This is a genomic window from Halopelagius fulvigenes (genome assembly GCF_055398025.1).
Genome location: NZ_AP043846.1, coordinates 2,151,875 through 2,259,957, shown reverse-complemented (window position 1 = coordinate 2,259,957; position 108,083 = coordinate 2,151,875). Strand labels below are relative to the sequence as shown.

Here is a 108,083-nt window from a genome sequence, read left to right as displayed (position 1 = left end):
CCGAGATCCACGCGAACAGGTACGACTCCGAGGACGCGAGCGATTCGCAGGCCGCGCGCTCTATCTCCTCGCGCGTCGAGCGATTGATTACCGCGTCGGAAATCTCCCTGACGACGGCGTTGACGCTGTTGAGGGCGGTGAGTCGCTCGCGTTGGCGTTCGTACCGCTCTAACTGCTCCTTCTGCGCGGTCACGTCTCGGACGACCGCTATCCACCGGTGGGAGTTCTCGCAGGGGTAGTACCGCGTGACTCGGGACTCGATGGGGACGCGTTCGCCCGCCTTCGTCACCACCTCGGCGTCGACGCTCACCACCTCTCGGCCCCCCTCGAACGCCTCTCGGCAGTACTCAAGGGCGCTCTCTAACGCCCCCTCGGCGATCACCCTCGTCGGCATCTCGCCGACGAACTCCTCCGGCGGGTACCCCGTCAACGTCTCGAAGGCGTCGTTCGCCTCCACGAGACATCCGTCCTCGTCGAAGACGCAGATGGCGTCGTCGATGGTGTCGAATATCGTCTCGTAGCGTTCCAGTTCGCGTTCGCGCCGCTTTCGCTCGTCGATGTCCCGAAGGTACACCGAGGTGCCCGTCTCCGAGGGGTGGACGTGCCCTTCCATCCACCGCTCCAGCGGTTCGAAGTACTCTTCGAACGTCACCGACGACTGCGTCCTCGCCGCCCGACGGATCGCCTCGCACCCCTCCGATAGTTCGTTCTGGGGGAACACCTCGTCGATGGGCCGGCCGATCACCTCGGAGGCGTCGCGTTCGAACAGTCGTTCGGCCCGCGGGTTGAGGTAGGCGAACCGCCCATCCCTGTCGAGAGCGAACACCGCGTCGTCGATTCGCTCGAACGCCTCGTCGAGTTCCCGTTCGATGGCCGCGTGAGAGTGCTCTAACTGCCGGACCAGTCGCTTCGAGTCGGTGATGTCGTAGTAGATTTCCACCCGTCCGCCCGCGAACCGTCCCGACTCGATGGGTCGGCTTCGATGCTCCAACCACCGCTCCGCGCGACGCTCTCCGGCGGTCACCCGGCACTCGAACTCCTCGGCGTACGTGTTGTCCTCGTACGTCGAGAGCACCGTCTCGGCGAACGAGTCGGGGTCCGCCACGGCGTCGAGAACCTCCTCGTCCAGGAGTCGGCGCTTGTCGCGCCCGACGACCGTCTCGCAGTCGAGTCCGAAGTACCGTTCGACGCCCTCGCTGGCCCAGACGACGTCGAAATCGCCGTTCAGGACGAAGACGCCGACGTCCGCGTCGTCGAGAACGTCGAGCAACAGCGGTTCGTACCCCTCCTCCGGGTCGGTCTCCGTCGTCTCCGTCGCCTCGGCCGTCCCCTCCCCCGAGGACTGCGGTGCGCGCCACCAGACCCGCCCGCGCGCGCCGACCTTCTTCGTCTCGACGTCTCCCCGGTCGGCGAGTCGGTTCAGTCGGTCGTACGTCGTCCGGCGGGTACACGATAACGCCTCGCAGACTTCGCTCGTCGTGAGCGGAACGTGAGGCGACTCCCGCCGGTCGAAGACGCCGAGCGTCTCCGCGAGGGAGTCGGAGTGAGAATCCTCGAGGCTCATAGGCGATCTCATACGCCGATGGGTGATAAATCTCCGTTGAAGGAATACGGACATTCCGAGGGGTGCACACGTCGCTTCCGCGCGGATAACCGCTTCGAACATCCCGGTATATTCATAGATTATACCATTTGATTGTCTCAGTCGGCGTTGGCTCCGCGAGCGGAGCCTATCATATTAACCCCACACGCTATTGGCCGTCTTCGTCATTATTCGGACAAGCAGCACCGGTCACCGGTGACTGACCACGAGTAGATAGATGAGCAACCACATCCCCCCCTCACCACCCGACTCGCTGGCGGAGACCAGTCACGTCTCCCGTGACGACCTCTTCGAGGCTCTCGCCAACAGTCGACGCCGTACCGCTCTATCAAAGATAGCCGATGCCGGGACGCCGATCGAGTTACGGACGCTCGCGCGGGCCGTCGCCCGCGAGGAGGCGGAGTCGGACGACGCGGAGATACCCGACGAGACGTTCGACAACGTCTCGCTCTCGCTCTATCACACGCACTTGCCGAAGCTCGCGCACCTCGGACTCATCGAGTTCGACGCCCGGCGGCGGGTCGTCGAATCCGCGATCGACGGCATCGAGCTGCTGCCGTCGTAGGCGACGGTACGCCGGACACGACCCCTTCTCGCGCACTCCTCCCGGTCCGTTCCGAGCGGTGATGCCGCACGCCGCCCCGCGTAGCGCGGGCTTGCAAGTACAGGCTAAACCGGCTTGCTCCGTGCCGTCGTGTTGTGTAAAGCACATGAATTCTGACTCGTCGAACGCCGACCGGCGACGCCGAACCGCGAACGTCAACCGCTGTCTCGTGACCGACGGCGGCGAAGAACAAGCGGACGCCGACGATTCGTCTCAAGAGAACGCGGACGCCGAAGGGAACGAAGAACAGGCGGAGACGGAGGAACAGAGCGACGAAGAGCAAGCCTCCGACGGTGACGAGGAGCAAGGTTCCGAGGCGGAAGGCGACGAAGAGGAAGGAGCGGACGAAGGCGACGAGGAAGGAGCGGACGACGACGAGAACGAAACGGAGGTTCTCCTGTTCAACCTCGAGGGACTGCACCTGAACCTCCTCGGGTTAGACATCGAACTCAACACGCTAACGCTCGACGTCTCCGCAGAACGGGGCGAGGGCAACTTGGTCGGTAACCTCCTCTCCGCCATCGCCGGATTGCTCAACAAACCCGGTGACCTCACGAGCGGCCTCTCGGATGCGCTCCCGTCGATGAAGGATATGCTCCCCGAAGCGCCGGAGATGGGCGAGAAGATTCGCAGCATGGCGAAGAACGTTACCGACGAGCTCCCCCTGCAGGACATCCTGACGCAGGTCATCGTCGGCCTCGTCAACCAGTTGTTCGGAACGGACGTCGGCGAGGACGAACAGGAAGCGTCCGAAGGCGAGGAGGAGGGCGCAGACGAGCAAGAGGGTGAGGAGACGCCGGAAGGCGAGGAGTCGGAGTCCGACGAGGGGGAGTCCGAAGAGGGCGAGGACTACTCCGAGACCGGACAGGAGGACCAAGAGGCCGAAGCATGAGCGGGTCGATGCTCGACCGTATCGACGTGACGGAACTCCTCCGCGACATCGACTACGAGGAAGCCCTCGAAGGCACCAAGTGGGAAGGCATCACGGAGGAGGACGGCCTCGGCGAACGACTCGGCGCGCGCGCCGGCGAGTGGCTGGGCGGCGTCCTCGGCGCTCTGTTCGGAGAGCTCGCGGGCGACGTGCTCGTCGGCGAGATGCTCGAACGGGTCGGCGGCGACGCGCAGTCGCTGGGAAGCGGTGACGGCGCGAACGACTCGCCGCAGGAGGCGAACGCATGAGCAGCGACACCTCGGACGGCGACACGGGGCTGAAGAGCGTCATCGCCGACGAAATCGAATCGCAGATAGACAGCCAGAAGATGGGCAAGAAGGTCGGCCGGAAGTTCGGCTCTCGGGCGGGCCGCGAACTCGGCGCGCGACTCGGCGCGACGGTGGACGAAACGGTCCGTCACGGCGTCGAACAGGGGAAGCGACCGGCGGAAATCGCCGGCGAACTCAAGCGGACGCTCGCGGACTCGATACAGGAGTCCCTCGGCGACAAGGAGTCGGTCAAGAACACGTTCGCCGACCTGCAGGAGTCGATTCGGAACGCCGAGAGCGACGCCGCAGAGTCGGCGACGGAGGCCGTAGACGAGACGGCGGAGAGCGCCGAAAGCGTCGTCGAGGAGGCGACGGACGCGGGCGAAGAGGCCAAAGAAGAGGTCGAAAACGCAGGCGAAGAAGTCAAACAAGAGGCCGAAGACGCCGGCGAGGAGGCGAAAGAACGGGCCGATGACGCCGGCGAACAGGTGCAGGAAGCCGTCTCGGAGGCCGCGAGCACCGTCGAGGACACGCTCGAACGCGCGGACGAGACGGACGAGGAGACGGAATCGGAGGTCGAATCCGAGGCCGAAGCGGCCGAAGCCGAAGCCGAAGCCGAATCGGAGGCCGAAGGGCAGAGTCCGAAATCGGTGGACCCGGACGAAGTTCGCCGCGAGACGTACCGCGAACTGCTCGAAAACATCTCCTACCGCGAACTGCAGTCGATGGCGAAGGAGGCCGACATCAAAGCGAACCAGAGCCAAGAGGACCTCGTCGACGCCCTCGTCGAACGGTTCGACGAGAAGAGCGACGGCGGAGACGAGGACGACGCTGACGCCGACGGAGACGAGGACGACGGCGACGACTGACCGACGACATGGAGGCGGCGGTTCGCGGCGCGTCGCGCCGACTCGTCCCGTCGTTCGGCGCTGACCGTCGCCTCTCTCCCCCATGAGCAAGCTGAACCTCGGGTTGGCGCTGATCGGCGGACTCGTCCTGTTCCTGAGCGTCGTCGTCGGCGCACTCCGCGCCAGCGCCTACCTCCCGTCGGAACCGATAGTCGCGGTAGTCTTCGGCGTCGCCCTCGGTCCGGTCGGATTCGACGTCCTCCGCCTGACGCCGTTGGGACCGCCGAGGGCGGTCCTCGAACAAGTCGCCCGACTGACTATCGCAGTCGCCGTCACGAGCATCGCGTTGCGCCTTCCGCCGTCGTACTACCGTCGCCGGGCGCGGGCGTTGGCCGCCGTCCTCGGACCGGGGATGGCGTTCATGTGGCTCGCCAGTTCCCTCGTCGCCTACGCGGCCCTCTCGCTCCCGCCGTGGACCGCGCTCCTCGTCGGCGCGGTGGTCACGCCGACAGACCCGGTACTCGCGAACACGATAGTCGTCGGCCGAACCGCGGCGGAGAACATCCCCGAACGCCTCCGGTACTTCCTCTCGGGCGAGGCGGGCATCAACGACGGCGCGGCGTACCTCTTCGTCTTTCTCCCGCTCCTCATACTCAGATACCCCGTTGAGGCGGCGCTGAGCGAGTGGGTCGTCTCGACGCTGGTCTGGGAGGTGGGCGGCGCCGTCGTCCTCGGAGCGCTCATCGGGAGCGCCGTCGGACGCGTCGAACGCTGGACCAGCGAACGACGGTACGTCGAGAAGGCGTCGGTGCTCACCGTCACCATCGCGCTGACCTTCGCCGTCCTCGGGTTCGTAAAGCTCCTCGGAAGCGACGGTATCCTCGCGGTGTTCGTCGCCGGCGCGGCGTACAACTGGCAGGCCAACCCGCGCGACGAGGCGAGAGAACAACGCGTAGAGGAGGTGTTCAACCGCCTGTTCACGCTCCCCGTCTTCGTCTTCTTCGGCATGTCCATCCCGTGGGTGGGGTGGGCGACGCTCGGATGGCGCGGCGCGGTACTCGTCGGCGGCGTGTTGGCGTTCCGCCGCCTGCCGATGATTCTCCTCCTCCGACGGTACGTCGACCCCATCGACGACCTCCGGGCCGCGCTCTTCGCCGGGTGGTTCGGACCAATCGGCGTGGCCGCGATATTCTACTCCCTCCTCGCGGTGCGCGAGACCGAACTGGAAATCGCGTGGACGGCGGGCAGTTTGCTCGTCGGCGGGTCGCTTCTCGCGCACGGCCTGACCGCGACGCCGCTTACGCACCGGTACGGAGAACTCGGGGACGACGCGGAGTAGTACGAGCGCGTGTCGTCGCGGCGAGGCGCGTTCCCAAACGACTGCGAGGGGCTACTCAGCCGAACTGGGGTGAATTCGGCGTCAAAGACGAAGGGTCTACCGCCGGACGAGACCATCATCTAAATAAGAATGTAAAGATGCGCTACGGAAACGATACTACTCGCCGCGATGGTCCTTCTGGCCGGATGCGTCGGCGGATTCGGAGGCGGCGCGGACGCACCGGCGACGGACGAGTCGACGGCGAACGCCGGAACAACCGAACCGACGGCGGAGACGACCACCGGAACTTCGGCGAACGACCGGCAGGGGAGACTCAACTTCTACGTGAGCGACGAGAAGAACGCCATCTCGCAGTTCGAACACGTCAACGTCACCATCACGCGCATCGGTCTGCACCCGGTCTGGAGCGAGACGGACTCGGGGTCGAGCGACGGGACGGCGGACGACGAGAACGGAACTGCCGAGTCCGAAGCGGACGACCGCCGCGACGAGAGAGAGGGGTGGAAGACGTACGACGTCGACAACAGGACGGTCGACCTGACGGAACTTCAGGGCGACAACGCGGCGAGACTCGCGTCGTTCGACGTCTCGAACGGGTCCTACGACAAAGTGTTCGTCTACGTGTCGGAGGTCAACGCGACGCTGAAAGACGGACCGTCCCAGCACGTGAAGCTTCCGAGCGGGAAACTCCAGATAACCGAGCAGTTCACCGTCGATGACGGCGAGTCCGTCGACTTCGTCTTCGACATCACCATCGTCGAGGTGGGCAAGAGCGGGAAGTACATCCTCAAGCCGGTTATCTCCGAATCCGGTACCGACGTCCGCATCGACAGCGTGGACGACTCGGACGACCGGAACGCCGCTGAATACGAGTACGAAGAGGGGAACACCGCCGAGAACACCTCCTCGAAGGCCGAACTGAACGCCTCGTTCGCGGACGCGGTCGAACGAGGGGAGAACGCCACCCTCTCGATCACGCGAGACGGCTCTCCCGTCGCCGACGTCACCGTCGCGGTGAACGGCGAACGGGTCGGCACCACCGACGAGACGGGGAGTTTCACCGTCTCGGTGCCCCGGAACGCGACGAAACTGAAGGTCACTGTCGCCGCCGACGCGGAGGCGGAACTCGAAGTCGAGTTCGAGTCCTCCTGACGCGTCACGGCCGGAACGCGGAGCGACGAACCTCTCCGTCGTGGTGAGGAGATTCTCATAAAAGGTATTTTCCCCCGCCCTGACCTGCACTGAGCGTCCTCCGGCCGGCCGGCGCACTGCCACAACTGTTTCGGACGTGAGAGCGCTACTCGTAGAGTGATATGTCAATCGTCGGATTTGAACCGCCGGACGACCGGGCCCGTATCGGCTGGTGGGTGTTCATCCTCGTACTCGCGGCGGCGGCGGCGTTCATCGCCTACTCGTTCGTCGGGATGTTCGTACTGGGCGTCTTCGGCTACTACGCGACCCGTCCGATCTACCAACGGCTCAAGTCGACCCTCGGGTCGGACAGTATCTCGGCCGCGCTGACGCTCCTCGTCGTCCTTCTCCCGATCTTCGCACTCGTGTCCTTCGCCGGGTTTCAGCTGTTCCAGCAGATTCAGCAGTCGCTCGGCGGTGTCACCGGCCCCCTCGCTCTCGTCGAGCAGTACTTCGGTATCGGACCGTTGGGGAGCGAACAGCGCCGGACGCTCGCGTCGGTTCTTCAAAATCCCCAGCAGCTCGTCACGAACCCCCAGCAGACGCTTCAGAAGGTCCTTCAGACGGGGCTGCAGGTGGTATCGGCCATCATCAGCACGCTGTTGCTGCTGGCGCTCGCGGTGACGCTCTCGTACTTCCTCCTGAAGAACGACGAGGAGCTCTCAGACGCCCTCCGCCGACTGTTCGGCGGCGGGGACACCACGGCCTACGCGTACGCCTCGGCCGTCGACGAGGACCTCGAATCCGTCTTCTTCGGTAACTTCCTCTTCGTCGTCGTCATGGCGATCATCGCGGCGGCCGCCTACTGGGGGACGAACGTCCTCGCGCCGTCGGGACTCAGCGTCCCCATGGTCTTCGTGCTCGCGTTCCTCACCGGCGTCGCCAGCCTGATTCCCATCGTCGTCGGGAAAGTCATCTATCTCCCTGTCGTCGGCTACCTCGGTCTGCAGGCGATTCGCCTCGGCGGAAACCAACTGGTGTTCGTCGCCGGCGTGCTCGTCGCCTACTTCCTCCTCCTCGATATCCTCCCGCAGACGTTCCTTCAGCCGTACATCACGGGCCGCCAACTCGACATGGTGATGATGATGTTCGCGTACCTTCTCGGCCCGGTGCTGTTCGGCTGGTACGGCTTCTTCCTCCTTCCCATCGTGTTCATCCTGATGCTCGAAGCGATTCGCATCGTCCTCCCCGAACTCGTCCACGGTGAGGCACTCACGCCGACGGCGTCGATAGGCGAGTCGGTCGGAGCCGACCCCGTGTCGGCGCGGGAGGAATCGCTCGACGGCGACGACTCCGAGGCGGGCGATGACTGACGGCGGTTCTAACGCCTTCACGTCGCAGGGAGAACTCGCGGGACGACTCGACGGTCGCTCTCGGAACCGGTGAACGGTCGGACGTGCCGGCCAGTTCGTGAGCCTCGGTCGGAGGCTCCGCTCGCCCCTGTCGGTCGCCCGAGAGGAGCGAAGATGCCGCACTCGAACCGATGAACTGAACCGCCGTTCGGCGGTCGGTCACTCCTCGGCGGTCCCGATTCGCCCCCCGAGGACCGCGTTGACGACGGCGCCGCCCAACAGCAACAGTCCCGCGAGGTAGAGCCACAGAGCGAGGAGGATGAACCCGCCGAACACGCCGTACGTCCGGTACTCGCCCGTCAGTTCGAGGTAGAGAGCGAAGATACGCTGGAGGGACGCCCACCCGACGCCCGCGACCACCGCCCCGGGAATCGCCTCGGCGACGGAGACGTCCACGTCGGGAAACAGGAGGTACAGGGGGAGGAACGCCACCGTCGCTCCGAGGACGACCACCAGCGAACGGAGGAACGCCAACCCCGGGAAGCTGCGAACGTCTCCGAGTCCGACGGTCGCACCGTAGAACGCCAGCACCGCGAACGTCACCGCGAAGAACGCCACCGCTCCGTCGCGAATTCGGTCGACCAGCGAGTCCTCGCCCGTCGTCCCGTAGACCGCGGAGAACGCCGTATCGAGCCGTCTGAACACCTTGAGCGTGCTCCACAGCAACACCCCGACGCTCAACGCCGACGCGCGGAAGCGGTTCTGGTCGTCGGTGATGACGTCCGCGACGAGGAGCGTCTCGCCCGGCGTCAAGTATCGCTCGGTACTCTCGACGACGAACACGGCCAGCGGTTCGTCCACGACGAACCCCGTCACGACGAACAGCAGAAAGAGGAGCGGTAGAAGCGACACGAGAGCGTGGTACGCGAAGCTCCCGGCGAGCAACGGGATGTTCTGTTCGCGAATCTCCCGGCGGATGGTCCCGAGTACGACGACGACCCGATTCGCGCGAACCCGCCGCCGGAGCGACTTGATTCCGCGCACGAGTCCCACACACGAGACGCTCTGGCTTGTAAAACTCGGCCGGGATCCGAACTTCGCTCGCTCACTGTCGTTCGCTCGCTAGTTCAGAATCCCGTCGTAACGCATTCGCTCGTCACGTTCGTTCCTCGCAGAATGCGCCGGCCGGGATTTGAACCCGGGCCATGAGCTTGGAAGGCTCAGGTCCTACCACTAGACCACCGGCGCTCACTCACGCTGTTCGTTCGCGCCGAGCCTCCACCTCGTTACACTCGGTGGAGACACCGGCGCACCCGTCTCGAACGTCGAGACGCCAGCGCTCACTTCCCTCTTTTCGACGCCACAATAAGGGTGTTACTCTTCGCGTTCGTCGTCCGACGGTAGTTGACACGGCCCGCACCGACGGACGGCAGTCGGACCGCGGCTCACGCGCCGGTCGGACAGGTTCGGTGCGCGAGTTCGACGCGCCTCGTGGGTTCCGGGCCGTCGAACCGGGTCGGCTGTTCGACGTAGTAGACGGTCACGTTAGTCAGTTCGTCCGCGTGACTGCCGTTCCAGCGCCGACAGAGGAAGTCGCCGAACGCCCGCCGGAGGTTCTCGCTTCCGGCGCTGCGCGCGCCGACGAGGTACTTCCGCCAGCGTGCGCTCGGATACATCGCCAGCGTGGCAGGCCGTTCGTCGCCCGTCGGCGACGAACGGTAGAAGGCGTCCACTCGCTCGCCGGATTCCAGCGTCCCGGGCGCGGCGTACCAGCCGTCTATCGTCGGCGGGTTCGGCGCGAACATGGTCCACGTGTGGTCCGTCGGGCTCAACCGCGCGTCGGTTCCGGGGGCGTCGACCAACCCGACGGCGACGGCGTTCCAGACGAGCATCACCGCCAGCAACGCGGCGACGACGGCTGGGACGACGCGCCTCGCGTACCGACGCCCCGCCGCCGCGAACGATGCGAGCGACGCGAGCGACGACGAACCGAACGGCGGCGACGGCTCTCGGGGGCGGAGTCGACCGAGTCCGGCGTCGATGCCGAACCGCTCGGCCGACCGTTCGACCGGGTTCGACAGGCGGAGGAGGCGATTAGTCGTCGTCCGCCGCCGGTTCCGCGCCCGCGTCCGATTCGATGGGCGGCGCGCGCGCCGCCTCGAACTCCGCGGCGGCGTCGCGGACGCGACGCCCGAGTCCGGGGAGTTCGTCCGGCGAGACGGGGCCGTTCGCCTCGATGTCGTCGAGTGAACGGGGGAACTCCCGGAGTTCCATGTGGACGGCGATGCCCGCCTTCGCGCCCTCGCCCATGGCGACCGGAACCTGATTGTGGCCGGGGGTGAAGTCGCCCACGGCGAACACGCCGTCGACGCTCGTTCGGCCGTGGTCGTCCACGACCACCGTTCCGTCGTCGTTCAGGTCCGCGCCGAGTTGCTCCGCGAGTTCGGAGTTGTACTCGGACCCGTACATCGGGAACCCGCCGCGGTAGTGGCGGACGGACCCGTCTTCGAACTCGAACGCCTCCAACCACCCGTCGTCGGACTTCCGCATGCCCGAAATCTCCGCCTCAACGACGTCTATGGGGTGCGCGCGGAGGCGTTCGTCCGTCTCCTCCCTCCACTGCGGTTCCTCACCGCGAAGCAGGATGTCCACCTCGTCGGTGAAGTTGAGCATTATCATGGCGACGAACGCGGCGCTGTCACCGTGGCCCATCACGTACACCGGCCGGTCGATGAACATGTACGCGTCGCAGTGCAGGCAGTAGTGCAGGCCCTTCCCGGTGCGCGGAAGCGGCGGGTCCGGGCGCACGTCGTTGAACCCGACGGCGAGGACGACGCGGTCCGCGAGGTACGTCTCGTCGTTCGCGGTGACGCGGAACCGACCGTCGTCTCCGCGTTCGACGTCGGTCACGAGACCGGTCACGATGTCCGCCCCGTAGGACTGAATCTGCTCGCGGCCCGTCCGGAGGAACTCGTTGCCCGAGACGTCCTCGGTGACGCCGACGACGTTGTGGGTGTCGAGCATCATCGCCGCGCGGCCGCCGCCGCGGTCGATGACCGCCGTATCGTGTCCCAATCGCGTCGTGTACAACGCGGTCTGCAGTCCGGCGGGACCGCCGCCGACGACGATAACCTCGTACTCTCGTGCGTCGCCCGTCTCGCTCATCGTCTGTCGCTTACCTCTCCCCGGACTTAAACGCAAAGCACGAGTGCGAGCGAGGCGACCAGCCGCGAAACGCCGCCGGACGGCGGGCTACGCCGGCGAGACGACGGCGTAACAGTTCCCACTGGAGACGAACGCCTCGCGCACGCGCAGGTCGCTCTCGCCGAGGTCGGACTCGAACTCGTCGGGGGCGTAGATGTGGTAGAACCGCGGGACGCGTTCGCCGCCGGGGAGCGTCCAATCGACGGTGGTGTCGAACCCCTCCGTCTCCTCGAACCGGTCGTGTTCGGTGGACCAAGCGCTGACCACCGCCCGCCCTTCGGGGCGGAGGACGCGCGCCAACTCCGAGAGGCTCCGCACGCGGTCCTCGCGCGTCCGGAGGTGGTGGAGCGTCGCCACGTACACGGCGATATCGAACGCGTCGTCGCGGAACGGAAGTTCGGCGGCGTCGCCTCGGACGAGTTCGACGTCGAACCCTCGCTCCGCCGCCCGTTCGGCGGCCTGGTCGAGCAACCCGCGACTCGCGTCGAAGCCGACGACGGCGGCGACGTCCTCGGCCATCGCCTCCGCGTGGCGGCCGTTGCCGCACCCGAGGTCTAACCCCCGCGCCGAGTCGGCGGCGTGGTCGTCGAGGAACGACGACACCTCGGGCCACGGGTACTCGCGGGTCGATGCGAAGTGCTCGGCGATTCGGTCGTACGTCTCGCGCGGCGTCTCCGCACCCGTCGGGCCGTCGGCGTTCGTGCCGCCGTCGTCCGGGCCGCGTCCATCGTCCTCGCCGTCCATACCCTCCGGTCGCCGTCGGCGTACAAAGGCGCGACGACCCGCGGTCGCTACAGGAAGGCGAAGAGCAGGTACGCGGCGGCGAGCAGTACGGTCGCGTGCTTGACGCCGTCGCAGAGGCTCCCCTCGCCGAGTTGCCCAGCGACGAGGCCGGAGCAGACGCCCTGTACGGCCGCCACGTGGAAGAACAGCAGTTCGTACGCCTCCGTATCGACGGCCCGCAGGCCGGAGAAGAGGCCCGTGGAGACGCCGCCGACCTCCCCGCTCCCGAGGGCGGGCGAACTGCCCGCGGCTTCGACCGCCGGGATGAACGCGACGGTCAGCGCCGCGATGATGCCGAGGAAGACGAGGAACGAGACGTAGATGACGACGAGGTAGGTAAGCATCTCCTGTCGTCGCTCCTCGCGGAGTCGGCGACCGTCCCGCGCCTCGTCGGCCGCGATGCGGAGGACGGGCGCGATGTCGCCGCTGGCGACCATCGCGTTCGTGATGAGCGTCACCGCCCGCGAGACGAGGGGCGTCCGAACGCGCTCCTCCATGCGGCGAAGCGCCGTCTGCGCGTCCTCACCGCTCTCCGTCGCGTCCCCGCCGTCACCCCTCGCGTCGTTCGGTTCTGACATGCGTCCCCCTTCCGAAGGTCACCGGTCGTTTCGGTCGGAGTGACCTAAATTCGTGCGAACGATTACGTTCGGTCAACCGACAGGAGGACGCCGGCGAAGACGAAGCAGAAGACGACGCCGAGGGGAATCGGGACGCCGGGGAACCCCCGCGTCCACAGGAGGGCGGTGGCGGCCGAGAGGACGACGCCCGTCAGGCCGAGGAGTCCGCCGAGGAGGCGAACCGGGTCGACCGGCCCCGCCTCGACGGCGCCCTCGCGGGCGTAGTAGAGTGCGGCGAACGCGACGGCCGCCGCGAGGACGGCCGCGCCGACCGCCCACGCCTGATAGGCGACCGCTATCGTCTGTCCCGACTGGAACGCGATGGCCGAGAGGGGGTCGGAGACGTGAACCGCGTCGGCGAACGGGACGCCGAACGCGTACCGTATCTGAAAGAACGGGAATCGGACGAAGAGGACGGACCCGCCGGAGACGGCGGACGAGTACGTCACGTTCCACGGGATGAACGCCGTCAACCACGCGGATACCACTGCGAGTGCCCCGGCGTGTTCGGAGCGTACCCAGACCATACCCGAGGCGAACCGTCGAAGGGGTAAAACCTACCGACTGTCATCGACCGCAACGCGTGCCGACCGTCGGCCGAGATACGTGGATAGGCGTTACGTTCATACGCGGTGGGCACCCAACTTCTAGTAACGGAATGAGGCGTGATTACTTCCAGTTGGACGTCGAAAACATCGACTGGGTTGAGACGGATGGGGACGCCGAAAAGCCTCTCGTGCGGATCGACTTCCGGGGTCCGGAGGGGTCGCTCCGAGAGCGCTTGACCGGGACCGAGGAGTCGCTTTTGGAGGCCGAGGAGACGGACGTGGCCTACCGCCTCCAGGACGGCATCGACGACCCCGACGCGACGGGCGTCGTGAGCGTCACGAACAGAATCACCGGGGATTTCGTGCTCGAACTGAACGAAGACGCCGACGACGTCCTCCGGTTCATCCGCGCGGCGCGGGAGTACGGCCAGTACACCGCCGACCCGGACGAGGGACGCTATCGAGTCGAAATCAGCGTCGAGGGCGAACACCTCGTCTCCTACGAGAAACAGACGTTTCTCGTGTACGACAAGGAGGGTAACCTCCTCCGCGGCCAGAGTCTCATCCCCTCCGGCGTCGAACTCTGAGGCGTCGGGGGTCTCGTGACCGCCCGGCGAGGAGTTCGCTCGACGACGCCCGGGTGGAATCACACGACATATTACGCCGCCGTCGCTACTTCTGCGTCGTGGAGAACGTAACCGACCGCACGAGCAATCCCTTCGGCATGCGACCGGCGTGCGACCGGTTCGTTCCGGGGTACGGAGACGCGAACGCGAACTTCCACGTCGTCGGCGACCATCCCGGCGTCCACGGCGGAGAGGCCACGGGCGTCCCGTTCACCAACGAACCCGGGGTGCGACTGCAGGTCGCACTCGCGGAGGCGGGCCTCCTCGATTCGACCGGCGACAGACCGGACGTTCGGAAGTCCTTCTTCTCGTATCTGCACATGTGCGTCCCCGACGGAACGCCGACGCAGGCGGAGTACGACGACATGGAGCGATTCTTCGACGCCGAACTCCGCGCGATAGCCGCGCACGTCCTCCTGCCCGTCGGCGCCCGCGCGACGGCGCACGTCCTGCAGAACTACACGGCGCAGGCGTGGAAGACCGAGATAGACATGGAGGCGCTACACGGCGAGGAAATTCGCGGAAGCGGCTTCCTCGTCTACCCCATCGAGGACCCCGCCGAGTGGGACGAGACACACCACGACCGACTGGTCGAGTCACTGCTCGAACTCCAATCGACCGACTACCGACGCGAGGCCGACCTCGGCCGGTTCGAAGCCGGCAACGACCCGTATCTCGTACGTTAATCACCCGCACGCTTCTCGAAACGGCGATTTCGGTCGATTTTCCCCGGTGAATAACACAGTAACGACCATGAAGATTAAATGGATTTTCGGTTCCGTGCCGATAACGGCCACAATTACCAACCATCCGTCCACTACTCGATGACGAGTTGGATGTTATTGGCAGGAACAAAGGACTTTTGACGACATGCGTCAAAGACCATACTGACGCGCGTGGTGTACTCCGGGCGCGTCAGGTAAGGAACTGCGAGACTGGTGCTCTTCGCAGTGGCTTGGTCAGTCCGGGGCCCCGCTTTCGCGCGGACCCCGCTTCCTTCTCGCCGAACTATCCGAGGAGCGTCAGGTACCGAGCGGTCGGACCTCAACGCCGCCGTTATCCGCCGAAATCGTCAGCGACGGCCCCCGTCGCCGAGCGTTCCGACGATGCGAGACGCAACGTCGTCGCGTCGGCGAGGCCGATGTCGGCAATCTCGCGTCGCTCCGCAGATACGCCGACCGAATCGAAAACGCCCGTGGTCGTTACGCCAGTCTGTCCGCGAGGCGACGGAGCGCCCCGTACCCGTCGCGGGGGAGGGGATAGCCGTGTCCCACGCAGGCCGCCTCGAACGGGGGGACGCGTTCCGCGAACTCCCGGACGCTCTCGGCGTTCTGGTCGGTGTCGTAGTTCATGAACCGGGGGAGCAGTTCGAGGCCCCCGCCGGACTCCTGGACCAAGTCGCCGAGGAACGCCGCCTCGTGGGCGTCGTGGTGGTAGCAGACGTGGCCGGGCGTGTGTCCCGGCGTGCGGTACACGTCGAACTCGCCGACGGAGTCGCCGTCGGCGACGAGTCGAACCTCGTTCTCCGGCACCGTCGCGAGTGGCGCGGTCAGTCGCTGGATGACGCCCTTGGCGTTCGTCAGGAGGGGGACGACTTCGCCCTGCAGGTAGGCGGCGTCCGGTTCCGCGACGTATATCGGCGTCTCCCCGTCCAACCCGAGAGAACCGAGAGCGCCGACGTGGTCCACGTCGTAGTGGGTGAGAAGCACGCGTTCGATGTCGCCCGGCGAGAGGCCCGCCCGGTCCAGCATCGCGCGCATCCGGTCGCCGTCCAACGGCGTGCCGGCGTCCACCAGCGTCAACACCCCGTGGTCGTCCACGAGGTACGCGTTGACCCCTCGCAAATCGAATCGTCTGACCGCGCCCGGTTCGAGGCTCATGCGCCCGTATTCGCGGCGAACTGACAAAAGTTCCGTCCCCGTTCGGCGGGGTCAGCGGTCCGAGAGCAGGAACCAACCCACGTCGCCGAGGAAGACGAGCGTCGCCGCGAGGGGGAGGACGACGAGGAGTGCGAGCGTCGCGCCCGACGGTTCCACGGCCACCGCCGTCCCGAACGAGAACGCCCCGAGGGGGGCGAACGCGCCGACGAGGTAGAGGTACGCCGTCCCGCGGCCGAACTTCGCCACCGTCCCGACGAAGACGAGTGCGAGGAGGGCCGCGCCCGCCGGGAACGCCAGCCCCACCGAGGGCGGCGCGGCGACGGTTCCGAGGACGAACGCCCCCGGCGGCGTCAACCCGTGACTCGCCGACAACGCGGCCGTCGGGTCCGCCGTCGCCGCCGACGCGAGAACGGAGAGCGCATCGAGGTTCGACCGCAGGTAGACGGCCAGACCGGCGACGTACCCGACGCCCGCGAGGAACACCGCGGTCCACGCGTACCAGAGCGGACTCCGCGTCGAACCCTCGTCGGTCGCCGCCGCGTCGGACTCGGAGGCCGATGCCGAGTCCGACGTTGACCCGTCCGCGCCGCGGTCGGTTCGACTCCGCGACCGAGTCCGGGAACGCGACGCTCGGTCCCCGGAGGACCGGTCGGAGGATCGCCGCGACCGACCGCGCGACGACCGAGAACTCCGCGTTCCCGTCGAGGACGACGCGGACGACGAGGACCGCGTCGACCCCGCGGACGACGTCGCGGACCGGGTGGAAGCGGACGACCTGGAGGACCGAGTGGACGACGAAGAGCGAGTGGAAGTGGACGACGAAGACCGGGTGGAGGAACTCGAAGAACGCGACGACCCCGAGGCGGTCGACGAAGGCGACGACGACGCGGAGGTGCCGCGGCCCGACGCCGACGAGGACCGACCGCCGCCCGTCGAACCGCCCGACCGAGAGGCGGTCTGCCAGCGGTTCCCGCCGGCGTTCGAGGGGCGGGTCATGCCCGCCGTCGGGAGGCCGTCGAGTCGCTTCGAGACGTAGTTCGCGTGTCCCATCCGGTCGTACGCGGAGCGCTCCGTCTCGTCGGAGAGCACCTCGTACGCCTTCTTGAGCGTCTTGAACTGCGCGGTCGAGCGGTCGTCGTCGTTCACGTCCGGATGGTACCGTCTGGCCTTCGCCCGCCACGCCGCCTTTATGTCGTCGTGGGAGGCATTTTCGGAAACCTCCAGCAGATCGTAGAAGTCGTCCATTCCCGTCGCTACCCGGTACGAAATCACCTGCTTTGAATGTACCGGCGCCCTACTGGTCAGTCATTCGATATGAACGAGGTAGGCGACGACGTAGAGGAGCACCGTCAGGACGACCGCGGTGACCGCGGAGTAGGCGTGAATCCGCCGCGCCTGTCGCCTGTCCGCGCGGCGGTCCTCCTCCACCGACACCTCGCGGCGGTCGTCGCCCCCCTCGCTCACGTCGTAGATGCCGAGCGAGGCGAAGCGGGGGCAGAACTCGAACTGCCCCTGAAAGAACCCTTCTGCCGCGCCGAACAGGGGAAGCGCGCAGAGAACGAGCACCCACATCGGGCCGTCGGTGGCGAGCACCCACGTGATGAGGACGAGCGTCGCGACGGACGCGACGCCTCCCAGCGCGTAGCGTCGCCGTTGCTCGGCCTCGCCGATGTTGCACTCGCCGGGTTGATACTCCGACATATCGGCCCGTTCGCCCCGGAGGCCTGAAACGGTACGGTCCGCGGCGATTCGAGGGGATGAAAACCCTCATTGACCCGCTTCTCGTCCGGCGAGACATGGACCTCCACCGCATCCGACTCGGCAACGCCGTCTTCGAGGGGCGCAACAACGCCTACCTCCTCCGCGGCGACCGGACGACGCTCGTGGATCCCGGGGCGTCGCTCGATTCGGTTCGCGACGACCTGCATGCCGGCCTCGCGGCGGCGGGCGTCGAAGTCGCCGACGTGGACCAGATTCTCCTGACCCACTGGCACGCCGACCACGCCGGCCTCGCGGGCGAACTCGCCGCCGAGAGCGGTGCGACGGTTCGCGCACACGAGGCGGACGCGCCGCGTATCGCCGGCGACGGGGACGCCCTCGACGCGGAACGGCGGCGCAGGGACCGCCGCTTCGAGGAGTGGGGTATCCCGGCGGAGAAGCGAGCGGAGTTGGTCGAGTTTCTGGACCGCCACGGCGACCTGCGGGGCGAGGCCGTCGAGGTGGAGACGCTCTCGGACGGCGACCGGGTGTCCGCGGGCGACGGGGAACTCGAAGTCGTCCACCTGCCCGGCCACGCGGCCGGACTCGTCGGGTTCGTCGCCGGGGCGGACGGGGCGGCGGAGGCGTTCGTCGGCGACGCCATCCTCCCGAAGTACACCCCGAACGTCGGCGGGGCGGACCTCAGCGTGGACGGGCCCCTCGAACGGTACGTCGAGAGTCTGGTCCGCCTGATAGACCGCGACCTCGACCGGGCGTGGCCCGGCCACCGCGACCCCATCGACGACCCGACGGCGCGGGCGCGGACCATCCTCGAACACCACCGCGACCGGACGGAGCGAGTCGTCTCGGTCCTCCGGGAACGCGGGCGCGCGGACCCGTGGACGGTGAGCGCGGACCTGTTCGGCGAACTGGAGGACATCCACATCCTCCACGGACCGGGCGAGGCGTTCGCCCACCTCGACCACCTCGTCCGGCGGGGCGCGGCCGAACGGGCGGGCGACGAGTACCGCCTCTTGGAGTCGGACCCGAACGTCGCGGACCTGTTCCCGAATACGAAATACTGAAACGCCGCCGCCGGGAAAGGAGGGACATGGAACTGCGGGTCATCGATAAGACAGACGAGGAACTCCGCATGGAGATCGCGGGCGAGGACCACACGTTCATGAACGTCATCAAGGGCGCACTCCTGGAGACGGAGGGCGTCGCCGCCGCGACGTACGACGTGAACCCCGAGCAGTCCGGCGGCCAGACGGACCCCATCCTCTCTATCAAGACGGTGGACGGCACCGACCCCCTCGACGCCCTCGCGGACGCCTCCCGGCGCGTACAGAACATGACCGACGACTTCACGACGGCCTTCGAGGCCGCACTGTAGACGCAGACCGTTCCTGCGTCCGTTCTTCCGACGGAACCCGGCACCCGGCGAGAGGCGTCTCCGTCGTCGGAGAGACGGTCGCTCAGAAGCGAATCGGAACGTCCCTGTCGGCGAGATACCGCTTCGTCTCCTCTATCGAGTAGTCCCCGTAGTGGAAGATGGAGGCCGCGAGTCCGGCGTCCGCGCCCGCCTCGGTGAACACCTCGTACATGTCCTCGGGGCCGCCGCACCCCGAGGAGGCGATGACGGGCGTCGAGACGTTCTCGCAGACGGCCCGCGTCAGGGGGATGTCGTAGCCGTCCCTCGTGCCGTCGGCGTCGATGGAGTTGACGAACAGTTCGCCCGCGCCGCGGGACGCCGCCTCGCTGGCCCACTCCACCACGTCCACGCCGGTGCCCTCGCGGCCGCCCTTGACGGTGCACTCGAACCAACAGGACTCGCCGTCGACCCGTTCGTAGTGCTCGCCCTCCTCGTCGAACCGGCGGCGGGCGTCCACGGAGATGACGATGCACTGACTCCCGAACGACCGCGCGCCCTCGTTGACGAGCGAGGGGTTCCGCAACGCGGCGGTGTTGATGGACACCTTGTCCGCGCCGGCGCGGAGGGTCTCTTTGATGTCCTCGCGGGTGCGGATGCCGCCGCCGACGGTGAGGGGGATGAACACCTCGTCGGCCACCCGCGAGACGGTGTCGAGCATCGTCTCGCGGCCCTCCGCGGAGGCGGTGATGTCGAGGAAGACGAACTCGTCGGCCCCGGCGCGGTTGTACGCCTTCGCCATCTCGACCGGGTCGCCGGTGTACTCCAAGTCCTCGAAGTTGACGCCGGTGTAGACCGCGGGCTCGCCGTCTTCGTCCAGGTCGACGTCGATACAGGGGATGATTCGCTTCGTGAGCATTCGCTACCCGAAGGTTCGTCCAACGACCGTTTGACGGTTTCGACTACGGCGACGACCGGTTCACGCGGTCACCGGTTCGTCGAGGAGGTACACCCGCGCCTCCCACGGACGCAGGTCCAGCGTGTCGTTTATCCGCCCGAGGGGGGTGTTGTAGTTCCCGACGAGGAACTCCGCCTCGCCGACCACGTTCGCGGGCGGGGCGTACGTCGTCGTCGCGCTCGAAACGTTGAGGACGACGAACAACTCCGCGTCGGGCGTCACCCGCGAGTACGCCCACACCCGGTCGTGGTCCGTCGTGTGGAGGACGTAGTCGCCGTAGACGAACACGTCGTGCTCGTCGCGCGCGGAGAGAAGGTGCCGGTAGTACCGGCGGACCGACCGTTCGTCGCGCCGCGCGGCGGCGACGTTGACCTCCGTGTAGTTGGGGTTTACCGGCATCCACGGGTCGCCCTCGGTGAACCCGGCGTGTTCGTCGTCGTGCCACTGCATCGGCGTCCGCGCGTTGTCGCGAGAGCGGTACTGGACGAGGTCCAGAACCTCCTCCTCGGATTCGAGGCGGCCGCTCTGGCGGGCCACGCGGACGTTGTTCAGCGTGTCCACGTCGCGCACCTCCGTCAGCGACTCGAACGGGTAGTTCTGCATCCCGATCTCCTCGCCTTGGTACATGAACGGCGTCCCCTTCAGCGTCAAAAGCAGGGTGGCGAGGAGTTTCGCCGACTCGCGGCGGTACTCCTCGTCGTTTCCGAACCGCGACACCATCCGCGGTTCGTCGTGGTTGTTAAAGTGAAGCGAGTTCCACCCGTCGCCTTCGAGTCCCTTCTGCCACTCCGTCAGCGTGTCGCGGAGTTCGTCGAGGGTCCACTCGCCCTTCGACCACCGGCCGCCCTCGGGACCGAAGTCGAGTCGGAGGTGGTCGAAGTTGAACACCATGCTCATGCCGTCCTCGCCGAACTTCTTGGCCTCCTCGACGGAGACTTCGGCCATCTCGCCGACGGTCATCGCGTCGTAGTCCGAGATCACCCGGTCGTGCATCTCCGAGATGTACTCGTGGACGTTCGGCCCGTTGACGAACTGGTCCGCGCCGCGGACGATGGCGTCGGAGTCCTCCCCGTTCGGCAGGCCCTCGGGCTTGGAGATGAGGTTGATGACGTCCATCCGGAAACCGTCGATACCCTTCTGTAACCACCACTCCATCATCTCGTAGATCGCCTCGCGCACCTTCTCGTTCTGCCAGTTGAGGTCCGGTTGCTTCTCGTCGAACAGGTGGAGGTACCACTCGCCGGTCTCCTCGTCGTACGTCCACGCCGACCCCCCGAAGAACGACTCCCAGTCGTTCGGCGGCAGTTCGTACACCCCCTCCGGGAGGTGGTAGTCGGCGGGGTCGAACTCGGCCGCAGAGACCCCCGCCTCTCCGAGCGATCGCCCCTCGCGCCAGATGTAGTAGTCGCGGTACTCCGAGTCCGGCGAGGAGCGAGAGCGCTGGAACCACTCGTGTTCGTCGGAGGTGTGGTTCACGACGAGGTCCATGATGAGGCGCATGTCGCGTTCGTGCAGTCCGGCCAGCAGTTCCTCCCAGTCGGCCATCGTGCCGTACCGCTCGTTTATCGACCGGTAGTCGGCGATGTCGTAGCCGTTATCGACGCCGGGCGACTCGTAGACGGGGTTCAACCACACCACGTCCACGCCCAACTCGTCGAGGTAATCGAGTTTCTCGACGATGCCGGGGATGTCCCCGACGCCGTCGCCGTTCGAGTCGTTGAAACTCCGCGGGTAAATCTGGTAGACGACCGCCTCCTTCCACCACGCGCGGTCGAACTGCGGCATAGTTGAAATTCCTAACTGTCTCATGTTCACTCCATCGGTTCGGTCCCTCGGTCGTGCGGTTCGATACTCCTCGGCGGGTCGGCGAGTCGGCGAGTCGCCTCAGAGTCGGTACACTCGCGCTTCCCACGGACGGAGTTCGACCGACCCCTCGGTGATGGCGTCGGCCCGCGCCTCCGAAACGTCGTAGTTGGCCAAGAGCACGTCCGGGCCTGCGCCCGTCGCCTCCGCCTCCCCCTTCTCGTCGCCTCCGACGGCGGCGGCGACGGCGTCGGGCACCTCGAACGCGGTCGGTTCGCTGGCGAAGTTGAGCGTCACGAACAGCGTCACGTCGCCGAGCGACCGGGTGTAGAGCCACAGTCGTTCGTGGTCCCGCAAGTACGGTTCGTAATCCCCGTAGGCGACGACGTCGTGTTCGTCCCTGAGTTCGAACAGTCGTCGGTAGTAGTGCCACACCGACTCCGAGTCGCGCCGTTCGTCTTCCACGTTGACGCGAGAGTAGTTAGGGTTCACGGCTATCCACGGGTCGCCGTCGGTGAACCCGGCGTGGTCGTCGTCGCTCCACTGCATCGGCGTCCGGGCGTTGTCCCTGCTGTTGTTCCGCAGGCCGCGTTTCACCTCCTCGAACGACGCTATCTCGCCCGTCTTCTGCGCGCGGCGGACGCGGTTGAGCGTCGCCACGTCGCGGAAGTCGTCGAACGAGGAGAACGGGTAGTTCGTCATCCCCAACTCCTCGCCCTGGTAGACGTACGGCGTCCCCTGAAGCGTGTGCAGGAGCGTTCCGAGGAGTTTCGCCGACTCGCGGCGGTACTCGCCGTCGTTCCCGAACCGCGACACCATCCGGGGTTGGTCGTGGTTGTTGAGGTACAGCGAGTTCCACCCCTCCTCTTCGAGCCCCTTCTGCCACCGGTCGAAGACGCGTTTCAGGTCGGTGAGGCTCCACTCCTCCACGTCCCACATCAGTTCGCCCCTGTCGAGGACGACGTGTTCGAAGTGAAACAGCATCGAGAGGCCGTCGCCCTCCGGGCCGGGGGTGACGTACCGCCGCGCCTCCTCCATCGGCATCTCCGGGCCGACCATCTCCCCGACCGTCAGCAGATCGCGGTCCAAGACGGCGTCGCGCATCTCCGAGATGTAGTCGTGGACGTTCGGCCCGTTCGCCACCAGTTCGACCGTCGTCGTCTCCGACCCGACGTTCGGCAGGCCCTCGGGCTTGGAGATGAGGTTGATGACGTCCATCCGGAAGCCGTCGATACCCATCTCCAGCCACCACTCCATCATCTCGTACACCTCTTCGCGCACGTCCTCGTTGCGCCAGTTGAGGTCCGGTTGCTTGCGGTCGAACAGGTGGAGGTACCACTCGCCGGTCTCCTCGTCGTACGCCCACGCGGGGCCGCCGAACAGCGACCGCCAGTCGTTCGGCGGCGCTTCGTCCTCGGGGCCGACGGCGGGGACGGGGCCGTCCACGTTCTCTGCGTCGCGCCCCTCGCGCCAGATGTAGTAGTCGCGGTACTCCGAGTCCGTCGACGAACGGGAGCGTTCGAACCACTCGTGTTCGTCGGAGGTGTGGTTCACGACGAGGTCCATGATGAGGCGCATGTCGCGTTCGTGGAGGCCCGCGAGTAGTTCCTCCCAGTCGGCCATCGTCCCGAACTCGTCCGACAGGGAGCGGTAGTCGGCGATATCGTAGCCGTTGTCGGCGTGCGGCGACTCGTAGACGGGGTTGAGCCAGATCACGTCCACGCCCAACTCGTCGAGGTAATCGAGTTTCTCGACGATGCCGGGGATGTCGCCCACCCCGTCGCCGTCTGAGTCGTTGAAACTCCGCGGGTAAATCTGGTAGACGACGGCCTCCTTCCACCACCGCCTCGGTTCGCCGTTCGGGAGGACGTCGTCCCCCGCGCGGGCGTGGTTGTCGTCGGTCACGTGTACAGTTCCGGACGGGCGACACTTAGCCCCGGCGAATGTTTGCGTCGGCGGCGTCATCCCGCCCCCGTCGCGGCGCGCCGCGCCGTTCGGGTTAGGTGCGCTTTTGTACGGGGGGTTCGTGCCCCCGAGTATGAGCGACCACGGCCACGCGCCCGCCGAACACGACGAGGGAGAGGAACCGGGACGGACGACTGCGCCGATGCAGGAGTTCTCGACGGGACAGGTCACCACCGGCTTCCTCGTCCTCGCCGTCGGCCTCGTCGTCGTCTTCGGCGTCCCCCTCCTCCTGTAGGCGACGGCGGGTGCGGTCCTCCGCCGTCCGCCGATTTTCCGCCCGCATCGAAAGTCCGCGAGCGGCGAGAAACGCGCGTTTTGACGGCTCCTGAGAGTTATTGGCGCAGTCAGCGACTACTAGGACATGCCGACGACCACCTTCGAGGTCGGAGACTACGACTTCGCGGTCGAACCGTGGGGGCCGATAAAGCGCCGCGTCGTCGTCCGCGGCCCGGAACGGGAGGGGGGCGGGCGCGACGAGGCGACGTTGCTGTTCGCCGCCGACCGGTCGGAGACGGGCGTCGCGTACCACGTGGACGAGGAGGGGCGCGGCACCGCGGTTTGGGCGTACTTCGACGCCGAGGACTACGAGGACGTGATTCACGTCTTGGAGACGGGGACGCCGCCGTACCTCCACTACGGGTACACCAGCGGAACGGGAACGACGCGGACGCTGTACTTCGTCTCCGTCGAGACGTCCGCGAGAGTCCCCGGCGCCGGCGACGACCCGGACGGCGGCGGGAGGAGAGAGGATATCGAACGGTCGCTCCCGATGGGCGCGTACGACCCCGAGGAGTCGATGGACCTCGTGGACGACGACTCGGCGGACGCGGAGGCGTTCGACAGGATAGACGGGCGGAACGCGAACTGATTAGTCGAGCTCGCGGGCCAGAACGTCCCGCAGATCGGCGATTTCGGCGGCCTCGTACGTCAGCGTCTCGTCGCCGACCGAGAGGGTGAGGCGGCCGTCGCCGGTCGCCTCGCCGAGCGTTTCGACCGGCGCGACGCCGTCGAACGCCTCGCGAACGGCGTCGGCGTCCGTCGTCTCTATCACGGCGCGGCCGGGCGTCTCGTCGAACAGTGCGAGGGTCGAATCGACGGCGGCGTCCGCGCCCGCCTCCGCGGTGACCATCTCGGCCAGAGAGACGGCGAGGCCGCCGTGGCTCACGTCGTGGACCGCGAGCGTCGAGTCGAGGTCGGCGACCGACGCGAGGGTCGCGACCGTCTCGAACCCGTTCTCGGGAAGGGTCGGGAAGGCGTCCGAGCCACCCCGTTGTGCGAGGTACTCCGACCCGCCGAGTGCGCCGCCCGCCTCGCCGACGACGAGGAGTTCGCCCTCGTCCGAGAGCGAGAGGGGCGGGGCGTCGTACCCGGCTTTCGTCCCGACCATCGCCAGCGTCGGCGTCGGCGGAATCGGGCCGGAGACGGAGTCGTTGTACAGCGAGACGTTGCCGCCGACGACCGGCACCGAGAGGTCCCGGCACATGTCGGCGAGGCCGTCCACGATGCCCTCGAACCCGCCGTACACCTCGGGCTTCTCGGGGTTCCCGCCGTTGAGGCAGTCCACCGCGGCGAGGGGCGTCGCGCCCTTCGCGGCGAGGTTGGTCGCGTTCTCCAACGCGACGGCGCGCGCGCCCTCGTACGGCGCGCACGTCGTCCAGTTGGGGTTCGCGCCCGAGGAGATGGCGACGCCGGTTCCGGCCTCCCGCACCGCGACGACGGCGGCGTCGTCGCCCGGCCGGACGGTCGTCCGCAGACCGACCTCGTGGTCGTACTGCCGGTAGACCCACCGCTTCGACGCCGTGTTCGGGCTGGCAATGACGGACTCGAACGCCGCCGTCGGGTCGGCGTCCGGCAGGTCCCGGTCCGGCGTCTCCGGGTCAACCGAGTCCAAGTCGTTCATCGGCGCGCCCTCCGCGAGGAACTCCGGCGGCACGTCCACGACGGTTTCTCGCCCTCGCGGTTCGCTCTGTTCACCGCTCGGGTCGTCCGAGGCGCTACGCGCCTCGCTCTCGTCGAACGTGCAGACGTAGTTGCCCTCGGCGACTTCGCCGATGACCGAACAGCCGAGGTCGTACTTCTCGGCTATCTCCGCGACGCCCTCGACGTCCTCGGGGCGCACCTCGTACACCATGCGCTCTTGGGACTCCGCCAGCAGGATTTCGAGCGCGCTCATGTTCGGTTCGCGCTGGTGGACGCGGTTCAGGTCGATCCGCGCGCCGAACCCGCCCTTGGCGACGAGTTCCGAGGACGCGCCGCCGAGTCCGGCCGCGCCCAAGTCGCGGGCCGACCGGACGAGGTTCGCCTCGACGAGTTCCTCGTTGGCCTCGACGAGGAGTTTCTCCGTGTAGGGGTCGCCGACCTGTACCGCGGGGCGGTCCTCGGTTTCGGCGTCCTCCGCCAGGTCCTCGCTGGCGAACGACGCGCCGCCGAGGCCGTCCCGGCCCGTCGAGTTGCCGACGAGGACGAGTTTGTTCCCCGCCTCCTGCGCCTCGGCGGTGACGAGGCGGTCGGGGTCGAGCAAGCCGACGCAGGCGACGTTCACGAGGGGGTTGCCCTCGTAGTTCTCGTGGAAGTCCACGCTGCCCGCGACGGTGGGGACGCCGATGGCGTTGCCGTAGTCGGAGATGCCCTCGACGACGCCCTCCAAGAGGTACCGGGAGTGCTCTCGGTCGAACGCGCCGAAGTAGAGGCTGTCCGCGAGGGCGATGGGGTACGCGCCCATCGAGAGGGTGTCGCGGACGATGCCGCCGACGCCCGTCGCCGCGCCGTCGTAGGGGTCCACGTACGAGGGGTGGTTGTGGCTCTCGATGCCCATCGTCACGTACATCTCCTCGCCCTCGTCGCCGTGGACGGGGAGGGCGACCACGGCGGCGTCGTCGCCGGGGCCGACGACGACCCGTTCGCCGTCCGACGAGAAGGCCGAGAGCAGGGGCCGCGACGAACGGTACGCGCAGTGCTCGCTCCAGAGGTTCTCGAAGAGTTCCGCTTCCGCCGCCGTCGGGTCGCGCCCGAGTTCCGACGTGATGCGGTCGTAGTCCGAATCCGGCAGGCTCATTCACTTCCCTGTTCAAAGTGACCGGGTTAATGCTTTTCTGTGTGCACAGACGTGCATTACACCGCGGGGAGCGGCCGCGGCCGACGCGGACCGGGTGGCTTTTTTAGACCGGGAGAGTACGACCGGGCGTGTTACGGGTCGAGTTGCACGCTCATTCGGCGCTCTCGTACGACGGGCGCGACCCCGTCGAACTCCTCTTGGAGCAAGCGAGTGCGGTCGGATTGGACGCCCTCGCGGTCACGGACCACGACGAGATAGACGCGAGTCTCGAAGCCGCCGACATCGCCGAGGAGTACGGCCTCGTCGGCATCCCCGGGGCCGAAATCACCTCCGCGGCCGGACACGTCCTCGCGTTGGGCATCGAGGAACTGATTCCCGCCGGCCTCTCCTTCGACGAGACGCTCGACCGAATCCGACAGCAGGGCGGCACCGCCGTCGTTCCGCACCCGTTCCAGTCTTCGCGGCACGGCGTCGCGCCGCACGTCACCCGCGCGCAGCTCGCCTCGGCGGACGCCATCGAGATATACAACTCGCGGCTGTTCACCGGACTGGCGAACCGGCAGGCCGAACGGTTCGCCACGGCCCGCGGGTTGCCGATGACCGCTGGGAGCGACGCCCACATCAGCGAGATGGTCGGGCAGGCGGTGACCGAGGTGGGAACCGACACGCGCACCGCCGAGGCCATCTTGGACGCCATCGAGGCCGGACGGACGAGCGTCATCGGGAAGAAGACGCCGTGGCGCATCTCGCTCCAGCAGTTCGGCGGCGGCGTCAAGCGGCGCATCGTCCGCGGCGTCGCCGACTTCCTCTGATGTCTCGACTCCGCGGCGCGGACGAACGGACCGTCCGGGAGGCGATGGAGACGGGCGACCCCCTCCCCGGCACCGCCGGGTTCGCGGGCGAGGTGGACGGACACCTCGTCCGGGACGTTCTGGGCCGCCACCCGCTCTGTCACGAGGCGGCCGACCCCGGAACGTGGAGCTTCGACCGCCGGGACCTGGCCGACCCCGTCTCCCTCCCGGCGGGCGTCGTCCGTTCGCTCGATTCGGACGCCGACGTCGACGCCGACTCGCCGGCGAGGGGCGACGGCGACGGACCGACGTGGACGCTCCCGAACCCGGACCCGTACGCGGACCCGGAGGCGGGACTCGACGCGGTTCGGGTGGCCGTCACCGAGTCCGTCGAGTCCGTCGAGTCGGACGGTCTGGCCGTCGCCTTCTCCGGCGGCGTCGATTCCGCCGTCGTCGCCGCGGGCGTCCCCGACGCGCCGTGCTACGTCGCCGGGTTCGAGGGGAGTCACGACGTGGCTGCCGCCCGCGAGGCGGCCGCCGCGATGGACCGCGAGTTGCGCGTCGTCGAACTGACGCACGACGACCTGCGGGAGACGGTACCCGAACTCGTCTCCGTCCTCGGGCGGACGAACCCGATGGACCTCCAGATCGCCCTCCCCCTCCACCTCGTCGCCCGCCGCGCCGCCGAGGACGGGTTCGACCGCCTCGCGGTCGGACAGGGCGCGGATGAACTGTTCGGCGGGTACGCGAAGGTGCAGAAGGCCCCCGACGACCCGCGCGTCGCGGCCGACACCGTCCGCGGCGCGGCCCGCGAGATGGTGCTGACGCTCCCCGACCAGTTGGAACGGGACGTCCTCGCCCTGCGGGCGGCGGGCGTCGAACCGGTCGCGCCCCTGCTACACGACCGGGTGGTCGAGGCGGCGCTTCCGCTCCCCGGCGAGTTGCTGGTCGACGGAGAGACGCGGAAAGTCGCACTCCGCGAGACGGCGCGGGCGATGGTCCCCGAGTCCGTCGCCGCGGCGGACAAGAAGGCCGTCCAGTACGGGACGTACGCCGCGCGGGAACTCGACCGCCTCGCGCGCCGGGCGGGGTTCAAGCGGCGGATGGACGACCACGTCGAGAAGTACGTGAAGTCGCTCGTCGCCGAGGCTTAGGAGTTCTCCACGGCTTCGATGGCTTCGAGCCCTATCCGCACCGTGTCGGCGTCGAGTTCGCTCTCTCTGAGGTCCGAGGCGGTGTACCAGTCCCACAGCTCCGGGGGCGCCTCGCCGTCGGCGGGGGCTATCTCCCGGGAGTCGGCCCGCGCGAAGTAGACGTGGTCGATGTGCTGGTGTCCCACGCGGCCGTCCTCGTGGACGTTCACGTCGTACAGCATCGTGTACGCCGGTTCGGGGAGCGCCTCGCCCGCGGGCGCGTCGATCTCCGGCGTCTCGGCGACCAGCGTCGCGTCGAGGCCCGTCTCCTCTCTGACCTCGCGGAGGCCCGCCTCGTGGGGGAGTTCGTCCCTGTCGACGTGCCCGCCCGGCGGGACGCGGATGCCGAGCCTGTCGTGGCGGTGGAGGGCGGTTGCGCCGTCCGCGACGACGTACACCGTCGCGGTGAAGTGTCGAGTCGTCTCCATGCCCGTGCGTTCGCCCGCCGGGAGGTGGGTCTTGCGAAACGTCGTCGCTACGAGGGGAGACGCGATGACGACGAACGCGCCGAACGGCGCCGTCGCTCGCGGCGCGACGAACGGAAAAGAACAGCCGACGGCTTACGGCATCGAGAGCTGTTCTTCGGCTTCGAGGAGTTCGTGGTAGCGGTTGCGGATGGTGACCTCCGAGATGCTCGCCACGTCGCTCACCTGACTCTGCGTCACCTTCTCGTTCGTCAGGAGCGACGCGGCGTAGACGGCGGCGGCCGCGAGGCCGACCGGCGACTTGCCCGAGTGGACGCCCTTCTGCTTCGCGTTCTTCAGAAGCTGCCGCGCGCGGCGTTCGGACTCGTCGGAGAGGCCGAGTTCCGAGGCGAACCGCGGGACGTACTGCTCGGGGTCCGCGGGCTTTATCTGCAGCTTCAGTTCGCGGACGACGTAGCGGTACGTCCGCGCGATTTCGTCCTTCCCGACGCGCGAGACGTTGGTGATCTCGTCGAGCGAGCGGGGAGTCCCCGCCTGTCGCGCCGCCGCGTACAGCGACGCCGTCGCGACGCCCTCGATGGAGCGTCCCGGCAGCAAGTCGTCGTTGAGCGCGCGGCGGTAGATGACCGAGGCCGTCTCGCGGACGTTCTCGGGCAGGCCCAGTGCAGAGGCCATGCGGTCTATCTCGCCGAGCGCCTGCTTCAGGTTGCGCTCCTTCGAGTCGCGGGTGCGGAACCGCTCGTTCCACGTGCGGAGGCGCTGCATCTTCTCGCGTTGGCGCGAGGACAGCGACTTCCCGTACGCGTCTTTGTTCTGCCAACCGATGTTGGTCGACAGGCCCTTGTCGTGCATCATGTTCGTCGTCGGCGCGCCGACGCGGGACTTCTCGTCTTTCTCCCGGGAGTCGAACGCGCGCCACTCGGGACCGTGGTCTATCTCGTCTTCTTCGACGACGAGGCCGCACTCGTCACAGACAGTTTCACCGTGTTCGTTGTCCGTGACGAGACTCTCTGAACCGCACTCGGGGCAGCGCAGTTGCTCGTCGTCGCCCTCTTGCGTCTCCTTCTCGTTGTCACGCTCGCGCGCGCGTGCGCGCTCAGACGTGAAGCTTCGGACGCTGTCAGTCATAGTTGGGCAGAGAAACGGGCTGGAGCGTTCTCCGGTTACGACTACCCGCGGGTTTTACTTATATGTGTCGGCAGTATCCGTTCGAAATTCGGCCGAAAATTACATGGCGTCGGTACGATCGCGGGAATCAGTCGTGTTGGACACAGAACAACCAGTGTTTCATTCGGGTGAAGGGAGGAAATATTTACCAGTTCCGCCGACTCGCGTCCCGCGAACCTCCGTCGCAGTCGCCGCACTGCCGTCGTAGTAACACCGGAGGCGTCTAACTTGGGTGTCACGGCCGGTCCGTCGCCGCGGCGAGAGCGCCGACCGGTCGGCGTCGGAGCCCGCGTCTCTCGCACACCGAAACCCTTACTCCCGGCCCCCGGTTTCGCAGATACATGAGCGATACGCCCGTCGACGCCGAGGAAGTGCGGCACGTCGCCGAACTGGCGCGGGTGAACCTCGACGAGGAGGAGGTCGAGGAGTTCTCCGCGCAGTTCGCCGACATCCTCGAATACTTCGACGCCCTCGACGAGGTTCCCGAGGTGGACGCCGACTCGGACCTCGTGAACGTGATGCGACCCGACGAAGTGCAGGACAGCCTCGAACAGGAGGAGGCGCTTCGGAACGCCCCCGAGACGGAAGACGGCTTCTTCAAGGGACCGCGGGTGTCGTAGATGAGCGCGAACATCTTCATCACCGAGGAGACCATCGAGGGCGACGACGACGGCCCCCTCTCGGGTCTCACCGTCGCCGTCAAGGACAACATCAGCACCGAGGGCGTCCGCACGACGTGCGGGTCGGCGATGCTCGAAGAGTACGTCCCGCCGTACGACGCGACGGTCGTCGAACGACTGAAGGAGGCCGGCGCGACCATCGTCGGGAAGGCCAACATGGACGAGTTCGGGATGGGCGGGACGACGGAGACGTCCGCCTACGGCCCGACGAAGAACCCGGTGGACGAAGAGCGCGTCCCCGGCGGGTCCTCCGGCGGATCCGCCGCCGCCGTCGCCGCCGGCGAGGCGGACGTTGCGCTCGGGTCCGACACCGGCGGGTCGGTCCGCAACCCCGCCGCGTTCTGCGGCGTCGTCGGCCTCAAGCCGACCTACGGTCTCGTCTCCCGGTACGGCCTCGTCGCGTACGCGAACTCGTTGGAACAGATCGGCCCCATCGCCTCGAACGTCGAGGACGCCGCGAGACTGCTCGACGTCGTCGCCGGCCCCGACCCGCGGGACGGGACGACGCGGTACGACGAGGACGGCGGCCACCCGGCCGAGAACTCGGACTACGCCGCCGCCGCCGACGGCGACGCTGACGGTCTGACCGTCGGCGTCATCACGGACCTGTTGGAGGGCGCGGACGACTGCGTCGTCGAGACGTTCGAGGCGGCGCTCTCGGACCTCGAATCCCGCGGCGCGGAACTGGTGGACGTGAGCCTCGAATCGCTCGAACACGCCGTGCAGGCGTACTACGTCATCGCCACGTCGGAGGCGTCCTCGAACCTCGCGCGCTTCGACGGCGTCCGCTACGGCGTCTCCGGCGGTTACGAGGGCAACTGGAACGACGCCTTCGCCCGGTCCCGCGAGGAGGGCTTCGGCGAGGAGGTCAAGCGTCGAATCCTGCTCGGGACGTACGCGCTCTCTGCGGGCTACCACGACAAGTACTACAAGAAGGCCCAAGACGCCCGCGCGTGGATAAAGCAGGACTTCGACGCCGCGTTCGAGGAGGCGGACGTGCTGGCGACGCCGACGATGCCCGTCCTGCCTCCGCGACTCGGCGAGAGCCTCTCGGACCCGCTTCAGCTGTACCTGATGGACGCGAACACCGTCCCGGTGAACCTCGCGAACCTGCCCGCCGTCTCCGTCCCCGCGGGCGAGGCCGAGGGCCTGCCGGTCGGCCTGCAGTTGGTCGGCCCGAAGTTCGGCGAGGAGACGATCATCCGGGCCGCCTCGGCGGTCGAAGACGCACGGTCGTAGTCCGCTCGCCGCGCTCCGTTTTTGGCACCCGTCGCCGGGACGCCCTCACGTCGCCGGAGCGGTACGTTTTCAACGCGCCGCCCCGAGCGAATCGTACGAGTCGCTATGTATCTCATCATCGTCGGAGCGGGCAACATCGGCACTCCGCTCATCGAAATCGCCACGCAGGGCGGTAACGAAGTCGTCGTCGTGGAGAACGACGAGGAGAAAGCCGAGGTAGCCGCCTCCGAGTACGACTGTCTCGTCCTCAACGACGACGCGACGGAGAAGGAGACGTTGGTCGATGCGGGCGCCGACCGGGCCGACGCCCTCATCACGACGACGGACAAGGACGCGACGAACATCATGGTCTGTCTGCTCTCGAAGGAGTTGGATATCCCCGACGTCGTCTCCGTCGTCCACAACGCCGAGCACATGGACATCTACGGTCGCATCGGCGTGAACACGGTGGAGAACCCCCAACGCCTCATCGCGGAGTACCTCTATCGGGCGGTCAAGCGCCCCTCCATCGTCGATTACATGCGCATCGGCGACGAGGCGGAGGTGTTCGAGATCCGCGTCAACGACGACGCGCCCATCGCCGGCAAGAGCCTCGAAGAGGCCGCCTCCGGCGGTCTGCTCGGCGGCGACGTCCTCATCGTCGCCATCGAACGCGACGGCACGGGCGACCCCATCACTCCCCGCGGGGGGACCGTAATCGAGGGCGGTGACCTCCTCACCGTCTACTCAGCGACCGGTGCGACGGCCGAGGTGACGGACGTGTTCGGCCACTTCGAGGACCACTGATGTCGCAGTCCCGACGCAGTACCGTCGCCGGGTTGCCGGCCGACCTCGCCACCATCGCCCGCGACGTGGGGTCGCTGTTGGCGATGCAGGCGACGATGATGACCGCGACCGTCGTCGTGGCACTCGCCTTCCGCGAGTGGTACCCGGCCGTCTCGTTTCTCATCTCGGCGGGCGTGACCGCAGTCGTCGGACTCGGCGCGCGCCGGGCGTTCGCGGACGCCCCCAACCCGCGGATGAAACACGGCATGATAATCGCCGCCAGCGGATGGCTGATGACGGCGCTGTTCGGTTCGTTGCCGTTCCTGCTGACGGCGCACCTCACGCCGCCGGAGGTGTTCTCGACGTACGTGCCCGCGGGCGTCGAGTACACGGAGTCGAGTCTCGTCTACTTCAGGAACCCGCTGCACGCCCTCTTCGAGAGCATGAGCGGGTGGACCGGGAGCGGACTGACGATGGCCGTCCACGAACCGTCGCTGCCGCGGACGCTGCAGTGGTGGCGGTCGTTCATCCAGTGGGTCGGCGGCGTGGGCGTCATCGTCCTCACGACGGCCATCCTCGCGCGGCCCGGGAGCGGGAGTTACACCCTCTACCGCTCGGAGGCCCGCGAGGAGCGCATCCACCCGAGCATCATCTCCACCGTCCGGGAGGTGTGGAAGATATTCCTCCTCTACACCGCCCTCTCCATCGCGGCGCTGTTCGTCGCCATCCGCCTCTCGGAGTACGGTGCGGGGCTCCCCCTCTGGGAGGCGGCGTGGCAGGCCCTCAACCACGCGATGACGGGCCTCTCGACCGGCGGGTTCTCCGTCACCGACAACTCCATCGCCACGTACGACTCGCCGCTCATCGAGACGGTGCTGCTCCCCATCATGACGCTCGGCGCTATCGCGTTCCCCATCCACTACGCGATTCTCCGGGACCGCCAGTTCTGGCGGTTCTGGACGGACCTGCAGACGCGGTGGCTGTTCGTCGGCTTCTTCCTGGGCGTCGTCCTCCTCTCGTTGCAGAACGTCACCTCCGTCGGTGAACAGGTAGACGCATTTACCGGCACGAAGAACTGGTTCGGCGTCGCGCCCCTGCTCGGGTTCCCGACGGCCGACGCCCTCCGGGACTCGGTGTTCCAGTTCATCAGCGCCCTCACCTGCACCGGCTTTCAGTCCGCGCCCATCGGACGGTGGGCCGCGGGCGGGAAACTCATCGTCTCGGTCGCGATGGTCATCGGCGGTGCCGCCGGTTCGACCGTCGGCGGCATCAAGATAGTCCGCGCGTACACCATCGGCCGCGGCATCAAGTGGCAGTTCTCTCGCGTGTTCCTCCCCGAGAGCGCCGTCGTCAGCATCCGGATGAACGGCCGGCGACTCGACCGCACCGAGATGGACCGCGAGTTCAGCGAGGCGGCCATCGTCTCGCTGCTTTGGATCGGCCTGCTGATCGTCTCCAGCCTCGTCCTCGTCAACCTCACCCCCGCCGACTTCACGTACGCCGACGTGTTGTTCGAGGTGGCGTCGGCGCAGGGGAACGTCGGCCTCTCGACGGGCATCACCGGCCCGGGGATGCACCCGCTGGGCGAGGCGATGTTCCTGCTGAACATGTGGATCGGTCGGCTCGAAATCATCCCGGTCCTCGTGTTCCTGCGCTCCGCGCTCTACGGTCTCGAACCGTAGCGGAGCGAGGGAGGGTTCGGGGCTCGGGTCCCTTTTTCGCGGTTACCGCCGCCAGTACTCCGGCGTCAGGAGGACGAGGACGGGCAGGATCTCCAGCCGTCCGATCCACATCAGCCCGACCATGAACAGTTTGGAACTGTTCGAGAAGCCGAGGTAACTGCCCATCGGGCCGACGACGCCGAAGCCCGGACCGACGTTTCCGAGCGTCGCCGCGACGGCGCTCATCGTCTCCAGAACCGAGAGCGGTTGGCCGTAGCGGGTCGCGTCGAGGAACAGGAGCGCGACGGAGACGAAGAAGATGACGAAGTACAGCAGGGTGAACGCGTAGATGCCTCGGATGGCGCGTTCGTCGAGCGCCTGCCCGGCCAGACGGACGGGGCGAACAGCCTCGGGGTGGGCCGTCGTGAACAGTTCACGACGGACGGATTTGACGATGACGTACCAGCGGACGATTTTCACCGACCCGCCGGTCGAACCCGCCGACCCGCCGATGAACATCGCAACGAGGAGGACGTACTGCGCGGCCGGCCCCCACGTGTTGAAGTCCGTGCTCGCGTACCCCGTCGTCGTCACGATGGAGACGACCTGAAACGCCGCGTGCCGCACGGCGGGTTCGACGTTCCCGATGATGGTCTGCCGAACGCTCTCCAGATACGCCGCGTCGAACGTCTCGCCCGCGGGCACGACGGAGATGATGCCTCCGGTGAACAGGAGGAGCGAGATGAGAGCCGTGAGGACGGCCATGACGCCGACGTAGGTGCGGAACTCCGAATCCTCGACGATCCGCCCCGGATTTCCGGTGAGCGCGTGCCAGAACAGCGCGAAGTTGGTCCCGGCGGCGATCATGAAGGGGATGATTATCCACTGGGCCGCCGCGGACAACGCCTCGATGCTGCGGGCCTCCGGCGAGAACCCGCCCGTCGGCATCGTCGTCAACGCGTGGGCGACGCTGTTGTAGAACGTCAGCTGCGGGTCGATGCCGAGGAGGAAGAGCGAGTACAGGAGGATGATTTCGAGGACGGTGAAGCCGAGGTACGCCCCCCAGAGGGCGCGGGCCGTCTCGGCGATTCGCGGCGAGAGTTTCTCGATGCCGGGACCGGGAGCCTCGGCGTCCATCAGTTGCGCGCCGCCGACGGAGAGCTCCGGCAGGATGGCGACGGCGAGGACGACGATACCCATCCCGCCGAGCCACTGGGTCAGTTGCCGCCACATCATCACGCCGCGGGTGTGCACGTCGAAGGAGATCTCGCCGAGGACGGTCGCTCCGGTGGTGGTGAACCCGCTCATCGTCTCGAACAGCGCGTTCACCGGGTTGCCGAGCGTCGATTCGGGGTTGATCGGCGCGAACAACGGCGGCAGGCCGTGTGCCTCGACGAGGTACGGAATCGACCCGACGACGGCCACCGCCAACCACGTCACCGCGACCATCAGAAAGCCCTCGCGCGCCCGGAGGTCCGGATCCGGGTCGAGTCGTTCGAGTCCCGCGCCCACCGCGACGGTGACCGCGATGGTCACGACGAACGGCAGCACCGTCTCGTCGTAGACGAGAGCGACGACGAGGGGGAGACAGAGCGGGACGGCGAGATACTTGAGGACGGTCCCGACGAGGCTGAGACTGGCTCTGTAATCGACACGTAGTTTCATCAGATAGTCACCGAGGGTGCCTTCGGGTTACTCACACCGCCTGCGGCTTTAGTGTACGGAATCTCGGGCGGCCGCGAGGGGTTACAGTCTCGGCGCGACGGCGTCCACCACCTCAGTGGCGGCGAAGAGGACGACGTGGTCGCCGGGTTCGACGACGGTGTCCCCGCGCGGGGTGATGAACTCGTCTCGCCGGGTTATCGCGCCGATGACGACGCTGTTCGGGAGGTCCGCGACCGACTCCTTGATGGGCCGCCCCGCGAGGATGCTCTGTTCGTCCACCTCGATTTCGAGCACCTCGGCCTTGTTCGACTCGATGAGGGCGACGTTCTCCGCGCCGCCCTCGCGGGTGAACCGCGTTATCTCCTCCGCGACGACTTCGCGCGGGCTGACGCCGATATCGACGCCGACGGCCTCGAACAGGTCCACGTACTCGGTGGTGTCGATGACCGCGACGGTGCGTTCGACGCCGAGGCGACCGGCCAGAAGCGACACGAGGAGGTTCTTCTCGTCGGAGTCCAACGCCGCCACGAGGAGGTCGGCGTCGCCGACGTGCTCCCGTTCGAGGAAGTCCATGTCCGTCGCGTCGCTCTCCATGACGACGGTCCCGGGGAGGTCCTCGGCGAGTTTGCGCGCGCGCAGGTCGTCGCGTTCGATGAGTCGGGGGTTGAAGCCGCGTTCTTCGAGGAGGCGGGCGACGTGGTAGCCGATTTCTGACCCGCCGACGATGACCACCTCCTCCGCGGTGCCGGGCGACTCGTCCGGGGCGACCGACCGGGCGAACTCCTGGACGCTCAGCGGCGTCCCGATGACGACCACTCGGTCGCCGGGTTGGATGACCGTCTCGCCGCGCGGAATCTCGACGCTCCCGTTCCGCAGGATGGCGGCGAACGTGAGTTCGTCGAAGCGGTCGGCCTCGCGGATGGTGACGTTCGAGACGGGACTGTCCCCGTCCACCTCGAACTCGGCCATCTGGACGCGCCCGCCCGCGAAGGGGTCCACGTCGCGCGCGGCGGGGAGGCCGACGACGCGGACGATGGACTCGGCGGCGAGCAGGTTCGTACACACCATGAAGTCAATGCCGAACGCCTTCTTCGAGCGTTGCCACGTCCGCAGGTACTCCGTGTTCTTCACCCGAGCGATGGTGAACGCGTCGCTGATGGCCTTCACGGTCGAACAGACGACGATGTTCGTCTCGTCGTCGTCGGTCGACGCGATGACCATGTCCGCGTCGTCGACGCCCGCCTCTTCGAGCGTCGAGACGGCCGTCCCGTCGCCGGTGACGGCGAGGACGTCGAGCGTGTAGTTCAGATCCTCCGTTCTGTCGGGGTCGCTATCGACGACGACCACCTCGTGCGTCTCGTCGAGGTCGGCGGCGATGCTCGACCCGACTTGGCCGGCACCGACGACGACTACTCGCACGAGAGACACCTCAGGTCGTGCATGTTCATGGTTCCGAGGGGGCGGGTGATGTGCGTTTCTTTCTCTGTCGGTTGCGGGGTCACGTGTCCCGCCGTTCGACGGTCAGTTGGACCGGCCGTCGGCGGCCTTCGAGGTCCTCGACGACGCGTTCGAGAATCTCCTCGGCCTCGGACTCTATCTTCGGCGACACCTTGTCGATGACCCACCCGAGGGAGACGAACCGCGGCAGGTCAACGTTCCCCTCCGCGCTCCGGGGGTCGTAACTCACCTCGAAGTAGACCCGGCAGGCCGTCTCCGCGTACGCCGGGGCGTCGGCCGGTAGTTCGTCCAACGGTTCGACCCGCCACCGGCCGCGCGCGCGGAAGTTCTTCACTATCCTCCACTCGACGCGTTCGGGCGGGTCGAGCTCCGTCACCTCCGAGACGACGGTGTAGTCGAGTTTCCACCACGAGAACGTCAGTGCGTACCGGGTCCCCGCCGACCCGTCGCCCCGACGCGTCTCGACGCGTTCGAGGTGTTCCGAGTAGTTCGCGTACCGCGGGAAATCGACGACGAACTCGTACGCTTCCTCGGGGGGTACGTAGACGACGGTGCTGACGACAATTTCGTCCACGACCCGTCCGTTCGGGCCACGAAACCAAAGACCTGTGGGGCAGACAGTTCCCAGAACTGACTTGTATCCATACGCGAAAGTATTTGACAGAGACGCACAGAGATGCCCGCATATGGTCGGCGGAACGCTCCGGGATATTCGCGAGCACGTCGAGGCGTTGTCTGCCGAAGACGGTCCGTACGCGGTTGTCTGCGGTCGAACGGGACGAGAACCGGTGCCGGCGGCGGGCGTTCGCTTCGGCGACAGAGAGAGCGCGGCGGAGGCGGCGGAGGCGTCGTCGGAGTACCGGTCGGTCCTCCGGCGGTACGACCCGCAGGTGCAGTATCTCGAACCGTTGGTCCACGAGGTGTCCGACGGACCGGTCGGCCCCCTCGCGTCGGAGTCCGACGACGTGCGCGCGCGGTACTTCTCGTTCTGCCACGACGTGGCGGGGGCGGTGTTCGAGGCGCTGTCGGCGACGGGCCACCGCGAGGTGGAGTCGGCGACGATGGAGACGTACCTCACCCTCGCGGAGGTGGTGTCGGACCGCGACGACTTCTGTCTCACCATGCTGTGGAGCATGATGAGCGAACTCGACGTGCGCCTCGGCCCGGGCCGGCAGGCGACGGTGGTCCGGTCCGCGGCCGACATGCTCGGGTCGCCCGCCGTCGAGTCCGCCGCGAACTCCCCCGTCGAGGCCACGATGCGCCGCCTCTCCTCGTCGTCGTTCGTCGGCGACTACCGCGTCGTCCCCTGCCCCGACGGCGACGCGTGGGAGATTTCGTTCGGAGACTACGCGCTGGCGGAGCGAACCGGGCGGCTTCCGACCCTCCCGCTGGCGGTCGACCTCGTCCGCCGCGTCCCGGACCGACCCGTCCGCTTCACGGACGCGACGGCGCTGTCGGACTGCCGGTGGCGCGTCCGCGTCGAGATGGACCGCGACCCCGAGGGACTCACCAGCCTCACCGCCTCCGACGATGGCTACCTGAACGACCCCGACTACTGCCTCTGACGGCCGGCTTCTCGCCGTTCCGCTATCCGGCCGCCGACCGACGAACTGATACTGTCCGTCGAGTCACACGAACCATGGACGAACACGCGGACGACGGAACGGAGACGGACGTCATCGTCGTCGGCGGCGGCGTCGCGGGACTGACCGCGGCGACGTTCGCCGCGCGCGCGGGACTGGAGACGCTCGTCGTCACGACGGGCGAGAGCATCCTCGCGCGGAACGCCCACTTGGAGAACGTCCCGGGCTTCCCCGCGGGCGTGAACTCCCGGCTCTTCTTGGAGATGCTGACGGACCAAGCCGAACGCAACGGCGTCGAGATTCGGCGCGGGACGGTGACGGCGGTCGAACCCGCCGACGGCGAGGGCGAGGCGGAGGGCGACGACGCCGCCGAGGGCGTTCGCTTCCGCGTCCGCGCCGAGGCGGAGGGCGAGGACGTGCGCCTCGGCGCGCGGTTCGTCGTCGCCGCCTCGTGGTCGGACGCCGACTACCTCGACGGACTCGGCGTGGAGATACACGACGCGGGGAGCAAACGCTACGTCGAGACGGACGAGGGCGGCCGGACGAACGTCGAGGGCGTCTACGCCGCCGGCCGCCTCTCGGAGACGTACCACCAGACCGTCGTCGCCGCCGGCAACGGCGCGGAGGTGGGCCTAACTCTCGTCCACGACTCCGAGCGAGCGTACTACCACGACTGGGTGACGCCGGAGGGGTACTTCACCGACCGCGGGCGGGAGGTACCGCCCGGGTGCGAGGAGATAGACGCCGAGGAACGCGCCCGCCGCGAGGCGGAGTCCCGCGAGGTGATGCGAGAGTACTTCGCGGACCCCCACCCCGAACCGCAGCGAACCCACCCGAGCCTCGTCAAGGACGAACTCGGGCGACTGGACGAGGGCGCGGACGACTGAGCGGAGCGTTCACTCGAACGCGACGAGGCTCCCGAGCGTCGTGGCGGCGTAGACGCGCCCTCCCGCCAGGACGACGGCGGTCACGTCGCCCTCGACGGTTCTCCGCCACCGCGTCTCGCCCGTCGCCGCGTCGAGGGCGCGGACCGGGTTCGCCGACGCCTCGGAGTACCCCGCCACGAGGCAGATGTCGCCCGCGACGGCGACGGACCCGCCGAACTCGTCGGTGATATCGATATCGTCGCGTTCCCACGCCGTCTCGCCGGTGGCCGTCTCGACGGCTTCGACGGTTCCCTCGCCGGCGACGGCGCCGAACCGGACCGAGACGGCGAGCGATTCCGCCTCGGAGACGGCGAGTCCGACGACGGACCCGTTCGCCGACGACGTCCACCCGCCCTCGCCGTCGACGTCGAAGGCCGACAGGCTGTGGGTTCGGTCCGTCTCGGTCGTGAGGCCCCCGTCGCCGACCAGGACTCGACCGTCCGTGACGACCGGCCACGTCCCCGGCCCCGGCGAGCCTCGTTCCCACGCCGGCGACGGCCCGCCGCCGAACGGTGCGCCGAGCGGAGAGGGGCGCGAGAGGGCGTACGTCGGCCCCGGAGAGCAGACGTAGATGCGCCGTCGGCCGCGGCGGGGAAGAACCCGCCCGCGCCCCCGCGCCCGAACGTCCAACGGTGCGCCCCGCCGCCGGCGTCGCCGAGGTTCCCTCGGCGGCCCGACGGACGTCGTCCGTCGGCGTTGTCAGGCGAAACCTGACTGCTTGCCGAACCGGGTTCGGCAACGTCGAAGGCGGCGACGCCGCTGTGGGTGCCGCACAGCACTCCGTCGTCGGTCGGAAGCAGGCCGTACACGCGGGTGGTGTTGCCCTCGGGGAGGCCGGGGTGGCGCGTCTCCCAGCGCAGGCTCCCCTCGGTGTCGAACGCCCGAACCGCGGTACCGTCGGCGGTGTAGAGGGCGTCCTCGCCCACCGCCGCGACGCGGGTGATTCCGTCGGCGGGCGTCTGCCCCGCGCCGGCGGTCGTTCGTCTCGTCTCTCCCGTTTCCGGGTCGAGGAGCGTCGTCTCGGTCGGTCGGACCGCGTAGACGTTCCCGCGGGCGACGAGTATCGACTCAACGCGCCCGTCGGGACCGAACGACCGTGTCCACGCGACGGCGGGGTTCGTCGGGGGCGTCGCGCCGGGCGCGTACGCCGCGTTTCGGGCGTCGCGGCGGGCGGTTCGCCACTCGCCGGGCGGCGTCGCCGGAGCGTCGAAGGCTCGGCCGACACAGCCCGCTAGCGCGCCGATGCAGAGTGCGCCGCCGGCGCGGAGTACGTCGCGTCTGGAGGGCATCACGTCAGTCTGCCGGACGGTTCGGCATCAGTCTTCCCGTCTCCACCCGGGGTACGAGGGGTTCTTTTACCCCGCGCGGCGAACCGCACGACCATGCTCGAAGGCGTCAACGTCGCGTTGGGGGTGTCCGGAAGCATCGCCGCGGTGAAGGTGGTCGAACTGGCCCACGAACTGCGGCGGCGGGGGGCGTCCGTCCGGGGCGTGATGACCGAGAGCGCGCAGGGAATCGTCCACCCGTGGGCCGTCGAGTTCGCCACCGACGACGACGTGGTCACCGAACTCACCGGCCGCGTCGAACACGTCGAACTCTGCGGGCGCGAGGGGTGGGCGGACGTCCTCTTGCTCGCCCCGGCGACGGCGAACACCGTCGGCAAGATAGCCGCCGCGGTGGACGACACGCCCGTGACGACGTGCGCGACGACGGCCCTCGGCGCGGGCGTCCCCGTCGTCGTCGCGCCCGCGATGCACGAACCGATGTACGACCACCCCGGCGTCCTGCAGGCCATCGGTCGCGTGGAGTCGTGGGGCGTCGAGTTCGTGGACCCGAGAATCGAGGAGGGGAAGGCGAAGATAGCCGCCGAGGAGGCCATCGTCACCGGCGTCGCCCGCGCGACGACCGAACAGAGTCTCGACGGGAAAGACGTCGTCGTCACCTCCGGCGCGACGTCCGAACCCATCGACCCGGTTCGCATCCTGACGAACCGCGCCTCGGGTCGGACCGGACGGGCCGTCGCGCGCGCCTGCGCCGTCCGCGGCGCGGACGTGACGCTGGTCCACGACGGCGGCGACGTCCACTACGCCGAAACCGTCTCCGTCGAGACGAGCGCCGAGATGCTGGACGCGGTTCTGGACGCCTCGGAGGGCGCGGACGCCCTCGTCTCGGCGGCGGCCATCTCCGATTACACCGTCGAGGCGTCCGAGGAGAAACTCCGCTCCGGCGAACCGCGGACGCTCGAACTCGAACCGACGCCGAAACTCATCGACGCGGTGCGGGAGGAACACCCCGAGATGGCCATCGTCGGCTTCAAGGCCGAAACGTCGGGCGACGACGAGTCGATGGTCGAGGCGGCGCGCCGGACGGCCGACCGGGCGGGCCTCTCGTTCGTCGTCGCCAACGACGCCGGCGTGATGGGGAAAGAGGAGACGCGGACGCTGTTCGTCCGGCCCGACTCGGCGACGGAGTTCGTCGGGTCGAAGGACGAACTCGGCGCGCGCGTCGCCGAGGAACTGGCCGGCGAACTGGTGTGAGTCGTCGAAAGAGAGTTTCCGGGGCCGTTCAGCCGAGGAGTCCGACTAACGCCGCGGCCAACACCAACACGACGAGCAGGATGCTCGTGGCGATGGTCGCCCGGAGGGACCCGGGGCCGATGTCGTCCGCGCCGTCGCGGGAGAACGCCGAGGCGGTGCGCCGAAGCGCCGGGTACGGGTTCGACACCGCGCCGGCGACGGCGTACGACCCGCCGGCGACGACGCGGTCCACGGCGGCGAACAGGTCGGTGACGCCGCGGACGAGCGTCCGCGTCGTGTAGAACGCCGCGGGGTTCAGAAGCGAGTCCACGTCCGGCACCGCGCCGCCTATCTTCGAGAGCGGCTTCTTCAGCACGGCGAACCCGACGACGCCGAGGAGGGCGAGGACGAGTCCCTCGCCGATGTGACTCGTCGTGAACGGGTGCGCGTCGTGGGCGTCGCCCGGGAGAATCCCGAACAGCAGGTCTGGGAAGAGGCCGAACAGGACGCAGAGCCCCGCCACGCCGAGCATGGCGACTACCTGCCCGTTCGCGGCGCGTTCGACCGACGGCCACGAGCGGTCGGCGTCGCGGAAGAACGCGTAGTAGCCGAACTTGATGAACGACATGAACGTGCCGACGCCCGCGGCCAGGAGGATGTAGTAGACGCCGTCCAGATGCTCGTGGTGCGCGGCGGCGGTTATCATCCCCTTGCTGACGAAGCCGTTGAAGCCGGGGAAGCCGCTGATGGAGAGGGCGGCGATAGTGAACGCCAGCGCCGTCAGCGGAAGCGCCCCGCGGAGGTTGCCGAGGTACTTCAGGTTCTCCTCGTCGACGCGTCCGACGACGACGCCCGCCGTCATGAACAGAAGCGCCTTGTAGAGGATGTGGTTGAACACGTGGGCGAACGCGCCGGCGGTGGCGAGTGCGGTGCCGATGCCGACGCCGGCGACCATGTACCCCACCTGCGACTGGATGTGGTACGCGAGGAGTCGCCGCATGTCGTTCTGAAGCAGGGCGTAGACGACGCCGACCATCGCCATCGCCGCGCCCATGTAGGCGATGAGGAGGTGGCCGTCGGGGAACGCCCGCGCCATCCCGTAGACGCCCGTCTTCGTCGTGTAGACGGAGAGGAAGACGCTGGCCGCGATGTGCGGCCGCGGGTAGGTGTCGGGGAGCCATGCGTGCAGGCCGACGAAGCCCACGTTGACGCCGATACCCACCGCCGCGAGTGCGGCGGGGATGCCGGGGACGATGCCCTCCGCCGCCGAGAAGAGGAACGATCCGACTTCGACGTACTGCCAGACGATGGCGGCCATAAACAGGCTGCCGCCGAGGGCGTGGTAGATGGCGTAGCGGAAGCCCGCGCGGACGGCTTCGCCGCCGTAGTCCCACACCAACAGGGTGCTGGTGACGGCCATCAGTTCCCAGAAGAAGATGAGCGTCAGCCAGTCGCCCGCGAACACCGCGCCGAGACTCGTGCCGACGTAGCCGAGGGCGTACGCAGTCTGCCGATTACTCGCCGCCGAAGAGTACGAGTAGAGGACGGCGGCGCAGGCGATGAGGCCGAAGATGATGCCCATCAGGCGGGAGAAGGCGTCCACGTTGAACAGCACGGCGTCGAAGCCGAGGAATGTCACCGGCAGGTACGTCCCCGCCGGGACGAGGTACGACCAGACGGCGACGCCGCCGGTGGCGAGGACGCCGAGTCCGTGGCCGAGTCGCCGCGGGAGCAGGGGCATCAGGAGCGCGACGGCCAGCACGACGAACGCGGGCGGAATCAGCGTCAACAGGGGCGAGGACACCGTCGTGGACGCCGATGCGGACTCGACCAGCATCAGAACGCCACCCCCGTCGCACCCGCGACGACTCGCTCGATGAGCGCGAGGAACACCATCGCGTACGGTGCGATGCCGAGCGCAATCGCGCCCGCCGCGGCGGTGGTTATCGGCCCGAGCATGAACCACGTGCTCTCTTTCCCGAGGGCGCGGCGCTCCCACCCGTCGGACGGCGGGCCGCCGTGGTGGTCGTCGTCGTGCGCGCCGTGGGCCTCCTCGGTCGCTCCTTGGCCGTGAGCCTCCTCGGCGTCGTCGCGGACGTGGTCGCTCGGGTAGCGGTCCACGGCGTACGCCGTCTCGTCGTCGGCGTCTTCCGCACCCTTCGACTTTCCGCCGTCGGAGCGGGGTTTCCCGCCGTCAGCCTTCGCCGCCGACGGCGAACCCACGCGGGACCGCCCGCCGAACGGCGACTCTATTACGGGCTTGGCGTCGGCGTCGTCGGGCGTCTGGAAGAACGCCTGGTAGACGATGGGCCAGAAGTACGCGATGTTCAGCAGGCCCGACAGCAGGAGGACGAACGCGAACACGACGTATCCGGCGTCGATGCTCCCGATGAGGAGGTACCACTTGCTGACGAACCCCGAGACCAGCGGCAGGCCGGCCATCCCGAGGCTGGCCACCGCGAAGGCGGCCATCGTCACCGGCATGCGCCGTCCGATGCCCGCCATGTCGCTGATGTCGTCGGTGTGCGTCTCGACGTGAATCGCGCCCGCGCAGAAGAACAGGGTGAGTTTCATGAACGCGTGGGCGGGGATGTGGAGCAGTCCGCCGACCAGCGCCGCCGGCGAGAGCAGTCCCAACCCGAGGACGATGTACGATAGTTGGCTCACCGTCGAGTACGCGAGGCGGCGCTTCAGGTTGTCCTGCCGGAGCGCCATGATGCTCGCGGTCAGGATGGTGAACGCGGCGACGGCGGCGAGGGGGAGGCCGACGCCGAGGTCCGACACCGTCTGCGGGCCGTACACGTCGAGGACGACCCGAGAGATGCCGAAGACGCCGCTCTTCACGACGGCCACCGCGTGGAGCAGGCCGGAGACGGGCGTGGGCGCGACCATCGCGTCCGGGAGCCACGAGTGGACCGGCATGAGCGCGGCTTTCACGCCGAACCCGGCCGTCAGAAGCGCGAACGCGGTGCGGGCGACCACCGGGTCGGCGTTCGCGAGCGCGGCGATACCGCCCGACGCGAAGTTCACCGTGCCGGTGGACCAGAAGATAAGCGCCGTCCCCGCGAGGACGGCGACGCCGCCGCCGAACGTGTACAGGAGGTACTTCCGGCCGGCGCGGCGCGCCTCCTCGGTCTGGTCGTGGGTGACGAGCGGGTACGTCGCCACCGTCAGGAGTTCGTAGAACACGTAGAGGACGATGAGGTTCGACGCGAACGCGATGCCGACGGCGGCGCTGACGCTGCCGGCGAACGCGGCGAAGTAGCGCGTCTGGGCGTGTTCGTCCAGTCCGCGCATGTACCCGACGCTGTAGAAGCTGGTGACGATCCAGAGGAAGCTCGCCAACAGGGCGAAGACGGTTCCCAGCGGGTCCGCCCGGAGGACGAACTCCACGCCGGGGACGAACGTCCCGAGGTCGGTGACGTACACCGTGCCGTCGAGGACGCCCGGGACCATGCTGGCGACGAGGGCGAACGTCGAGAGCGCCGAGACGACGGTGAAGCCCTCGCGGACGTTCGGTCTGCGGCGCGATGCGACGATTGCGACGATGCCGAGGGCGGCGGCCAACACCGCGGCCATCGGTCTCAGTGAGTCAGTCATGCGAAGTACACCTCCAGCACCGGTTCGAAGACTGCTATCAGGTCAGAGGCGACGACCCCCAGCAGGACGGCGGTGACCGCCGCCGCGACGACGACGACGCGCATGCCGACGGAGACGGGCGGGCGACCGGCGTCTCCGGCACCCCCGTCCGCGACGGTCCGGGCGTCCGCCCCGTGGTCCGACACGTCGGCGAAGTAGATGCGCTCGATGAACCGCGCGAAGTACGCGAGCGTCAGGAGCGTGCTCACGACGACGACGGCGGCGACTATCCACTCGCCCGCGGCGACGGCGCCGAGGACGATGTTCCACTTGCCCACGAACCCGACCGCCGGCGGGATGCCGACCATCGAGAACGCGAGGACGGCGAACGCCGCGCTGGCGACCGGCGCGCGGTCCGCGAGTCCGGCGAAGTCGTCGAGCGTTCGCGCGCCCGTGCCCGCCGCGATGACGCCCACCGTGAGGAACAGGCCGCCCTTCATGACGGCGTGTCCGACGAGGTGGACGAGCGCGCCGAAGACGGCGGTTTCGTTCGCGATGGCGACGCCGGCGACGACGAGGCCGAACTGCGACACCGACGAGTACGCGAGCATCCGCTTCGGTTCGGACTGCATCACCGCGAGCGTCGACCCCGCGACGACGCTGATCGCCGCGAGGGCGACGAGGATGTCACGCGCGGCGGGAACCGCCGCGAAGAACTCCAGCGTGAACACCGCGTAGATGATGCGGAACAGCGCGTACGCGGCGACGGTGGAGACGAGCGCCGAGATGTACGCGCTGACCGTGTCGGGCGACTCCGCGTACGCCCCCGGCTGCCACGTGTGAAGCGGGAACAGCGCCACCTTCACCAACAGCCCGGTCACTATCAGGCCGAACCCGGTCAACACCAGCGGCGACGCGTACCCGACGGTCGGGAGCGTCTCCGCCAAGTCGGCCATGTTCAGCGTCCCCGTGGCGACGTACAGGTAGCCGACGCCGAGCAGGTACAGCGACGCGCCGATGGTGCCGACGAACAGGTACTTCAGGCTCGCCACCGCCGCCCGCGCCGACCGATCGCTGGCGACGAGGGCGTACGTCGCGAGCCCCGTGATTTCGATGAAGACGTACAGGTTGAACACGTCGCCGGTGGCGACGACGCCGGAGACGCCCGCCGTGAGCAACAGCAGTTCGCTGTAGAACGTGTTCGAGCGCGGCCCGGCGCGGCGCGCGTAGGCGACGACGCCGAGGGTCACCGCCGCGATGAGGACCAGAAGCGTCGCGGAGACGCCGTCCCCGATGAGCTCGATGCCCATCGGCGGCTGGAAGTCACCGACTTCGTAGCTGAACCGCCCGCCCGTCAGGACGCGCCGGAGGACGACGAGCGACAGTCCGAGTTGGACGACGGCGGCGACGGCGGCGACGGCCCACCCCGCGCGCTCGAAGAACGTGCCGAGCGCTATCGGGAACAGCGCCGCGACGATCGGCGCGACGACGAGGAAGACGAGCGCGTCAGTCATTCAGCCGCACCTCCTTTATGACCTCTTCGTCCAGCGTCCCGTACTCCTCGTAGATTCGCACGATGAGCGCGAGCGCGACCGCGGTCAGGCTCACGCCGACGACGATGGCGGTGAGGATGAGGACGTGCGGGAGCGGACTCGCGTACGTGCCGTGACCGCCGCCGCCGTGGACGACGGGCGGACTCCCCCCGTCAACGTAGCCCGTCGTCACGAAGAACAGGAAGATGCCGACTTGGAAGATGTTCATCCCGATGACCTTCTTCACGAGGTTCGAGCTCTCGATGACGCCGTACAGGCCGATACCGACCAGCGCGACGAACACGAGGTAGTTGTAGTGGGTCGCGAAGATGTCGAGCACGCTCACGCCCGCTCACCTCCGTCGGCTTCGGCGGCGTCGGCGTCGTCGAACCCGGAGGCGTCGAACCCCGCGGCGAGGCTCAAGAACAGCGCCACGATGACGCCCGAGACGACGGCCCCGATGCCGAGTTCCACCAGTTCGATGCCGTACTTGACGCCGTGGTGGATACCGTAGGCGGCGTAGTCGAGGAACGCGCCGCCGGAGAGGACGGCGCCGATGCCGATGAGGGCGAACGCGCCGCCGCCGCCTGCGATGATAGACCGGACGAATCCGTCGCTGAGCCACTCGCGGGTCGGCTCGATACCGAAGGCGAACGCGAGCATGAGGATTCCGGACGCGACTATCGCGCCGCCCTGGAACCCGCCGCCCGCCGACTCCGCGCCGTGGAACATGACGTACAGCCCGAACGTGAAGACGAACGGGACGATGACGCGGACGGTGGTCATGATGACGGTACTCTCGACGTACGTTCGGCGCTGGGAGTCTGCGTCGCTCATACGAACGTCTCCTGTCGAAGCACGACGAGAACGGCGACGCCGGCGGCGATGACGACCGTCGCCTCGCCGAGGGTGTCGAACCCGCGGTAGGCCGCCAACACCGCCGTGACGACGTTCTCGACCCCGGTCTCGGGGTAGGCGTTTTCGAGGTAGTACGCGGTTATCTCGGAGGTGGCGACGGGCGAGTTCGGGTCGCCGATGCGCGGGAGCGACCCGACCGTACTGAACAGCACAGCCATCAGCGCGGTGACGAGGGCCGCCGAGCGCCATCCGATCGGCTCGAACAGCCTGTCGCCGCCGGGGCGCACCGTCCGGGCGATGGTGACCAGGAACAGCACCGTCGTAACGCCCGCGCCGACTGCGGCTTCGGTCAGCGCCACGTCCGGCGCGCTCAGGAGCACCCAGACGATGGCGACGCCGAGGCTGAACCCGGCGAAGACGATGATGGCTCCGAGGACGTCGCGGAGGAACGTCGCCGCCAGCGCGGCCGCGACGACGAACGTGAGCAGGGCGGCGTAGATGGGAAGCTGCACGGTCAGTTCTCCCCCTCCTCGGGCGTCCACGGTTCGATACCTTGGTCGTGGGCCGCCCGAGCGATGGCGTGGGCGGCCGTCGGGTTCGTGATGAACATGAACAGGAGCAGAAACACCGTCTTGACCGCGGTGAAGTCGGCGCCGAAGACGATCGCGACGCCGGCGAGGGTGAGCACCGAGCCGAGCGTGTCGCTCTTCGACGTCGCGTGCGCACGAGTGTAGAGATCCGGCAGTCGGATGATGCCGACGGCGGCGACGAGGCCGAAGAACAGCCCCGCGGCGACGAACGCCACGACGGCGAAATCGACGAGCGCCATCTCAGATGACACCCCCGCGTTCGACGGTGAACTTCGAGATGGCGATGCTCATCAGGAAGTTCAACAGCGCGTAGACGAGCGCGATGTCGAGGTAGCCCGGCCGGTCGAGCGCGGCCGCGACGAGAGCCAACACGACCACCGTGTTCGTCCCGATACCGTTGACCGCGATGACGCGGTCCTGCATCGTCGGACCGCGGATCACGCGGTAGAGAAGCACCAACGCGAGCACGACGAAGGCGGCGGCGGCGCCGAGTAACACGGCGTCCACCGGGAGAGACTGCACCATTAGTCCGCTGTCTCACCCGATTCGGCGTCGTCCGCGGTGATGCTGCCTCGCTCCGCCGGCGAGGGGATGCGAGCGGCGGCCCGCCCGTAGAAGAGGAACCGCACGGCGCGCTCTAACGCCCCGTCCTCGAGGCCCTCCCGGGACCCGGCGTCGAGAGAGTGGATGAGGAGGCCCTCGCGGCCCACGTCCACGGTGAGCGTCCCCGGCGTGAGCGTGATGCTGTTGGCCAGCGTCGTCACCGGGAGGTCCCCCGAGACGGCCGCCCGAAAGCGGCGCATCGCCGGATCGATGGGCAGGCTCGGGTGGAGGATGAGGTACGCGACCGACAGGTTCGACTTCGCTATCTCCCACAGCAGGTACGGCATGTAGAGGCACGCCCGCGCGAGTCTCACCGGCGTCTCGCGGAGCGTCGGCGATTCGACGAACGCGACGCGCGAGAAGAACACGGTGGCGAGGGCGGCCGTCAGCGCGCCCGTCAGGAGGTCGAAGGGTGCCAGCGTCCCCCCCACGAGGAGGTAGAACCCGTACGTCGCGCCGAACGTGACGGCGGCCTTCGAGAGGGACGCGCGCCCGATGAGCCTGCCGCGCCGGGTCCGCCGTTCGACCGGCGCCTCCTCGACGTCGAGGTCTGACTGCGTCAGTTCGGCCTCAAACGGGCGGAGCATCGGCGCGTTCCCGCCCGGTTGGTACTCGGGGTCGACGATGACGCGGTCGAGACCCTTCCCGTGGGCGTACTCGAGGAGCACGTCCGCGAAGTCGCCGGGGCTGAACAGGTAGCGGTCCTGCCCGATGACCGCCGTCTCGATGCGGACGGGCACGTCCTCGTCGGGTTCGCCGTCCTCGTCGTAGTCGAGGTCGGTCTCCGCCCAGACGCGGGCGCGGTCGAGTAACTCCTGGGCTCTCGCGGCCGACCGTTCCTCCTGGTCGATGAGCTGCCACCGGGCCGGATAGACGAAGTGGACGGTCGCCTGCTCCCCGGTCTCCTCCGCGACGGAACGCGCCTCGCGGACGGCGTAGGCGACGGTGTTGCGGAACGTCATCGACTCGCCGGCCGGAACGAGGATTCGGGGACTGGCGTCGGACATCAGCCGCCTCCTCCCCCCCTCGGTACCGCCTCTCTTCGGTCGTCCTCTCGACTCATGATTACGTGGAGGTTACCGAGGCCGAGCAAAACGTTTTCCGCTATTCGGTGAGTCTCCGTAGAAACGATATCTGGCGGTTTCGGGCGGTATGCGCCCCGCTCGACCCCCGTTCGTCGCCCGCCGAACGCGTCCGCCGAACGCGGCCGAGTCGTCGCGCCCATCGCCTCGAATCGGCGCGTTCGGCGGGTCGTTCACTCGGACGTTCCGTCGGGGAGTCGGTAGACGCCGTACACCGACAGGACGACCCCGGCGGCGACCAGCTGACCGCCGGTGTCCCAGTCCGCGCGGAAGTATATCAGCATGGCCCCGAGGCTGAGAAGCAGGAGCACCGCGTTCCACAGTATCACGTGGAAGAGAAACAGCGACGCGAGCTTCGAGTCGCCGGCGTTGTCGGCGGCGGAGTCGGGCGACGGCACGTTCACGGACGGCACGTCCACGGACGGAATCTCGACTCTCGGCCCCTCGGTGCCGGGAGGGTACGGGTTGTCCGGGTCGTCGGAAGCGTCGTCGTCGAACATCGCCGTCGTTGTCGGTGCGTGGAGACGCCCGCGTAACTCGTTTGCGGTTATCTCCGCCCGCGACGCCGTGCCACCGACTCCGATAGGTATGCGAACTGCCACCACTCCGCGCCCGAATCAGTCTCTTCTCTGATATTCAGGGAAATTGATTTATGCCCCCCGTCTCCCCGTACACCCATGGGTGAGGAGAGCGGGGACGTGGGAATCCTCGACGCGTTGGGTGACGAGGAGGCGAGACGACTGCTCGCGTCGGTGAGCGAGCGGCCGCGGTCCGCGAAGGACCTCGCGACGGAACACGACCTGTCGCTGCCGACGGTCTACCGTCGTCTCGAACTTCTGATAGACACGGGACTCGCCTCCTCGCAGATGTTCGTCACGGAGGAGGGGGGACACTACAAGGTGTACGAGGCGTCGTTCCGGCGGGCGGTCGTCGATCTGGACGACGGCGAGTACGGGGTTCGCCTCGGCGAGGGCGACGGCGCAGCCGAACCGGTCGGCGCGGACGCGGGAGACGACTGAGACGGCGGCAGACGACGCCGCGGGCGGCGACGGACGCGACGTACGGGAGGGAGTGACGCGCACCGTTCGAGCGGTATCGCCCTCTCCCCCCGGAGATATCTGACTCCTCAGTACACTTTCTCTGCATTTGAAATCTCACCTTAAGATTTATATAATACTCTGACAATAAAGAGTTGCATGACAGTTCCAGACGTGGATTCGGGGGACGGGACACTCCCGCGTCGGAACACGGAGGGTTGTAGGTGATTCACAACCCCGCACGGATGAACAGCGCGAACTGGCCGGGTCCCGATAGGGGCGTCGTCCTCCAGTCGTTGGGGGACGCGGTGGAAGGGCCGCTCGATCTCGTCGCCGTCTATGGCGCGACGTCGTTCGACCTCTTTCACGTCGGAGACGAGTTATCGGACTCGTTCGACGGCCGCGAGGACCTGATTCGCCGCCTCACGAGTCTCGCCGAAGAGACGCGACGAGACTTCGTACGGCACGGCCTCTTCTCGGGGCTTCGACCGACGCACGAACGCGTCGAGTACAAGACCCGAGAGGTGGACGGACGAAAACTGCTGCAGGTGTACTGCGGCGGCCGCGGAATGCTCCTGTTCGTCAGTCCCGACGAACCCGAGGAACCCCTCGTCCGAACGGCGATGGGTCTGCTGAGCGTCTGAAACGGGCGCGTCGAGGCGAAGGCGGTCCGGTGGGCCGTCCTCGGTGAGACATACGCTCCCACGAACCGTGAGGAGAACCCGTACGGAACCGGCGAACCGCCACCTTTTATTTCCGAACCGGTGAACCGACGACATGGACCAGTTGCGGCAGTCGCTCCTCGAAGCGCCGATAATCGAGAAGGGAGACTACGAGTACTTCGTCCACCCCATCAGCGACGGGGTTCCGATGCTCAAACCCGAACTCCTCCGCGAAATCGTCATCAAGATCATCCGCAAGGTCGATCTGGAGGACGTCGACAAGATTGTCACGCCCGCGGCGATGGGCATCCACATCTCGACTGCGGTCTCTCTGATGACCGACATCCCCCTCGTCGTCATCCGAAAGCGGCAGTACGGACTCGACGGCGAAGTCGAACTCAGTCAGGAGACGGGCTACTCCGAGAGCGAGATGTTCATCAACGACGTGACCGAGGGCGACCGGGTTCTCGTCCTCGACGACGTCCTCTCGACGGGCGGGACGATGTGCGCCGTTCTCGACGCCCTCGAAGGCATCGGCGCGGACGTGGTAGACACCGTCGCCGTCATCAAGAAGGCCGGGCCGAACCAACTCGACGAGACGGATCACCACGTCAAGACGCTCATCAACGTCCGCGTCGAAGACGGCGAAGTCGTCGTCGTGGACGACGAAGGCGACGACTGAGGGACCGCCACCGTCGTCTCGGCGCGACCCGTCGCCGAGGCGTTCGAGACGGCATGCAAGGCGGACGCGCCGGAACTCCGACGCACGTCCGCCGGGGGTCGGGCGGCGTGTCACCTCGTCGAGTCCGCCGGAGAGGAGGCGAGTGCGGGGACGGACGCGGGGTCGTCGCCCTCCGACACCGCCTGACGCTACCCACCGCGATTTTCCGAGTCCGCGGCGCTTTTTCGGCTCCCGCCCCTACGGTTCGCCGTATGACCGACGAAGCCACCGCGCTGTTCATCGTGAGCGAAGAGGGGTACTGGGCCGAGGAGTGCATCGAACCGCTGACGACGCTCACCGACGCGGGCGTCGATATCACCGTCGCGACGCCGTCGGGGTCGGAGCCGGTGGTCGACGAACGCTCGACGGATCCCGAGAACGTGGGCGAGGAGACGGCCGAGCGCGTCCGCGAGGTCATCGAGAGCGACGACCGACTGGCGAACCCCGAACCCCTCGCGACCGTCGACGCCGAGGCGTACGACGCGGTGGTGTTCCCCGGCGGTCACGGCACCGAGTGGGACGTGAATCAGGACCGCCACGCGCGGCAGGCGCTTCTGTCCGCCGTCGGCGGCGACGAGGGCAAAGCGCTCGTCGTCTGCCACGCCGTCGGCATCCTCGCGTTCACCCGCGAGGCCGACGGGAGCTTCCTCGTCGAGGGTCGCGAGGTGACGGGCTTCCCGAACGAGTGGGAGGAGGAGATCGTCGACGACAACGACCTGATGCCCGACGGTCGGAAGCTCCCCTACTGGGTGGAGGACGAAGTGAAGGCCGTCGGCGGCGAGTGGGACGCCGAGCTCGACGAGGACGCGAGCGTCACCGCGGACGGCGACTTGGTGACGGCCCGCGGCCCCGAGTCGTCGACCGCCGCCGCGGAGACGTTGCTGGAGGAGCTCGAACTCGAAGTTCCGGCCTGACCGAACCTGCTACTATTTTTACCGGACGGGGAGATCGACGGGCGTGTCTCCGACCTCAAGGAGACGTACTCGTCCGCGTGCCAAGTCTGCGGCGCGAGACGGCGGCGGGAGGTCGACGCCGGATACGCCGAGGGCCACCACCTCAAACCGCTCGGACGCCCTCACCACGGCCCGGACGTCGAGGGGAACGTCCTCGTTCTCTGCCCCAACCACCACGCGGACTTCGACTACGGACTGATCGCTATCGACCCCGATTCGCATCTCGTCTCCCACGCGTACGATTCGACCGTCGACGGGCGGACGCTCCACGTGAGGGACGAACACGAGGTGGACCCGGAGTGCCTCGCGTACCACAACCGCGAGATAGCGGACTTCTGAGCTACTGTATCACGAACGCTGGTTCTTCGATGCGTTCGCTCCGGCACTCCGGACACCGCGAGGGGTAGTTTATCAGGTCGTCGAACGCCGAGAAGCCGCACTCGCGGCACTCCGGCGGCGCGACCAGGAACTGCTCGTCGGCGTCGTTCGAATCGACGGACTGAGCGACGTGTTCGAGGTGGTCGTACGCCGCCGCCCGCGGGATGCCTATCTCCTCGGAGATGTCCGTCGCGGTGTGAGGCTCCGTCCGAAGGGCGTCGGCTATCTTCGTTCTGGTCGTCGCGTCGCCGTCCGACTCGGGCATGCGTCCCGGTTCGTCCCGGAGTACCGTATGCCTTCCCCGTCCGTTCGTCGCGGCGAGTCCGCATCGGCGATGTCCCTCGATTGCACCCCAAACACGTCAGTAAATATGGGAAAAGAACTTGATAGCAGCGGCAGTCTGACAGAGCATGAAAGCCGTGGTTCTTGCCGGCGGGTACGCGACGCGACTCTGGCCTATCACGAAACACCGGCCGAAGATGTTCCTCCCGGTCGGTGACGGAACTGTCATCGATATTATCTTCGACGACTTAGAGGACGACGACCGCATCTCCGAGGTGTTCGTCAGCACGAACGAGCGGTTCGCGGAGACGTTCGAGGAGTACCTCGACGAGACCGGCTACGAGAAGCCGACGCTCTCCGTCGAGGAGACGGTCGAGGAGGACGAGAAGTTCGGCGTCGTCGGCGCGCTCGAACAGCTCATCGACCGCGAGAACGTCGAGGAGGACCTCGTAGTCATCGCGGGCGACAACCTCCTCTCGTTCGACGTCGCCGAGTTCGTGGACTTCTTCGAGGAGAAACAGACGCCCACGCTCGCGGCGTACGACGTCGGGTCGAGGGAACGCGCCAAGTCGTACGGGCTGGTCGAACTCGACGGGGACAAGGTGGTGAACTTCCAGGAGAAGCCCGACGACCCCAACAGCACGCTCGTCTCCATCGCCTGCTACGCGTTCCCCGCGGAGACGCTCCCGAAGTTCGACGAGTACCTCACCGGCGGCAACAACCCGGACGAACCGGGCTGGTTCCTCCAGTGGCTACAGGAGAGGGGGGACGTTCACGCGTTCACGTTCGACGGCGCCTGGTTCGACATCGGGACCGCCGAGAGCTACCTCGACGCGGTGTCGTGGTACCTCGAGGGCGAGAACTATATCCACGACTCCGCCACGGTCGAAAACTCCGACCTCGGCGAGAACGTCCACGTGATGGCCGGAACCACGGTCGAGGACTCCTCGCTCGACCGGGCGGTGGTGTTCCGCGACTCCGACATCCGCGACGCTGACATCCGAAACACCATCGTCGACGAGGACACCCACATCGAGAATCTCGACCTGTCGAACGCGCTCATCGGGGCGCACTCGCGACTGCAGCACTGACGCGCCGTCTCTCCGGCCTCGAATCGCCGTCTCGCACCGAGCGACTATCCCCGCGCCGCGACGCTTTTCGCGACTCCGTTCCGACGCCGAGCGACCGGTTCGGCCGGGCGTCCGACCGAGACGCCGTTCACCCGAGGGAGGCGTCGGTGATTTCGAGGTAGCCGCGCGTCCCCTCCCACACCGTCTCGTACTCCAGTTCGACCGGGCGGGACATGTGCGGGCCGTCGGTGACGAACGTCTCGAACTCGCCGCCCTCGCCGAGGACGTGGACGCCGTACTCCTCGTTGAGTCGGGTCAGTTCGTCCAGCGCCGCCGCGTCGAGCGTCCGGCCGAGCCACGACTCGTCGAGTCCGTGCGCGGCCACCTGCAGGATCGTTATCTCGAACCCGGCGTCGAGCATCGCCTCTCCGAGTTCGAGCGGGTCCTCCCGCCAGAGGGGCGCGAACAGGTCGATGCCGAGTCGGTCGCACATTCCCCGGATCCGACTCGTCTGGTACTCGCTCTCTATCGCGCCCGCGGTGACGCCCACGAGGTTCAGTTCGTCTCCGAGCGCTTCGACGGCGGCTTCGAGGGGTTCGAGTTCGGCGTCGCCCTGCGCGGTGGCGTCCTCGGCGTTGGGCGCGTCGAAGTCCTCGGGGAACACCTCGACGTGTTCGATACCGACGCTCTCGGCGGCCAGCGAGGTGAGGTGCGTCGCCGGGACGTGGTACATGAAGGAGTCCTCGCTCGGATGGACCGTGAGCAGGCGCGTCACGTTCAACCCCTCCTCGAGCGCGCGGTAGAGCGCCCACGCGGAGTCCTTCCCGCCGGAGAAGAGGCTCACCCAGTCGCCGGATGCGGTCATTGGTGGCGGTAGGTCGGAGGGGTACTAACCCCCTGCGGTTCGCGGAGTCGCGTCACATGTAGCCTAAGTCCCGGAGCCGGCCCATCAGGTCCTCCTTGTCCTGCGCCCGCCCGGCGCGTTCGCCGTCCGCGCCGAGGTCCTGCACCCACGCCGGCCGGTCGTCCTCCCTCGCGGACCCCGACTCGGTGCCGAGAGAGCGGAAGCCCTCGAAGTACTTCGGCGAGACGGGGATGTCGGCGGGCGAGACGCCGGCGGGGAGGTCCGCGGCGGACTCGGGGACGTGGCCAGCGGGGTAGTCGGGCACCGCGTCCGGCACGACGACGTTCCAGAACGCCGCCCACACGTCGGCCTCCTCGAACTGGAGGATGGTGTGAACCCGGTCGTGGGGCGGGTACTTCTCCGAGTCGTGCCGCGGCGAGAAGAACGTCTCCGCGGCGCGCGACTCCTGTTCGTCCCAGCGGACGCCCGAGAACACGCCGTCGAACCCGCGCGCTTCGATTACTTCGTTGAGGGCGACGGTCTTCAGGAGGTGATTCCCCTCGAAGGTGTCCGCGTCGAGGGTGAACGTCTCGCCCTCGTATCCGAGTCGCTCGAGTTCGCGTCCGTTCCGGTCGCCGAGTTCCGCGACCGGAATCTCGTCGCCGGGGGCCGCGCCGAGTCGGGCCACGCCCTCGTTCCGGGCGACGACGAGGTCGAGGTTCCACCGGTCGGCCCAGCGTTCGACGAACGCGACCGTCTCGGGGAAGTGCTGGTAGTGGTCGATGAAGACGACGGGCGGCGTCTCCGCGCCCAGTTTTGCCGCGACGTCCATCGCGACGGCGAGGACGAGCGTGGAGTCCTTGCCGCCGGTCCACGTCACGGCGGGGCGTCGGTACTGGGTCAGGGCCTCGGCGGTGACGTCCGCGGCCTTCCGCATCTTCTCGTCGAGGGTGGGGTAGTCCGCGGCGGTCCGTCCGCGGCCGTCGTCGTAGTCGAGAGACAGGTACGACGGGAACGTCTGAGACACGAGACCCGTACGCGCGAGGGGAGCATCTACCTTTCTGCGCGGACGCGACGCTGTCGGGTCGGCGTCGCAAAAAGAGAAAAAGCGTGTCAGAGGCCGTCGAGAGCGGTTCTCCGGCCGAGTTTACATGTAACCGAGGTCGCGCAGACGCTCCATCAGGTCCTCTTTGTCCTGGGCGCGGCCCGCGCGTTCGGTCGTGTTCTCCATGTCCTGCAGCCACGCCGGTTCGTCGGTGGTCTTGTCCGTGGAGACTTCGCTGCCGAGCGACCGGAAGCCGGCGAAGTACTTCGGCGAGACAGGGATGTCGTCCTGCGTGAGACCGTTCGGCAGGTCGTCGCCCGACTCGGGGACGTAGCCCTCTTCGGGGAATCCTTCGACGGTGTCCGGAACGACGAAGTTCCAGAAGGCCTCCCAGACGGCCGCCTCGTCGAACTGGAGGATGGGTTGGATGCGGTCGTGGGGCGGGTAGATCTCCGGGTCGTGACGCGGCGAGAAGAACGTCTCGTCGGCGCGCGCCTCCTGTTCGTCCCAGCGGACGCCGGAGATGACGCCGTCCACGTCGTACTCTTCGAGAGTGTCGTTCAGCGCCACCGTCTTCAGGAGGTGGTTGCCGACGTACGTGTCGAGAAGGAACGGGAAGGTGTCCTCCTCGTACTCCAGCAGGTCGCGGACGTGGTGCTGGTTGTGCTCGGAGAGCTCCGAGACCGGGATGTCGTCGCCGGGTTCGAGGTCGTTCTCCTCGACGTACTGCCCGACGTCCTCGTTGCGGGCGTAGATGACGTCGAGGTCCCACTTCTCGGCCCAGTGGTCGACGAAGTCGTGAATCTCGTCGAAGTGCTGGTAGTGGTCGATGAACACCGCGGGCGGCGTTTCGAGGTCGTACTTCTCGGCGACCTCCTTGATGAAGTAGAGCGTGAGCGTGGAGTCCTTGCCGCCGGTCCACATCACGGCCGGGTTCTCGTACTCTTCGAGACCCTCCTTCGTGACTTCGATAGCCTTCTCTATCTTGTCCTGGATGGTCGGATAGTCTTCGGGCGATTCGCCTTCGCCGTCTGTGTAGTCGACGTCGAGGTAGTCGGGGAAGCCTTCCGGCATCGTGTAATGAGATATAATTAGCACCGTAAAGTGTCTTTTGACCTCCGCAAACGGTGAGAACGGATGCCAACGAATCGGACGCGGACACAGTGTTCGGCGGAGATCGGTCGAGACGCGCCGCGAGTCCGAGCGTCGGCGGACGGCGGGGGAGAGCGATCCGAGGCGGCACCAACCGGTTTCCGCCCGCCGCCCCTACACCCGTCGTGATTATCATCGTCTGCGGCCTCCCCGCGTCGGGCAAGACGACGCTCTCGACGGGGCTCCGACGTCGCCTCTCCGACCGCGGGTACTCGTTCGAGTCTCTTCACTCCGACGATTACGACCGCCGGACGTACGAGCGGATGTACGAGGATACGGCCGAGCGGTACGAACGCGCCGGGACGGGCGCGACGGTCGATCTGATCTTGGACGGCACCTTCTTCGAGCGACGGTGGCGGAACCGGTTCTACCGGCTCGATACCACCTACGAGGTGTGGGTGCGGGCGTCGCTCTCGACGTGTCTGGAGCGGAACCGCGAACGCGCGGACGCGATTCCCGAGGAGGGTCTGCGGGCGATTCACGCGCGATTCGAACCGCCGCGGGCGGACTTGGAGATAGACACCGAAGCCCTCGACGCGGAGGCGGCGCTGAACCGACTGGAGGAGGCGGTCCTCGGGTGGATGCGAGAGCGACGGGAGAACGGTGAAGAGAGGAAGCAGTGAGAGAGCGAAGAGAGCGAAGAGGGGAGAGAGCGCCGTCGGTCCGCAGCGTCGCGGGGCGAGAAACGGAGAGTCGAACGCGGTGTTTCGAGCGGTGCCCGGAAGGAGACTCCGAACTTACGAGATGAACTTGTTGTCTCGCCAGTTGACGCCGCCGCCGTTCTGGCTGTTCTGGCTGGGGTTCTCGACGACTTCGATGGAGGCGGGGCGTTTCTCGCCCTCGACGATGCGCGTCGCGTCGAGTTCGCCGTCCGTCTCGGTGATGGCCGTGAGCGTCCCCTTCTCTGCGATGAGCGCGATTTCGCGGAGAACGAGGAACATGGGGTACTGCAGGGCCGTGTTCTGGAGGACCGTCTCCCGGTCGCCCTTGAAGCAGGCGAACTCGACGAGCTCCGAGGGAATCTCCTCTTCTTCCTCGTCGCCCCACCGCGGGCCGCCGGCGCGCGGCGGTTCTTCCTCGTAGACGCGGTTCTCCGTGACGCTCGCTTTCAGCTGTGCGGTCGGCGTGTACTTGCTCAGATTGTCGTCGGCGGCGACGGCCTTGAGGATGAGCGTGTTGTTCCGCCGAGTGACTTCGACGTTCTCGATTTCCGGCGGGAGGTCGGGGGAGCTGTCGAAGTATTCCTCGACCTCTTCCAAGGGCAGTTCAAGTGTCGAATGGAGTCGATATACGCGGCCTGACATTGTTGGATGAGTGGTTTGGGTTCGGAGCGCGATCGGCGCGACGTCGATACCTACGTGAAAATACGGGTCGCGGGCTTATATGGCCTACTCTTTGGTTCGCGTCTCGAAGCGTGACACGAAGTAGGACTCTCCCGTGACGGACAACTTACGCTTTCAGCGTCTCTTCGAGCTCGCCGCGTTCGTCGAGTTCCGCGAGGATGTCGCTCCCGCCCACGAACTCCCCTTCGACGTACGTCTGGGGTATCGTCTCCCAGTCGCTGTGCGAGGAGAGGGCGGTACGGTACTCGTCAAGGGCGGGAAGGACGTCCACCGTCTCGAACTCGTCGACGTGCTGGGAGATGAGCTCTAACGCCTTCGCGGAGTAGCCGCACTGCGGCATGAGGCGGTTGCCCTTCATGAACAGCACCACGTCGTTGCTCTCGATGGCGTCGTCGACGCGCGCCTGCACGTCCTCGCCGGACATCTCGCTTCCGGGTTCGAAAGTCATACCCTACGGTAAGCGACGGGAGGTGAAAGGAGTTGCGTCGGGCGAAAACGCGGCGACGGAGGTTACTCGTGTCCGACGCCGACCACGTCGATGAGCGAGTACACCGGAACGTCGTCCACGTAGTCGATGCCCTGCTTGTCCACGATGACGACGCACGCCACCGGGCGGCCGCCCTCGTCGCGGATGGCGTCGATGGTCTCGCGCATCGTCGTCCCGGACGTGACGGTGTCGTCCACGACGTAGCACTCGCGGTTGCGAATCTGCGAGAAGTTCCGCGAGAACGACCCGCCGAGGTCGTCGATGTCGCCCTCCTCCCACTGGTGCTTCGCGGGCGCGTACGTCCCGAGGTCGGTGTCGAGCTCCTGTGCGACGACCGTCGCGAGGGGCGCGCCCGCCTTCTCGATGCCTATCGTGAGGTCGACCTCGTCGCCCTCGCCCGCGAGGAGGTCGGCCATCGCCCGCGCGACGTGCGTCATCCGCTTTGAGTCCCGGCCGATTGCGCTCCAGTCGACGTGGATGTCCTGCGGGCCGCCGGTCTGCGGTTCCTCCGCGGGCGTCGTCTCGGGACTCGACACGCCGCTTCGCTCGACCAGCCAACTCGCCGTCTCCCGGGAGACGTTGAGTTCGTCAGCTATCTCGCCCTTCGAGAGGCCCCGGTCTGCGAGTTCTGCCGCGCTCGAAATGAGGTCGTCAACGTTCTTCATGTTCGCTGAATTGGACGGCGGTTTTTATAGTGGTATCGTCGTCGACGAACGCCGCCTCGAAGTCGTCGAGACCGTGCACGCCGGTGACCAGCGAATCGACGAACCACGGCGGAAGCTCCGCCAGCGTGCCCGTCGCCGCCTCGAAGTGCTTGACGTGGGAGTTGACGCTGCCGACGAGCGCCTTGTTGTGGAGGACCAGCTCTCGGTGGAGCGACCCGCCGTCCACCTCGAACTCCCACGGGCCGGGCACGCCGAGAAGCGCAGCGACGCCGTTCGGCGCGAGGGCGTCGACGCTCTCGAAGGCGTGTTTCGCGTAGCCCGTCGCTTCGTAGACGAAGTGCATCGGTTCGTACACGTCGGCCAACTCGTCGACGGGCGTCTTCCGGGAGTTGACGTACGTCGCGCCCAGTTCCTCGATTATCTCGATGGTCGGGTCGGGGCGTTCGCGCCGTCCGAGGCAGTAGAGGCGGTCGAAGTCCTCGCGGAGGAGCGCGACCGTCAGCAGGCCGAGGCTGCCGTTCCCGAGCACGATGGTCGATTCGGGCTCCCACGTGAAACTCGACCGGGAGGCGTAGGCGAGTTCGACGGCCTTCTCGGAGATGGAGAGCGGTTCGATGAGGAAGCCGAGCGACGCCAGCGAGTCGGGGATGCGGACGAGATACTCCTCGGGGCTCGTGAAGTACTCGGCCATGAACCCGTGCGCGCCGACGATGCCGCGTTCGTGGTACTCGCCGGAGGGAGCCATGTCCGGTTCGCCCCGTTCGAAGTACTCGTTCTCGCCGTTGGGCGCGCGCCTGACCGTCGGCACGACGACGTCGCCGCGTTCGAACCCCGTCCCGTTTGGGTCCTCGACGACGCCGACGGCTTCGTGGCCCAACACGAGGTGGTCCTCCCCCTCCGGGTAGTCGCCGTGGCCGCCCGAGATGACCTCGTGGTCCGTCCCGTCGACGCCGACGCGAAGCGTCCGAACGAGCGCTTCGCCCGGCCCCGGCGACGGCCGCGGTTTCTCTACGAGCGACGGCTTGTTCTCCCCCCGCTTGACTGCGATAGCTCTCATGTACGTCCCTTACTCTCCACCCCATCAAAAGATTTATTCTATTTCGAGTAAAGCGTTTATCGCGGTGAGCGTTCCGCGTCACCTCAGCCCGGACGCGTCGCAGACGCGGTATCTATCCAGCCCGCCCGTGTCTCGCTCACCGAATCCGTGCCACTTTCGGTCACCGACTCCTCGGTGACTGCGCTCTCTCCTCTCCACCGGCGGCTCACGTTCGATCCCTTGAAACACCGGAAAGCCGACGTTCAGGGGACCTGTTTAAGGAATTCGCGCGCGAGTCACAGGACATATGAGCCAACCAGTAGCCGAGAGTAAACTCGAACACGTGGACGTGGTCGGCCCGCCGGACGCGCCGCCCATCGTGTTCGTTCACGGAACCGTGTTCAACCGGACGATGTGGGCGCCGCAACGAGAGGCGCTCTCGGAGGAGTACCGCGTCATCGTGCCGGACCTGCCGGGACACGGCGGCCGCAGGGACGAGTCGTTCACCCTCGAATCGGGCGTCGAGACGGTCAGGCAAGCGGTCGAACAGTTCAGCGACGACCCCGTCCACCTCGTGGGTCTCTCCCTCGGCGGGTACGTGGCGACGGAGTTCGCGCACCGGCACCCCGAGCAGGTGGCGGACCTGATAATCTCGGGGAGCAGTGCGAACCCCGTCGGACTGCTCGGGAGGATGAGCGACGCGGTGGGCCGCGTGACACTTCGCGTCTCCGAGAGCGAACTGGCCGAGAAGGCGGTGGACCGCCTCGCCGCCCAGTGGGTTCGAAGCCGCGACCTGCCGCCGGACCAGAAGTCCGAAATCGTCGACGCCGGGTTCGACCTCCGACCGTTCGGGGAGGCGGGGCGCGAGATCGCCGGGACGGACTTCCGGTCGGCGTTCGCCGACTACGACGGACCGAAACTCGTCCTCAACGGCCAGTGGGACGTGCTGATGCGCAGGGGGGAGAAAGCCCACGCCGCCGCCGGCGACGCCAGCGTCGCCGTCGTCGAGGGCGCGGGCCACGCGTGCAACCTCGAACGCGACGAGAAGTACATGCACATCGTCCGCCGCTTCATCGAACTCGACCGGTAGGCCGCGGACGCGGACGCCGCCGCGGCGACGCTAATCCTGCTTCGCCTCGTCGAGTTCGGCGGAGTGGACGTCGAACTCCGCGGCGCGGTGCCGCCAGAACTCCTCGTACGCCTCCTCCTCGCGTCCGCCGACGGTGCTCTCGCCGGAGGAGACGCGGTCGAGTTTGATGTTCACCTCCTCCAGCAGTTGCTCGCCGATTTCGTCGGAGACGATTCCGCTCCGCACCGCGTCCATGACGGCGCTCTTCTCCCGTTGGAGCAGTTGCCGTTCGCCCGTGAGCAGTTCCTTCCGCCGTATCTCCGGGTGCGTGGCGTGGAGTTCCCCGATGGCCTCGTTGAGGTCCTCCCGTTCGCGTTCGTACTCCTGCGTGAAGTCCTCGTAGACGGACGGGGAGATCTGTCGCCTGTCGCGGAGTTCGTCCGCCGCTTCGAGGCCCGCGTCCACGGCCCGGACGCGCCCGACGAGCAGTTCGTACAGTTCGCCGGCGTGCGACCGGGTCACCACGTCGAGTTTGTCGAGCAACCAGCCGATGGAGAACCCCTGCACGATGAGGCTGAACGCGGCGACGCCGAACACCATCGCGCGCAGTTCCTCGCGGAACGGGAACGGCGTGCCGCCCTGCACCGTCTGCGGCAACCCGAGGACGAGGGCGATGGGGATCGAGGCGTGGAGGCCGCCCCACACCATCACGTGCTGGTAGTCGAACGACACCTCCGTCGGGATGAACCGGTTCGCCAGCGCCGACATCGGGTAGACGGCGGCGGCCCGCGCGAGGACGACGAGGACGATGGCGATGAGGATGAGGCGGCCGTGCGCGAGGAGGCGGTCGACGGGCGTCTGGACGCCGATGGCGACGAAGATGAACGTGTTGACGATGAACGCGGCGGTCTCCCACGTGTTGAAGATGGAGATCTTCGTCTGCGGGCTCATCGCGTACTCCGCGCCGCGGTTCCCGATGAACAACCCCGCGACGACGGTGGCGATGACGCCGCTGACGTGGAGGTAGTGCTCCGCGAGCAGGAAACTGCCGTACGCGAGGATGGCGGTCAGGACGATTTCGGTCATGTGCTCGTCCAAGTTGACCATCACGCGGTAGACGGCGTACCCCGCCGCGAGTCCGACGAGGACGCCCCCGGCGCTAGAGACGGCGAAGTCCAAGACGACTTCGCCGAGCGTCGAGGGGTCGAACAGCGCGTCCGAGTCGACGCCGGAGGTGACGAGTCCGAGCAGCGACGAGAAGATGACGACGCCCACGCCGTCGTTGATGAGGCTCTCACCCTCCACGAGCGTCGAGAGTCGCTCCGGCGCGCCCACATCGTCGAAAAGCGCCAGCACGGAGACGGGGTCGGTGGGGAGGATCATCGCCGCGAACAGCATGGCGACGAGGAGCGGAAAGCCGAACGCGTAGCTGCCGAGGAACCCCAACACCGCCACCGAGAGGATGAGTCCCGGGACGGCCAAGGTGAGGATGACCGGCAGGTTCGTCCGGAACTCCTCTAAGTCCGTCGTCGCCGCGCCCTCGAACAGCAACGGCGGCAACAGGACCAACAGGATGATGTCGTGAGAGAGTTCGATTCCGAACTCGATTCCGAGCACCGACGCCGCCAACCCGGCCAACAGGAGGGCGATGGTGTAGGGGAAGCGGCCGATTCTGGCGACGACGACGCCGACGACGCCACCTAACAGAAGAACGCCGATGAGGTCGAGCAACTCGGCCTCGACTCCGACTGCCATGAGACGGCGTTCTCCCCCCTGTCGGAAATAAGTTTTAGCGGACGGGGTCCGGAGACGCCCGACGGCGCGGCGACGGGGACGGGCCTACGAGTCGTCGAGTTCGCCCACCAGTTCGTCGCCGAGGCCGACGTACGTCGCCGGCGAGAGTGCGCGGAGTTCCTCGCGGACGGGTTCGCTCACGTCCAACTCGTCGAACAGGTCGCGGAAGTCCTCGATGGTCACGTCGCGCCCGCGGGTGAGTTCCTTGACGCGTTCGTACGCCTCGGTGTCGCCCTCCCGGCGGAGGATGGTCTGGACCGCCTCGCCGACGAGTTCGGGGTGGGCGTCGAGTTCCTCGCGCATCACCCGTTCGTTCGGGACGACCTTTCGGAGGCCCGCCGCCGCCTTGCCGTACCCGACGAGACAGTGCGCGAACGCCGCGCCGACGTTCCGCTTCACCGTCGAATCGGACAGGTCCCGCTGGAGGCGGGAGTTCGTCACGTAGTCCGCGAGGAACGTGAGGTCGGAGTTCGCCTTCGAGAGGTTCCCCTCGCTGTTCTCGAAGTCGATGGGGTTGACCTTGTGCGGCATCGTCGAGGAGCCGGTTTCGCCCGCCTCGGCCTCCTGTCCGAGGTAGCGGTCCGAGACGTAGAGCCAGACGTCGAGGTCCAAATCGAGCAGGACGTTGTTGACGCCGCGGAGGGCGTCGAACAGGGCCGCGAGGTCGTCGCAGGGGTTCACCTGCGTCGAGAGGGAGGTGTGTTCGAGGCCGAGTCCGGTCACGAACTCGCGGGAGAACGCCCGCCAGTCAACGTCGGGGTAGGCGGCGACGTGGGCGGCGTAGGTGCCCGACGCGCCCGCGAGTTTGCCCGACAGCGCGTCGGCCGCCTCGCGCACCCGGCCGAGTTGCCGGCCGAGCCGGGACGCGTAGACGGCCATCTCCTTGCCGAACGTCGTCGGCGTCGCGGGTTGGCCGTGCGTGCGCGCGAGCATCGGCGTGTCGCGGTACTCGCGGGCGAGTTCGGCGAGTTCGTCGCGCACCTCCGTCGCGGCGGGGACGAGGACGTCCTCGACGGCCGGTTTCGCCAAGAGGCGGTGCGCGAGGTTGTTCACGTCCTCGCTGGTGAGGCCGAAGTGAATCCACGGGTGGACGCGTTCGGGCGTCTCCGTCCGCAGGAAGTACTCGACGGCCTTCACGTCGTGGTTCGTCGCCGAGTACCCCGCCGCGCCCTCCGTCTCCAGTCGTTTCACGAGGCGGGCGTCCTCGGCGTCGAACTCCTCGTACAACGACCGCAGCGTCGCTCGTTCGTCCGCCGAGAGCGACACGGGCGTGGCGTCCAGGTCGGCCAGAGCCAGCAGGTACTCGGCTTCGACTCTGACGCGCGCCCGGATGAGCGCCGCCTCGCTGGCGTACGGGACGAGCGGTTCTGTCCGGCCCGCGTAGCGACCGTCGAGTGGCGAGACGGCCGACAGGGGGTCCGCTCGGGGAAGGTCGTCCATGGGCGAGGATGCCCCCGGCCCGACCTAAAGCGTGTCGATGGATGTCTCCACTACCATGTATAAATCGACGCACCGAACACCGCATCTCCGCTGAATATATCCACGAACGAGCATACATCTCCCTCGAACATCGCAACTGTTTTTCTCCCGGCGGGTGGGCGTACCACCATGACCAAGATTGCGGGCTTGGCGAGCAACCGCGGACGGAACCTGCTTCACATCGACGAACGCGCGCCGGGCGGCGCGGAACTGGCCGTCGTCCTCTCGAACGAGGAGGGCGCGCCGATCCTCGACGCCGCCTCCGAACGCGGCATCCCCACGGAAGTCGTCGCGCGCGACGACGGGGAGTCCCGCGAGTCCCACGAGAAGCGCATCCTCGACCGCCTGTCGGCGTACGACTTCGATCTGGTCTGTCTCGACGGGTACATGCGCGTCCTCACTGAGGAGTTCATCGACAACGCGCCGACGACGCTCAACGTCCACCCCTCGCTCCTCCCGTCGTTCCCGGGGATGGACGCCCACGAACAGGTTCTGGAGGCGGGCGTCCGCACGACGGGGTGTACGGTCCACGTCGTCACCGAGGAGGTGGACGGCGGGCCCATCGTCACCCAAGAGGCCGTCCCCGTCTATCAGGACGACGACGAGGCGTCGCTGAAAGAGCGAGTTCTCCGCGAGGGCGAGTTCGTCGCCTACCCACGCGCGGTCCGGTGGTTCGCCGAGGGACGGGCGGACGTCACCGACGAGGGCGTCGTCGTGGAGGGCGACGACGGCGGCGACTTCCCCGAACGCCGCGTCGTCTCGAACGACCGCGCCTCGGAACTGCGCTACGGCGAGAACCCGCACCAGGACGCCGCCGTCTACGCCGACGACGCCTGCGAGGAGGCCAGCGTCGTCCGCGCCGAGCAACTGAACGAGGGCGCGAAGGCCCTCTCATACAACAACTACAACGACGCCGACGGCGCGTTGAACCTGATAAAGGAGTTCGACGACCCCGCCGCGGCGGTCATCAAGCACACGAACCCCGCCGGGTGCGCCACCGCCGACACCCTCGCGGAGGCGTACGACCGCGCCCTCTCGACGGACCCGATGAGCGCGTTCGGCGGCATCGTCGCCCTCAACCGCGAGTGCGGCGCCGAGACGGCCGAACAGATCGTCGATTCGTTCAAGGAAGTCGTCGTCGCGCCGGGGTACACCGACGCCGCCCTCGACGTTCTGACCGAGAAGAAGAACCTGCGCGTCCTCGACGTCGGCGAACTCGGCGAGCGAACCGACCGACTCACCGAGAAACCCCTCGTCGGCGGGCGACTCGTCCAAGAGCGCGACCTGTGGGCGCCCACGGAGGAAGACGTGGACGTCGTCACGGAGACGGAACCCACGGAGGAGCAACTGGAGACGATGCTGTTCGCGTGGAAGGTGCTGAAGCACGTGAAATCGAACGGTATCCTGTTCGCCTCCGGCACGGAGACGGTGGGCGTCGGCATGGGGCAGGTGTCCCGCGTGGACGCCGTCCGCCTCGCCGCGATGAAAGCCGAGGAACACGCCGAGGGGAAGGACGCCGAGGGTGCCGTGATGGCCTCGGACGCGTTCTTCCCGTTCCCGGACGGCATCGAGGAGGCCGCCGAGGCGGGCGTCGAGGCGGTCATCCAACCCGGCGGATCCGTCAACGACGAGGACGTCATCGACGCCTGCGACGAACGCGGTATCGCGATGGTGTTCACCGGACGGCGGTGTTTCCGTCACGACTAGTGGCGGAAGCTCGTGGCCGAGCGATAGCGAGGACACGGTGCTTTAGACACGACTGACCGGAGTGAAGGAGCGTCTAACGCCAGCGAGACGAACGGAGTGAGTCTCGCGCGGTTTCCGTCACGACTGAGCGGAGCGAAGAAGTGACGGAAGTTCGACGGGCGAGCGTAGCGAGTCCGTCGGTATTTCCGTCACGACTGGCGGGAGCGCTCGAAAGTACGGAGCGTCTGTCCGAACCGAACTCAGACCGGAAGTCCTCTCTTGTAGACGACCCAGTACGAGAGGGGAACTACCACCAGCAGAATCACCGGAATCGTGAGTATCTGCGTGTACGGGTCCGGGGGTGTGAGCAGGGCACTGACGGCGAAGCCGAGAGCCACGGGTGTGGCGGAGACGAGGAGGAACCGTGTCCACAGCGACTGGTTCATATCCGTACATGTGAATTAGACTACATAAACCTGTGCTGGTCAGCGTTCCGGTCGTCCTCCCGGGCAGGCTCGGGAGTCGGTACGCTCCCGCGGCGAGTGACCCGTTCGCAGGTTCGACCGGTCAGATGCTCACGACGAGAACCGGCCGGTTCGTGTTCTGGACGACGCGTTCGGTGACGCTGCCGAGACTGGCGAGTTTGTCGCGTCCGGTGCGTCCGTGGGTCCCCATCACCACCAAGTCCACGTCGTGTTCGTCGGCGTAGTCGAGGATACAGCGGTACGGGACGCCCTTTCGGACGGCCGTCGTCGCCTGCACGTCGGCGTCGCGCGCGGCCTCGGCCACCGCATCGGCGGCCTCTATCGCCCTGTCGTGCAGCGAGTTCGCCACGGCCTCTCGCTGTTCGTCGCCGGCGGCGAGGCGGATGCGCCGGTCGACCACCGAGAGGGCGTGGACGGTTGCCCCCCGCGTCTTGGCGATGTCTAGCGCGTGTTCGAGGGCGACGGCGGTACCCTCGCTTCCGTCCGTCGGGACGAGTATCGAGTCGTACATGCCCCACCGTTCGGCGCGGGCGTGCTTGAAGCGATACGGTGGTTCTCGCGGGGCGACGACGGAGGCCGCCACCCCCGGCGTTCGGCCCGCGCACGCAGGTCCGACAGTCCTAAGCGCGGCCCGCGTCACCTCGGAGTATATGGAGTACCACGAGGCGGTCAACTTCCTCTTCGACCTCCGCAGGTTTCAGGTGAAGCCCGGGACTGCGTCGGTCCGGTCGCTCCTCGCCGAGTTCGACGACCCGCAGGACGACGTGTCGTTCGTGCAGATCGCCGGGTCGAACGGAAAGGGAAGCACCGCCCGAATGGCGGAGTCGGTCCTCCGCGAGGCCGGCCTCACGGTCGGCCTCTACACGTCGCCGCACTTCGAGGACGTCCGCGAGCGCATCCGCGTGGACGGCCGGAAGATCCCGGAGTCCGCACTGGCCGAGTTCGTCGCGGCGGCGAAGCCGTGGCTGGTCGAACGCGCCGCCTCGGGCGAACCGCTGACGTTCTTCGAGGTGATGACGGCGATGGCCATCTGGCGCTTCGCGGAGGCGGACGTGGACGTGGCCGTCCTCGAAGTCGGCATGGGCGGGGAACTCGACGCGACGAGCGTCGTCGACCCCGTGGCAAGCGCGGTGACGAACGTGACGCTCGAACACACCGCCGTCCTCGGCGACACCGTCGAGGAGATAGCCGAGAAGAAAGCCGCCGTCGCGCCCGACGACAGACCCCTCGTCACCGGCGCGACGGGCGACGCCTTGGAAACGATTCGAGCGCACGCCGAGGAGACGATAACCGTCGGTACCGCGGACGCGGAGATGGAACCCGGGCCGAACGTGACCGTCCGGTACGACGGCCGGGTGAACCACCAGGAGTCGGCCGTCGTCGTCTCCGGCCCCTCGTGGGGCGTCGAAGCGAACATCCCGCTCCTCGGCGCGTATCAGGCGACCAACGCCGGTATCGCCTGCGTCGTCGCCGAACAGGCCGCCGACGCGGCGGGGACGACCATCGACGCGACGACGCTCGAACGCGGCCTCAGGCGGGCCAACTGGCCGGGGCGGTTCGAGGTGATGGAACGGAACCCGCACGTCGTCTTGGACGGGGCGCACAACCCCGGCGCGTGCGAGGAACTCGCGTCCGTAATCGGGGAGTTCGATTTCGAGAACCTCCACCTCGTCTTCGGCGCGATGCACGACAAGGACCACCGCGAGATGGCGGCGGCGCTTCCCCGCCCCGCCTCCGTCGCGACGTGCAGGCCGAACAACGCCCGGTCGGAGGACCCCGAGACGCTCGCCCGCGTATTCGAGGACGCGGGCGCGGGCGACGTGACCGCTGAAACCACCGTCTCCGCGGCGCTTCGGACGGCGCGCGAACGCGCGGGGCCCGACGACTGCGTCCTCGTCACTGGGTCGCTGTTCCTCGTCGCGGAGGCGCGGACGGCGTGGACGCGGACGGTGGTGCCGAAGCGCGTGGAGACGCTCTCGGACGCCGACCGCCTCCTCTCGCGGGCGAGCGTCCCCAACGAGGACGCCGAACGGGTGCGCGGCGATACCGTCCACCGCGTCTACCGGACGACGGCGCAACGCCGGCAGGCCCGCCGCCTCCGCGAGGAGATGCTGGCCGTCGGCGGCGACTGCGCCGTCTCCGGGCACCGCGGCGAGGGCGAACAGGTGGACGTGGTCCTGACTGGGACGCGCGCGCAGTTCGAACGCGTCCGAGCGAACCTCGCGTACGCCGACGAGTACGGCCTCTCGGAGTTCGCCGGAGCGCTCGACGCCGCCCTCGACGCGCCGCCCTCCGGGTCCGCCGCGCCCGGACCGGCGGACGAAACGGGCGAAGCGGAGTTCCCGTGGACCGACGGCACCGCCGTCATGGGTATCCTCAACGTCACGCCGGACAGTTTCCACGACGGCGGCGAGTACCGCGACGCCGACGACGCCCTCGAACGCGCCGAGGCGATGGTCGAGGCGGGGGCCGACATCATCGACATCGGCGGCGAGTCCACCCGCCCCGGCGCGGACGTCGTTCCGGTCGAAGAGGAGATAGAGCGCATCGTCCCGGTCATCGAGTCCCTCGCGGATACGGACGCTCTCGTCTCCGTGGACACGCGGAAGGCGGACGTCGCCCGCGCGGCACTCGACGCCGGGGCCGACATCCTCAACGACGTGACCGGCCTCGAAGACCCCGAGATGCGCTTTCTCGCGGCCGAACGAGACGTTCCGGTCATCGTCATGCACAGCATCGACGCGCCCGTCGTCCCCGGGAAGGACGTGGCGTACGACGACGTGGTCGAGGACGTGATAGACGAACTGAAAGAGCGGATTCTGCTGGCGGAACGGGCGGGCGTCCCCCGCGAGAACGTCGTCGTGGACCCCGGCCTCGGGTTCGGAAAGACGGCCGCGGAGGACTTCGAGATGCTGGACCGGATCGGCGAGTTCGAAGCGCTGGGCTGTCCGATCCTCGTCGGCCACTCCCACAAGTCGATGTTCGAACTCGTCGGCGAGGAGGCGGGCGACAACCTCGAAGCGACCGTCGCCGCCACGACCATCGCCGCCGACAGGGGGGCGGACATCGTCCGCGTCCACGACGTGCGCGAGAACGTCGCGGCGGTGAACGTCGCCCTCGCGGCGCGCGACCCGAGTCGGTTCGCGGACGGCGGCGACTGAACGACTCCGCCCCGTTCGCTCCGCCTCTCCTCACCGTCCCGTCCCCGACCGGCCGTGCGCGCCGCCGACCGACCGGCGAATCGTTTTCCCCCTCACCCCCCTACACGGCGACGTGTGTACTCTGACGATAGCGTGGCGAGCGTTCGACGAGGCGCCCGTCGTCGTCGCGGCGAACCGCGACGAGGCGTTGGACCGACCGTCGGAACCGCCCTCCGTCGCCGAGGGCGACCCCGCGTTCGTCGCGCCGAGAGACGCGGAGGCCGGCGGCACGTGGGTCGGCTACAACGACCGCGGCGTGTTCGTCGGCATCACCAACCGCTGGGTGTCCGTCGAGGGCGGCGGCGAACGCTCCCGCGGCCGACTGGTCCGCGACGCCCTGCGGTGTGAGTCGGCCGAGGACGCCCGGACGATGGTCGAGGACGCTGTTTCCGACGCCGTCTACGACGGGTTCAACCTCGTCGTCGCCGACTCCGAGGCGGCGTACCTGTTCGAGTGGGACGGCGGCCTCCGGATGACGGCGTTCGACCCCGGCGTCCACGTCGTCGTGAACGTGGGAACAGATAGCGAGTTCTTCGAACCGCCGGCGAGACCCCGAGCGGGCCGCGAACAGGCGGAGAACGCGACGAAGGTCCGGTCGGCGCTGGAACCCGAACCCGGCGAGTCCGCGGCGGAGTGGCGCGAACGCGCCGCCGGCGTCCTCGGCGACCACGAGTACGGCGTCTGCGTCCACGACCCCGAGGGTCGGTTCGGCACCGTCTCCTCGTCGCTCGTCACCCTGTTCGCCGACGGGACGGCCGAGTACGAGTTCGCCCCCGGACCGCCCTGTCGGACGGCGTACCGGCGGGTCGAAAGTCAAGTTTAAACCCGTCGCGGGCGACCGTCGAACCATGAGCGCAGGCGAGGCCGAACCCGACCTTTCGGAAGCCGAACGCGCGGGACTGGAACTCATCCGCGAGAGCGGCGGTATCCACCAGAGCGACTTCTGGAAGGAACTCGACATCTCCTCCCGGAAGGGGAGTCGCGTCGCCGAGCGTCTCGCGTCGCTCGGCCTCATCAAACGCGAGGACACGGTGTACAACGGACACAACACCTACTACCTCGAACCCGCCGCGAAGGACCTCGAGTTCTCCCTGCTGATGGCCGGCGACATGCTCTCGCCGTTCATCGGCGAGGAGGAGATAAACGCCAACAGCAACTCCTTCTCCCAGTGGCTGATGAACCTCGCCTACGAGGAGTACTGAGCCGCTTTCTCCGTCCGTTCGGTCTCTCCTTCGAGAGGCGCGTCCGTCTCGCCGAGTGAGAGACGCGTCCGTGGGCCGTTCGATACCGCCGGCGAGAGCGAGGCGCGTCCGAAACGGAGACGAGGCGTACCGACCGGTACCGAGCGGCGATTCGAAGCGACGGTCCGGAGAGAAAAGATAGTCGAGTGCGTCGATTTCGGCGGCGGGACGGCCTGAGACCCGAAGCGGGCGTTACTCCTCTTCTTCGGCCGCGTCTTCGTCGTCCTCGTCCGTGGGTTCGAGGTCGTTCTCGGTGATGTACGACTCCACCTCGTCGTTCGTCAGTTGGACGTACTCCTCCGTCTCCGCGGAGACGGTGGCGACGTCGACGCCCTGGGCGTCGAGCTGGTCGTCGTTCGTCGAGGCGATGGCGCGGAGTGCGAGTCCGAGGCCCTCGTCTAAGGTCAGGTCGTCGCTGTAGTTCTCCTCGAGGTACTCCTGGAGGTCACCGCGTTCCGCGCCGATGGAGACGGCCTTCCACTCGTACGGCGTCCCCGAGGGGTCCGTCTCGTAGAGGCGCGGCGTGCCGTTCTCGACGCCGCCGATGAGGAGGGCGACGCCGAACGGGCGCGCGCCGCCGACCTGCGTGTACTGCTGGATGTGGTCGGTGACGTTCTTCGTCAGCGTCTCGATGCCGATGGGTTCGCCGTAGCGGAGTCGGTTCACCTGCGCCTGCCGGCGGGCGAAGTCGATGAGTTGGCGGGCGTCGGCGACGTGTCCCGCGGAGGCCAGACCGATGTGGGTGTCGGCCTTGTGCAACTTCTCGACGCTCGTCGGTTCCATGAGGGGAGAGCGAGAGCGCTTGTCCGCGGCGAGAACGACGCCTTCCGGCGTTCGGACGCCGACGCTCGCCGTGCCTCGCTTCACCGCCTCGCGGGCGTATTCGACCTGATAGAGACGGCCATCAGGCGAGAAAATCGTTATCCCGCGGTCGTATGCCTGCTGTTGGGCTTGTCCCTGCATATAGTATCACTCGAAATCGAGTTTCGTCGCGCCCGCGAACCCGTCGGCGCCGCGGACGTCCACGCGCGAACCGCGGACGACGGCGGGCCGAGAGTCGTTCTCGAACACGACGTTTCTCTGTTCACAGTCTCCGGCCCGCCCGTTCAAATAACTTTCCTCACAGGCACGCACGGTGCCCGAAATCCCGCGGATTCGGAGTCCCACGGGGTCGCCGCTGACGCGACTCACGCAGGCGACGGCGGCGCGGGCGCGGTCGGTTCGCCCCCGGTGGGCGCGGACTATCGTCTCGCCCTCGCCGTCTTCGAGGCGAAAGGAGAGGACGGTCAGGTCGGCGTCCGCGCTTCCGGCGTCGCCGTAGAGGTTCTGGGCGGCGTACCACAGGTCGCGCTGGAAGTCGCCGCGGTCAAAGTCGGCGTCGGGCCACGCCTCGATTTCGACCGCGAGGTACCGCCACCGCGGGCGGATGTGCTTCGGGAGGTGCTTCATCTACTCTTCGCTCTCGTCGGCCGCCGCGCCGAGTTCGATTTTCTCGCCTGCCTCTCCGAACCGTTCGGCCACGAGGACGCCCACCTGTTCGTCGACGCGTTCGACGGCGGTGAGGACGAACCCCTCGTCGGTCAACGCGTCCACGAGGACGCCGACGGTCGCGGGGTCGTCCACCTCGGGACTGTAGAACGGTTCCTCGGGGTCCGGCGTCCCGAAGAACATCACGTCCCCGAGGACGAACCGGTCGGGGTCCAGGTCGGCGACGACGCCGATGGCCTCGCGTTTCTCCTCGTCGGAGAGGTGGTGCATCGCGAAGTTCGAGGTGATGATATCGACGGGGCCGTCGTAATTCGGGTCGCGGAACCGCCCCTCGCCGAACTCGACGTTCTCTACGCCGGCGTCTTCGGCCTTCTTCCGCGCCTGTTCGAGCATCCCCTCGCTGATGTCGCGGCCGACGACTCGCTTCGCGTCCGGCGCGAGGGCGAGTGCGATAGCGCCCGTCCCCGTCCCGAGGTCCAACACCACGTCGTCGGCCGTCGGCGCGGCGTGTTCGACGACGAGGTTCGCGCAGGCGAGGTACTCATCGGAGTCCTGCGAGTCGTCGTACTCGGCGGCGGCCTTCGAGAACCGGTCGGCGTGTTCCTCAATCGTCTTCTTCATATCCGTCACGTTTGACGCCGGGGGCTATGAACGACTCGGACATCCGCTCGCGGTTCCGCGCGGCGACGTCGCCCCACGCGGCCAGTCCCTCGCGGACGAACTCGCCGCCGAGGCCGATTTCCTCGCCGACGGCCGCCAGTTCCCGCGGCGAACGCACCTGCAGGTGCGACTCCGCGCCGACGCTGACGACGTGCGGCGCGTCGTAGTGGTCGATTAGTCGAGACAGTTTCCGGAGTTTCCGCAGGTGTTGGACGCGCGTCCCCCCCGTTCGCCGCAGGACGGGGCCGAAGTTCACCTCGACGGCGACGCCGTTGTCGCGGGCGGCCTTCGCGAGGACGTGGTTCACGTCGCCGTCGCCGTCGAACGGGCGGGCGAGGACGTCCACGCGCGCCTGTTCGACCGCGAAGCGGTTGAGTTCGTTCGTCCCGCCGCGGACGACGACGAGGGTGCGGTCTGGGCGGAAGTTGCCCACCGCGCCGCTCGCGTTCCGCGGGTGCGGCGCGACCACCTCGGCGGCGTCCACGATATCGACGCCCGCCTCCCCGCGGAGGGCCTCGTAGTCGGGTCTGGCGTCCACGGCGCGGACGACGAGTCCGTCGTAGCCGTGTCTCGCCGCCGTCGCCGCGAATCGAGACACCGTGGCGTCGCCGTCGGGGTGCGCGTAGACCGCCTCGTACATGTGCGCCCAGAGGCCGAGGCGGGGTTTCGTCGTTACGGTTTCCCGGCCGAGGGGGACGGCGCGGTCACCGGCCGACGAGTTCGGCCGCCGCGTCGGTCAACGCCGCCGCCGCTGTCCGCACGTCCTCGACGCGGACGTACTCGCGTTCGGCGTGGGCGACGGCCCCCTCCTCGTCGGCGAGGACGCCCGGCCCGAAGACGACGACGGGCGCGGGCGAGAAGTACGACGCCTCCGTCGCCGCCGTGAAGGGACGCACGTCGCCGGACCCGCCCGCCCGCCGGGACGCCTCGGCGACGGTTTCGACGAGTTCGTGGTCCTCGTCGGTGGCGAACGCCTCCAGGAACGGCGTCGGCCGGTCGGTCAGGTCGAACGAGACGCCCACGTCGTCGGGGACGGCCTCGCGGACGGCGGATTCGATGCCGTCGCGGAACGCCGCGGCCGTCTCCGGCGGAACGCTCCGCCGGTCGAGGACGAGTCGGCACTCCGCGGGCACCTGATTCGTCGAGTCGCCGCCCTCCACCGTCGTCGGCGTCAGCGTGGCGGACCCGAGAGCGGGGTGTTCCTCCCGCCCCTCGTCGTAGGAGCGAATCGCCGATAGCGCCCGTTCGAGTGCGAACACGGCGTTGACGCCCGACTGCGGTTCGGCGGCGTGGGAGGCGACGCCGGAGAGCGTCAGCGTCCCCTGAAACCGCCCCTTCGCGGCGGTGCAGACGTCGAGGTTCGTGGGTTCGCCGACGACGTACATGTCGCTATCCACGTCGAGTGCGTGCGCGCCCGTCGAGAGCACTTCCTCGTCGGGCGTCACCGCGAGGGTAACGCGGGCGTCCGAAGCCGGTTCGACGGCGACGAACGCCGCGAGAAGCGCCGAGAGCGGTCCCTTCGCGTCGCACGACCCCCGCCCGCGAATCACGTCGCCGTCCCGGCGGAACGGGACGTGCGGCGAGACGGTGTCGATGTGCGTGTTCAGTACGAGGTGGGTGTCCGGGTCCGCCGCCCCCTTCGAGGCGAGGGTGTTGCCTGCCCCGTCCACCTCGGGGTCGAACCCAGCGTCTTCGAGCGTTTCGACCAACAGGTCGCGCATCTCTTCGACGCCGTCGTTCGAGGCGACGGGCACCGCGCGTTCGAGGAAGTCGATGGGGTCGAACGCCGAGGCGTCGGCGTCCGAAGCGGAGTTCATGCGGTGACGTTCCCCCGTTTCGATATAAAAAGAATCGGACCGCCCGCCCGCTACTCCTCTAAACGAACCAGGTCGTCGAACGTCTCCCGGCGGCGGGCGACGCGCGCCTCGCCGCCTTCGAGGGCGATTTCGACCGGGCGGGGTTGCGAGTGGAACTGACTCGCCATCGCGTAGCCGTACGCGCCGGTGTGGCCGATGGCGAGGATATCGTCGCGTTCGGGGCGCGGAAGCGGTCGGTCGCGGCAGAACGTGTCGGAACTCTCGCAGACGGGGCCGCCGACCGTCAGCGGTTCGACCGGCGCGTCGGGGTTCGTGAGGTTGCGGATGCCGTGGTAGGCGTCGTACATCGCCGGGCGAATCAGCGTCGTCATGCTGGCGTCGATGCCGACGACGGTCGTCTCGGGCGTGTCCTTGACGGTGTTGACCGTCGCCAACAGACACCCGGCGTCCGCCAACAGGTACCGACCCGGCTCTATCTTCAGCGTCGCGTCCAAGTCGCCGAGGGCCTCTGCGGTCCGGTCGGCGACCGCCTCGATGTCGAGGGGGTCCTCGTCGTCGCGGTAGGGGACGCCGAACCCCCCGCCGATGTCGAGGAATTCGAGGCCGCCCACCTCGCGGGCCAACTCGCCCATCTTCGCGACGTACTCGGCGTGGGCGTCCATGTCCTCGTCGAGCATGCCGCTTCCGGCGTGGGCGTGGAGGCCGACGAGGTCCATATCGTACTCCTCGCGGACGCGTTCCGCGACCTCGGGGACGCTGTCGTACGGGATGCCGAACTTCGGGTGCGCGCCCGTCTTGACCTTCTCATGGTGGCCCGCGGCGATGCCGGGGTTGACGCGGAGGCAGAGGCGGCCGTCGAACCCGCGTTCCGCGAGGCGTTCGACGCTGTCCTCCGCGCCGACGTTGAGCGTCATGCCCGGCGCGTCCTCCCAGACGCCGACGACGTAGTCTAGGTCGTCGTCCGGGGGGTTGACGCCGGTGTACTGTATCTCGTCGGGGTCCGCGCCCGCGCGGAGGGCGCGGAACACCTCGCCCGCGGCGGCGCACTCCATCGGGACGCCCTCGTCTAAGAGCGTCTCCACGACGGCGCGCCCGGAGTGGGCCTTCACCGCGAACATCACCGTCGGGTCGTCGAACGCGGACTCGAAGGCGGCGGAGAGTCGCCGGTAGTTCTGCCGGATGCGGTCCAAGTCGATGACGTACGCCGGCGTGTCGTACTCGTCGGCGAGGTCGCGGAGTCGGGCCGCGTCCCAGTCGCCGAGGCGACGGACCGCCGGGTCGACGTCGGTGTCGGATCCGGCCGTCGGAGCCCGGTCAGTCATCGTCCGCCGGTTGGGTCTCCTCGGACACGGCCGGTTCGGTTTCGACCCGGGGAGAGCGACCCACGCGGCCGCCGTCCGGCGCGGGGGCCGGCGCGGCAAGGGACGCTTCGGACTCGCGTTCGCGGACGACGGCGGCGTTCGTCCCGTCGTCCTCGGAGGAGAGCGCTTCGACGAGGACGCCCTCCCCGTCGGCGACGGCCCGGTACGTCCCCGTCTGCGTGTCGAGCAGGACGGTCTCCTCGCCGATTCGGTCGATGGCCCACGCGGCGGCGCATCCCGCGGCGGCGGGCGTGACGCGTTCGACGACGCCCTCGGGGTTCACGAACGTCGTGACGACGCGCGGTTCGGCGTAGCTCTCTTCGAGTGCGAGAAAGAGGACGCCCTCGGCGTCCTCCTCGGACTCGCAGGCGGCGCGGACGAACGCCCCCCTGTCGGGGACGGCCTGGGCCGCGTCGACGGCGAGAAGTCGGCAGTCGTGGTTTTCGCTTCGGTACGATTCGTACGAGATAGTTCGGTCGGATACGTTCATGGGTGGTGCTAGCGCGGTGGCTCGGTCGGATTCCGATATGGCCGCGAGTGGTCGGACACGGGAGTCACGCGAAAGAGAGAGGTTCGAGCGTTCGCGGATGCTCCCGTGCCGTTCATCGGAGGCCTCTATGTCTCCCCCCTATATATGTTCTGGTGACGATGACATTCGTTGCCACGACCGATGGTCGTGGGAGTCGGTGTCAGAGCGGATTACTCTCGGAGCGCTTCCTCCCTGCGGGTCTTGTCCAGCGTCTCCTCCTCGATGTCGAGGGCGACGACGGCGGGCTTGAACGCGCCGCCGGCGAACAGGTCGTGGTCGCCGATGGACGACTCGACGTAGCGGGTGAACGCCCGGCGGTTCGCGGGCAGGTGCCCGTAGACGACCTCCTCCTCCACGAGGTCGTACACCGGGATTCGCGGCGACAGCAGCGTGTTCTCGCCGACGACGGTGTTCTCGCCGACGTGGAACCCCGAGGTGACGCGGCACCCCGCGCCGAGGGAGACGTTGTCCTCGATTATCACGGGCGCGTCCTCGACGGGTTCGAGGACGCCGCCGACGAGGGTGTTCGCGCCGAGTTTCACGTTCTCGCCGATCTGCGCGCAGGAGCCGACGGTGTCGCAGGAGTCCACCAGCGTTCCGTCGCCGACGTGCGCGCCCACGTTGACGAACGAGGGCGACATCATGATGCAGTCGCGGCCGAGGTACGCGCCGCGGCGGACAACGGTCCCGTCCGGCGTGTTCCGCGTGCCGCGTTCGCCGAGGTCGGCCGTCTCGCGGAGGGGGAGCACGTCGTAGTAGGTGACGCCGCCGTGCTCGCGGCCCTCCGTCTCCCGGAGGCCGAAGTTCAGCAGGATGCCCTGCTTGACCCACTCGTTGACCTCCCAGCCGTCGGGACCGGACCCGCCCGTCTGTTCGGCGGCGCGGACCTCCCCGCCTTCGAGGGCTTCGAGGAACGCGTCGAGCGTCGCCAGTTCCTCGCTGCCGGCCGTCGTGACCGAGAGGGCGTCGTCTTGGTATCGCTGCCACAGGTCGTCGATGTCGGATTGCATGCTCATCGTTGGTCGAGTACGTCGTCGAAGTCGTACCGCCCGGCGTCGCGTCCCGCGACCCAGACGGCGGCGTCGAGTGCGCCGGCGGCGAAGACGCCGCGGGCACCCGCCCTGTGCGTCAGAGAGAGGAGTTCGTGGTTGCCGGCGAGAAGGACCTCGTGCTCGCCGGTCACGTCGCCCGCCCGCCGCGCGTGGACGCCGATTTCGCCGTCCTCGCGCGGTTGGTCGCCGACGCGTCCGTGGACGCGTTCGGACTCGCCGCGGACGTCGTCAGTGTCGCCGGACCGCGTCCGGCGGTTCGACGAACGGACTTCGTCGATGTCGTCTAAGATGGTGTTCGCCGTGCCGGAGGGGGCATCGCGCTTCCCGTTGTGGTGCGTCTCCGTCACCTCGATGTCGTAGCCGGGAAGCGCTGCCACCGCCTCGCGGACGGCGCGACGGAGGGCCGCGACCCCCCGAGAGAAGTTCGCCGCCTTCAGGACGGGAACCGACTCGGCGGCCGAATCCAGCGTCGCGCGGCCCTCCTCGTCGAACCCCGTCGTGCCGACGACGGCGGCGACGCCCGCGTCGGCGCAGGCGGCCACGTAGTCGGCGCTGGACTCGGGACCGGTGAAGTCCACGAGGACGTCCGGCATCTCCACCGCCAGCAGTTCGTCGATCCGCGCCGCTTCGCGGACCGGGACGCCCGAAATCTCCTCGACCGGCGACCGGTTGACCGCGAGCACCACGTCCACGTCGTCGCGGTCGGTGGCGGCGTCCAGAACCTCCCGGCCCATGCGTCCGGCCGCGCCCGTGACGGCGAGGCGAACCGCCTCGGCCATCTACTCGGCCCCCGCCGCCGCGCCCAGCGATTCCTCGCGCGCCGCGTCGAGTTCGTCGAGGATGCGCCGCAGTTCCGCGGCGTTCTCCTCGCGCAACTCCGTCAACGGCGGGCGGAGCGCACCCGGGGCGTGCCCGCGCATCTCCACCGCCGCCTTCACCGGAATCGGGTTCGTCTCGACGAACAGGTGGCGGTTGAGCGGTCCGAGTTCGTGGTGGAGTTCCCGCGCCCGGTCGTAGTCGCCGTCGAGGGCCGCCTCCACCATCGCGACCGTCCGTTCGGGTTCGACGTTCGCGGTGACGGAGATGGTGCCGACGCCGCCCACCGAGAGGACGGGGAGCGTCAGTGCGTCGTCGCCGGAGAGCACCGCGAACTCCTCGCCGCGCGTGCGTTCGACGACTTCGGATATCTGCCCGAGGTCGCCGCTCGCGGCCTTGTAGCCGACGATGTTCTCGTGTTCGGCGAGTTCGGCCGCCGTCTCCGGTTCGATGTTTCGGCCCGTCCGCGAGGGGACGTTGTACACGATCTGCGGCACGTCCACCTCGTCGGCGACCGTCCGGTAGTGGTCGGCGAGGCCGGCCTGTTCGGGCTTGTTGTAGTACGGCGAGATGAGGAGGAGTCCGTCCGCGCCCACCTCGGCGGAGCGTCGGGACAGCTCCAACGCCTCGCGGGTGGAGTTCGACCCCGACCCCGCGATCACGGGCACGTCCTCGACCGCCTCCACCGTCGTCTCGACGACTTCGACGTGTTCGTCGTGCGTCATGGTGGCGCTCTCGCCCGTCGAACCGACGGGGACGAGGCCGGCGACGCCCGCCTCTTCGAGGCGTCGCACGTTCTCAGCCAGCGTTTCGTGGTCGATACTGCCGTCCGAGGCGAACGGCGTCGTCATCGCGGGGAAGACTCCCGTCAAGTCGAGTTCCGTCATGTGGTGTCGTGTCTGTGTGTCTGCGTCGCGTCGGTGGTCGAACGCCGGTGCGCACCGTCGAAAGCCGCCCGAGACGGGGTCGCTACTCCCGCCACGAGCGTTACGGTGCGCGTTTTTTTGGTTTCAGAAGAGCCCCACGCGTCGCTGTCGGCAGGCGGACACCCGACCGGGACGGCGTGGTTCGCGTCACACGCGAGAAACCGGACCGTGCCCAAATATAACTTGCGCAGCGCGCAACATCCGCCGATCGGACGAGGGCGCCGACGGCGGCGGCCGGAGCGGTCAGCGTGACGACCGTTCGCGCGCACGCGTCCGGGCGGGCGCGGGAGACCGGAATCGCCCCACAATTCATTAGGTGTCGTCCCCCCCAGTGAGGTATGACCGAGATTCACCCGGGCCAACGCGTCGCCGTTCTGGCCGACGCGCAGAACCTCTATCACACGGCACAGAGCCTCTACTCGCGGAACATCGACTACTCGTCGCTGTTGGAGAAGGCGGTCTCCGACCGAGCGCTCACGCGCGCCATCGCCTACGTCGTCCGCGCGGACTCCCCCGACGAGGAGCGGTTCTTCGAGGCACTCGTCGATATCGGCTTCGAGACGAAGATAAAGGACATCAAGACGTTCGGCGACGGGTCGAAGAAGGCCGATTGGGACGTCGGGATGGCGTTAGACGCCGTGACGCTCGCCAACCACGTCGATACGGTCGTGCTCTGTACGGGCGACGGCGACTTCTCCCGACTCTGTTCGCACCTGCGTCACGAGGGCGTCCGCGTGGAGGTGATGGCGTTCAAGGAGTCCACCGCCGAGGAACTCATCCGCGAGGCGGACGCCTTCCTCGACATGTCGGAGCGAACCGACACGTTCCTGCTGTAGCCTCTCAGAGCGCCGACTCCTCGCTCTCGTTCTCGAAGTCCGTAGCCTCGGCGAACTCCTCGGGTCGCGCACGGGGTTCGTGAGCGCGGTAGAACGCCGTCGCGTACGTGCGCTGGAACGTGAACAGGAGCATCGTCGTCGCCAACGAGATGACCGAGACGAGGAGTACCTCCTGCGTCGAGAAGCCGAGCGCCTGCATCGGGGCCGCACCGCCCGCGACGGCACTGGCACCCGCGCCCGCGCCGGCCCCCGCACCGTCTTGGAGCTGCGGGAGGTTCTGGAACGTTTGCCAGACGACGAACCCCGTGATGGGAATCGTCGTCAGGATCGAAACGACGAGGTTGATGACGGAGTAGCCGAGGGCGCTGACGAGATTGTCGCGCACGAGTCGGTAGCTCTCGCGGAAGCCGTCGAGCGCTCCCGCCTCGCCGACGACGATGGCGACGGAGTAGAACTGGATGAAGAAGTGCAGGACGAGGAGCGCGAGGACGAGGACGACGACGAGCGCGCCGACTGCGAGCATCGCACCGCCGCCGGCGCCGCCCGCGCCGCCCGCGCCGAGGAGGCCGACGGCGGCGACGACGCCGACGATGGTGGCGACGACACCGAACACGAGGAGGATGGCGAACTCGACTATCGAACCGACGAGCAGGGGGACGTAGCGGTCCCTCCCGACGCGGGTGAGCGTCGAGAGCGACGTCTCTCCGTCTAATCCTTCCGACGCCATGCCGAGGAGGCCGGCGACGACGAACGGCGTCACGAAGAACGTGAGGATCTGGAGGGGGTACGACAGGAAGGAGAGCGACGTCAGCGAGAGCGCTTGCTGCGGCAGGACTATCAGGCCGTACAGCAGTCCTACGAGGAACAATACGGGATTTCGGCCCAGTGCGGAGAGGGCCGAACGGAGGGCATCGATTGCGGCCATACTATCCGTTTGTCGCAGCGTTCCTTAAAGATGAATGAACAGAACCGCTGTCACGTCCGGTCGGCGGCCGCCGCGATACGATTACGGCGTCGAGAGGCCGCGTTACGAGCGGTGTCAGGCCGTCGCGCCGTCGGCGTCCCGTCCGGCGCGGAGGGACGCGACGACGGTGGAGGCGGCGGCGAACGCCGCGATGGCGGCGGAGACGCGCCCGTCGACGCCCGTCTGCAGGAGGAAGGCGCTGCTCGCCAGAAGGAGCGCCGCTCCAAGCGCGACCTGCCGCATGTCCACGGTCATACCCGGAACCGACTGACAGTCGCTACTTAGGGTTTTTCTTCGAAATCGAGCGTGGTAACGAACTGCACGGGGCGAGGGCGGACCGCGACTGACTTCACGGACCGGCGGGAACGACGACCATGAGCGACGACAGCGACGAGGCCGGCGGGGACCGGACGCTCGCCGACCTGCGGACGGTGGCCGACTACCAGTTCGGCGCGGGCGCGGGCGAGGCGCTCTTTCCGAGCGACGCCGAGGCGGAGTTGACGGTGACTCGCTCCACCAGCGGTCGGCCGAGGCAGATACGCGCGCCGGCGGGGCGACTCGTCTCCTACGGGACGGACGGTCGGTTCACGCTCGGGCACGCGGGCGGCGTCCGCCTCGCGGCGGCGTCGGAATCGCCCGCGAACCGAGTCGTCGTCGGCGACGAGAGCGAACCGTTCGTCCGCGACGGCAAGAACGCGTTCGCGAAGTTCGTCACCGACGTCGACCCGGACGTTCGACCCGGCGACGAAGTCGCCGTCGTGACGCCCGACGACACCGTCGTCGCCACGGGCCGCGCGGAACTGTCGGCCGACGCGATGCTCGATTTCGAGACGGGGATGGCCGTCCACGTCCGCGAGGGTGCGGGACCGAGAGAGGAGTGACGCGACGGTAGGTTACAGGCCGAGCGCGGTCAGAATCGGCACGCCGGCGGCGAGCGACCCGACGAGGTAGCCGCCTATCGCGCCGCCGTTCAAGAGCGGCAGTCCGGCGTGCGCCCGCCCCTTCAGCACCATCCACAGGAGGACGAACAGTCCCGCGAACGTCCCGACCATCGATGTCAGCGCCGGGAGGTTCAGGGCGGGGAGGAAGCCGACGCCGAGCGACTCCGCGGGCGAGAAGAACGCCGCCGACGCGATCATCACCGTCGGCATCACGGCGTCGCCGAGGCCGATGAAGAGGGCGTCCCGAACGCCGTCGTCGGAGTCGGAGTCGGCTTCCGTCTCTGCGCCGTCGCGGGCCGGCGAACTCGGTTCGTCGCCGCCGTTGGCCGCGGCCGTCGCCTCGCCGTCCGTCGTCGGGTTCGCCTCCGCGTCCGTTCCGTCCCCCTCGTGGACGTCGTTCGCGCCGGAGAAGTCGTCGTCGAGGAGCGAGTACGACAGCGTCGTCGGCATGACGAGGACGACGGGGATGCGGAGGTCCATCACGCCCTCCGCCAGATCGAGCATGTGCTTCGTCCCGTAGACGCTGATGGCGTCGTAGACGGCCAAGGCGGCCAAGAGGAGTATCGCGGGGAGCAGTCCGAAACTGATGCCGAACAGTCCGGCCGCGCCCGCGCCCATCAGGACGCCGGCGGTGTCGATGACGTACCACTCGGGGTACGCCACGAGTGCGGCGGCGACGACGACGGCGGCGACGGCGGCCGGAATCGCCGGCAGGACGGCGGAGAAGACGTACCACGAGAGCCACCCGCTGGTGAAGACGATGAGCGCGCGGACGGCCCAGTCGAAGTCGTACTTGAACGCCGCGAGCATCACGGCCGTCGCCACGAGGATGGCGCCGATGTAGACGAGGCTGTTCGTCGGGTCCGTCGGGTCCTCGACGGTCTGGTAGCCCTGCTCGTAGAAGGTGGGGACGAGCGCGAGTGCGCCCAACTGCACGAGGAGGAAGACGAGCGCGGCGATGGCCACGCCGAAGTACGCGCGCTTTCGCATGTCGCCCCGTTTCGGCCGGTGCGGTATGGGGGTTGTGCTTCGTCCGCTACCGGGCGTACAGTTTCGTCCCGACGAGCGACGCCGGCGACGCCCCCTCGTTCGGCGCGATGGCGACGTACGGTCGCTCGACGGGGCCGAAGATATCGACCACGCGCCCGACGCTCGACAGCGACTCGTCCACCACGTCGCGGCCGATGTCGGGGTGGGTCTCGCCGTCGGCCCGCGCGATGAGGAGGTTCTGTGCGGTCCGCGAGACGGTGCCGACGCGTTGCATCGCCATTATCCCCTGAGGATGCCGACGTACGCGGCGACGGCCTGCACGAGGTCGTTCTTCGTCGAGTCCTCCGCGCCTTTCACGAGGACGCGCCCGCGGGAGTCCCACTCGCGCGGGTGGGTCACGTCTCGCTCGATGACCGCGTCGTAGCCGACCTGCTGGACGGCTTCCGCGATCTCGTCAACCGTCGGTTCCTCGACCGCGGCGCGGAGGGGGACCCGACGCCCCTCGGACCGCGACTTCGACGCATCGATGTAGACGGGCCAGATGACGTTCTCGACGGCCATACCGAAAGGGGTGCGGCGCGGCCGTAATACGGTTGTGGTCCGCGGTCACCGGTCGCCGACGGTCGGTCGTCTCCGCGGTCGGTCGTCCGCCGGTCGAAAAAAGAGCGAGTCGTCCGAAGCGACGGGTCGTTCGGTTCTACCGTCGGCGCGCCAGAAGCGACGCCCCGAGGAGGGCGACGACAGACGCGGCGACGCCGAATCCGGGCGCGCCCGTCTGCGTCTCCTCGGCCGTCGTGGTGGCGGGCTGTCCGGCGGTCGAACCGGTCGTCTCCGTCGCCGCAGTCGTCCCCGCCGTCGCCGTCTCGTTCGACTGCTGCTTCATCGAACGGTACTCCTCGTACGCCTCGGGGTGGACCGCCTGCATGATCGTCTCGGCGGCGTCCACGGCCCGCGGCGCGGGTTGCTGGAGGTTGTTCTCGTCCACTCGGACGACGTTCCCCTCCCGAATCGCCGTGGTGCTGTTGTAGGCGTCGTTGTTCGGAATCGGCGACCCCTCGGGCGCGACTATCCACGTCGGGTCCATCTGGACGACCGTCTCGTCGTTGAGTTGAGCGAACCCGGAGACTCCGGCCTCGGCGGCCCCGTTCCGGAGGCCGGCCGTGGTCATCACGTCGCCGATGAACGTGTTGTTCCCGGAGGTGTAGCCGTAGAAGACGTTGAGTCCGACGGGTTTCTCCTCGTCGGCGAGGGCCTTCCGCATCAGGCGGGCGGACTCGCAGACGTCGGCGGCGGTCCGCTGTCCCGCCTCGCAGTTCCCGGTCAGGCGACCGATCGTCTCCGTCTTGTTGGCGACGAACTCGAGGGAGGTGCCCGTCCCGAAGACGTACACGGGGACGCCCTGGTCGCGAATCTGCTCGACGCGGTCCTTCGCCAGCCCGTACGTCGAGTTCGGCACGAGGACGAGGTCGGGGTCGGCCGCGAGGACCCTCTCGACGCTCGGGCCGCTCGCCCCGGAGACGTTCGCTTTCTCGTCGGCCCCCTCCAAGTAGGAGGCGTACTGCGAGACGCCGACGACTTCGTCGCGCGCGCCGATCTCCCACATCGTCTGGGCCGCGCTCGGGTTGAGCGTCACGACCCGTTCGGGGTCCGCTTCGAGCGTTACGTCCGTCCCCGTCGCGTCCGTCGCGGTGTAGGGGAAGGTGCACGATCGCTGTCCGCCGGACGCGCCGTCGTCGGTCTGTGCCGCCGCCAGCCCCGCCGTCGGCGCTACCGCGGCGACGACGAGGACGAGGGCGAGAACGGCTGTTCTGTGTCTCATGTGTCCTCCCGTGACCCCTATCGCAACAAGTATTTACCTAAACCAACTGCGATTGGGTTAGAAGCACATGGACGTTCGTGCCCGCACCCTCGCGTGGTCGGGGGGGCTGACCGGCCTCCTCGTCGCCGTCGTTCTCGTCAGCGCCGGCATCGGGCCGGTGTCCATCCCCGCCCGAACCGTGGCGAAGGTGGTGTTGAACGCCGTCGCGGTGCCGTCGGGGGTCACGCTCTCGCCCGCCGCGGTGCCGTTCCCCCTCGTCGGCCGGGCGAACGTCCTCGCGCCGCACCTCGAATTCTCGCCGGTGTTTCGGTTCCCGGTCGAACGGACCCACACCGTCATCGTCCGCAGCGTCCGCCTCCCACGCATCGTCCTCGCCGCCCTCGTCGGCTTCGCACTCGCCACCGCCGGCGTCGTCATGCAGGGCTTCTTCCGGAATCCGATGGCCGACCCCTCCATCATCGGCGTCTCCTCGGGCGCAGCCGTCGGCGCAGTCGCCTCCATCGTCCTCCCCTTCGCGCTCCCGTTCGGCCTGCAACTCCAGAGCGCGGCGTTCGCGACGGCGCTCCTGACGGCGTTCGGCGTCTACCTGCTCGCCTCCGAGGGCGGCCGCACGCCGACGGCGACGCTCCTCCTCGCGGGCGTCGCGGTGCAGACGTTCCTCGGCGCGGTCATCTCCTTCATGCTGCTCCACAGCGGCGAGAGCCTCCGCCGCGTCGTCTACTGGCTGATGGGCCACCTCGGCGGCGCGACGTGGGACGAGGTTCGAACCGTCGCTCTCGTCCTGCCGCCGCTCTTCGTCCTCTTGCTCGCCTACGGCCGGGACCTGAACGTCCTGCTCCTCGGCGAGGAGGACGCCCACAGCCTCGGCATCGAAGTCGAGCGGACCAAACGGATCCTCCTCGCCGCGTCGAGCGTCGTCACCGCCGCCGCCGTCGCCGTCACCGGCGTCATCGGCTTCGTCGGCCTCATCGTGCCGCACGCCGTGCGCCTCGTCGTGGGCCCGGACCACCGGATACTCCTGCCGACGAGCGCGCTGGCCGGGGCGTCGTTCCTGGTCGCCACCGACACCCTCGCGCGGTCCGGGGCGGCCGAGATCCCCGTCGGCATCGTGACGGCGGCCCTCGGCGCGCCCTTCTTCCTCTACCTCCTGCGGACGCGAGAGGTGCATCGGCTGTGACCGACCCACTCGTCCGCGCCTCGGACCTCCGGATCGACCTCGGGGGGACGACCATCCTGGACGGCGTCTCCCTGACCGTCGATTCGGGGACGTTCGTCGGCCTCATCGGCCCGAACGGCGCGGGGAAGACGACGCTGCTCCGGGCGTTGAACGGCGCGCTCACGCCAGCGCGGGGGCGCGTCGAGGTGGCGGGCGAGCGAATCGGCCGCCTCGGGTCGAAGGCCGCGAGCAGACTCGTCGCCACCGTCCCGCAGGACACGTCCGTCTCCTTCGACTTCGACGCCCGCGAGACGGTGCGGATGGGTCGGACGCCCCACCTCTCCCGGTTCGGCGGGTGGAGCGACGAGGACGCGGCGGCCGTCGAACGCGCGATGGAGCGGACGGATGTGACCGGTCTCGCCGACCGCGCCGTCACGGGTCTCTCGGGCGGCGAACGACAGCGAGTCCTCATCGCCCGCGCACTCGCGCAGGCGACGCCGCTTCTCCTCTTGGACGAACCGACCGCCAGCCTCGACATCAACCACCAGGTCCGGACGCTCGAACTCGTCCGCGAACTCGTCGCCGAGGGGAAGACGGCCGTCGCGGCCATCCACGATCTGAACCTCGCGGCGCACTACTGCGACGAACTCCTCCTCCTCTCGGACGGGCGCGTCGTCGCCGCCGGCCCGCCCGCCGACGTTCTCACCGAGGCGAATCTGGAGGGCGCGTTCGGCGCGAACGCGGTGGTGTCGCGCCACCCCGTCACCGGGTCGGTGTACGTCACGGCGTTGCCGGAGACGCGGGCGGGCGACGCCGAGGGGCGCGTTCACGTCGTCGGCGGGGGCGGCACCGCCGCGAGGCACCTCCACATCCTCTCGGCGGCGGGGTACGACGTCTCCGTCGGCGCGTTGAACGAGGGCGACACCGACACCGAGGCGGCGCGGAGCCTCGGCTTGGACGCGGTGACGGTGGCTCCCTTCTCGTCGGTCGATTCCGCGGCGCGCGACGCCGTGGCCGCGCGGGTCGAACGCGCCGACTGCGTCGTCGTCGCGGACGTGGAAGTCGGGCGGGGGAACGTGGCGAACCTCCGCGCGGCCGCCGACGCCGACAGCCTCGTCCTCGTGGAGGAACGACCGTTCGCGGAGCGGAACTACGCCGGCGCAGAGGGCGAACGCGTCTACGAGCGACTCAGGGCGCGTGGCACCGTCGTCTCGGCGGGGGACGTGTTGGCCGCCGTCACGGCGGCAGTCGAGGGCGAGACGGAGAGCGTAGAGACAGGGACGACGACGGAGACAGAGGGAGAGGTGGCGGGGGACGCGGAGGCGGAACGAGAGAAGACGGGGACGGAGGAAGCGGGTCAGTCGGACTCCTCGGCGACGTAGCGAGCGTAGATGCGGTCGGCCGCGAACGACCCGACGACGACGGCGGCGACGGTACAGACCGCCCGGAGGCGCAGTCGGTCGGGGGTTCGACCGGCGTCCGGCGTCGTCACCGAGCAAAGCTCGGCGGGCCGTGAGACCCAATCTCACGACGGGAGCTCGTCGTCTCGACTCATCGTGGTTCGCTCGGGACGCGAGCGTGTTCAATCGTCCGTTAAGCGAACACCCGACCGGCTAACACCTCGGTAACGCCGTTGTATTGATACGGTCACGGCGCGTGTGTGGTGGCGACTGGCTCGTCTCAGGTGTTAAACATGAACGTCGCACTCATCGGGGTCGGACTGGCGGGGGGGAGAATCGTCGAGTCGCTCCTGGCGTACGAGGCGGACGCGGGCGTCGATTTCGTGACGGACGCTCTCGCGGTGAACACCGCCCGCGCCGACTTAGTGGAGCTCGAACGCCTCCCGGAGGACCGCCGCGTCCTCGTCGGTCAATCCCGGGTGAAGGGCCACGGCGTCGGCGCGGACAACGAACTCGGCGCGGAGGTGACCAGAGAGGACATCGGGAACGTCCTCTCGGTGGTGGACGAGTTCTCGACGCACGAGGTGGACGCCTTCCTCGTCGTCGCCGGACTCGGCGGCGGCACCGGAAGCGGCGGCGGCCCGGTCGTCGCCGAGGAGCTCAGCCGGGTGTACGCCGAACCGGTGTTCGGACTCGGCGTCCTCCCGGGGCGCGACGACGACGAGATAAACACGCTCAACGCCGCGCGGTCGTTCCCGACGTTCGTCCGCGAGGTGGAGAACCTGATCCTCTTCGACAACGACGCGTGGCGGCAGTCCGGCGGGAAGATTTCGGACGGCTACGAGAGCCTCAACCGGGAGCTCGCCCGACGCCTCGGCGTCGTGCTGAGCGCCGGCGAAACCGACGAGACGGACGACGACGGCGCCGTCCGGACGGCCGACGTGCGCGACACCCTCGCCGGCGGCGGCGTCTCCACTATCGGATACGCGAGCGTGGAGGTGCGGCGTCCCAAGCGCGGACTCGTCGCCCGACTCCTCGGTTCGACCCCGGACCGCGACGAGGGGAAGGTGACGAACAGGGTGACGTCGCTCGTCCGGCGGGCGACGCTGAGTCGCCTCACCGTCCCCTGCGACGTCAAGAGCGCCGACCGGGGGTTGGTCGTCGTCGCCGGACCCCGCGGCGAGGTGTCCCGCCGAGGGGTCGAACGCGGCCGAGAGTGGGTCCGCGAGGAGACGGCGTTGACGGAGATTCGCGCCGGCGGCTGCCCGATGAACTCCGAGTCCGTCGCGGCGGCCGTCCTCCTGTCGGGCGTGAGCGACGTGCCGCGACTGACGGAACTCCGGCGGACGGCCGTCGAGATGCGCCGCGACATCCTCGAAAAGGACTCCGCGGGCGGCCACCGCTACCGGAGCCTGATTCGGGCGTCCGGCGGCGACGACGGCGACGAAGAGTCCATCGAACCCCTGTTTTGAGCGTCGACGCGGAACGCCGACGAATCGTCGGCGACGACAACTATCCGGTAAGCAATCCGCCACCACGGTTTTGACTCGACCCTCCGTTAGGTAAAATCGAATTCGGGACCGGCGGCCGTTCTCGCCGGTTCGAAACCAAATCTATGAGCGACACCTCCTCGGTAACCGCGCGCCGCCGCGGTGAGACGGACGAGACGCGAACAGAACGCCCCGAACGCGAAGACGGGGACGAGAAACGTCGATGTCCGGAGTGCGCGTCGTCCGCACTCGTCGCCGACGAGGAGCACGGGGAGACGGTCTGCGACGACTGCGGACTCGTCGTCGAGGAGGACTCCGTGGACCGCGGCCCCGAGTGGCGCGCCTTCGACGCCGCCGAACGCGACGAGAAGTCCCGCGTCGGCGCGCCGACGACGAACACGATGCACGACAGGGGCCTCTCGACCAACATCGGTCGGGAGAACAGAGACAGCAACGGCAACGCCCTCTCGTCGCGGCAACGGAAGCGGATGCACCGCCTCCGCACGTGGAACGAACGCTTCCGCACCCGCGACTCGAAGGAGCGCAACCTGAAGCAAGCGCTCGGCGAGATCGACCGGATGGCCTCCGCGTTGGGCCTGCCCGAGAACGTCCGCGAGACGGCATCGGTCATCTACCGCCGCGCACTCGACGACGGCCTCCTGCCCGGACGCTCCATCGAGGGGATCGCGACGGCGTCGCTGTACGCCGCCGCGCGGATGGCGCACGTCCCGCGTTCGCTCGACGAACTCGCGCGCGTCTCCCGCGTGGACGAACGGGAGTTCCAGGGAGCGTACCGATACCTCGTCCGGGAACTCGGCCTCGAAATCGAACCCGCGGACCCGGCGGAGTACCTCCCGCGGTTCGCCTCCGAACTCGACGTGCCGGCGGGGACGGAGCGAACCGCCCGCGAACTCCTCGACGACGCCAAGGAGGCGAACCTCCACTCGGGGAAGTCGCCGGTCGGGCTGGCCGCCGCCGCCCTGTACGCCGCCGTCCGACTGACGAACGTCCACGTCACGCAGACGATGATAGCCGACGTGAGCGACATCTCCGAGGTGACGATTCGCAACCGCTATCAGGAACTCCTCGACGCGAGCGAGGAGTCCGCCTTCTCCGACGGTCCGGGCGCGACGCGGCCGAGTCCCTGACTCCGGAGGCGGGCGAACCGCCGCCGGCCGGTCAGAGGATGGACGGGTCGGGTGCGCGCGCGGCGTCCTCGTTCAGAATCGACAGGAGATTCTCGTACGGAACGAACGCGAGAAACGTCTCCTCTCCGTCCGACGGCGTCCGACGGGCCGACGGCCGTCGCTCCTCGACCGAGTACAGTTCGACCCCGTGGTCGCCCAACTCGAAGCGGTCGCAGACCACGTCGCGGTTCCGGGTGACGGCGCGGTACGTCATGGGTGGCGGTACGCGCTCGACGCGCTTGAACGTGAGCGTCTCGCTCACTCCACCACGACGACGCCCTTCATCCCCATCGCCCGGTGCGGGGTGCAGAAGTACTTGAACGTCCCCGCCTCCTCGAACGTCCGAGAGAACGTGTGCCCTCCCTCGCTCGTGCGTTCGGACGCGAACGAGTCGTCGGCCGCGACCACGTCGTGGGCGTTGCCCTTCCCGGTCCACGTCCAGACGACCGTCGTCCCCGCCGAGACGCGAACCGCGGCGGGAGAGAAGCCGTACGCCCCGCCGTTCGCCCGCGAACCGACCGTCACTTCGACCTCCGAGGCGTCCGTCTCGTCGACCACGCCGTCGTAGTTCGTCGTCGCGCCGAGCCATCCGCCGAAATCGCGCTTCGACGCCGCGTCCGAGGACCCCTCTCCGCCGGACCCCTGCGACGGCGTAGTGCCGCCGCCGGAACAGCCGGCGAGGGCCGTCAGCGTCGCTGTCGCGGCCGAACCGACGAACGCCCGCCGCGAGAGACTGTCTCCGTGCATCGTCTCCCCGTCGCGGCAGGCCGGCAAAACCGGTTCGGTCCGTTCCCGGCGACCGGGAACGACCGAGCGAACCGTAGGTGGGGTCGCTCGTAGGCGGACGTATGAACGGGGACGACAAGAACCCGGACGCACTGGACGCCGACGCGAACGCGGACGCGAGACGCGCCGGGACGGACGCACGACGCACCGAGGACCGCCACCCGCGGCGGGCGCGCCCCGACGCGGGGAGGGAGTGGGAACTGTTCGTCCGCGAGGAGGCGGCGGAACCCCTCCGACACGTCGGCAGCGTGAGCGGTCGGACCGCCGCCGTCGCGCGCGAACGGGCCGAGTCGCTGTTCGGGTGGGCCGCGGAGGGGATGTGGCTCTGCCCGGCCGACGAGGTGCGGCGCGTCGGCGGGCGGCCCCTCGACGGCGAGGAGTGCGCCGACGACGGAGCGGACGCAACGCGCGCGGACGGCGGCGACCCGACCGGCGAACGCGTCGCCGACGTGGACTACTGCGGCAACGTCCACCCCACACAGTTCTGGCAGGGGTACAGCCTCGGAAACGTCCGCGACAGGCCGTTCGGGGCCATCTGGGAGGACGAGTCGAACCCTCTCCTGACCGCCCTCCGGGAGCGAGAAGGCCACCTCACGGGCCGGTGCGCCGACTGTCGGTACCGGGACATCTGCCGCGGCGCGTCCCGCCTCCGCGTCCTCTCCACCGGGGGCGGCGTGTTCGCGCCCGACCCGCAGTGTTACCTCACCGAGTCGGAACGACTCGGGACGGACTCCGCGGACCCCTCGGGAACGGGGACGGCGGCGGACTGACTCGCTTCCACCCTACTCCCCGGCGCGGACGGTCAGCACGGGGGCGTCGCACCGCCGGACGACCCGTTCGGTGACGCTTCCGATGAGCGCTCGCTTCAGCCCCGTCCGGCCGTGCGTCCCCATCACGACGAGGTCAGCACCCGCCTCCGCCGCGGCGTCGAGTATCTCGACGTGCGGGATGCCTATCGTCACCTCCGTCTCGGTGCGGACGCCCGCCTCCGCGGCGCGTTCGGCGGCGTCGTCGACTAACTGCTCCGCCCGCCCGCGGAGCGAACGGCGCACGCCGTCTACGGGTGCGCTCTCGGGCGACAGCATACCCGCGTCGCCGATATCCACGACGGAGAGGATGCGGAGCGTCGCGTCGTACGTCTCCGCGAGTTCTATCGCCCGGTCGAGGGCGGCGTCCGCCGGGGCGCTTCCGTCGGTGGGGACGAGAATCGTCCGGTACATGGGGAGTCGTACGCGCCGCAGAACCGTGTAGTCACCGCCGATTCGGGCCGAGTCGCCCGTCGCCCGCCCCGAGTCCCTCCGTGCCGCCGGGACGGCCTCCCGGCTTTTTCTCTCTCGGTCCCCTACCGCACGCCATGGACGGACTCGACTCCTGCGATCGCGTTCTCGTGCCGACCGACCGAGACGACCACGTGGTCGCCTTGGACCACGCCGTCGAAATCGCCCGCCGGTGCGACGCCGAGGTGTACGTCCTCTCGGTCGTGAACCCCTACGACATGTCGACGGTGGCGGAACGGGAGGAGGCCGAGTCGCGCGCCGAGGAGGTGGTAACGGACGCCGAAGAGAGAGCCCGCGCAGAGGGCGTCGCCGCCGACTCGGCCGTCGAGACGGGAGAACCGAGCGAACAGATACTGGAGGCGGTGGACCGGACGGACGCCGACGTGGTGGCGATGGGGACGCACGGGCGGCGCGGCACGGAGCGATACGTCGTCGGGAGCGTCGCCGAGAAAGTCGTCCGACACTCGCCCGTCCCGGTGTTGACGGTCAGAATCGACGCGCCCGGCGAGTTGCCGTACCGGGAAGTCGTCGTGCCGACCGACGGAAGCGAGGCGAACGACCCCGCCGAGGAGTGGGGCGTCGCCGTCGCCGCGGCGTTCGACGCGGAGGTCCGCGCCCTCTCGGTCGTCGAATCTTCCCGAATCCCCGGCGGGGACTCGGAGGAGGAACGGGACGCGGCCGCCGAGGCGGCGGTCGAGGAAGTACTCGACCGGGCCGAGCGCGCGGGCGCGGCGGCCGCCGGCGCGGTCGAACGCGGCGACGTCCACGAGGAGATTCTCTCCCACTGCGAGGCGGTGGGCGGTGACCTCGTCGTGATGGGCACGCACGGCCGGACGGGACTGAAGCACGCCCTCATCGGGAGCGTCGCCGAGAAAGTCGTCCGCCTCTCGGACGTTCCGGTTCTGACCGTCCCCGGCGACGGCGAGGACGGTACTCGGTGATCGAGACGGGCCGAACGCCAACGAGGACGGCGGGCGGTCGAACGAACGCGACGGAACGCGAGACGATAGCAGCGATTCATTGCGTTCGCCGACGTACGGACGGGCATGGACAACGTCGAGTTTGTGTACATGGTCGGGATGGACGAGGCTGACGTCGCGCGCCGCCTCGAAGAGGGCTTCGCGGGCGTTCTTTCGCTCGCTAACGACGGTGTCGCCTACGGCGTCCCGGCGTCCTATCACTACGACGGCGCGGAGAACCGACTACTCGTCAGGCTGAGCGACGACGGAGAGAGTTCGACGGTTAGGTTCCTCGGCGAAACCGAGCAGGCGTCCTTTCTCCTCCACGACGTCGCGGACGAAGACGGCCACTCTTGGAGCGTCATCGTCTGCGGTTCGCTCCGTCTCCTGCCGGACGAGATGTTCACCGAGACGGAGATAAACGACCTGTTCGACCCCGTATCCGTCTTCGACGAGGACGTCGCCGACGTTCGAATCCGCGTCGCTGAACTGACGCCGACGCAAGTGAGCGGCCGCATGACGGCACCGGGTCAGTAACGGATGAGCGACCGCACTCCGAACCGGGAGGACGCGTTCGAGGGCGTCGTCCTCGGCGGCGGGTACTCGACTCGCTTCGACGACGAGGACAAGGCCCTCGCGGAACTCCGGGGCCGTCCCCTCCTCGCGCACGTCGTCTCCCGACTCGGGACGGTGTGCGACCGGGTCGTCCTCAACTGCCGCGAGGAGCAAGCGACGGCCCACCGCGCGGCCGTCGAGGACTGCGACGTGCCCGTCGCCGTCGCCGTGGATCCCGAACCCGACCGCGGCCCGATGGCCGGCATCGCCGCCGGACTCCGCGCCGTCGAAGCCGAATACGCCGCTGTCGTCGCCTGCGACATGCCGTTTCTCGACCCCGCGTTCCTCCGCTACCTCCGCCGGCGCGCCGAGGGGCGGGACGCCGCCGTCCCGCAACGCGAGGACGAGTGGTACCAGACGACGCAGGCGGTGTACCGCGCGGAGGCGATGGCCGACGCCTGCGAACGCGCACTCAAACGCGGCGAGGGGAAGATACTGGCCGCACTGGAGGAGGTAGACTGGGCGACGGTCGGCGAGGCTGACATCGCGGCGCACGCCGCCGCCGACACCTTCGAGAACGTCAACACCCGCGAGGAACTGGCCGAGGCGGAGCGGAAACTCCGGGAGGGGTGAACGCTACCGCATTACGACGTCGACGACGGGGTCCTCGGCGGTCATCCGCGTGAGGAGCACTCGGTCCACCGCCGACGCCGTCGTTCCGTCGAGGACGCCCCGCGCTATCTCCCGGGCCGCGTCGGCGAGTTCGGGCGTATCGACCATGTTGACCGTCGGGATCGCCCGCGCGCCGTCCGGAACGCCTTTCAGGCCGCCGTTCTCGTGCCCCAGGACCGCCGCGACGTGCGACGGGCGAATCTCCTCGCCCTCCTCGACGCCCGCGAGTTCGCTCACCCTCTCGGGTCGGTGGACCGCCCGTTCGGAGAGGGGTTCGCCGACGACGCGCGCCGACGCGAGAGGGAGAACGTGCGTCGCGGCGGCGGGTATCTGCGGTTCGCGGTCGTTCGGGGCCTTCAGCAGGCGGGTCCGCGCGCCGTCGGCTTTCACCAGTAGGGGGCCGACGCCCGCGGCGGCGAGTGCGTCCACGACGCCGGGGTCGTAGCCGAGGTAGCGGTCCTCCCGTTCGCGTTCGGGCACGAGACCCAACGGTCGCCGCGCCTCCTCGGCGGCCGCCGCCTCCGGATCCGCCGTGACGACGACCCGTTCGACTTCCTCGTCGAAGATGGGAATCCTGACGGTGGCGGTGACGACGCCGCCCGTCTCCGCGGCGAGGCGGTAGAGCGTCGTCTTCTTGCCGCCCGCGCCGACGACGGCGACGACCGAGTCGTCGTCGATGGCGAGCGTCTCCGAGAGCGTTGGTTCGGTCACTGGGGTGTCACCTCGGCGAAACCGTCGCGCGGCGGACGGATAGGCGTTTCCTCGGCGCTCTCCCGCCGCCTCGGACCGCCCGCCGGCGAACCGCCGAAGCGTCACGCTTACTCTCCCCCGCCGGCAGGTTCGGGTATGAACGTCCCCTGCGTCCGCGTCCCGCGAACCGACGGCGAGGCGACGCGCCGCGCCCTCGCGGAGGCGGACTGTATCGACCGGGACTTCGAGATTGCGGTCGAAGACGGGCACCTCTACATCCCCGTGACCGACGCCGCGGCGGTCCCCGAGGAGTTCGAGGTGGTCGAGTTCGACGCCGAGGCCCGCCGTCGACAACGGACGCCCGCCGACATCCTCGGCTTCGAACCGACGTACGAACGACTGGGCGACATCGTCATCGTAGACGAGGACGACGACGAACGCGCCCGCGAGATAGCCGACGCCGTCGTCGAATCCGACCTCCCGGCCGACACCGTCGTCAACCGGGCCTCGAAAGTCAAGGGCGAACTTCGCGTCCGCGACTGGGACGTCCTCGCGGGCGAGGACACGGAGGCGGTCCACCGCGAGTACGGCTGCGAGTTCCTCCTCGACATCGCGGAGGTGTACTTCTCGCCGCGACTGGCGACGGAGCGACACCGCGTGGCCGAACAGGTCGAACCCGGCGAGAACGCGTTCGACATGTTCGCCGGCGTCGGCCCGTTCGTCGTCCCCTTCGCCAAGCGAGGCGCGGCGGTGGTCGGCTGCGACCTGAACGAGGCGGCGATTCGGTACCTCCGCGAGAACGCGCGCCGCAACGGCGTCGAAGACCGGGTGACCGCCGTCCACGGCGACGTGCGCGAGGTGGCCGGAGCGTACGAGGGGTGGGCCGACCGAATCGTGATGAACCTCCCCCACAGCGCCGACGACTTCCTCGACACCGCGGTCCGACTCGCCGGCGACGACTGCGTGGTTCACTACTACGACATCCAACACGAGGACGACCCGTACGGCCCCGGTATCTCGGCGATTCGCGACGCCGCCGAACCGCGGTACGACGTCGAGGTACTGACCGAACACGCCGTCCGGTCGTACGCGCCGCACGAACTCAACGTGTGCGTGGATGTCAGGCTCACCTCGCGCTAATTCGGAAGCCTTTTCTTGTTCATCGGGTTACCAGAGAGTGCGTTCCGATGCACGCACGCGCCGGTGTAGCTCAGCTGGCAGAGCGATTCCTTCGTAAGGAATAGGCCGAGGGTTCAAATCCCTCCACCGGCTTACTTCTCTCTTCACTCAGCCTTCGAGTACCTCGGTGTCCGTCTCCGTGTCGCGATTCGGAGAAGACTCGGGCGGGCGTTACTGCCGGGCGAATCGAAGCCGAACGTCCCCGACCGTCCGTTCCGTGACCGTCTGCAGTCGGAGGGGTTCCATCGAGTTACCGACGACGGCGTCGTACGTCTTCGAGACGGTGAACTCCTCGTGGTCGGTCGTCCCCCAGACGACGGCGTCGATGACTTGGGTGTCGTTCAATTTGACCTCGGATCGGTCGTCGGTCCAGAGAACCGTCACGGGCATCTCGTCCGCGTCCCCGGCGGAGTCGGAGGCGTTCGAGGGGGTGGCGGCGGCGGCGCGGAGACTACCGTTCGATTGTGTATGTTCGATCATAGATACTGAAATGGATACTGACGTGTCTCCGGCGGAGACACGCGTTCAAATGTGTATCGAAGTTCCGAAGGCGGTCGCTCGCCGGCGACGCCCGCCGCACTGGCGAGTGGACGCCCGGTCCGTCCGGCACCGTTCGATGGCACGGGGACGACAGTCCTCGCGGCCGGTCAGAACGCGACGCGTTCCGGTGGCATCGCTCGCGCCCGTCGGTCCTCTCGACGACCCCCTCCGGCGCGGTCACCAGGCGCACCGGATTCGCGGGGGTGTCGTCCGAACAAACCAGGGCGTTCGTACGCCCACCGGTAGTATATCCTCCCGGCTTAAATTTGTACTGTACTGACACGTGGCGGTCGTCGCCCCGTCGCTTCAGGCACTTTATCATCCGCGGCGGCGGAGGAGGGGGTATGCTCACGTTCATCGGTCTCGGTCTGTACGACGAACGTTCGATAACCGTCGAGGGCAGAGACGCGCTTCGAGAGGCGGACCGGGCGTACGCGGAGTTCTACACGAGCAAACTCCTCGGTGCGACCGTCGAGGAACTTCGGTCGTACCACGGCGCCGATATCGAGGTTCTCGGACGGGAGGGCGTCGAACAGCGTCCCGACGAGATGCTCGACGCCGCCGAGACCGAGGACGTGGCGTTTCTCACCGCCGGCGACACGATGATATCGACGACGCATGTCGACCTGCGGCTTCGAGCGATAGCGCGCGGTATCGAGACGCGCGTCGTCCACGGCGTGACCGCCCAGTCGGCCGCGAGCGGTCTGAGCGGACTTCAGAACTACCGGTTCGGCAAGGCCGTGACGCTCCCGTTCCCGTACGCGCACGGCGCCGAGGGCGTCCCGCAGAGCGTCGTCGATTCCATCGAGGCGAACCGAGAGCGAGGGCTCCACACGCTGGTGTACCTCGATATAAAGGCCGACCGCGACGAGTACATGACCGCGGACTTCGCCGCCGGGGAGCTGGCGTCCGACTGGAAGGACGTCCTCGGCGTCGTCGTCGCCCGCGCGGGGAGTCCGGACCCCGCGGTGGCGGCGGACCGGCTCTCCGCCCTCGCCGACCGCGAGTTCGGCGACCCCCTTCACATGCTCCTGATTCCCGGTGACCTCCACCACGTCGAGGCCGACGCGGTGGGAACGCTCGGCGGCGCGCCGGACGACGTGGTCGCCGAGAACGAACTGTAAACCGCTCTTGACCGCTCAGACGCTTCCGCCGCGGTTCGTCCCCTGCACGTCCTCCACGTCGAGCGCCTCCGCCAAGTCGTACTCGTCGCCGGTGAGCATGTACAGCACGTCCTCGACCACCGTGAGGAGCTCCGGCAGTTCGCGGACGACGAGGTAGGTGATGCCGACGAGAGCGACGACGGCGAGCAGTTGACTGATTATCCGATCGGAGATGAAAAACGAGACCATGTAGGGGTCGCTCGACCCGAACAGAAGCAGTATCTCGTCGACGAAGAACTGGAAGTACTGCTTTCCGAACGCGATGGTGATGAACGTCGTCCGGAGCAGGTTGAGCGCGTAGATGATGGGGATGGCGATGGCCAGCGCGCGGAGTTTCCGCCGGAGCGGAGCCTTCACCGCGGCGATGAGGCCCGCGAAGATGGTCATGCTCCCGAGGCCGGTACACGCGAGGACGACGGACACTTCGAGGCGGTGGTCGCCGGCCCAGAAGCGGAACGTGTTCAGATAGCCCTGTTCGCCGACGACGAGTTCGGGGTGGTAGCCGAGGGCGTTGACCAGGAACCCCGTCTGCGCGGCGACCGTCTCCATCAGGACGCCTCTCGGCGCGGGCACGCGGAGTCCGAGGAGCGTGAACGCGGGGATCGTCTCGAACGGGAGGTAGACGGCACCCATCACGGCGACGGCGCGCGAGAGGACGAACAGCGTACTTCGGCCGGAGTAGAGGAGATAGCCAGCGTAGAGACACGCCGGGACGGCCGCGAGCGAGAGGAACCCCTCGATGTAGCTCTTGTGGACGAACGCGAAGTGGGGGACCAACTGCAGCCAAAAGAGCGCGAAACCGGCCCACGCGGCCACGGTGACGTATCGCGCGTACCGCTCGTCGCGGCGTTCGAGTAACGCGCCGGCGACGAACGTCAGGATGACGACCCACGCGAGGCCGTCGGAGAGAACTCCGGGCATAGACGAACGATATCGCGTTCGGATTAAATCCCTTGTCGTTCTGTGCGCCGTCCGAGTCGAAGCGCGAACGGGCGACTACCGGCGGTACGGCGGGTGAGACGGAGCCGTCGCTCGCCGAACGAGTCCGAAAGAAAGGAAAAAGGACCGAGTCGGAGGGAAACCCTCCGGGGGCTCAGTTAGTTAGTCGCGGCGGACGGCGAGGAGCGCCGCAGCGAGGAGCGCGATGACAGCGACGACCACGCCGAAGCCGGGCGTGCTCGTGTCAGTCGGCTCGTCGGTTGCGGGCTGCTCGGTCGTGCCAGCGTCCGTCGTCGCGGCCGTCGTCGTGGCCGGCGTGCCGGTCGTCGCCGTCTCGGTCGGGCCCTGCGTCGTGACCGTACCGTTGTCCGTCACGGTTTCGGTCGTCTGGGAGCCCTCGACGACGTTACCCTCGAACGATTCCTGCTCGTCGAAGGAGGTGCCAGCGACCGAGCGCACGATGAAGTCGAACGTGTCGCCGGTGTTCTGACCACTGAAGTCGAACGTAGCAGAGAACGTGTTGTTCTCCGTGACGTAGACCGACGAGGTCTTCAGGAAGCTCGGCTGCGTGTCTCCGCTGCTGCGGACGCGCAGGCTGAGCTGCGTACCGGGTGCGAGAGTGGTCTCGCCCTCGACCGTCTGGCTGGCGGCGTTCGAGACGTTGACGGGCTCGTCGACGCTGACGGTGCCCTCGACGATCTCGTAGTCGACGGAAACGGACTCGTTGTTGCTCACGAGCGCGTTGTCGGCGCTCTTGTTGAGCTTGAACGTAGCCGTGAGGCCGTCGCCGTTCTGCAGCGACTTACCCGATTCTTCGCGGATCACGTCGCTCGTGTCGAACATGACGAAGTACGTGTCGTTCTCCGCGTCGGAGACGACCGTCACGTCGTCGGAGTAGTTGACCGTCCACGGCTGGCGGTTGACGTTAGCTTCGGTCTGGTTGACCTTCAGCGACGCGAGGTCGCTCTCGAGGAGAGCGACGAACGCCGCCGTCTCGTCGTTGCCCTGGTTCGCGAGGTAACCCTCGAGACCCGAGGCGTTGATCTGGTGGATAGCGTAGTCGCCGTTGGCGATTTTGCTGTCCAGCGTGACGTTATTGTTCGCGGCCGCCTCGTAGAGACCGGACTTGTCGAGGTCGTTCGCGCTCAGACCCGAGGGAGCGGTCCACGTGTTGATCGAGTCCGTGGAGCGCTCTTCGAGGACGAGCGTACCGAGGTCGGTCGACTCGGCGTCGTTGTATTCGTTACCGGGGTCGACAGAGAGGTCGTACTCGCCCGCATCGAGGAGCGCGTTGACCGTGTTCTGTTCGTCGGGGTCGACGTTGTCGAGGGAGTCCTCGTCGCCGACGACGGTCACGACATCGCCACCTGCGCTCGCCGCGTAGGTGTTGAACTGGAGCGTGACCTGGTTGTCGTCATCGTCACCGTCGGAGACGGTGGCGTTGAGACGGTAGCCGACGTCCGGCGATCCGATCTGGACCGTCGCGGTGTCGGTGTTTTCGAGCTGGACGGTGATGTTCGCAACGTCACCGCGCTGCTCGGTGACGATCTTCTGCGTGAAGGACGCGTCAGAGTTGCCCTTCGCCTTGAGGTTGTACTTCGACGTCGTCTTCGTGACGCCGGAGTCGACGTCCGTCACTTCGACCGTGTACGTGCCCGTGCTGAGGCCCGAGGTGTCGAAGTTGAACGTGGCTTCACCGCTGTTGGAGCCGGTGGTGAGCTCTTGCGTGCTACCGACCTGCGTGTCCTTGGAGTTGTAGAGCTTCGCCTCGATGGTGCGGCCGCCAGCGTTCGTGCTGACGGTGCCCTTGATGGCGTCGCCCTTCGTGACGTTCAGGCTCGAAGCCTTCACGGAGAGACCGAGGTCACGGAGACCCAGGTCGAAGCCGCCCTCGGCGGACTCGAACTGGTACGTCGCGGTGGCGTTGCGTTCCGAGGTGTTGAAGAGGTAGTAGACGCTGTTCGCGCCGGTGTAACCGTCGAAGATGAACTTACCGGATTTCGTCTCGACAGAGACACCTTCGTTCTCGTTCGCGGTGACGCCAGAGGCGTTGTACGCGACGAGCTCGCCCTGGTAGGCGTTGCCGTCCTTCGTACCGTCAGGCTGACCGGACGTCTCGCTGATGACACCCGAGGTGACGGTCACCGACTCGTTCTCGACGGTGATGGAGTTCCCCTGTACGTCAGCGACGGGGGTGGTGAAGTTGACTTCGACGTCGGAGTTAGCCGAGACGTCGCCCATGACGAGGTCGAACGTGATGCGACCCGTACTCTGGCTGAACGTCGTGGCGTCGATGTCCTTGGACTCTCCGTCAACGAAGACTTCGACTTCGCTAGCCGAGAGTGCGGTAGAACCATCCTCCTGGTAGAGCGTCTCGTCCGCGTCGAACGAGACTTCGATGGTACCGCCGGCCTCGATAGCGCTGTCGAAGGATGGGGCATCGGCGTCAACATCGAAGGAGCCCGTTGCTTCCTTCGTGTTGGTGCTACCAGATTCGTAGGCGTACAGCGTGTACGTGCCCGATTCGTCCGGGACGTTAGCCGCATCGAAGGAGTCACTGCCAGCGCCTTCAGTGCCGCCATTGTCGTCAGTGACAGTGATCGAAGCTTCTCCACTCTGCTTCGTCCCGTCTCCGTTCGTGTCTATCCAGATAACGATATCATCTGCTGTAGCGTCTCCGTCACTCGCCTGTACGTTGAGGCCAGAGTCAGCCCCGACAGGCGCGTTAGTCGCGGAAACGCTAGTCGCGGCCGCAGCAGCCGTGCCCGTGAACGCGATGGTGCCGGCGAAGACCGACAGGACCATCAGCGCGGCGAGCGCGACGGCGCGGATTTGCTTTTGTTTGCTTGTCATGTTTAGTTTGGGTAGGTCGCAATCGGCAACAGCATCTTTCTGCCGTCCCGCGTGTCCGACTCCCGACGGAGCCGAACCCGGACGGCGGTACTCGGTGTTGTCACCTTGGGTAGGGGTACTGGCAACTACAGAGAAGCCACGTTATATATTTTGTGTATTTCACTCTGAGTTGTCAATCAGTAATTAGTATGTGAGTGGTGCAGTACGGGACGTACAGAACGTCTCACCGGCGATTATCACTCTGCGCGAGGGTGGTGCCGGCGGCGTTCGGGGGTGCATACTCGGCGGTCTACGGCCGGTCGAACGGCGAACGAGTCACTGTCAGGGAACGGTCTGGTCAATTTCCGCGGAAATCATCCTCGCCCGGAGGTGGTCGATTCGAGGCGACGGAGTACGAGGAGGCGGACGTTCCGACTGCGAAGCATCTCGGACGGACTCCCGTGAAGGACGCGTCTACTCGCGTGAGAGGTCCTGGAGAACGCCGTCGAGCGAACGCACGTTCGGTGGAAAGCGCGTTTGCGCCGGTGTGGGACCGTCGCAAACGCAGTCCCCACCTCGTTCGCCGAGGAACGAGGCGTCGAAATACCCCAGCGTCCGACGACGCTGTCAGCCGGTCGAACGGTCCCCTTCCGCAGTTTCCGAACGGGAGGTGACCTACTGACCGTACTGAGACTGATTTGCAGATAGAGAGAAACAATTTTCGGAGTAGATATTCACATAATTTTATACTACGTGCCGGAGGGCGTGGTCCCTCGTCGGTGGGGAATCGACGAGGCGCGGTGGGGGACGATAGGGGCGACGAAGAAAAGTCGTGACGGCGATGCGTCGAGGCGGCGGACGTTCGGACTCAGTCGTCGGGGTTCAGAATCTCTATCTCGTGGCCGTCGGGGTCCTTCGTGAACGCGTAGCGCTGGTCGCAGGACTCGGGGTCGCGGTAGTCCTCCGCCTCGCGTTCCATCAGGGTATCCCAGTACTCGCTCAGGTCGTCCGCGCGGACGCAGACGTGTCCCCAGGCGTCGCCCATCGTGTAACTACGGCCGTCGTAGTTGTAGGTGAGTTCGACCGCCATCGCCTCCTCGGCGGCGTCCTCGGGCTTCATGAAGTAGTTCGCGAACGTGTCGGACTCCCAGCGGCCGGTGTGTTCGTACTCGAACTTCCGCGTCCAGAAGCCGAGTGCCTCGTCGGCGTCCTCGACGCGCATCATCGTGTGGTCGATGCTCCACTTCGCGCCCTGGTCGCGTTGGACGATTTCGACCTCGTGGCCGTCGGGGTCTTTGACGAACGCGTAGCGTCCGCCGCAGGACTCGGGGTCGCGGTAGTCTTCGACGCCCTCGTCCATCAGTTGCTGGTAGGCGTCTTCGAGTTCGCCCTCGGGAACCCGGACGGCGATGTGGCCCCACGCGTCGCCCATCTCGTACGTCCGGTCGTCGTGGTTGTACGTCAGTTCGAGGACCGCGCCGTCCTCGTGGACGTCCTCCGGGCCGAGGTAGACGTTCGTGAACGTGTCTGCCTCCCAGCGACCCTTCTCCTCATAGTCGAAGTGAGTCTGGTACCAGTCGAGCGATTCGTCGAGGTCCTCGACGCGCATCATCACGTGGTCAAGTACTCCGGACATACACGTAGAGGATCGGTCGGCGCGTCGAAAAGGGTACCGAACGCGGAAGCCCCCGACGCCCGTTCCCACGGCCGTTTGGGACGCTCTATCGCGTCGTCGCGTCACTTCCGCCGCCGCTTCGCGCGCGGCCAGTACGCCCACCACGCGACGGTCCAGAGGGCGAGCGTTCCGACGGGCCACGCCGTCCGACCGGGTTGCACGGAGAACCCCCACGCGAGAGACAGTTGCGCGACGCCGGCGAGGACGAGGAGTCCGCCCGTCACGCGCGGGTCCTCCGGTCCCCCTCGCCATCCGACGACGGCGCTCACCGCCGCGCAGACGTAGAACGCGACCGAGAGCGGCCACGAGAAGATGTACTCCGGGAGTCCCCGGGTGTAGACGAACAGGAAGTCGGTGAGCGTCGTCGCCCGCACGGGCGCGGTGTTCAGAAGTCCCCACGCGAACAGGAGCGTCGTCCCGCCGTCGGCGTAGCGTTGAACCGACCACGGAACCGCCAGAAGTGCGAGGAGTGCGAGGACGGCGCGTTCGTCGGAGGGAGAATCCTGTCGGCCGGTGCGTCGGGACACGGACGCCGGTTCACTTCCGCGAGACGATGCGGAGGACGTCCTCGTCCCGCAGTTCGTGGTCGCGTCCGACCTGTTGTTCGTCGTGTTTCGCGCTCGGGCCCGTGACGCGCGCGAACCGGAACCGTTCGTCCAACGTCCCGCCAAGTCTGTCGAGGGCGTCATCGACGGTGTTCTCGTCCTCCGTGAGGACGAGGGGCTCCTCGTAATCGACGCCGCGGCCCGGCTTGTCCATGTAGATGCGGATGAGTCCGAGTTCCTCCCACATCTTCTCCTTCAGGGCGTCGAGGCCCTTCTCGGCCTCCGCGCTGATGAAGACGGCCTCCTCGGGGTCGATACCGACCTCCCTGAGGTTCTCCTCGACCGTCGGCAGGTAGTCGCGGTCGATGAGGTCGGCTTTGTTGACCGTGACCATCGAAGGCAGGTAGACGCGGTTGTCCATGATGCCGTCGATGAGTTCGTCTATCGTCAGGTCGCCGCGGACGGTCACGTCGGCGTTGACGTACCCGTGTTCTCTGAGGACGTCCTTGATCGTCCCCTCGTCGAGGGACACGTCGTCTGTCGTCGTGACCTGAAGCCCGCCCTTCCCCGTCTTCGAGATGGTGAGGCTCGGCGGTTCGGAGTCGAGTCGAATCTTGTTCTCGTACAGTTCGTGGCGGAGGCGTTCGTAGCGCTCGATTTCGAACACCGAGAGCATGAACACCACGAGGTCGGCGGTCCGAACGACCGAGAGCACCTCCTTGCCGCCGCCGCGGCCGCCCGCCGCGCCCTCGATGAGGCCCGGCACGTCGAGGATCTGGATGTTCGCCCCGTTGTACTTCAGCATCCCGGGGTTGACGTTCAGCGTCGTGAACTCGTACTCGCCGACTTCGCTGTCGGCGTTCGTCAGGGCGTTGATGAGCGTCGACTTGCCGACGCTCGGGAATCCGACGAGCGCGACGGTCACGTCGCCCGTCTTCTCGACCGCGTAGCCGTGGCCGCCACCGCTGGAGGACTGTTTCTCGAGTTTCTCCTTCTTTTCCGCGAGCTTCGCCTTCAGACGCCCGATGTGCGACTCCGTAGACTTGTTGTAGGGCGTGTTCGCGATCTCCTCGCGGAGTTCTTCGATCTCTTCCTCCAGTCCCATCGGTTACTCGTCGGCCACGTGCGTCGAAAAACCTGTTCCTTCGTCTCGGTCTCGGTGGTTGTGTCGCGCACGCGAGGGCGCGCGAGAAGCGCTTCGATAGCGTTATACTGGGGACTCGTGACCGAGGAGGTAGACGAGATGCCGGACGCTTCCACGTTTCGGGACAGGACGGAGATAGTGGTTCCGTGCGAGTCGTTGAGCGAGGT

Annotated in this window: 115 protein-coding genes, 2 tRNA genes and 4 pseudogenes (2 of these 121 running past the window's edge); 50 read left to right on the top strand and 71 right to left on the bottom strand. The window is 67.8% G+C overall.

All coding sequences use genetic code 11. The features are described from left to right. Window positions 1–1,564, bottom strand: the 5' portion of a protein-coding gene (locus ACZ522_RS16435) for a PAS domain S-box protein (RefSeq protein WP_379697201.1). It extends 1,070 nt beyond the left edge of the window; only the first 1,564 of its 2,634 coding nucleotides appear in the window; its start codon is at window positions 1,562–1,564; its stop codon lies beyond the left edge, outside the window. Between the two features lie 256 nt (window positions 1,565–1,820). On the opposite strand from ACZ522_RS16435, the gene ACZ522_RS16430 reads away from it, so the two are divergent. From ACZ522_RS16430 to ACZ522_RS16400, 7 genes are all read left to right on the top strand, one after another. After that, window positions 1,821–2,168 (top strand): DUF7344 domain-containing protein, encoded by a 348-nt coding sequence (locus tag ACZ522_RS16430; protein ID WP_379697203.1) that lies wholly within the window; start codon window positions 1,821–1,823, stop codon window positions 2,166–2,168. 145 nt (window positions 2,169–2,313) lie between these two features. Further along, on the top strand, window positions 2,314–3,099 hold the full coding sequence (locus tag ACZ522_RS16425) for a hypothetical protein (RefSeq protein ID WP_379697206.1): 786 nt from the start codon (window positions 2,314–2,316) through the stop codon (window positions 3,097–3,099). Then, entirely contained in the window at window positions 3,096–3,386 is a 291-nt protein-coding gene (locus ACZ522_RS16420) for a hypothetical protein (protein WP_379697208.1), read from the top strand. Before ACZ522_RS16425 ends, ACZ522_RS16420 begins: the two co-directional genes overlap by 4 nt. Beyond that, window positions 3,383–4,276 (top strand): hypothetical protein, encoded by an 894-nt coding sequence (locus ACZ522_RS16415; protein ID WP_379697211.1) that lies wholly within the window; start codon window positions 3,383–3,385, stop codon window positions 4,274–4,276. Before ACZ522_RS16420 ends, ACZ522_RS16415 begins: the two co-directional genes overlap by 4 nt. An 82-nt stretch (window positions 4,277–4,358) precedes the next feature. Then, entirely contained in the window at window positions 4,359–5,594 is a 1,236-nt protein-coding gene (locus ACZ522_RS16410; protein WP_379697212.1) for a cation:proton antiporter domain-containing protein, read from the top strand. A gap of 168 nt (window positions 5,595–5,762) precedes the next feature. After that, window positions 5,763–6,746 carry a DUF4382 domain-containing protein gene (locus tag ACZ522_RS16405; protein ID WP_379697215.1) on the top strand — a complete coding sequence of 328 codons (984 nt, stop codon included), beginning with the start codon at window positions 5,763–5,765 and terminating at the stop codon, window positions 6,744–6,746. A 161-nt stretch (window positions 6,747–6,907) separates the two neighbouring features. Further along, on the top strand, window positions 6,908–8,098 hold the full coding sequence (locus ACZ522_RS16400) for an AI-2E family transporter (RefSeq protein WP_379697217.1): 1,191 nt from the start codon (window positions 6,908–6,910) through the stop codon (window positions 8,096–8,098). A 198-nt stretch (window positions 8,099–8,296) separates the two neighbouring features. Here ACZ522_RS16400 and ACZ522_RS16395 read toward each other — a convergent pair whose 3' ends face one another. From ACZ522_RS16395 to ACZ522_RS16365, 7 genes and pseudogenes are all read right to left on the bottom strand, one after another. Further along, window positions 8,297–9,121, bottom strand: a complete 825-nt coding sequence (locus ACZ522_RS16395; RefSeq protein WP_379697219.1) for a YihY/virulence factor BrkB family protein — start codon at window positions 9,119–9,121, stop codon at window positions 8,297–8,299. Between the two features lie 133 nt (window positions 9,122–9,254). Further along, window positions 9,255–9,325 (bottom strand) — tRNA-Gly (locus ACZ522_RS16390). Window positions 9,326–9,522: 197 nt separating this feature from the next. Next, a complete protein-coding gene (locus ACZ522_RS16385; protein ID WP_379697222.1) occupies window positions 9,523–9,969 on the bottom strand; it encodes a hypothetical protein in 447 nt (148 codons plus the stop codon). Window positions 9,970–10,171: 202 nt separating this feature from the next. Next, a complete protein-coding gene (locus ACZ522_RS16380) occupies window positions 10,172–11,242 on the bottom strand; it encodes an NAD(P)/FAD-dependent oxidoreductase (protein ID WP_379697225.1) in 1,071 nt (356 codons plus the stop codon). Window positions 11,243–11,329: 87 nt separating this feature from the next. Continuing rightward, window positions 11,330–12,025 carry a class I SAM-dependent methyltransferase gene (locus ACZ522_RS16375; RefSeq protein WP_379697228.1) on the bottom strand — a complete coding sequence of 232 codons (696 nt, stop codon included), beginning with the start codon at window positions 12,023–12,025 and terminating at the stop codon, window positions 11,330–11,332. A gap of 47 nt (window positions 12,026–12,072) precedes the next feature. Further along, window positions 12,073–12,591: pseudogene (locus ACZ522_RS16370) on the bottom strand (type II secretion system F family protein); the annotation flags it as partial. A gap of 113 nt (window positions 12,592–12,704) precedes the next feature. Continuing rightward, complete coding sequence (locus ACZ522_RS16365; RefSeq protein ID WP_379697231.1) at window positions 12,705–13,208, bottom strand: DUF7549 family protein; 504 nt, start codon at window positions 13,206–13,208, stop codon at window positions 12,705–12,707. A 131-nt stretch (window positions 13,209–13,339) separates the two neighbouring features. On the opposite strand from ACZ522_RS16365, the gene ACZ522_RS16360 reads away from it, so the two are divergent. Both ACZ522_RS16360 and ACZ522_RS16355 read left to right on the top strand, forming a co-directional pair. Continuing rightward, window positions 13,340–13,816, top strand: coding sequence for a DUF5793 family protein (locus ACZ522_RS16360; RefSeq protein WP_379697233.1), 477 nt, complete (start codon window positions 13,340–13,342; stop codon window positions 13,814–13,816). A gap of 98 nt (window positions 13,817–13,914) precedes the next feature. Beyond that, window positions 13,915–14,541, top strand: coding sequence for a uracil-DNA glycosylase family protein (locus ACZ522_RS16355; RefSeq protein ID WP_379697235.1), 627 nt, complete (start codon window positions 13,915–13,917; stop codon window positions 14,539–14,541). Between the two features lie 516 nt (window positions 14,542–15,057). On the opposite strand, the gene ACZ522_RS16350 is transcribed toward ACZ522_RS16355, so the two are convergent. After that, window positions 15,058–15,735 carry an MBL fold metallo-hydrolase gene (locus ACZ522_RS16350; RefSeq protein ID WP_379697237.1) on the bottom strand — a complete coding sequence of 226 codons (678 nt, stop codon included), beginning with the start codon at window positions 15,733–15,735 and terminating at the stop codon, window positions 15,058–15,060. Between the two features lie 51 nt (window positions 15,736–15,786). After that, window positions 15,787–16,218: a hypothetical protein gene (locus tag ACZ522_RS16345; protein ID WP_379699970.1), complete on the bottom strand. Its 432-nt coding sequence runs from the start codon at window positions 16,216–16,218 to the stop codon at window positions 15,787–15,789. Between the two features lie 277 nt (window positions 16,219–16,495). On the opposite strand from ACZ522_RS16345, the gene ACZ522_RS16340 reads away from it, so the two are divergent. Next, a complete protein-coding gene (locus ACZ522_RS16340; RefSeq protein WP_379699972.1) occupies window positions 16,496–16,771 on the top strand; it encodes a hypothetical protein in 276 nt (91 codons plus the stop codon). A gap of 77 nt (window positions 16,772–16,848) precedes the next feature. On the opposite strand, the pseudogene ACZ522_RS16335 reads toward ACZ522_RS16340, so the two are convergent. Together ACZ522_RS16335 and ACZ522_RS16330 are read right to left on the bottom strand one after the other, a co-directional pair. Further along, window positions 16,849–16,980 (bottom strand): annotated as a pseudogene (locus tag ACZ522_RS16335) (DnaJ domain-containing protein); the annotation flags it as partial. 60 nt (window positions 16,981–17,040) lie between these two features. After that, window positions 17,041–17,436, bottom strand: a complete 396-nt coding sequence (locus ACZ522_RS16330; protein WP_379697239.1) for a hypothetical protein — start codon at window positions 17,434–17,436, stop codon at window positions 17,041–17,043. 95 nt (window positions 17,437–17,531) lie between these two features. On the opposite strand from ACZ522_RS16330, the gene ACZ522_RS16325 reads away from it, so the two are divergent. Together ACZ522_RS16325 and ACZ522_RS16320 are read left to right on the top strand one after the other, a co-directional pair. Then, window positions 17,532–18,518 (top strand): MBL fold metallo-hydrolase, encoded by a 987-nt coding sequence (locus ACZ522_RS16325; protein ID WP_379699875.1) that lies wholly within the window; start codon window positions 17,532–17,534, stop codon window positions 18,516–18,518. A gap of 26 nt (window positions 18,519–18,544) precedes the next feature. Further along, on the top strand, window positions 18,545–18,829 hold the full coding sequence (locus ACZ522_RS16320; protein ID WP_092536614.1) for a DNA-directed RNA polymerase subunit L: 285 nt from the start codon (window positions 18,545–18,547) through the stop codon (window positions 18,827–18,829). Window positions 18,830–18,911: 82 nt separating this feature from the next. Here ACZ522_RS16320 and hisF read toward each other — a convergent pair whose 3' ends face one another. From hisF to ACZ522_RS16305, 3 genes are all read right to left on the bottom strand, one after another. After that, window positions 18,912–19,724 carry an imidazole glycerol phosphate synthase subunit HisF gene (gene hisF, locus ACZ522_RS16315; protein ID WP_379697243.1) on the bottom strand — a complete coding sequence of 271 codons (813 nt, stop codon included), beginning with the start codon at window positions 19,722–19,724 and terminating at the stop codon, window positions 18,912–18,914. A gap of 60 nt (window positions 19,725–19,784) precedes the next feature. Continuing rightward, the gene (locus ACZ522_RS16310; protein ID WP_379697245.1) at window positions 19,785–21,548 is read right to left on the bottom strand and encodes a glycoside hydrolase family 13 protein; all 1,764 of its coding nucleotides are present in this window, start codon (window positions 21,546–21,548) and stop codon (window positions 19,785–19,787) included. A 99-nt stretch (window positions 21,549–21,647) separates the two neighbouring features. Continuing rightward, a complete protein-coding gene (locus ACZ522_RS16305) occupies window positions 21,648–23,471 on the bottom strand; it encodes an alpha-glucosidase (RefSeq protein ID WP_379697248.1) in 1,824 nt (607 codons plus the stop codon). Between the two features lie 133 nt (window positions 23,472–23,604). Here ACZ522_RS16305 and ACZ522_RS16300 point away from each other — a divergent pair, with 133 nt between their 5' ends. Both ACZ522_RS16300 and ACZ522_RS16295 read left to right on the top strand, forming a co-directional pair. Continuing rightward, window positions 23,605–23,766, top strand: a complete 162-nt coding sequence (locus tag ACZ522_RS16300) for a DUF7550 family protein (protein ID WP_379697251.1) — start codon at window positions 23,605–23,607, stop codon at window positions 23,764–23,766. 126 nt (window positions 23,767–23,892) lie between these two features. Then, on the top strand, window positions 23,893–24,399 hold the full coding sequence (locus ACZ522_RS16295) for a hypothetical protein (RefSeq protein ID WP_379697254.1): 507 nt from the start codon (window positions 23,893–23,895) through the stop codon (window positions 24,397–24,399). Here the strand turns inward: ACZ522_RS16295 and purL are convergent, their stop codons facing one another. Continuing rightward, a complete protein-coding gene (purL, locus tag ACZ522_RS16290; protein ID WP_379697257.1) occupies window positions 24,400–26,586 on the bottom strand; it encodes a phosphoribosylformylglycinamidine synthase subunit PurL in 2,187 nt (728 codons plus the stop codon). A gap of 128 nt (window positions 26,587–26,714) precedes the next feature. On the opposite strand from purL, the gene ACZ522_RS16285 reads away from it, so the two are divergent. After that, entirely contained in the window at window positions 26,715–27,398 is a 684-nt protein-coding gene (locus ACZ522_RS16285; protein WP_379697260.1) for a PHP domain-containing protein, read from the top strand. After that, entirely contained in the window at window positions 27,398–28,531 is a 1,134-nt protein-coding gene (locus ACZ522_RS16280) for an asparagine synthase C-terminal domain-containing protein (RefSeq protein ID WP_379697263.1), read from the top strand. The genes ACZ522_RS16285 and ACZ522_RS16280 overlap by 1 nt, the downstream gene beginning before the upstream one ends. Here ACZ522_RS16280 and ACZ522_RS16275 read toward each other — a convergent pair. Both ACZ522_RS16275 and ACZ522_RS16270 read right to left on the bottom strand, forming a co-directional pair. Continuing rightward, window positions 28,528–28,998: an NUDIX hydrolase gene (locus ACZ522_RS16275; RefSeq protein WP_379697265.1), complete on the bottom strand. Its 471-nt coding sequence runs from the start codon at window positions 28,996–28,998 to the stop codon at window positions 28,528–28,530. The genes ACZ522_RS16280 and ACZ522_RS16275 overlap by 4 nt on opposite strands. A gap of 132 nt (window positions 28,999–29,130) precedes the next feature. Continuing rightward, window positions 29,131–30,123: a transcription initiation factor IIB gene (locus ACZ522_RS16270; protein ID WP_379697267.1), complete on the bottom strand. Its 993-nt coding sequence runs from the start codon at window positions 30,121–30,123 to the stop codon at window positions 29,131–29,133. 380 nt (window positions 30,124–30,503) lie between these two features. Between ACZ522_RS16270 and gatC the strand changes: the two genes are divergently transcribed. From gatC to ACZ522_RS16250, 4 genes are all read left to right on the top strand, one after another. Next, on the top strand, window positions 30,504–30,782 hold the full coding sequence (gatC, locus tag ACZ522_RS16265; RefSeq protein ID WP_379697270.1) for an Asp-tRNA(Asn)/Glu-tRNA(Gln) amidotransferase subunit GatC: 279 nt from the start codon (window positions 30,504–30,506) through the stop codon (window positions 30,780–30,782). Further along, a complete protein-coding gene (gene gatA / locus ACZ522_RS16260) occupies window positions 30,783–32,081 on the top strand; it encodes an Asp-tRNA(Asn)/Glu-tRNA(Gln) amidotransferase subunit GatA (RefSeq protein WP_379697273.1) in 1,299 nt (432 codons plus the stop codon). It begins immediately after the preceding gene. A 105-nt stretch (window positions 32,082–32,186) separates the two neighbouring features. Continuing rightward, the gene (locus ACZ522_RS16255) at window positions 32,187–32,867 is read left to right on the top strand and encodes a potassium channel family protein (RefSeq protein ID WP_379697275.1); all 681 of its coding nucleotides are present in this window, start codon (window positions 32,187–32,189) and stop codon (window positions 32,865–32,867) included. Then, entirely contained in the window at window positions 32,867–34,528 is a 1,662-nt protein-coding gene (locus ACZ522_RS16250; protein WP_379697278.1) for a TrkH family potassium uptake protein, read from the top strand. Before ACZ522_RS16255 ends, ACZ522_RS16250 begins: the two co-directional genes overlap by 1 nt. Window positions 34,529–34,570: 42 nt before the next feature. Here the strand turns inward: ACZ522_RS16250 and ACZ522_RS16245 are convergent, their stop codons facing one another. The 3 genes from ACZ522_RS16245 to ACZ522_RS16235 all read right to left on the bottom strand — a co-directional run bounded on the left by ACZ522_RS16245 (window position 34,571) and on the right by ACZ522_RS16235 (window position 38,204). Then, window positions 34,571–36,172 carry a TrkH family potassium uptake protein gene (locus ACZ522_RS16245; RefSeq protein WP_379697281.1) on the bottom strand — a complete coding sequence of 534 codons (1,602 nt, stop codon included), beginning with the start codon at window positions 36,170–36,172 and terminating at the stop codon, window positions 34,571–34,573. 81 nt (window positions 36,173–36,253) lie between these two features. After that, window positions 36,254–37,591: a Trk system potassium transporter TrkA gene (gene trkA / locus ACZ522_RS16240; RefSeq protein ID WP_379697284.1), complete on the bottom strand. Its 1,338-nt coding sequence runs from the start codon at window positions 37,589–37,591 to the stop codon at window positions 36,254–36,256. 79 nt (window positions 37,592–37,670) lie between these two features. Further along, on the bottom strand, window positions 37,671–38,204 hold the full coding sequence (locus ACZ522_RS16235; protein ID WP_379697286.1) for a type II toxin-antitoxin system RatA family toxin: 534 nt from the start codon (window positions 38,202–38,204) through the stop codon (window positions 37,671–37,673). A 112-nt stretch (window positions 38,205–38,316) separates the two neighbouring features. Here ACZ522_RS16235 and ACZ522_RS16230 point away from each other — a divergent pair, with 112 nt between their 5' ends. Further along, the gene (locus ACZ522_RS16230) at window positions 38,317–39,195 is read left to right on the top strand and encodes a DUF7551 domain-containing protein (protein WP_379697289.1); all 879 of its coding nucleotides are present in this window, start codon (window positions 38,317–38,319) and stop codon (window positions 39,193–39,195) included. A gap of 74 nt (window positions 39,196–39,269) precedes the next feature. Then, window positions 39,270–40,100, top strand: a complete 831-nt coding sequence (locus ACZ522_RS16225; RefSeq protein WP_379697292.1) for an FAD-dependent oxidoreductase — start codon at window positions 39,270–39,272, stop codon at window positions 40,098–40,100. A 9-nt stretch (window positions 40,101–40,109) separates the two neighbouring features. Here ACZ522_RS16225 and ACZ522_RS16220 read toward each other — a convergent pair whose 3' ends face one another. Continuing rightward, window positions 40,110–40,769: an outer membrane protein assembly factor BamB family protein gene (locus tag ACZ522_RS16220; RefSeq protein ID WP_379697295.1), complete on the bottom strand. Its 660-nt coding sequence runs from the start codon at window positions 40,767–40,769 to the stop codon at window positions 40,110–40,112. Window positions 40,770–41,521: 752 nt separating this feature from the next. Here ACZ522_RS16220 and coaBC point away from each other — a divergent pair. After that, window positions 41,522–42,676 (top strand): bifunctional phosphopantothenoylcysteine decarboxylase/phosphopantothenate--cysteine ligase CoaBC, encoded by a 1,155-nt coding sequence (gene coaBC / locus ACZ522_RS16215; RefSeq protein ID WP_379697297.1) that lies wholly within the window; start codon window positions 41,522–41,524, stop codon window positions 42,674–42,676. A gap of 28 nt (window positions 42,677–42,704) precedes the next feature. On the opposite strand, the gene ACZ522_RS16210 is transcribed toward coaBC, so the two are convergent. The 10 genes from ACZ522_RS16210 to ACZ522_RS16165 form a co-directional block, all read right to left on the bottom strand. Further along, entirely contained in the window at window positions 42,705–44,492 is a 1,788-nt protein-coding gene (locus tag ACZ522_RS16210) for a Na(+)/H(+) antiporter subunit D (RefSeq protein WP_379697300.1), read from the bottom strand. After that, window positions 44,492–46,255: a cation:proton antiporter gene (locus ACZ522_RS16205; RefSeq protein ID WP_379697303.1), complete on the bottom strand. Its 1,764-nt coding sequence runs from the start codon at window positions 46,253–46,255 to the stop codon at window positions 44,492–44,494. Before ACZ522_RS16205 ends, ACZ522_RS16210 begins: the two co-directional genes overlap by 1 nt. Then, entirely contained in the window at window positions 46,252–47,748 is a 1,497-nt protein-coding gene (locus ACZ522_RS16200) for a monovalent cation/H+ antiporter subunit D family protein (protein ID WP_379697305.1), read from the bottom strand. The genes ACZ522_RS16205 and ACZ522_RS16200 overlap by 4 nt, the downstream gene beginning before the upstream one ends. Beyond that, window positions 47,741–48,106 carry a cation:proton antiporter subunit C gene (locus ACZ522_RS16195; RefSeq protein ID WP_379699879.1) on the bottom strand — a complete coding sequence of 122 codons (366 nt, stop codon included), beginning with the start codon at window positions 48,104–48,106 and terminating at the stop codon, window positions 47,741–47,743. The genes ACZ522_RS16200 and ACZ522_RS16195 overlap by 8 nt, the downstream gene beginning before the upstream one ends. Window positions 48,107–48,108: 2 nt before the next feature. After that, window positions 48,109–48,603 carry an MnhB domain-containing protein gene (locus tag ACZ522_RS16190; RefSeq protein ID WP_379697308.1) on the bottom strand — a complete coding sequence of 165 codons (495 nt, stop codon included), beginning with the start codon at window positions 48,601–48,603 and terminating at the stop codon, window positions 48,109–48,111. Further along, window positions 48,600–49,142, bottom strand: a complete 543-nt coding sequence (locus ACZ522_RS16185) for a DUF4040 domain-containing protein (protein ID WP_379699882.1) — start codon at window positions 49,140–49,142, stop codon at window positions 48,600–48,602. Before ACZ522_RS16185 ends, ACZ522_RS16190 begins: the two co-directional genes overlap by 4 nt. After that, window positions 49,139–49,453 (bottom strand): monovalent cation/H(+) antiporter subunit G, encoded by a 315-nt coding sequence (gene mnhG / locus ACZ522_RS16180; protein WP_379697310.1) that lies wholly within the window; start codon window positions 49,451–49,453, stop codon window positions 49,139–49,141. The genes ACZ522_RS16185 and mnhG overlap by 4 nt, the downstream gene beginning before the upstream one ends. A 1-nt stretch (window position 49,454) precedes the next feature. Further along, window positions 49,455–49,739: a cation:proton antiporter gene (locus ACZ522_RS16175; protein WP_379697312.1), complete on the bottom strand. Its 285-nt coding sequence runs from the start codon at window positions 49,737–49,739 to the stop codon at window positions 49,455–49,457. Further along, entirely contained in the window at window positions 49,739–50,824 is a 1,086-nt protein-coding gene (locus ACZ522_RS16170) for a monovalent cation/H+ antiporter subunit E (RefSeq protein ID WP_379697315.1), read from the bottom strand. Before ACZ522_RS16170 ends, ACZ522_RS16175 begins: the two co-directional genes overlap by 1 nt. Window positions 50,825–51,072: 248 nt before the next feature. Next, entirely contained in the window at window positions 51,073–51,399 is a 327-nt protein-coding gene (locus ACZ522_RS16165; protein ID WP_379697318.1) for a DUF7322 domain-containing protein, read from the bottom strand. Between the two features lie 177 nt (window positions 51,400–51,576). Here ACZ522_RS16165 and ACZ522_RS16160 point away from each other — a divergent pair, with 177 nt between their 5' ends. The 5 genes from ACZ522_RS16160 (at window position 51,577) to ACZ522_RS16140 (ending at window position 54,611) form a co-directional block, all read left to right on the top strand. Next, a complete protein-coding gene (locus tag ACZ522_RS16160; RefSeq protein WP_379697321.1) occupies window positions 51,577–51,918 on the top strand; it encodes a winged helix-turn-helix domain-containing protein in 342 nt (113 codons plus the stop codon). Window positions 51,919–52,181: 263 nt separating this feature from the next. Next, window positions 52,182–52,580, top strand: a complete 399-nt coding sequence (locus ACZ522_RS16155) for a hypothetical protein (RefSeq protein WP_379699885.1) — start codon at window positions 52,182–52,184, stop codon at window positions 52,578–52,580. Window positions 52,581–52,713: 133 nt separating this feature from the next. Further along, the gene (hpt, locus tag ACZ522_RS16150) at window positions 52,714–53,280 is read left to right on the top strand and encodes a hypoxanthine/guanine phosphoribosyltransferase (protein ID WP_379697323.1); all 567 of its coding nucleotides are present in this window, start codon (window positions 52,714–52,716) and stop codon (window positions 53,278–53,280) included. A gap of 251 nt (window positions 53,281–53,531) precedes the next feature. Next, window positions 53,532–54,233 (top strand): type 1 glutamine amidotransferase domain-containing protein, encoded by a 702-nt coding sequence (locus ACZ522_RS16145; RefSeq protein ID WP_379697325.1) that lies wholly within the window; start codon window positions 53,532–53,534, stop codon window positions 54,231–54,233. A 6-nt stretch (window positions 54,234–54,239) separates the two neighbouring features. After that, the gene (locus ACZ522_RS16140) at window positions 54,240–54,611 is read left to right on the top strand and encodes an HNH endonuclease (protein ID WP_464391823.1); all 372 of its coding nucleotides are present in this window, start codon (window positions 54,240–54,242) and stop codon (window positions 54,609–54,611) included. Window position 54,612: 1 nt separating this feature from the next. Here ACZ522_RS16140 and ACZ522_RS16135 read toward each other — a convergent pair whose 3' ends face one another. Then, window positions 54,613–54,915, bottom strand: a complete 303-nt coding sequence (locus ACZ522_RS16135; protein ID WP_379697328.1) for a transcriptional regulator — start codon at window positions 54,913–54,915, stop codon at window positions 54,613–54,615. Between the two features lie 145 nt (window positions 54,916–55,060). On the opposite strand from ACZ522_RS16135, the gene ACZ522_RS16130 reads away from it, so the two are divergent. After that, a complete protein-coding gene (locus tag ACZ522_RS16130; RefSeq protein ID WP_379697330.1) occupies window positions 55,061–56,023 on the top strand; it encodes a sugar phosphate nucleotidyltransferase in 963 nt (320 codons plus the stop codon). A gap of 127 nt (window positions 56,024–56,150) precedes the next feature. On the opposite strand, the gene ACZ522_RS16125 is transcribed toward ACZ522_RS16130, so the two are convergent. The 3 genes from ACZ522_RS16125 to ACZ522_RS16115 form a co-directional block, all read right to left on the bottom strand. Next, a complete protein-coding gene (locus ACZ522_RS16125; protein WP_379697333.1) occupies window positions 56,151–56,867 on the bottom strand; it encodes a diphthine--ammonia ligase in 717 nt (238 codons plus the stop codon). 52 nt (window positions 56,868–56,919) lie between these two features. Then, the gene (locus ACZ522_RS16120; protein WP_379697336.1) at window positions 56,920–57,873 is read right to left on the bottom strand and encodes a phosphoadenosine phosphosulfate reductase family protein; all 954 of its coding nucleotides are present in this window, start codon (window positions 57,871–57,873) and stop codon (window positions 56,920–56,922) included. Between the two features lie 120 nt (window positions 57,874–57,993). Further along, window positions 57,994–58,965: a phosphoadenosine phosphosulfate reductase family protein gene (locus ACZ522_RS16115; RefSeq protein ID WP_379697339.1), complete on the bottom strand. Its 972-nt coding sequence runs from the start codon at window positions 58,963–58,965 to the stop codon at window positions 57,994–57,996. 203 nt (window positions 58,966–59,168) lie between these two features. On the opposite strand from ACZ522_RS16115, the gene ACZ522_RS16110 reads away from it, so the two are divergent. Beyond that, window positions 59,169–59,666, top strand: a complete 498-nt coding sequence (locus ACZ522_RS16110) for an AAA family ATPase (RefSeq protein ID WP_379697341.1) — start codon at window positions 59,169–59,171, stop codon at window positions 59,664–59,666. Between the two features lie 114 nt (window positions 59,667–59,780). Here ACZ522_RS16110 and ACZ522_RS16105 read toward each other — a convergent pair whose 3' ends face one another. The 4 genes from ACZ522_RS16105 to ACZ522_RS16090 all read right to left on the bottom strand — a co-directional run bounded on the left by ACZ522_RS16105 (window position 59,781) and on the right by ACZ522_RS16090 (window position 62,595). Next, window positions 59,781–60,347 carry a DUF7110 family protein gene (locus ACZ522_RS16105; RefSeq protein ID WP_379697344.1) on the bottom strand — a complete coding sequence of 189 codons (567 nt, stop codon included), beginning with the start codon at window positions 60,345–60,347 and terminating at the stop codon, window positions 59,781–59,783. Window positions 60,348–60,492: 145 nt separating this feature from the next. Further along, window positions 60,493–60,834 carry a glutaredoxin family protein gene (locus tag ACZ522_RS16100; RefSeq protein ID WP_379697346.1) on the bottom strand — a complete coding sequence of 114 codons (342 nt, stop codon included), beginning with the start codon at window positions 60,832–60,834 and terminating at the stop codon, window positions 60,493–60,495. A 62-nt stretch (window positions 60,835–60,896) separates the two neighbouring features. Beyond that, window positions 60,897–61,538, bottom strand: a complete 642-nt coding sequence (gfcR, locus tag ACZ522_RS16095) for a transcriptional regulator GfcR (protein ID WP_379697348.1) — start codon at window positions 61,536–61,538, stop codon at window positions 60,897–60,899. Beyond that, window positions 61,525–62,595, bottom strand: coding sequence for a glucose 1-dehydrogenase (locus ACZ522_RS16090; RefSeq protein WP_379697351.1), 1,071 nt, complete (start codon window positions 62,593–62,595; stop codon window positions 61,525–61,527). Before ACZ522_RS16090 ends, gfcR begins: the two co-directional genes overlap by 14 nt. A gap of 286 nt (window positions 62,596–62,881) precedes the next feature. Here ACZ522_RS16090 and ACZ522_RS16085 point away from each other — a divergent pair, with 286 nt between their 5' ends. Further along, a complete protein-coding gene (locus ACZ522_RS16085) occupies window positions 62,882–63,664 on the top strand; it encodes an alpha/beta fold hydrolase (RefSeq protein WP_379697353.1) in 783 nt (260 codons plus the stop codon). Between the two features lie 30 nt (window positions 63,665–63,694). Here ACZ522_RS16085 and ACZ522_RS16080 read toward each other — a convergent pair whose 3' ends face one another. Together ACZ522_RS16080 and purB are read right to left on the bottom strand one after the other, a co-directional pair. Continuing rightward, the gene (locus ACZ522_RS16080; protein WP_379697355.1) at window positions 63,695–65,398 is read right to left on the bottom strand and encodes a Na+/H+ antiporter; all 1,704 of its coding nucleotides are present in this window, start codon (window positions 65,396–65,398) and stop codon (window positions 63,695–63,697) included. An 84-nt stretch (window positions 65,399–65,482) separates the two neighbouring features. Beyond that, on the bottom strand, window positions 65,483–66,877 hold the full coding sequence (gene purB / locus ACZ522_RS16075; protein ID WP_379697358.1) for an adenylosuccinate lyase: 1,395 nt from the start codon (window positions 66,875–66,877) through the stop codon (window positions 65,483–65,485). 168 nt (window positions 66,878–67,045) lie between these two features. Between purB and purH the strand changes: the two genes are divergently transcribed. After that, window positions 67,046–68,623 (top strand): bifunctional phosphoribosylaminoimidazolecarboxamide formyltransferase/IMP cyclohydrolase, encoded by a 1,578-nt coding sequence (gene purH, locus ACZ522_RS16070; RefSeq protein WP_379697361.1) that lies wholly within the window; start codon window positions 67,046–67,048, stop codon window positions 68,621–68,623. Window positions 68,624–68,862: 239 nt separating this feature from the next. Here purH and ACZ522_RS16065 read toward each other — a convergent pair whose 3' ends face one another. Together ACZ522_RS16065 and ACZ522_RS16060 are read right to left on the bottom strand one after the other, a co-directional pair. Further along, window positions 68,863–69,048: a DUF7534 family protein gene (locus ACZ522_RS16065; protein ID WP_379697363.1), complete on the bottom strand. Its 186-nt coding sequence runs from the start codon at window positions 69,046–69,048 to the stop codon at window positions 68,863–68,865. Between the two features lie 121 nt (window positions 69,049–69,169). Further along, window positions 69,170–69,598, bottom strand: a complete 429-nt coding sequence (locus ACZ522_RS16060; protein ID WP_379697366.1) for a universal stress protein — start codon at window positions 69,596–69,598, stop codon at window positions 69,170–69,172. Window positions 69,599–69,737: 139 nt separating this feature from the next. On the opposite strand from ACZ522_RS16060, the gene folP reads away from it, so the two are divergent. From folP to ACZ522_RS16045, 3 genes are all read left to right on the top strand, one after another. Then, on the top strand, window positions 69,738–72,248 hold the full coding sequence (gene folP, locus ACZ522_RS16055) for a dihydropteroate synthase (RefSeq protein ID WP_379697368.1): 2,511 nt from the start codon (window positions 69,738–69,740) through the stop codon (window positions 72,246–72,248). 112 nt (window positions 72,249–72,360) lie between these two features. Then, entirely contained in the window at window positions 72,361–73,110 is a 750-nt protein-coding gene (locus ACZ522_RS16050) for an NRDE family protein (RefSeq protein ID WP_379697370.1), read from the top strand. A 25-nt stretch (window positions 73,111–73,135) separates the two neighbouring features. Continuing rightward, the gene (locus ACZ522_RS16045; RefSeq protein WP_379697372.1) at window positions 73,136–73,489 is read left to right on the top strand and encodes a helix-turn-helix transcriptional regulator; all 354 of its coding nucleotides are present in this window, start codon (window positions 73,136–73,138) and stop codon (window positions 73,487–73,489) included. A 231-nt stretch (window positions 73,490–73,720) separates the two neighbouring features. Here the strand turns inward: ACZ522_RS16045 and psmA are convergent, their stop codons facing one another. The 10 genes from psmA to dapA all read right to left on the bottom strand — a co-directional run bounded on the left by psmA (window position 73,721) and on the right by dapA (window position 82,138). After that, window positions 73,721–74,491, bottom strand: coding sequence for an archaeal proteasome endopeptidase complex subunit alpha (gene psmA / locus ACZ522_RS16040; protein ID WP_379697375.1), 771 nt, complete (start codon window positions 74,489–74,491; stop codon window positions 73,721–73,723). A gap of 6 nt (window positions 74,492–74,497) precedes the next feature. Beyond that, entirely contained in the window at window positions 74,498–74,977 is a 480-nt protein-coding gene (locus ACZ522_RS16035; RefSeq protein ID WP_379697377.1) for an Rpp14/Pop5 family protein, read from the bottom strand. Next, window positions 74,978–75,637 carry a class I SAM-dependent methyltransferase gene (locus ACZ522_RS16030; RefSeq protein WP_379697379.1) on the bottom strand — a complete coding sequence of 220 codons (660 nt, stop codon included), beginning with the start codon at window positions 75,635–75,637 and terminating at the stop codon, window positions 74,978–74,980. Further along, window positions 75,621–76,316: an RNase P subunit p30 family protein gene (locus ACZ522_RS16025; RefSeq protein WP_379697382.1), complete on the bottom strand. Its 696-nt coding sequence runs from the start codon at window positions 76,314–76,316 to the stop codon at window positions 75,621–75,623. Before ACZ522_RS16025 ends, ACZ522_RS16030 begins: the two co-directional genes overlap by 17 nt. A 64-nt stretch (window positions 76,317–76,380) precedes the next feature. After that, window positions 76,381–77,493 (bottom strand): M20 family metallopeptidase, encoded by a 1,113-nt coding sequence (locus ACZ522_RS16020; protein WP_379697384.1) that lies wholly within the window; start codon window positions 77,491–77,493, stop codon window positions 76,381–76,383. 50 nt (window positions 77,494–77,543) lie between these two features. Then, window positions 77,544–78,815 (bottom strand): diaminopimelate decarboxylase, encoded by a 1,272-nt coding sequence (gene lysA, locus ACZ522_RS16015; protein WP_379697386.1) that lies wholly within the window; start codon window positions 78,813–78,815, stop codon window positions 77,544–77,546. Next, window positions 78,808–79,344 carry a hypothetical protein gene (locus tag ACZ522_RS16010; protein WP_379697389.1) on the bottom strand — a complete coding sequence of 179 codons (537 nt, stop codon included), beginning with the start codon at window positions 79,342–79,344 and terminating at the stop codon, window positions 78,808–78,810. Before ACZ522_RS16010 ends, lysA begins: the two co-directional genes overlap by 8 nt. Before the next feature lie 209 nt (window positions 79,345–79,553). Continuing rightward, complete coding sequence (locus tag ACZ522_RS16005; RefSeq protein WP_379697392.1) at window positions 79,554–80,399, bottom strand: 2,3,4,5-tetrahydropyridine-2,6-dicarboxylate N-succinyltransferase; 846 nt, start codon at window positions 80,397–80,399, stop codon at window positions 79,554–79,556. Continuing rightward, entirely contained in the window at window positions 80,396–81,214 is an 819-nt protein-coding gene (dapB, locus tag ACZ522_RS16000; RefSeq protein ID WP_379697395.1) for a 4-hydroxy-tetrahydrodipicolinate reductase, read from the bottom strand. The genes ACZ522_RS16005 and dapB overlap by 4 nt, the downstream gene beginning before the upstream one ends. Beyond that, the gene (gene dapA, locus ACZ522_RS15995) at window positions 81,215–82,138 is read right to left on the bottom strand and encodes a 4-hydroxy-tetrahydrodipicolinate synthase (RefSeq protein WP_379697397.1); all 924 of its coding nucleotides are present in this window, start codon (window positions 82,136–82,138) and stop codon (window positions 81,215–81,217) included. A gap of 377 nt (window positions 82,139–82,515) precedes the next feature. Between dapA and ACZ522_RS15990 the strand changes: the two genes are divergently transcribed. Beyond that, window positions 82,516–83,013, top strand: coding sequence for a LabA-like NYN domain-containing protein (locus ACZ522_RS15990; RefSeq protein ID WP_092536832.1), 498 nt, complete (start codon window positions 82,516–82,518; stop codon window positions 83,011–83,013). A gap of 4 nt (window positions 83,014–83,017) precedes the next feature. Here ACZ522_RS15990 and ACZ522_RS15985 read toward each other — a convergent pair whose 3' ends face one another. Together ACZ522_RS15985 and ACZ522_RS15980 are read right to left on the bottom strand one after the other, a co-directional pair. Continuing rightward, on the bottom strand, window positions 83,018–83,938 hold the full coding sequence (locus tag ACZ522_RS15985; RefSeq protein WP_379697400.1) for a DUF7847 domain-containing protein: 921 nt from the start codon (window positions 83,936–83,938) through the stop codon (window positions 83,018–83,020). 114 nt (window positions 83,939–84,052) lie between these two features. Continuing rightward, window positions 84,053–84,232, bottom strand: coding sequence for a hypothetical protein (locus ACZ522_RS15980; protein ID WP_379697402.1), 180 nt, complete (start codon window positions 84,230–84,232; stop codon window positions 84,053–84,055). A 119-nt stretch (window positions 84,233–84,351) separates the two neighbouring features. Here ACZ522_RS15980 and ACZ522_RS15975 point away from each other — a divergent pair, with 119 nt between their 5' ends. Further along, complete coding sequence (locus ACZ522_RS15975) at window positions 84,352–84,858, top strand: PUA domain-containing protein (RefSeq protein WP_379697404.1); 507 nt, start codon at window positions 84,352–84,354, stop codon at window positions 84,856–84,858. Between the two features lie 12 nt (window positions 84,859–84,870). On the opposite strand, the gene ACZ522_RS15970 is transcribed toward ACZ522_RS15975, so the two are convergent. The 4 genes from ACZ522_RS15970 to ACZ522_RS15955 all read right to left on the bottom strand — a co-directional run bounded on the left by ACZ522_RS15970 (window position 84,871) and on the right by ACZ522_RS15955 (window position 87,727). Continuing rightward, entirely contained in the window at window positions 84,871–85,908 is a 1,038-nt protein-coding gene (locus ACZ522_RS15970; protein ID WP_379697407.1) for a presenilin family intramembrane aspartyl protease PSH, read from the bottom strand. 46 nt (window positions 85,909–85,954) lie between these two features. Then, on the bottom strand, window positions 85,955–86,182 hold the full coding sequence (locus ACZ522_RS15965) for an H/ACA ribonucleoprotein complex subunit GAR1 (RefSeq protein WP_379699889.1): 228 nt from the start codon (window positions 86,180–86,182) through the stop codon (window positions 85,955–85,957). A 5-nt stretch (window positions 86,183–86,187) separates the two neighbouring features. Continuing rightward, the gene (srp19, locus tag ACZ522_RS15960; protein ID WP_379697410.1) at window positions 86,188–86,469 is read right to left on the bottom strand and encodes a signal recognition particle subunit SRP19; all 282 of its coding nucleotides are present in this window, start codon (window positions 86,467–86,469) and stop codon (window positions 86,188–86,190) included. A 136-nt stretch (window positions 86,470–86,605) separates the two neighbouring features. Then, window positions 86,606–87,727, bottom strand: a complete 1,122-nt coding sequence (locus ACZ522_RS15955) for a PGF-CTERM-anchored ABC transporter substrate-binding protein (protein ID WP_379697413.1) — start codon at window positions 87,725–87,727, stop codon at window positions 86,606–86,608. 67 nt (window positions 87,728–87,794) lie between these two features. On the opposite strand from ACZ522_RS15955, the gene btuC reads away from it, so the two are divergent. Together btuC and ACZ522_RS15945 are read left to right on the top strand one after the other, a co-directional pair. Next, complete coding sequence (gene btuC / locus ACZ522_RS15950; protein WP_379697415.1) at window positions 87,795–88,904, top strand: vitamin B12 ABC transporter permease BtuC; 1,110 nt, start codon at window positions 87,795–87,797, stop codon at window positions 88,902–88,904. Continuing rightward, window positions 88,901–90,265: a heme ABC transporter ATP-binding protein gene (locus ACZ522_RS15945; RefSeq protein ID WP_379697418.1), complete on the top strand. Its 1,365-nt coding sequence runs from the start codon at window positions 88,901–88,903 to the stop codon at window positions 90,263–90,265. The genes btuC and ACZ522_RS15945 overlap by 4 nt, the downstream gene beginning before the upstream one ends. Here ACZ522_RS15945 and ACZ522_RS15940 read toward each other — a convergent pair. Beyond that, window positions 90,241–90,375 carry a hypothetical protein gene (locus ACZ522_RS15940; RefSeq protein WP_379697421.1) on the bottom strand — a complete coding sequence of 45 codons (135 nt, stop codon included), beginning with the start codon at window positions 90,373–90,375 and terminating at the stop codon, window positions 90,241–90,243. The genes ACZ522_RS15945 and ACZ522_RS15940 overlap by 25 nt on opposite strands. Window positions 90,376–90,576: 201 nt before the next feature. On the opposite strand from ACZ522_RS15940, the gene ACZ522_RS15935 reads away from it, so the two are divergent. Together ACZ522_RS15935 and ACZ522_RS15930 are read left to right on the top strand one after the other, a co-directional pair. Further along, window positions 90,577–91,755: a tubulin/FtsZ family protein gene (locus tag ACZ522_RS15935; RefSeq protein ID WP_379697424.1), complete on the top strand. Its 1,179-nt coding sequence runs from the start codon at window positions 90,577–90,579 to the stop codon at window positions 91,753–91,755. 143 nt (window positions 91,756–91,898) lie between these two features. Continuing rightward, window positions 91,899–92,921, top strand: coding sequence for a transcription initiation factor IIB (locus tag ACZ522_RS15930; protein WP_379697426.1), 1,023 nt, complete (start codon window positions 91,899–91,901; stop codon window positions 92,919–92,921). A gap of 31 nt (window positions 92,922–92,952) precedes the next feature. Here the strand turns inward: ACZ522_RS15930 and ACZ522_RS15925 are convergent, their stop codons facing one another. Together ACZ522_RS15925 and ACZ522_RS15920 are read right to left on the bottom strand one after the other, a co-directional pair. Continuing rightward, the gene (locus ACZ522_RS15925) at window positions 92,953–93,174 is read right to left on the bottom strand and encodes a hypothetical protein (protein WP_379697429.1); all 222 of its coding nucleotides are present in this window, start codon (window positions 93,172–93,174) and stop codon (window positions 92,953–92,955) included. 44 nt (window positions 93,175–93,218) lie between these two features. Then, window positions 93,219–93,707, bottom strand: a complete 489-nt coding sequence (locus ACZ522_RS15920) for a halocyanin domain-containing protein (protein ID WP_379697432.1) — start codon at window positions 93,705–93,707, stop codon at window positions 93,219–93,221. A 101-nt stretch (window positions 93,708–93,808) separates the two neighbouring features. Here ACZ522_RS15920 and ACZ522_RS15915 point away from each other — a divergent pair. After that, window positions 93,809–94,039, top strand: a pseudogene (locus tag ACZ522_RS15915) (Htur_1727 family rSAM-partnered candidate RiPP); the annotation flags it as partial. A gap of 78 nt (window positions 94,040–94,117) precedes the next feature. After that, a pseudogene (locus tag ACZ522_RS15910) lies at window positions 94,118–94,516 on the top strand (SPASM domain-containing protein); the annotation flags it as partial. Between the two features lie 12 nt (window positions 94,517–94,528). On the opposite strand, the gene ACZ522_RS15905 reads toward ACZ522_RS15910, so the two are convergent. Then, window positions 94,529–94,966, bottom strand: a complete 438-nt coding sequence (locus ACZ522_RS15905; protein ID WP_379697435.1) for a universal stress protein — start codon at window positions 94,964–94,966, stop codon at window positions 94,529–94,531. A gap of 134 nt (window positions 94,967–95,100) precedes the next feature. On the opposite strand from ACZ522_RS15905, the gene ACZ522_RS15900 reads away from it, so the two are divergent. The 3 genes from ACZ522_RS15900 (at window position 95,101) to mobA (ending at window position 97,170) form a co-directional block, all read left to right on the top strand. Then, the gene (locus tag ACZ522_RS15900; RefSeq protein ID WP_379697438.1) at window positions 95,101–95,964 is read left to right on the top strand and encodes a universal stress protein; all 864 of its coding nucleotides are present in this window, start codon (window positions 95,101–95,103) and stop codon (window positions 95,962–95,964) included. Window positions 95,965–96,069: 105 nt separating this feature from the next. Continuing rightward, window positions 96,070–96,519, top strand: coding sequence for a pyridoxamine 5'-phosphate oxidase family protein (locus tag ACZ522_RS15895; RefSeq protein ID WP_379697441.1), 450 nt, complete (start codon window positions 96,070–96,072; stop codon window positions 96,517–96,519). 3 nt (window positions 96,520–96,522) lie between these two features. Then, entirely contained in the window at window positions 96,523–97,170 is a 648-nt protein-coding gene (mobA, locus tag ACZ522_RS15890; protein WP_379697444.1) for a molybdenum cofactor guanylyltransferase, read from the top strand. A gap of 3 nt (window positions 97,171–97,173) precedes the next feature. On the opposite strand, the gene yqeC is transcribed toward mobA, so the two are convergent. Beyond that, window positions 97,174–97,920, bottom strand: coding sequence for a selenium cofactor biosynthesis protein YqeC (gene yqeC / locus ACZ522_RS15885; RefSeq protein WP_379697447.1), 747 nt, complete (start codon window positions 97,918–97,920; stop codon window positions 97,174–97,176). Between the two features lie 135 nt (window positions 97,921–98,055). Between yqeC and ACZ522_RS15880 the strand changes: the two genes are divergently transcribed. Further along, the gene (locus ACZ522_RS15880) at window positions 98,056–99,039 is read left to right on the top strand and encodes a class I SAM-dependent methyltransferase (RefSeq protein WP_379697450.1); all 984 of its coding nucleotides are present in this window, start codon (window positions 98,056–98,058) and stop codon (window positions 99,037–99,039) included. A 59-nt stretch (window positions 99,040–99,098) separates the two neighbouring features. Then, window positions 99,099–99,171, top strand: a tRNA-Thr gene (locus tag ACZ522_RS15875). Between the two features lie 78 nt (window positions 99,172–99,249). On the opposite strand, the gene ACZ522_RS15870 is transcribed toward ACZ522_RS15875, so the two are convergent. Next, window positions 99,250–99,558: a hypothetical protein gene (locus tag ACZ522_RS15870; RefSeq protein WP_379697453.1), complete on the bottom strand. Its 309-nt coding sequence runs from the start codon at window positions 99,556–99,558 to the stop codon at window positions 99,250–99,252. A gap of 404 nt (window positions 99,559–99,962) precedes the next feature. Here ACZ522_RS15870 and dph5 point away from each other — a divergent pair, with 404 nt between their 5' ends. After that, window positions 99,963–100,742 carry a diphthine synthase gene (gene dph5, locus ACZ522_RS15865; protein ID WP_379697456.1) on the top strand — a complete coding sequence of 260 codons (780 nt, stop codon included), beginning with the start codon at window positions 99,963–99,965 and terminating at the stop codon, window positions 100,740–100,742. A 15-nt stretch (window positions 100,743–100,757) separates the two neighbouring features. On the opposite strand, the gene artA is transcribed toward dph5, so the two are convergent. The 5 genes from artA to ACZ522_RS15840 form a co-directional block, all read right to left on the bottom strand. Continuing rightward, window positions 100,758–101,702 carry an archaeosortase A gene (gene artA, locus ACZ522_RS15860; RefSeq protein ID WP_379697459.1) on the bottom strand — a complete coding sequence of 315 codons (945 nt, stop codon included), beginning with the start codon at window positions 101,700–101,702 and terminating at the stop codon, window positions 100,758–100,760. A 180-nt stretch (window positions 101,703–101,882) separates the two neighbouring features. After that, window positions 101,883–104,573, bottom strand: a complete 2,691-nt coding sequence (locus tag ACZ522_RS15855; RefSeq protein ID WP_379697462.1) for a DUF7827 domain-containing protein — start codon at window positions 104,571–104,573, stop codon at window positions 101,883–101,885. 847 nt (window positions 104,574–105,420) lie between these two features. Next, on the bottom strand, window positions 105,421–106,188 hold the full coding sequence (locus tag ACZ522_RS15850) for a VOC family protein (protein WP_379697465.1): 768 nt from the start codon (window positions 106,186–106,188) through the stop codon (window positions 105,421–105,423). A 101-nt stretch (window positions 106,189–106,289) separates the two neighbouring features. Next, window positions 106,290–106,754, bottom strand: a complete 465-nt coding sequence (locus ACZ522_RS15845; RefSeq protein WP_379697468.1) for a TIGR04206 family protein — start codon at window positions 106,752–106,754, stop codon at window positions 106,290–106,292. 10 nt (window positions 106,755–106,764) lie between these two features. Continuing rightward, window positions 106,765–107,877 carry an OBG GTPase family GTP-binding protein gene (locus ACZ522_RS15840; RefSeq protein ID WP_379697471.1) on the bottom strand — a complete coding sequence of 371 codons (1,113 nt, stop codon included), beginning with the start codon at window positions 107,875–107,877 and terminating at the stop codon, window positions 106,765–106,767. 138 nt (window positions 107,878–108,015) lie between these two features. On the opposite strand from ACZ522_RS15840, the gene ACZ522_RS15835 reads away from it, so the two are divergent. Beyond that, window positions 108,016–108,083: the start of a VNG_1110C family protein gene (locus ACZ522_RS15835; protein ID WP_379697473.1), read on the top strand. It continues 133 nt past the right edge of the window; 68 of the gene's 201 nt are visible here — the first part of the coding sequence; it begins with the start codon at window positions 108,016–108,018; its stop codon lies beyond the right edge, outside the window.

Excerpts from the sequence above, each read along its gene's own strand:
- gatC (WP_379697270.1), top strand. The coding sequence starts at position 30,504 with ATGAGCGATACGCCCGTCGACGCCGAGGAAGTGCGGCACGTCGCCGAA.
- purH (WP_379697361.1), top strand. The coding sequence starts at position 67,046 with ATGACCAAGATTGCGGGCTTGGCGAGCAACCGCGGACGGAACCTGCTT.
- ACZ522_RS15920 (WP_379697432.1), bottom strand. The coding sequence starts at position 93,707 with ATGCACGGAGACAGTCTCTCGCGGCGGGCGTTCGTCGGTTCGGCCGCG.
- ACZ522_RS16310 (WP_379697245.1), bottom strand. The coding sequence starts at position 21,548 with ATGCCGCAGTTCGACCGCGCGTGGTGGAAGGAGGCGGTCGTCTACCAG.
- artA (WP_379697459.1), bottom strand. The coding sequence starts at position 101,702 with ATGCCCGGAGTTCTCTCCGACGGCCTCGCGTGGGTCGTCATCCTGACG.
- ACZ522_RS16035 (WP_379697377.1), bottom strand. The coding sequence starts at position 74,977 with ATGAAGCACCTCCCGAAGCACATCCGCCCGCGGTGGCGGTACCTCGCG.
- ACZ522_RS16210 (WP_379697300.1), bottom strand. The coding sequence starts at position 44,492 with ATGCTGGTCGAGTCCGCATCGGCGTCCACGACGGTGTCCTCGCCCCTG.
- dph5 (WP_379697456.1), top strand. The coding sequence starts at position 99,963 with ATGCTCACGTTCATCGGTCTCGGTCTGTACGACGAACGTTCGATAACC.
- gatA (WP_379697273.1), top strand. The coding sequence starts at position 30,783 with ATGAGCGCGAACATCTTCATCACCGAGGAGACCATCGAGGGCGACGAC.
- ACZ522_RS16030 (WP_379697379.1), bottom strand. The coding sequence starts at position 75,637 with ATGAAGAAGACGATTGAGGAACACGCCGACCGGTTCTCGAAGGCCGCC.
- ACZ522_RS16410 (WP_379697212.1), top strand. The coding sequence starts at position 4,359 with ATGAGCAAGCTGAACCTCGGGTTGGCGCTGATCGGCGGACTCGTCCTG.
- purB (WP_379697358.1), bottom strand. The coding sequence starts at position 66,877 with ATGGACGACCTTCCCCGAGCGGACCCCCTGTCGGCCGTCTCGCCACTC.
- ACZ522_RS16385 (WP_379697222.1), bottom strand. The coding sequence starts at position 9,969 with ATGCTCGTCTGGAACGCCGTCGCCGTCGGGTTGGTCGACGCCCCCGGA.
- ACZ522_RS16230 (WP_379697289.1), top strand. The coding sequence starts at position 38,317 with ATGGTCGGCGGAACGCTCCGGGATATTCGCGAGCACGTCGAGGCGTTG.
- ACZ522_RS16175 (WP_379697312.1), bottom strand. The coding sequence starts at position 49,739 with ATGGTGCAGTCTCTCCCGGTGGACGCCGTGTTACTCGGCGCCGCCGCC.
- ACZ522_RS16320 (WP_092536614.1), top strand. The coding sequence starts at position 18,545 with ATGGAACTGCGGGTCATCGATAAGACAGACGAGGAACTCCGCATGGAG.
- ACZ522_RS16005 (WP_379697392.1), bottom strand. The coding sequence starts at position 80,399 with ATGAGCATGCAATCCGACATCGACGACCTGTGGCAGCGATACCAAGAC.
- lysA (WP_379697386.1), bottom strand. The coding sequence starts at position 78,815 with ATGACTGACCGGGCTCCGACGGCCGGATCCGACACCGACGTCGACCCG.
- ACZ522_RS16205 (WP_379697303.1), bottom strand. The coding sequence starts at position 46,255 with ATGACTGACTCACTGAGACCGATGGCCGCGGTGTTGGCCGCCGCCCTC.
- ACZ522_RS16255 (WP_379697275.1), top strand. The coding sequence starts at position 32,187 with ATGTATCTCATCATCGTCGGAGCGGGCAACATCGGCACTCCGCTCATC.
- gfcR (WP_379697348.1), bottom strand. The coding sequence starts at position 61,538 with ATGAAGAACGTTGACGACCTCATTTCGAGCGCGGCAGAACTCGCAGAC.
- ACZ522_RS16190 (WP_379697308.1), bottom strand. The coding sequence starts at position 48,603 with ATGAGCGACGCAGACTCCCAGCGCCGAACGTACGTCGAGAGTACCGTC.
- ACZ522_RS16375 (WP_379697228.1), bottom strand. The coding sequence starts at position 12,025 with ATGGACGGCGAGGACGATGGACGCGGCCCGGACGACGGCGGCACGAAC.
- ACZ522_RS15975 (WP_379697404.1), top strand. The coding sequence starts at position 84,352 with ATGAGCGACGACAGCGACGAGGCCGGCGGGGACCGGACGCTCGCCGAC.
- ACZ522_RS16425 (WP_379697206.1), top strand. The coding sequence starts at position 2,314 with ATGAATTCTGACTCGTCGAACGCCGACCGGCGACGCCGAACCGCGAAC.
- ACZ522_RS15855 (WP_379697462.1), bottom strand. The coding sequence starts at position 104,573 with ATGACAAGCAAACAAAAGCAAATCCGCGCCGTCGCGCTCGCCGCGCTG.
- ACZ522_RS16160 (WP_379697321.1), top strand. The coding sequence starts at position 51,577 with ATGGGTGAGGAGAGCGGGGACGTGGGAATCCTCGACGCGTTGGGTGAC.
- ACZ522_RS16090 (WP_379697351.1), bottom strand. The coding sequence starts at position 62,595 with ATGAGAGCTATCGCAGTCAAGCGGGGGGAGAACAAGCCGTCGCTCGTA.
- ACZ522_RS16200 (WP_379697305.1), bottom strand. The coding sequence starts at position 47,748 with ATGACTGACGCGCTCGTCTTCCTCGTCGTCGCGCCGATCGTCGCGGCG.
- ACZ522_RS16360 (WP_379697233.1), top strand. The coding sequence starts at position 13,340 with ATGAGGCGTGATTACTTCCAGTTGGACGTCGAAAACATCGACTGGGTT.
- ACZ522_RS15990 (WP_092536832.1), top strand. The coding sequence starts at position 82,516 with ATGACCGAGATTCACCCGGGCCAACGCGTCGCCGTTCTGGCCGACGCG.
- folP (WP_379697368.1), top strand. The coding sequence starts at position 69,738 with ATGGAGTACCACGAGGCGGTCAACTTCCTCTTCGACCTCCGCAGGTTT.
- ACZ522_RS16135 (WP_379697328.1), bottom strand. The coding sequence starts at position 54,915 with ATGCCCGAGTCGGACGGCGACGCGACGACCAGAACGAAGATAGCCGAC.
- ACZ522_RS15925 (WP_379697429.1), bottom strand. The coding sequence starts at position 93,174 with ATGACGTACCGCGCCGTCACCCGGAACCGCGACGTGGTCTGCGACCGC.
- ACZ522_RS16170 (WP_379697315.1), bottom strand. The coding sequence starts at position 50,824 with ATGTCCGACGCCAGTCCCCGAATCCTCGTTCCGGCCGGCGAGTCGATG.
- ACZ522_RS15895 (WP_379697441.1), top strand. The coding sequence starts at position 96,070 with ATGGACAACGTCGAGTTTGTGTACATGGTCGGGATGGACGAGGCTGAC.
- ACZ522_RS16130 (WP_379697330.1), top strand. The coding sequence starts at position 55,061 with ATGAAAGCCGTGGTTCTTGCCGGCGGGTACGCGACGCGACTCTGGCCT.
- ACZ522_RS15900 (WP_379697438.1), top strand. The coding sequence starts at position 95,101 with ATGGACGGACTCGACTCCTGCGATCGCGTTCTCGTGCCGACCGACCGA.
- ACZ522_RS16125 (WP_379697333.1), bottom strand. The coding sequence starts at position 56,867 with ATGACCGCATCCGGCGACTGGGTGAGCCTCTTCTCCGGCGGGAAGGAC.
- ACZ522_RS16245 (WP_379697281.1), bottom strand. The coding sequence starts at position 36,172 with ATGAAACTACGTGTCGATTACAGAGCCAGTCTCAGCCTCGTCGGGACC.
- ACZ522_RS16100 (WP_379697346.1), bottom strand. The coding sequence starts at position 60,834 with ATGACTTTCGAACCCGGAAGCGAGATGTCCGGCGAGGACGTGCAGGCG.
- ACZ522_RS15965 (WP_379699889.1), bottom strand. The coding sequence starts at position 86,182 with ATGCAACGCGTCGGCACCGTCTCGCGGACCGCACAGAACCTCCTCATC.
- ACZ522_RS15850 (WP_379697465.1), bottom strand. The coding sequence starts at position 106,188 with ATGTCCGGAGTACTTGACCACGTGATGATGCGCGTCGAGGACCTCGAC.
- ACZ522_RS16430 (WP_379697203.1), top strand. The coding sequence starts at position 1,821 with ATGAGCAACCACATCCCCCCCTCACCACCCGACTCGCTGGCGGAGACC.
- coaBC (WP_379697297.1), top strand. The coding sequence starts at position 41,522 with ATGCTCGAAGGCGTCAACGTCGCGTTGGGGGTGTCCGGAAGCATCGCC.
- ACZ522_RS15980 (WP_379697402.1), bottom strand. The coding sequence starts at position 84,232 with ATGACCGTGGACATGCGGCAGGTCGCGCTTGGAGCGGCGCTCCTTCTG.
- psmA (WP_379697375.1), bottom strand. The coding sequence starts at position 74,491 with ATGCAGGGACAAGCCCAACAGCAGGCATACGACCGCGGGATAACGATT.
- ACZ522_RS16350 (WP_379697237.1), bottom strand. The coding sequence starts at position 15,735 with ATGAGCCTCGAACCGGGCGCGGTCAGACGATTCGATTTGCGAGGGGTC.
- ACZ522_RS16020 (WP_379697384.1), bottom strand. The coding sequence starts at position 77,493 with ATGAACTCCGCTTCGGACGCCGACGCCTCGGCGTTCGACCCCATCGAC.
- ACZ522_RS16275 (WP_379697265.1), bottom strand. The coding sequence starts at position 28,998 with ATGGAGACGACTCGACACTTCACCGCGACGGTGTACGTCGTCGCGGAC.
- ACZ522_RS16330 (WP_379697239.1), bottom strand. The coding sequence starts at position 17,436 with ATGTCGGAGTATCAACCCGGCGAGTGCAACATCGGCGAGGCCGAGCAA.
- ACZ522_RS16105 (WP_379697344.1), bottom strand. The coding sequence starts at position 60,347 with ATGTCAGGCCGCGTATATCGACTCCATTCGACACTTGAACTGCCCTTG.
- ACZ522_RS16250 (WP_379697278.1), top strand. The coding sequence starts at position 32,867 with ATGTCGCAGTCCCGACGCAGTACCGTCGCCGGGTTGCCGGCCGACCTC.
- ACZ522_RS16415 (WP_379697211.1), top strand. The coding sequence starts at position 3,383 with ATGAGCAGCGACACCTCGGACGGCGACACGGGGCTGAAGAGCGTCATC.
- ACZ522_RS15870 (WP_379697453.1), bottom strand. The coding sequence starts at position 99,558 with ATGATCGAACATACACAATCGAACGGTAGTCTCCGCGCCGCCGCCGCC.
- ACZ522_RS16010 (WP_379697389.1), bottom strand. The coding sequence starts at position 79,344 with ATGAACGTATCCGACCGAACTATCTCGTACGAATCGTACCGAAGCGAA.
- ACZ522_RS15905 (WP_379697435.1), bottom strand. The coding sequence starts at position 94,966 with ATGTACCGGACGATTCTCGTCCCCACCGACGGAAGCGCCCCGGCGGAC.
- ACZ522_RS16080 (WP_379697355.1), bottom strand. The coding sequence starts at position 65,398 with ATGGCAGTCGGAGTCGAGGCCGAGTTGCTCGACCTCATCGGCGTTCTT.
- mobA (WP_379697444.1), top strand. The coding sequence starts at position 96,523 with ATGAGCGACCGCACTCCGAACCGGGAGGACGCGTTCGAGGGCGTCGTC.
- ACZ522_RS16270 (WP_379697267.1), bottom strand. The coding sequence starts at position 30,123 with ATGACTGACAGCGTCCGAAGCTTCACGTCTGAGCGCGCACGCGCGCGC.
- ACZ522_RS15840 (WP_379697471.1), bottom strand. The coding sequence starts at position 107,877 with ATGGGACTGGAGGAAGAGATCGAAGAACTCCGCGAGGAGATCGCGAAC.
- ACZ522_RS16325 (WP_379699875.1), top strand. The coding sequence starts at position 17,532 with ATGGACCTCCACCGCATCCGACTCGGCAACGCCGTCTTCGAGGGGCGC.
- ACZ522_RS16085 (WP_379697353.1), top strand. The coding sequence starts at position 62,882 with ATGAGCCAACCAGTAGCCGAGAGTAAACTCGAACACGTGGACGTGGTC.
- ACZ522_RS15930 (WP_379697426.1), top strand. The coding sequence starts at position 91,899 with ATGAGCGACACCTCCTCGGTAACCGCGCGCCGCCGCGGTGAGACGGAC.
- dapA (WP_379697397.1), bottom strand. The coding sequence starts at position 82,138 with ATGACGGAACTCGACTTGACGGGAGTCTTCCCCGCGATGACGACGCCG.
- hisF (WP_379697243.1), bottom strand. The coding sequence starts at position 19,724 with ATGCTCACGAAGCGAATCATCCCCTGTATCGACGTCGACCTGGACGAA.
- ACZ522_RS16420 (WP_379697208.1), top strand. The coding sequence starts at position 3,096 with ATGAGCGGGTCGATGCTCGACCGTATCGACGTGACGGAACTCCTCCGC.
- hpt (WP_379697323.1), top strand. The coding sequence starts at position 52,714 with ATGGACCAGTTGCGGCAGTCGCTCCTCGAAGCGCCGATAATCGAGAAG.
- dapB (WP_379697395.1), bottom strand. The coding sequence starts at position 81,214 with ATGGCCGAGGCGGTTCGCCTCGCCGTCACGGGCGCGGCCGGACGCATG.
- ACZ522_RS16065 (WP_379697363.1), bottom strand. The coding sequence starts at position 69,048 with ATGAACCAGTCGCTGTGGACACGGTTCCTCCTCGTCTCCGCCACACCC.
- ACZ522_RS16145 (WP_379697325.1), top strand. The coding sequence starts at position 53,532 with ATGACCGACGAAGCCACCGCGCTGTTCATCGTGAGCGAAGAGGGGTAC.
- ACZ522_RS16225 (WP_379697292.1), top strand. The coding sequence starts at position 39,270 with ATGGACGAACACGCGGACGACGGAACGGAGACGGACGTCATCGTCGTC.
- ACZ522_RS15985 (WP_379697400.1), bottom strand. The coding sequence starts at position 83,938 with ATGGCCGCAATCGATGCCCTCCGTTCGGCCCTCTCCGCACTGGGCCGA.
- ACZ522_RS16025 (WP_379697382.1), bottom strand. The coding sequence starts at position 76,316 with ATGTACGAGGCGGTCTACGCGCACCCCGACGGCGACGCCACGGTGTCT.
- ACZ522_RS16045 (WP_379697372.1), top strand. The coding sequence starts at position 73,136 with ATGAGCGCAGGCGAGGCCGAACCCGACCTTTCGGAAGCCGAACGCGCG.
- ACZ522_RS16115 (WP_379697339.1), bottom strand. The coding sequence starts at position 58,965 with ATGCCGGAAGGCTTCCCCGACTACCTCGACGTCGACTACACAGACGGC.
- ACZ522_RS16400 (WP_379697217.1), top strand. The coding sequence starts at position 6,908 with ATGTCAATCGTCGGATTTGAACCGCCGGACGACCGGGCCCGTATCGGC.
- srp19 (WP_379697410.1), bottom strand. The coding sequence starts at position 86,469 with ATGGCCGTCGAGAACGTCATCTGGCCCGTCTACATCGATGCGTCGAAG.
- ACZ522_RS15955 (WP_379697413.1), bottom strand. The coding sequence starts at position 87,727 with ATGAGACACAGAACAGCCGTTCTCGCCCTCGTCCTCGTCGTCGCCGCG.
- ACZ522_RS15970 (WP_379697407.1), bottom strand. The coding sequence starts at position 85,908 with ATGCGAAAGCGCGCGTACTTCGGCGTGGCCATCGCCGCGCTCGTCTTC.
- ACZ522_RS15935 (WP_379697424.1), top strand. The coding sequence starts at position 90,577 with ATGAACGTCGCACTCATCGGGGTCGGACTGGCGGGGGGGAGAATCGTC.
- ACZ522_RS16300 (WP_379697251.1), top strand. The coding sequence starts at position 23,605 with ATGAGCGACCACGGCCACGCGCCCGCCGAACACGACGAGGGAGAGGAA.
- ACZ522_RS16405 (WP_379697215.1), top strand. The coding sequence starts at position 5,763 with ATGGTCCTTCTGGCCGGATGCGTCGGCGGATTCGGAGGCGGCGCGGAC.
- ACZ522_RS16155 (WP_379699885.1), top strand. The coding sequence starts at position 52,182 with ATGAACAGCGCGAACTGGCCGGGTCCCGATAGGGGCGTCGTCCTCCAG.
- ACZ522_RS16060 (WP_379697366.1), bottom strand. The coding sequence starts at position 69,598 with ATGTACGACTCGATACTCGTCCCGACGGACGGAAGCGAGGGTACCGCC.
- purL (WP_379697257.1), bottom strand. The coding sequence starts at position 26,586 with ATGAGCCTGCCGGATTCGGACTACGACCGCATCACGTCGGAACTCGGG.
- ACZ522_RS16165 (WP_379697318.1), bottom strand. The coding sequence starts at position 51,399 with ATGTTCGACGACGACGCTTCCGACGACCCGGACAACCCGTACCCTCCC.
- ACZ522_RS16380 (WP_379697225.1), bottom strand. The coding sequence starts at position 11,242 with ATGAGCGAGACGGGCGACGCACGAGAGTACGAGGTTATCGTCGTCGGC.
- btuC (WP_379697415.1), top strand. The coding sequence starts at position 87,795 with ATGGACGTTCGTGCCCGCACCCTCGCGTGGTCGGGGGGGCTGACCGGC.
- ACZ522_RS16280 (WP_379697263.1), top strand. The coding sequence starts at position 27,398 with ATGTCTCGACTCCGCGGCGCGGACGAACGGACCGTCCGGGAGGCGATG.
- ACZ522_RS16295 (WP_379697254.1), top strand. The coding sequence starts at position 23,893 with ATGCCGACGACCACCTTCGAGGTCGGAGACTACGACTTCGCGGTCGAA.
- ACZ522_RS16365 (WP_379697231.1), bottom strand. The coding sequence starts at position 13,208 with ATGGTCTGGGTACGCTCCGAACACGCCGGGGCACTCGCAGTGGTATCC.
- mnhG (WP_379697310.1), bottom strand. The coding sequence starts at position 49,453 with ATGGCGCTCGTCGATTTCGCCGTCGTGGCGTTCGTCGCCGCGGGGCTG.
- ACZ522_RS15880 (WP_379697450.1), top strand. The coding sequence starts at position 98,056 with ATGAACGTCCCCTGCGTCCGCGTCCCGCGAACCGACGGCGAGGCGACG.